General features: G+C 61.6%; 105 protein-coding genes and 3 pseudogenes (1 of these 108 running past the window's edge). 56 read left to right on the forward strand and 52 right to left on the reverse strand.

The genetic code is table 11. The features are described from left to right. The first annotated feature begins 361 nt into the window (after positions 1-361). A complete protein-coding gene (locus tag RLEG4DRAFT_RS20215) occupies positions 362-1,402 on the forward strand; it encodes a glycoside hydrolase family 25 protein (RefSeq protein WP_003579469.1) in 1,041 nt (346 codons plus the stop codon). 15 nt (positions 1,403-1,417) lie between these two features. On the opposite strand, the gene speB is transcribed toward RLEG4DRAFT_RS20215, so the two are convergent. Next, complete coding sequence (gene speB, locus RLEG4DRAFT_RS20220) at positions 1,418-2,473, reverse strand: agmatinase (protein ID WP_003579471.1); 1,056 nt, start codon at positions 2,471-2,473, stop codon at positions 1,418-1,420. Between the two features lie 96 nt (positions 2,474-2,569). On the opposite strand from speB, the gene RLEG4DRAFT_RS20225 reads away from it, so the two are divergent. Next, the gene (locus RLEG4DRAFT_RS20225) at positions 2,570-3,733 is read left to right on the forward strand and encodes an aminotransferase (protein ID WP_003579473.1); all 1,164 of its coding nucleotides are present in this window, start codon (positions 2,570-2,572) and stop codon (positions 3,731-3,733) included. Here the strand turns inward: RLEG4DRAFT_RS20225 and RLEG4DRAFT_RS20230 are convergent. The 4 genes from RLEG4DRAFT_RS20230 to hutC all read right to left on the reverse strand — a co-directional run bounded on the left by RLEG4DRAFT_RS20230 (position 3,710) and on the right by hutC (position 7,382). Continuing rightward, positions 3,710-4,249, reverse strand: coding sequence for a flavin reductase family protein (locus RLEG4DRAFT_RS20230; RefSeq protein WP_003579475.1), 540 nt, complete (start codon positions 4,247-4,249; stop codon positions 3,710-3,712). The two genes, RLEG4DRAFT_RS20225 and RLEG4DRAFT_RS20230, sit on opposite strands and share 24 nt — an antisense overlap. Beyond that, positions 4,246-5,601 (reverse strand): LLM class flavin-dependent oxidoreductase, encoded by a 1,356-nt coding sequence (locus RLEG4DRAFT_RS20235; protein ID WP_003579477.1) that lies wholly within the window; start codon positions 5,599-5,601, stop codon positions 4,246-4,248. Before RLEG4DRAFT_RS20235 ends, RLEG4DRAFT_RS20230 begins: the two co-directional genes overlap by 4 nt. Positions 5,602-5,706: 105 nt before the next feature. Continuing rightward, positions 5,707-6,645 (reverse strand): LysR substrate-binding domain-containing protein, encoded by a 939-nt coding sequence (locus RLEG4DRAFT_RS20240; RefSeq protein WP_003579478.1) that lies wholly within the window; start codon positions 6,643-6,645, stop codon positions 5,707-5,709. 29 nt (positions 6,646-6,674) lie between these two features. Next, a complete protein-coding gene (hutC, locus tag RLEG4DRAFT_RS20245; protein ID WP_037094690.1) occupies positions 6,675-7,382 on the reverse strand; it encodes a histidine utilization repressor in 708 nt (235 codons plus the stop codon). Between the two features lie 230 nt (positions 7,383-7,612). Between hutC and RLEG4DRAFT_RS20250 the strand changes: the two genes are divergently transcribed. The 6 genes from RLEG4DRAFT_RS20250 (at position 7,613) to RLEG4DRAFT_RS20275 (ending at position 11,875) form a co-directional block, all read left to right on the forward strand. Beyond that, positions 7,613-8,440, forward strand: a complete 828-nt coding sequence (locus tag RLEG4DRAFT_RS20250) for a transporter substrate-binding domain-containing protein (protein ID WP_003579481.1) — start codon at positions 7,613-7,615, stop codon at positions 8,438-8,440. Positions 8,441-8,537: 97 nt separating this feature from the next. Continuing rightward, positions 8,538-9,179 (forward strand): amino acid ABC transporter permease, encoded by a 642-nt coding sequence (locus RLEG4DRAFT_RS20255; protein ID WP_003579483.1) that lies wholly within the window; start codon positions 8,538-8,540, stop codon positions 9,177-9,179. Continuing rightward, a complete protein-coding gene (locus RLEG4DRAFT_RS20260) occupies positions 9,176-9,844 on the forward strand; it encodes an amino acid ABC transporter permease (protein ID WP_003579485.1) in 669 nt (222 codons plus the stop codon). Before RLEG4DRAFT_RS20255 ends, RLEG4DRAFT_RS20260 begins: the two co-directional genes overlap by 4 nt. Continuing rightward, positions 9,841-10,632, forward strand: coding sequence for an amino acid ABC transporter ATP-binding protein (locus RLEG4DRAFT_RS20265; protein WP_003579486.1), 792 nt, complete (start codon positions 9,841-9,843; stop codon positions 10,630-10,632). The genes RLEG4DRAFT_RS20260 and RLEG4DRAFT_RS20265 overlap by 4 nt, the downstream gene beginning before the upstream one ends. A 207-nt stretch (positions 10,633-10,839) precedes the next feature. Continuing rightward, the gene (locus tag RLEG4DRAFT_RS20270) at positions 10,840-11,145 is read left to right on the forward strand and encodes a flagellar basal body rod C-terminal domain-containing protein (RefSeq protein ID WP_003579489.1); all 306 of its coding nucleotides are present in this window, start codon (positions 10,840-10,842) and stop codon (positions 11,143-11,145) included. 103 nt (positions 11,146-11,248) lie between these two features. After that, entirely contained in the window at positions 11,249-11,875 is a 627-nt protein-coding gene (locus RLEG4DRAFT_RS20275; protein WP_003579491.1) for an alpha/beta hydrolase, read from the forward strand. Positions 11,876-11,882: 7 nt separating this feature from the next. On the opposite strand, the gene sufA is transcribed toward RLEG4DRAFT_RS20275, so the two are convergent. The 7 genes from sufA to RLEG4DRAFT_RS20310 all read right to left on the reverse strand — a co-directional run bounded on the left by sufA (position 11,883) and on the right by RLEG4DRAFT_RS20310 (position 19,084). Then, entirely contained in the window at positions 11,883-12,275 is a 393-nt protein-coding gene (gene sufA / locus RLEG4DRAFT_RS20280; RefSeq protein WP_003579492.1) for a Fe-S cluster assembly scaffold SufA, read from the reverse strand. Between the two features lie 113 nt (positions 12,276-12,388). After that, positions 12,389-12,769 (reverse strand): SUF system Fe-S cluster assembly protein, encoded by a 381-nt coding sequence (locus RLEG4DRAFT_RS20285; RefSeq protein ID WP_003559708.1) that lies wholly within the window; start codon positions 12,767-12,769, stop codon positions 12,389-12,391. A 12-nt stretch (positions 12,770-12,781) separates the two neighbouring features. After that, complete coding sequence (locus tag RLEG4DRAFT_RS20290) at positions 12,782-14,023, reverse strand: cysteine desulfurase (RefSeq protein WP_003579495.1); 1,242 nt, start codon at positions 14,021-14,023, stop codon at positions 12,782-12,784. A gap of 12 nt (positions 14,024-14,035) precedes the next feature. After that, positions 14,036-15,310 (reverse strand): Fe-S cluster assembly protein SufD, encoded by a 1,275-nt coding sequence (gene sufD / locus RLEG4DRAFT_RS20295; protein ID WP_003579496.1) that lies wholly within the window; start codon positions 15,308-15,310, stop codon positions 14,036-14,038. 25 nt (positions 15,311-15,335) lie between these two features. After that, complete coding sequence (sufC, locus tag RLEG4DRAFT_RS20300; RefSeq protein ID WP_003579497.1) at positions 15,336-16,091, reverse strand: Fe-S cluster assembly ATPase SufC; 756 nt, start codon at positions 16,089-16,091, stop codon at positions 15,336-15,338. Positions 16,092-16,280: 189 nt separating this feature from the next. Next, complete coding sequence (sufB, locus tag RLEG4DRAFT_RS20305) at positions 16,281-17,750, reverse strand: Fe-S cluster assembly protein SufB (protein ID WP_003568892.1); 1,470 nt, start codon at positions 17,748-17,750, stop codon at positions 16,281-16,283. 167 nt (positions 17,751-17,917) lie between these two features. Then, positions 17,918-19,084 (reverse strand): cysteine desulfurase family protein, encoded by a 1,167-nt coding sequence (locus tag RLEG4DRAFT_RS20310; RefSeq protein WP_003579499.1) that lies wholly within the window; start codon positions 19,082-19,084, stop codon positions 17,918-17,920. A 218-nt stretch (positions 19,085-19,302) separates the two neighbouring features. Between RLEG4DRAFT_RS20310 and RLEG4DRAFT_RS20315 the strand changes: the two genes are divergently transcribed. After that, positions 19,303-19,980, forward strand: coding sequence for an alpha/beta hydrolase (locus tag RLEG4DRAFT_RS20315; RefSeq protein WP_003568896.1), 678 nt, complete (start codon positions 19,303-19,305; stop codon positions 19,978-19,980). A 140-nt stretch (positions 19,981-20,120) separates the two neighbouring features. Next, the gene (locus RLEG4DRAFT_RS20320) at positions 20,121-21,296 is read left to right on the forward strand and encodes an acyltransferase family protein (protein ID WP_003579501.1); all 1,176 of its coding nucleotides are present in this window, start codon (positions 20,121-20,123) and stop codon (positions 21,294-21,296) included. Here RLEG4DRAFT_RS20320 and RLEG4DRAFT_RS20325 read toward each other — a convergent pair. Together RLEG4DRAFT_RS20325 and RLEG4DRAFT_RS20330 are read right to left on the reverse strand one after the other, a co-directional pair. After that, positions 21,265-21,819: a GNAT family N-acetyltransferase gene (locus RLEG4DRAFT_RS20325; RefSeq protein WP_003579503.1), complete on the reverse strand. Its 555-nt coding sequence runs from the start codon at positions 21,817-21,819 to the stop codon at positions 21,265-21,267. The genes RLEG4DRAFT_RS20320 and RLEG4DRAFT_RS20325 overlap by 32 nt on opposite strands. Continuing rightward, entirely contained in the window at positions 21,816-22,934 is a 1,119-nt protein-coding gene (locus RLEG4DRAFT_RS20330; RefSeq protein WP_003579505.1) for an anhydro-N-acetylmuramic acid kinase, read from the reverse strand. Before RLEG4DRAFT_RS20330 ends, RLEG4DRAFT_RS20325 begins: the two co-directional genes overlap by 4 nt. Positions 22,935-23,064: 130 nt before the next feature. On the opposite strand from RLEG4DRAFT_RS20330, the gene tyrS reads away from it, so the two are divergent. Continuing rightward, positions 23,065-24,321 carry a tyrosine--tRNA ligase gene (gene tyrS / locus RLEG4DRAFT_RS20335; RefSeq protein WP_003579507.1) on the forward strand — a complete coding sequence of 419 codons (1,257 nt, stop codon included), beginning with the start codon at positions 23,065-23,067 and terminating at the stop codon, positions 24,319-24,321. A gap of 82 nt (positions 24,322-24,403) precedes the next feature. On the opposite strand, the gene RLEG4DRAFT_RS47115 is transcribed toward tyrS, so the two are convergent. Then, positions 24,404-24,688 (reverse strand): hypothetical protein, encoded by a 285-nt coding sequence (locus RLEG4DRAFT_RS47115; protein WP_003579509.1) that lies wholly within the window; start codon positions 24,686-24,688, stop codon positions 24,404-24,406. Positions 24,689-24,884: 196 nt separating this feature from the next. Here RLEG4DRAFT_RS47115 and RLEG4DRAFT_RS20345 point away from each other — a divergent pair, with 196 nt between their 5' ends. After that, positions 24,885-26,546: an alpha-amylase family protein gene (locus tag RLEG4DRAFT_RS20345; RefSeq protein ID WP_003579511.1), complete on the forward strand. Its 1,662-nt coding sequence runs from the start codon at positions 24,885-24,887 to the stop codon at positions 26,544-26,546. Positions 26,547-26,558: 12 nt separating this feature from the next. Here the strand turns inward: RLEG4DRAFT_RS20345 and RLEG4DRAFT_RS20350 are convergent, their stop codons facing one another. After that, a complete protein-coding gene (locus RLEG4DRAFT_RS20350) occupies positions 26,559-29,960 on the reverse strand; it encodes a DUF3971 domain-containing protein (protein ID WP_003579512.1) in 3,402 nt (1,133 codons plus the stop codon). A 125-nt stretch (positions 29,961-30,085) separates the two neighbouring features. On the opposite strand from RLEG4DRAFT_RS20350, the gene RLEG4DRAFT_RS20355 reads away from it, so the two are divergent. The 5 genes from RLEG4DRAFT_RS20355 (at position 30,086) to RLEG4DRAFT_RS20375 (ending at position 34,941) form a co-directional block, all read left to right on the forward strand. Next, positions 30,086-30,559, forward strand: a complete 474-nt coding sequence (locus RLEG4DRAFT_RS20355) for a peroxiredoxin (RefSeq protein ID WP_003568907.1) — start codon at positions 30,086-30,088, stop codon at positions 30,557-30,559. Then, positions 30,556-31,383 carry a ferritin-like domain-containing protein gene (locus RLEG4DRAFT_RS20360; protein ID WP_003579514.1) on the forward strand — a complete coding sequence of 276 codons (828 nt, stop codon included), beginning with the start codon at positions 30,556-30,558 and terminating at the stop codon, positions 31,381-31,383. Before RLEG4DRAFT_RS20355 ends, RLEG4DRAFT_RS20360 begins: the two co-directional genes overlap by 4 nt. 106 nt (positions 31,384-31,489) lie before the next feature. After that, positions 31,490-32,809 carry a peptidoglycan DD-metalloendopeptidase family protein gene (locus tag RLEG4DRAFT_RS20365; RefSeq protein WP_003579515.1) on the forward strand — a complete coding sequence of 440 codons (1,320 nt, stop codon included), beginning with the start codon at positions 31,490-31,492 and terminating at the stop codon, positions 32,807-32,809. A gap of 157 nt (positions 32,810-32,966) precedes the next feature. Then, the gene (locus RLEG4DRAFT_RS20370) at positions 32,967-34,484 is read left to right on the forward strand and encodes a DEAD/DEAH box helicase (RefSeq protein WP_003579517.1); all 1,518 of its coding nucleotides are present in this window, start codon (positions 32,967-32,969) and stop codon (positions 34,482-34,484) included. Between the two features lie 7 nt (positions 34,485-34,491). After that, the gene (locus RLEG4DRAFT_RS20375; RefSeq protein WP_003579518.1) at positions 34,492-34,941 is read left to right on the forward strand and encodes an NUDIX domain-containing protein; all 450 of its coding nucleotides are present in this window, start codon (positions 34,492-34,494) and stop codon (positions 34,939-34,941) included. Here RLEG4DRAFT_RS20375 and RLEG4DRAFT_RS20380 read toward each other — a convergent pair. Both RLEG4DRAFT_RS20380 and RLEG4DRAFT_RS20385 read right to left on the reverse strand, forming a co-directional pair. Next, entirely contained in the window at positions 34,911-35,231 is a 321-nt protein-coding gene (locus RLEG4DRAFT_RS20380; protein WP_003579519.1) for a TfoX/Sxy family protein, read from the reverse strand. The two genes, RLEG4DRAFT_RS20375 and RLEG4DRAFT_RS20380, sit on opposite strands and share 31 nt — an antisense overlap. A 26-nt stretch (positions 35,232-35,257) precedes the next feature. Next, positions 35,258-35,752: a flavin reductase gene (locus tag RLEG4DRAFT_RS20385; protein ID WP_003579520.1), complete on the reverse strand. Its 495-nt coding sequence runs from the start codon at positions 35,750-35,752 to the stop codon at positions 35,258-35,260. 284 nt (positions 35,753-36,036) lie between these two features. Here RLEG4DRAFT_RS20385 and RLEG4DRAFT_RS20390 point away from each other — a divergent pair, with 284 nt between their 5' ends. The 5 genes from RLEG4DRAFT_RS20390 (at position 36,037) to purB (ending at position 40,520) form a co-directional block, all read left to right on the forward strand. Then, complete coding sequence (locus RLEG4DRAFT_RS20390; protein ID WP_037093897.1) at positions 36,037-37,119, forward strand: ABC transporter substrate-binding protein; 1,083 nt, start codon at positions 36,037-36,039, stop codon at positions 37,117-37,119. A gap of 66 nt (positions 37,120-37,185) precedes the next feature. After that, positions 37,186-37,863, forward strand: a complete 678-nt coding sequence (gene rpe / locus RLEG4DRAFT_RS20395; protein WP_003579522.1) for a ribulose-phosphate 3-epimerase — start codon at positions 37,186-37,188, stop codon at positions 37,861-37,863. After that, positions 37,860-38,576: a DUF2259 domain-containing protein gene (locus tag RLEG4DRAFT_RS20400; RefSeq protein WP_003579523.1), complete on the forward strand. Its 717-nt coding sequence runs from the start codon at positions 37,860-37,862 to the stop codon at positions 38,574-38,576. Before rpe ends, RLEG4DRAFT_RS20400 begins: the two co-directional genes overlap by 4 nt. Before the next feature lie 77 nt (positions 38,577-38,653). Further along, positions 38,654-39,139, forward strand: a complete 486-nt coding sequence (locus RLEG4DRAFT_RS20405; protein ID WP_051040902.1) for a hypothetical protein — start codon at positions 38,654-38,656, stop codon at positions 39,137-39,139. Between the two features lie 73 nt (positions 39,140-39,212). Continuing rightward, the gene (gene purB / locus RLEG4DRAFT_RS20410; RefSeq protein ID WP_003579525.1) at positions 39,213-40,520 is read left to right on the forward strand and encodes an adenylosuccinate lyase; all 1,308 of its coding nucleotides are present in this window, start codon (positions 39,213-39,215) and stop codon (positions 40,518-40,520) included. Positions 40,521-40,704: 184 nt separating this feature from the next. On the opposite strand, the gene RLEG4DRAFT_RS20415 is transcribed toward purB, so the two are convergent. Continuing rightward, positions 40,705-41,184, reverse strand: a complete 480-nt coding sequence (locus tag RLEG4DRAFT_RS20415) for a low affinity iron permease family protein (RefSeq protein WP_003579526.1) — start codon at positions 41,182-41,184, stop codon at positions 40,705-40,707. 128 nt (positions 41,185-41,312) lie between these two features. Further along, positions 41,313-42,116, reverse strand: coding sequence for a DUF2189 domain-containing protein (locus RLEG4DRAFT_RS20420; protein ID WP_003579527.1), 804 nt, complete (start codon positions 42,114-42,116; stop codon positions 41,313-41,315). Positions 42,117-42,293: 177 nt separating this feature from the next. Between RLEG4DRAFT_RS20420 and RLEG4DRAFT_RS20425 the strand changes: the two genes are divergently transcribed. The 7 genes from RLEG4DRAFT_RS20425 to RLEG4DRAFT_RS20455 all read left to right on the forward strand — a co-directional run bounded on the left by RLEG4DRAFT_RS20425 (position 42,294) and on the right by RLEG4DRAFT_RS20455 (position 48,248). Further along, a complete protein-coding gene (locus RLEG4DRAFT_RS20425; protein ID WP_003579529.1) occupies positions 42,294-42,848 on the forward strand; it encodes an RBBP9/YdeN family alpha/beta hydrolase in 555 nt (184 codons plus the stop codon). Positions 42,849-42,944: 96 nt separating this feature from the next. After that, positions 42,945-45,230: a putative bifunctional diguanylate cyclase/phosphodiesterase gene (locus RLEG4DRAFT_RS20430; RefSeq protein ID WP_003579530.1), complete on the forward strand. Its 2,286-nt coding sequence runs from the start codon at positions 42,945-42,947 to the stop codon at positions 45,228-45,230. A 230-nt stretch (positions 45,231-45,460) separates the two neighbouring features. Then, positions 45,461-46,225, forward strand: coding sequence for a phosphoribosylaminoimidazolesuccinocarboxamide synthase (gene purC / locus RLEG4DRAFT_RS20435; protein ID WP_003568927.1), 765 nt, complete (start codon positions 45,461-45,463; stop codon positions 46,223-46,225). Between the two features lie 36 nt (positions 46,226-46,261). Then, a complete protein-coding gene (purS, locus tag RLEG4DRAFT_RS20440) occupies positions 46,262-46,504 on the forward strand; it encodes a phosphoribosylformylglycinamidine synthase subunit PurS (RefSeq protein ID WP_003568928.1) in 243 nt (80 codons plus the stop codon). 44 nt (positions 46,505-46,548) lie between these two features. Next, on the forward strand, positions 46,549-47,103 hold the full coding sequence (locus RLEG4DRAFT_RS20445; protein WP_003579531.1) for an RNA 2'-phosphotransferase: 555 nt from the start codon (positions 46,549-46,551) through the stop codon (positions 47,101-47,103). Continuing rightward, positions 47,100-47,771, forward strand: coding sequence for a phosphoribosylformylglycinamidine synthase subunit PurQ (purQ, locus tag RLEG4DRAFT_RS20450; protein WP_003579532.1), 672 nt, complete (start codon positions 47,100-47,102; stop codon positions 47,769-47,771). The genes RLEG4DRAFT_RS20445 and purQ overlap by 4 nt, the downstream gene beginning before the upstream one ends. 84 nt (positions 47,772-47,855) lie before the next feature. Further along, complete coding sequence (locus tag RLEG4DRAFT_RS20455; protein ID WP_003579533.1) at positions 47,856-48,248, forward strand: hypothetical protein; 393 nt, start codon at positions 47,856-47,858, stop codon at positions 48,246-48,248. A 27-nt stretch (positions 48,249-48,275) separates the two neighbouring features. Here RLEG4DRAFT_RS20455 and RLEG4DRAFT_RS20460 read toward each other — a convergent pair whose 3' ends face one another. Beyond that, the gene (locus RLEG4DRAFT_RS20460; RefSeq protein WP_003579534.1) at positions 48,276-48,533 is read right to left on the reverse strand and encodes a DUF1127 domain-containing protein; all 258 of its coding nucleotides are present in this window, start codon (positions 48,531-48,533) and stop codon (positions 48,276-48,278) included. An 81-nt stretch (positions 48,534-48,614) separates the two neighbouring features. On the opposite strand from RLEG4DRAFT_RS20460, the gene RLEG4DRAFT_RS20465 reads away from it, so the two are divergent. From RLEG4DRAFT_RS20465 to RLEG4DRAFT_RS20480, 4 genes are all read left to right on the forward strand, one after another. Next, the gene (locus RLEG4DRAFT_RS20465; RefSeq protein ID WP_003579535.1) at positions 48,615-50,033 is read left to right on the forward strand and encodes a PLP-dependent aminotransferase family protein; all 1,419 of its coding nucleotides are present in this window, start codon (positions 48,615-48,617) and stop codon (positions 50,031-50,033) included. A 121-nt stretch (positions 50,034-50,154) separates the two neighbouring features. Then, positions 50,155-50,733: an acyloxyacyl hydrolase gene (locus tag RLEG4DRAFT_RS20470; RefSeq protein WP_003579536.1), complete on the forward strand. Its 579-nt coding sequence runs from the start codon at positions 50,155-50,157 to the stop codon at positions 50,731-50,733. 120 nt (positions 50,734-50,853) lie between these two features. Further along, positions 50,854-53,085: a phosphoribosylformylglycinamidine synthase subunit PurL gene (gene purL / locus RLEG4DRAFT_RS20475; protein WP_003579537.1), complete on the forward strand. Its 2,232-nt coding sequence runs from the start codon at positions 50,854-50,856 to the stop codon at positions 53,083-53,085. 19 nt (positions 53,086-53,104) lie between these two features. Further along, positions 53,105-53,338 (forward strand): BolA/IbaG family iron-sulfur metabolism protein, encoded by a 234-nt coding sequence (locus RLEG4DRAFT_RS20480; RefSeq protein ID WP_003579540.1) that lies wholly within the window; start codon positions 53,105-53,107, stop codon positions 53,336-53,338. Positions 53,339-53,485: 147 nt separating this feature from the next. Here the strand turns inward: RLEG4DRAFT_RS20480 and RLEG4DRAFT_RS20485 are convergent, their stop codons facing one another. The 3 genes from RLEG4DRAFT_RS20485 to RLEG4DRAFT_RS20495 form a co-directional block, all read right to left on the reverse strand. Continuing rightward, complete coding sequence (locus RLEG4DRAFT_RS20485; RefSeq protein ID WP_003579542.1) at positions 53,486-53,956, reverse strand: SRPBCC domain-containing protein; 471 nt, start codon at positions 53,954-53,956, stop codon at positions 53,486-53,488. A 1-nt stretch (position 53,957) separates the two neighbouring features. Then, a complete protein-coding gene (locus RLEG4DRAFT_RS20490) occupies positions 53,958-54,284 on the reverse strand; it encodes an ArsR/SmtB family transcription factor (RefSeq protein WP_037093902.1) in 327 nt (108 codons plus the stop codon). Between the two features lie 207 nt (positions 54,285-54,491). Further along, a complete protein-coding gene (locus tag RLEG4DRAFT_RS20495) occupies positions 54,492-55,658 on the reverse strand; it encodes a hypothetical protein (protein WP_003579546.1) in 1,167 nt (388 codons plus the stop codon). Between the two features lie 164 nt (positions 55,659-55,822). On the opposite strand from RLEG4DRAFT_RS20495, the gene RLEG4DRAFT_RS20500 reads away from it, so the two are divergent. From RLEG4DRAFT_RS20500 to RLEG4DRAFT_RS20530, 7 genes and pseudogenes are all read left to right on the forward strand, one after another. Beyond that, complete coding sequence (locus tag RLEG4DRAFT_RS20500; protein ID WP_003579548.1) at positions 55,823-56,074, forward strand: hypothetical protein; 252 nt, start codon at positions 55,823-55,825, stop codon at positions 56,072-56,074. A gap of 163 nt (positions 56,075-56,237) precedes the next feature. Beyond that, positions 56,238-57,059, forward strand: coding sequence for a c-type cytochrome (locus tag RLEG4DRAFT_RS20505; protein WP_003579549.1), 822 nt, complete (start codon positions 56,238-56,240; stop codon positions 57,057-57,059). A 145-nt stretch (positions 57,060-57,204) separates the two neighbouring features. After that, the gene (gene grxD / locus RLEG4DRAFT_RS20510) at positions 57,205-57,540 is read left to right on the forward strand and encodes a Grx4 family monothiol glutaredoxin (protein WP_003579551.1); all 336 of its coding nucleotides are present in this window, start codon (positions 57,205-57,207) and stop codon (positions 57,538-57,540) included. Between the two features lie 138 nt (positions 57,541-57,678). Next, positions 57,679-58,879: pseudogene (locus RLEG4DRAFT_RS20515) on the forward strand (multidrug effflux MFS transporter). A 34-nt stretch (positions 58,880-58,913) separates the two neighbouring features. Next, a complete protein-coding gene (locus tag RLEG4DRAFT_RS20520; RefSeq protein ID WP_003579554.1) occupies positions 58,914-60,194 on the forward strand; it encodes a multidrug effflux MFS transporter in 1,281 nt (426 codons plus the stop codon). A 95-nt stretch (positions 60,195-60,289) separates the two neighbouring features. After that, complete coding sequence (locus RLEG4DRAFT_RS20525) at positions 60,290-61,129, forward strand: acyl-CoA thioester hydrolase/BAAT C-terminal domain-containing protein (protein WP_003579556.1); 840 nt, start codon at positions 60,290-60,292, stop codon at positions 61,127-61,129. 29 nt (positions 61,130-61,158) lie between these two features. After that, positions 61,159-61,634 (forward strand): annotated as a pseudogene (locus tag RLEG4DRAFT_RS20530) (GNAT family N-acetyltransferase). An 89-nt stretch (positions 61,635-61,723) separates the two neighbouring features. Here the strand turns inward: RLEG4DRAFT_RS20530 and RLEG4DRAFT_RS20535 are convergent. From RLEG4DRAFT_RS20535 to RLEG4DRAFT_RS20590, 12 genes are all read right to left on the reverse strand, one after another. Then, positions 61,724-62,548 carry an inositol monophosphatase family protein gene (locus tag RLEG4DRAFT_RS20535; protein WP_003579560.1) on the reverse strand — a complete coding sequence of 275 codons (825 nt, stop codon included), beginning with the start codon at positions 62,546-62,548 and terminating at the stop codon, positions 61,724-61,726. A 42-nt stretch (positions 62,549-62,590) separates the two neighbouring features. Further along, positions 62,591-63,418 (reverse strand): inositol monophosphatase family protein, encoded by an 828-nt coding sequence (locus RLEG4DRAFT_RS20540; protein WP_003579562.1) that lies wholly within the window; start codon positions 63,416-63,418, stop codon positions 62,591-62,593. 46 nt (positions 63,419-63,464) lie between these two features. Continuing rightward, positions 63,465-64,337 (reverse strand): tRNA 2-thiocytidine(32) synthetase TtcA, encoded by an 873-nt coding sequence (ttcA, locus tag RLEG4DRAFT_RS20545; RefSeq protein ID WP_003579563.1) that lies wholly within the window; start codon positions 64,335-64,337, stop codon positions 63,465-63,467. A gap of 58 nt (positions 64,338-64,395) precedes the next feature. Continuing rightward, a complete protein-coding gene (locus tag RLEG4DRAFT_RS20550) occupies positions 64,396-65,325 on the reverse strand; it encodes a glutaminase (protein ID WP_003579565.1) in 930 nt (309 codons plus the stop codon). Positions 65,326-65,397: 72 nt separating this feature from the next. Continuing rightward, a complete protein-coding gene (gene rpsD / locus RLEG4DRAFT_RS20555; protein ID WP_003568975.1) occupies positions 65,398-66,015 on the reverse strand; it encodes a 30S ribosomal protein S4 in 618 nt (205 codons plus the stop codon). A 225-nt stretch (positions 66,016-66,240) separates the two neighbouring features. Beyond that, a complete protein-coding gene (locus RLEG4DRAFT_RS20560; RefSeq protein ID WP_003579567.1) occupies positions 66,241-67,752 on the reverse strand; it encodes an ATP-binding protein in 1,512 nt (503 codons plus the stop codon). 133 nt (positions 67,753-67,885) lie between these two features. After that, positions 67,886-68,371 (reverse strand): GNAT family N-acetyltransferase, encoded by a 486-nt coding sequence (locus RLEG4DRAFT_RS20565; protein WP_003579568.1) that lies wholly within the window; start codon positions 68,369-68,371, stop codon positions 67,886-67,888. Beyond that, entirely contained in the window at positions 68,368-68,610 is a 243-nt protein-coding gene (locus RLEG4DRAFT_RS20570) for a DUF1778 domain-containing protein (protein WP_210161334.1), read from the reverse strand. Before RLEG4DRAFT_RS20570 ends, RLEG4DRAFT_RS20565 begins: the two co-directional genes overlap by 4 nt. A gap of 105 nt (positions 68,611-68,715) precedes the next feature. Next, positions 68,716-69,516, reverse strand: a complete 801-nt coding sequence (murI, locus tag RLEG4DRAFT_RS20575) for a glutamate racemase (protein ID WP_003579570.1) — start codon at positions 69,514-69,516, stop codon at positions 68,716-68,718. Next, entirely contained in the window at positions 69,497-70,327 is an 831-nt protein-coding gene (locus RLEG4DRAFT_RS20580) for an RNA methyltransferase (RefSeq protein WP_003579571.1), read from the reverse strand. Before RLEG4DRAFT_RS20580 ends, murI begins: the two co-directional genes overlap by 20 nt. Positions 70,328-70,331: 4 nt before the next feature. Then, positions 70,332-72,371: an FUSC family protein gene (locus tag RLEG4DRAFT_RS20585; RefSeq protein WP_171898223.1), complete on the reverse strand. Its 2,040-nt coding sequence runs from the start codon at positions 72,369-72,371 to the stop codon at positions 70,332-70,334. Between the two features lie 123 nt (positions 72,372-72,494). Continuing rightward, the gene (locus RLEG4DRAFT_RS20590) at positions 72,495-73,022 is read right to left on the reverse strand and encodes a hypothetical protein (RefSeq protein ID WP_003579573.1); all 528 of its coding nucleotides are present in this window, start codon (positions 73,020-73,022) and stop codon (positions 72,495-72,497) included. Between the two features lie 188 nt (positions 73,023-73,210). On the opposite strand from RLEG4DRAFT_RS20590, the gene RLEG4DRAFT_RS20595 reads away from it, so the two are divergent. From RLEG4DRAFT_RS20595 to RLEG4DRAFT_RS20605, 3 genes are all read left to right on the forward strand, one after another. Further along, entirely contained in the window at positions 73,211-74,422 is a 1,212-nt protein-coding gene (locus RLEG4DRAFT_RS20595; RefSeq protein ID WP_003579574.1) for an NADP-dependent isocitrate dehydrogenase, read from the forward strand. A gap of 69 nt (positions 74,423-74,491) precedes the next feature. Further along, entirely contained in the window at positions 74,492-74,938 is a 447-nt protein-coding gene (locus RLEG4DRAFT_RS20600; protein WP_003579575.1) for a GNAT family N-acetyltransferase, read from the forward strand. Positions 74,939-75,025: 87 nt separating this feature from the next. Then, positions 75,026-75,652 (forward strand): glutathione S-transferase family protein, encoded by a 627-nt coding sequence (locus RLEG4DRAFT_RS20605; protein WP_003579576.1) that lies wholly within the window; start codon positions 75,026-75,028, stop codon positions 75,650-75,652. Between the two features lie 42 nt (positions 75,653-75,694). On the opposite strand, the gene RLEG4DRAFT_RS20610 is transcribed toward RLEG4DRAFT_RS20605, so the two are convergent. The 3 genes from RLEG4DRAFT_RS20610 to recA all read right to left on the reverse strand — a co-directional run bounded on the left by RLEG4DRAFT_RS20610 (position 75,695) and on the right by recA (position 80,580). Beyond that, positions 75,695-76,546: an AraC family transcriptional regulator gene (locus RLEG4DRAFT_RS20610; RefSeq protein ID WP_003579578.1), complete on the reverse strand. Its 852-nt coding sequence runs from the start codon at positions 76,544-76,546 to the stop codon at positions 75,695-75,697. Between the two features lie 137 nt (positions 76,547-76,683). Then, the gene (gene alaS / locus RLEG4DRAFT_RS20615; protein WP_003579579.1) at positions 76,684-79,338 is read right to left on the reverse strand and encodes an alanine--tRNA ligase; all 2,655 of its coding nucleotides are present in this window, start codon (positions 79,336-79,338) and stop codon (positions 76,684-76,686) included. A gap of 153 nt (positions 79,339-79,491) precedes the next feature. Further along, positions 79,492-80,580, reverse strand: a complete 1,089-nt coding sequence (gene recA / locus RLEG4DRAFT_RS20620; RefSeq protein ID WP_003579581.1) for a recombinase RecA — start codon at positions 80,578-80,580, stop codon at positions 79,492-79,494. Between the two features lie 229 nt (positions 80,581-80,809). Between recA and RLEG4DRAFT_RS20625 the strand changes: the two genes are divergently transcribed. Then, positions 80,810-81,754, forward strand: a complete 945-nt coding sequence (locus RLEG4DRAFT_RS20625) for a carbohydrate kinase family protein (protein ID WP_003579583.1) — start codon at positions 80,810-80,812, stop codon at positions 81,752-81,754. A gap of 30 nt (positions 81,755-81,784) precedes the next feature. Continuing rightward, positions 81,785-82,711: a pseudouridine-5'-phosphate glycosidase gene (locus tag RLEG4DRAFT_RS20630; RefSeq protein ID WP_003579585.1), complete on the forward strand. Its 927-nt coding sequence runs from the start codon at positions 81,785-81,787 to the stop codon at positions 82,709-82,711. 251 nt (positions 82,712-82,962) lie between these two features. On the opposite strand, the gene cckA is transcribed toward RLEG4DRAFT_RS20630, so the two are convergent. Further along, complete coding sequence (cckA, locus tag RLEG4DRAFT_RS20635) at positions 82,963-85,566, reverse strand: cell cycle histidine kinase CckA (protein WP_003579587.1); 2,604 nt, start codon at positions 85,564-85,566, stop codon at positions 82,963-82,965. 307 nt (positions 85,567-85,873) lie between these two features. On the opposite strand from cckA, the gene RLEG4DRAFT_RS20640 reads away from it, so the two are divergent. Both RLEG4DRAFT_RS20640 and RLEG4DRAFT_RS20645 read left to right on the forward strand, forming a co-directional pair. Next, complete coding sequence (locus RLEG4DRAFT_RS20640; RefSeq protein ID WP_003579590.1) at positions 85,874-86,923, forward strand: flagellar biosynthetic protein FliO; 1,050 nt, start codon at positions 85,874-85,876, stop codon at positions 86,921-86,923. A gap of 279 nt (positions 86,924-87,202) precedes the next feature. Continuing rightward, on the forward strand, positions 87,203-87,967 hold the full coding sequence (locus tag RLEG4DRAFT_RS20645) for a DUF1062 domain-containing protein (RefSeq protein ID WP_085061916.1): 765 nt from the start codon (positions 87,203-87,205) through the stop codon (positions 87,965-87,967). A 62-nt stretch (positions 87,968-88,029) separates the two neighbouring features. Here the strand turns inward: RLEG4DRAFT_RS20645 and dksA are convergent, their stop codons facing one another. Next, entirely contained in the window at positions 88,030-88,449 is a 420-nt protein-coding gene (gene dksA, locus RLEG4DRAFT_RS20650; RefSeq protein WP_003569003.1) for an RNA polymerase-binding protein DksA, read from the reverse strand. A gap of 276 nt (positions 88,450-88,725) precedes the next feature. Between dksA and RLEG4DRAFT_RS20655 the strand changes: the two genes are divergently transcribed. From RLEG4DRAFT_RS20655 to RLEG4DRAFT_RS20670, 4 genes are all read left to right on the forward strand, one after another. Beyond that, complete coding sequence (locus RLEG4DRAFT_RS20655) at positions 88,726-89,220, forward strand: SixA phosphatase family protein (RefSeq protein WP_003579597.1); 495 nt, start codon at positions 88,726-88,728, stop codon at positions 89,218-89,220. 75 nt (positions 89,221-89,295) lie between these two features. Beyond that, positions 89,296-90,771, forward strand: a complete 1,476-nt coding sequence (locus RLEG4DRAFT_RS20660) for a YcjX family protein (protein ID WP_003579598.1) — start codon at positions 89,296-89,298, stop codon at positions 90,769-90,771. After that, positions 90,768-91,847 carry a YcjF family protein gene (locus tag RLEG4DRAFT_RS20665; protein ID WP_003579599.1) on the forward strand — a complete coding sequence of 360 codons (1,080 nt, stop codon included), beginning with the start codon at positions 90,768-90,770 and terminating at the stop codon, positions 91,845-91,847. Before RLEG4DRAFT_RS20660 ends, RLEG4DRAFT_RS20665 begins: the two co-directional genes overlap by 4 nt. Positions 91,848-92,057: 210 nt before the next feature. Next, positions 92,058-92,609, forward strand: a complete 552-nt coding sequence (locus RLEG4DRAFT_RS20670; RefSeq protein ID WP_003579600.1) for a hypothetical protein — start codon at positions 92,058-92,060, stop codon at positions 92,607-92,609. 67 nt (positions 92,610-92,676) lie between these two features. Here RLEG4DRAFT_RS20670 and folK read toward each other — a convergent pair whose 3' ends face one another. Genes folK through folP form a run of 3 tightly spaced genes read right to left on the reverse strand, consistent with a single transcriptional unit; the run spans position 92,677 to position 94,416 of the window. Continuing rightward, a complete protein-coding gene (gene folK, locus RLEG4DRAFT_RS20675) occupies positions 92,677-93,192 on the reverse strand; it encodes a 2-amino-4-hydroxy-6-hydroxymethyldihydropteridine diphosphokinase (protein ID WP_037093909.1) in 516 nt (171 codons plus the stop codon). After that, positions 93,185-93,550: a dihydroneopterin aldolase gene (gene folB / locus RLEG4DRAFT_RS20680; protein ID WP_003579602.1), complete on the reverse strand. Its 366-nt coding sequence runs from the start codon at positions 93,548-93,550 to the stop codon at positions 93,185-93,187. Before folB ends, folK begins: the two co-directional genes overlap by 8 nt. Continuing rightward, positions 93,547-94,416 carry a dihydropteroate synthase gene (gene folP / locus RLEG4DRAFT_RS20685; RefSeq protein ID WP_003579603.1) on the reverse strand — a complete coding sequence of 290 codons (870 nt, stop codon included), beginning with the start codon at positions 94,414-94,416 and terminating at the stop codon, positions 93,547-93,549. Before folP ends, folB begins: the two co-directional genes overlap by 4 nt. A gap of 101 nt (positions 94,417-94,517) precedes the next feature. Here folP and RLEG4DRAFT_RS20690 point away from each other — a divergent pair, with 101 nt between their 5' ends. After that, a complete protein-coding gene (locus tag RLEG4DRAFT_RS20690; RefSeq protein ID WP_003579604.1) occupies positions 94,518-95,144 on the forward strand; it encodes a DUF922 domain-containing Zn-dependent protease in 627 nt (208 codons plus the stop codon). Positions 95,145-95,458: 314 nt separating this feature from the next. Here RLEG4DRAFT_RS20690 and RLEG4DRAFT_RS20695 read toward each other — a convergent pair whose 3' ends face one another. Both RLEG4DRAFT_RS20695 and RLEG4DRAFT_RS20700 read right to left on the reverse strand, forming a co-directional pair. Then, positions 95,459-95,779 carry a 2Fe-2S iron-sulfur cluster-binding protein gene (locus RLEG4DRAFT_RS20695; protein WP_003569017.1) on the reverse strand — a complete coding sequence of 107 codons (321 nt, stop codon included), beginning with the start codon at positions 95,777-95,779 and terminating at the stop codon, positions 95,459-95,461. A gap of 203 nt (positions 95,780-95,982) precedes the next feature. After that, complete coding sequence (locus RLEG4DRAFT_RS20700; RefSeq protein WP_003569019.1) at positions 95,983-96,366, reverse strand: Hpt domain-containing protein; 384 nt, start codon at positions 96,364-96,366, stop codon at positions 95,983-95,985. A gap of 464 nt (positions 96,367-96,830) precedes the next feature. Between RLEG4DRAFT_RS20700 and RLEG4DRAFT_RS20705 the strand changes: the two genes are divergently transcribed. Both RLEG4DRAFT_RS20705 and RLEG4DRAFT_RS20710 read left to right on the forward strand, forming a co-directional pair. After that, a complete protein-coding gene (locus RLEG4DRAFT_RS20705; protein WP_003579605.1) occupies positions 96,831-103,826 on the forward strand; it encodes a membrane protein in 6,996 nt (2,331 codons plus the stop codon). A gap of 123 nt (positions 103,827-103,949) precedes the next feature. After that, complete coding sequence (locus RLEG4DRAFT_RS20710) at positions 103,950-104,510, forward strand: cysteine hydrolase family protein (RefSeq protein WP_003579606.1); 561 nt, start codon at positions 103,950-103,952, stop codon at positions 104,508-104,510. 37 nt (positions 104,511-104,547) lie between these two features. On the opposite strand, the gene RLEG4DRAFT_RS20715 is transcribed toward RLEG4DRAFT_RS20710, so the two are convergent. Further along, the gene (locus tag RLEG4DRAFT_RS20715; protein ID WP_037094695.1) at positions 104,548-105,072 is read right to left on the reverse strand and encodes a hypothetical protein; all 525 of its coding nucleotides are present in this window, start codon (positions 105,070-105,072) and stop codon (positions 104,548-104,550) included. Positions 105,073-105,548: 476 nt separating this feature from the next. Here RLEG4DRAFT_RS20715 and RLEG4DRAFT_RS20720 point away from each other — a divergent pair, with 476 nt between their 5' ends. Then, positions 105,549-106,424 carry a D-alanyl-D-alanine carboxypeptidase family protein gene (locus RLEG4DRAFT_RS20720; protein WP_003579607.1) on the forward strand — a complete coding sequence of 292 codons (876 nt, stop codon included), beginning with the start codon at positions 105,549-105,551 and terminating at the stop codon, positions 106,422-106,424. 11 nt (positions 106,425-106,435) lie between these two features. On the opposite strand, the pseudogene RLEG4DRAFT_RS20725 reads toward RLEG4DRAFT_RS20720, so the two are convergent. From RLEG4DRAFT_RS20725 to RLEG4DRAFT_RS20745, 5 genes and pseudogenes are all read right to left on the reverse strand, one after another. Then, a pseudogene (locus tag RLEG4DRAFT_RS20725) lies at positions 106,436-107,688 on the reverse strand (diguanylate cyclase). Between the two features lie 148 nt (positions 107,689-107,836). Beyond that, positions 107,837-108,448 carry an ABC-type transport auxiliary lipoprotein family protein gene (locus RLEG4DRAFT_RS20730; protein ID WP_003579612.1) on the reverse strand — a complete coding sequence of 204 codons (612 nt, stop codon included), beginning with the start codon at positions 108,446-108,448 and terminating at the stop codon, positions 107,837-107,839. Positions 108,449-108,472: 24 nt separating this feature from the next. Then, positions 108,473-109,843, reverse strand: coding sequence for an MCE family protein (locus RLEG4DRAFT_RS20735; RefSeq protein WP_003579614.1), 1,371 nt, complete (start codon positions 109,841-109,843; stop codon positions 108,473-108,475). 8 nt (positions 109,844-109,851) lie between these two features. Beyond that, entirely contained in the window at positions 109,852-110,697 is an 846-nt protein-coding gene (locus tag RLEG4DRAFT_RS20740) for an ABC transporter ATP-binding protein (protein WP_003579615.1), read from the reverse strand. 1 nt (position 110,698) lies between these two features. Further along, positions 110,699-111,883 (reverse strand): ABC transporter permease, encoded by a 1,185-nt coding sequence (locus tag RLEG4DRAFT_RS20745; protein ID WP_003579621.1) that lies wholly within the window; start codon positions 111,881-111,883, stop codon positions 110,699-110,701. A gap of 84 nt (positions 111,884-111,967) precedes the next feature. On the opposite strand from RLEG4DRAFT_RS20745, the gene dgcA reads away from it, so the two are divergent. Further along, positions 111,968-112,692: the 5' portion of an N-acetyl-D-Glu racemase DgcA gene (dgcA, locus tag RLEG4DRAFT_RS20750; RefSeq protein ID WP_003579623.1), read on the forward strand. Its footprint extends 259 nt past the window's final position; the window shows 725 of its 984 coding nt (coding positions 1-725); the start codon lies at positions 111,968-111,970; its stop codon lies beyond the right edge, outside the window.

Here is a 112,692-nt window from a genome sequence, read left to right on the forward strand (position 1 = left end):
GCACCGCGCAACCGCGCCATTGCTTCCAGGTCAAAACCCGCCGGAAGCCAAGCGCTCACTTCCGACCAATGATCCAAAATCTCAGGACGAATCGTCATCCCAAGCTTGAATCATAACCAGATTCCTCATGTCCAGCCCTAACCTAGCGCATATGAGGGTTAGGGTGAGGGGCTGGCATCGCGTCCGAACCGGACAGCCGGTTCTTGTGCCGACGACCTCCTGCGTATCGATCGGCCTCGACGCAGATCCCCGTTTCGGGGCACAGGGTTCAAATTTAACCTTTCTTAGCAAGTCTCTGTTAGCAATTGAGAATGGGCGGTTTCCTTCAACCGTCGACCTTTTGTTTTGCGTGCAGGTTCTCATGCGTCCATCGGCTGTGCCAGCAATCCTCCTCGCCGCCCTGATCCTGTCGGGATGCGCCGCCAGTTCCGGCGCCGGAGATGTGCTCACCCCAGTGCCGTCGGCGGAAACAACCAATGCAATCACCAAGCCGAGCGGCCCGATACCGGCCGCCGCCGTCGGCGATACCGCCCCGCAGGCAGGCGCGCCGCAAGAGGCGTTGAGCTGGACGGGGCAGGCTCCGGAGCCGCAGGCACTCGTGCCCGCAGACAGGCCGGTCGGCATGCCGATGCCGACGGAACGGCCGGTGGCGATGCTGATGCCCGCCAACCCGGAAGCCGATCCCGATAACAGCACCAAATCGCCGGCACGCTCGCGGATCTACGGCCACCGCTTCCGTGATGCCAAGCCGATCAATTTCGGCAGGACTTCGCCGAGAAAGCTTGCCGTGCACGGCGTCGACGTATCGCGCTGGCAGGGCGAGATCGACTGGGAGACGTTGCGGTCGCAGGGCGCCAACTTCGTCTACATCAAGGCGACGGACGGCGGTGATCACCTCGATCCGATGTTTAAGAAGAACTGGCGCCGGGCCAAGGAAGCCGGCCTGAAACACGGCGCCTATCACTTCTTCTACTGGTGCCGCACCGCCGGCGAACAGGCCGACTGGTTCATCCGCAACGTACCGAGGGAAGCAAACGCCCTTCCGCCGGTGATCGACGTCGAATGGAACGGCGAATCGAGCTGCAAGCGGCGCATTTCCCCCGCCCGCGTCCGGGAAAAGATGCAGGTGTTCATGGACAAGCTGGAGCGCCATTATGGCCAGCGCCCGATCATCTACACGGCGCCGGACTTCTACCGTGACAATTTGAAGGGCCAGATGCTCGACTATCCCTTCTGGCTGCGCTCGGTGGCCGCTCACCCGTCCAAGGTCTACCCCGGCCGCAAGTGGCTCTTCTGGCAATATTCCGGCTCCGGCCTCTCCGACGGCGTCGACGGCAAGATCGACCTCAACGTCTTCAACGGCAACGAAAGCGATTGGCACGACTGGGTGGCGTCGCGGTGACTGAGAGGTTTGGCTCTAGCGTTTGCCGATCGATGGGCTGAACACCATAAGGCTCAGGATCTCGAAAAGGACCTGTGCCGCGGCATGCGCAGTATTGGTCGTTGCGTCATATTGCGGGGCAACCTCGACGACGTCGCCGCCCACCAGGTTTATGCCTTTCAGCCCACGTATCAGCTCGAGGACTTCACGTGTGGTCAATCCTCCGACCTCGGGTGTGCCTGTGCCGGGTGCAAAACTCGGATCGAGGCTGTCTATGTCGAAGGAAAGATAGGTCGGGCCGTCGCCGACGATGGATTTTGCTTTGGCGACCACCGCGGCAATCCCCATACCGCTAATGTCTTCGGCATGGATCACGGTCATTCCCGACGCATAGGAGAATTCCCACAAATATTCCGCCGAACCACGGATGCCAATCTGGATTGTCCTCGTCGGATCGAGTGCGCCGTCCAGCACAGCATTGCGGAACGGCCCGCCGTGATGAAACTTGGTTTGATCGAATGCGCCGCTTGTATCGCAATGGGCATCGATATGGATGAGCCCGACCGGTCGTTGCCGGCCGATGGCCTTCAAGATCGGATGGCTGATGGAGTGATCACCACCGACCGAGAGCGGCGCAACGCCGGCGTCGACGATTTGGCCCATACGCCTTTCAATGTCGTCGTGGCTGAGTTCCAGCCGGTAGCGGCTTTGGAACGGCACGTCGCCTATGTCGGCCACCCGAAGATCAAAAACCGGCGCCGTGGCGAGAACGTGATTGTAGGGGCCGATCCTTTCTATGGCGCGAAGCGCTCTCGGTCCGAAACGGGAGCCCGGGCGGTTGGTGACGCCGAGATCCATGGGTATCCCGGTGATCGCAACCTGCAGATTGCCGAAGTCCGGCTCATCGGCTGCGACCTGCATATAGGGTGCGCTGAGGAAGGTCGGTACGCCGGCATACGGCGCCAGTCTCGTGCCGTTCTTGGAGATGATCTTCTCCGCCACTTTCCGAAACTTCTCGTCGAATATCTCGCCCCCATTGGCGTCCGCGAATTCTGCGCGCAACTGTTCGAGTCGCGTTTTGTCCCATACCATACGCATACGTCTCCGCTTCGGTTCCGCCTCAGCCGACAAAGGGGTTGAGAAGGCAATTGGTATCGTTGTAGCAATCGGTATCAAAGAGAAATCGAAATGATCGCTGCAAAACCCAATTTACTTGTTTCCCGCCTCTCTGCCCCGCCCATTCCTTCCGTCATCGCCTGGAGCCGCGAATATAAAGGGAGCAAGGGGCCGCTCATCGATCTATCGCAAGCCGTGCCCGGCTATCCCGCCCATCCGGAGATGCTTCGCCTGCTTAGCGAGGCGGCCGGACAACAGACGATGACCGGCTACGGTCCGATTGAAGGCGAGCCTATGTTGCGCAAGGCCTATGCGGAACATATCGCCGCGCTTTACGGCGCCGACCTTTCCGCAGGCAATATCCACATCACCGCCGGCTGCAATCAGGCGTTCATGTGCGCGGCGATCGCCCTTGCTGGCGCTGGTGATACGGTGGCTCTCACCAATCCCTTCTATTTCAACCACGACACGACGCTGTCGATGCTGGGGATAGGACGTCGATTGGTTGAGTGCGATCCGGCCAGCGGTTTTCTGCCTGATCCGAGTTCGGCCGAGGCAGCACTTGCGGCCGGCGCCAAGGTGCTGGCAGTCGTCACACCCAACAATCCCACCGGCGCGGTGTATCCGCCGAGCCTGCTTCACGAGCTTTTTGTTCTTTGCCGGAAGTATGGCGCCTGGCTGATCCTTGATGAAACCTATCGCGATTTCCTGGGCGAGGATTACGGCCGGCCGCACTCACTCCTGTCCGAGACGGGTTGGGAGGACACGGTCGTTCTTCTTTACAGTTTTTCGAAATCCTTCTGCATCCCCGGGCATAGGCTGGGTGCCATCACGGCAGGACCCAAGCTCGTCGCCGAGATCGCCAAGGTGATGGACAATATGCAGATCTGCGCACCGCGCTCGGCTCAGATCGCGGTTGCATTGGCTATCCCCGCGCTTGCCGATTGGCGCGCCGGCAACCGGCTGGAAATCGAGCGCCGGGCGGATGCGTTAAAGCTGGTCTTTTCCAGCTTGGATGATTGGCAGATAGGAGCGATCGGCGCCTATTTCGCCTTCGTCCGGCACCCCTTCGCCGACCGATCGTCTTCCGAGGTCGCCGAAAGACTCGCCAGGGAATCGGGCATCGTCTGTTTGCCCGGGGCCTATTTCGGCGAGGGACAAGAGCATTACCTCAGACTTGCCTTTGCCAATGCGGATGTCGCTTCGATAGGGCTATTGTTGGAGCGGCTCCGCTAGAACTTGGCGATCGACCTCAGCCGGAAGTTCACGATAGCCACCGCGCCAATAGATGAGCGGGCCTATACCCTGTCGGACTTGGATGGCGCAGACATGTCCGATCAAAATGGCATGGGAATGATGGTGGAATGCCGTTTCGAGCTTGCAGTCCAGCACGGTAAGGGCGTTTTCGAGAACGGCCGCGCCGGTCCTGAGGCGATACCATCCCGCATTGCCGAAGCGTTCGATACCCTTGCGTCCGTCGAAACCCGCAAAGGATTGCGCCACCTGCTGCTGGTCGGCAGCGAGCACATTCACACAGAAACAGCCGTATCGCTGCAACACCGGCCATGAGGAAGATGCGCGGTTGACACTGACGATGACGGAGGGCACTTCCGCCGAAAATGCAGAGACCGAGGTTGCGGTGAAGCCGGTGCGGTCTTGTCCGTCGCCGACCGTGATTACGCTAACCGCACCGGCCAGATGACGCATCGAAAGCTTGAAGTCTGCTTCGCTGATCAAAGCCTCGGCACTCATCGGGCCGGCGTCTGCGTTTTGGTAAAACGGTTTGCCGGCATTGAAAGACCGAGGTTTTCGCGCAGGGTCCTGCCCTCGTATTCCTCGCGGAACAGGCCGCGGCGGCGAAGCTCGGGCAGGACAAGCCTCACGAAATCGTCGAGGCTGGAGGGCAAGGTCGGAAACATCAGGATAAAGCCATCGGCAGCGCGCGTCTGGAACCATTCCTCCATGAAGTCGGCGATCTGGGCCGGTGTGCCTGTGATGCCATTTCCGGTATGCTTCTCGGCATAGTGCCGGATGAGCTCGCCGACGGTATGGCCGCGGGTGACGAAATCGACCAGTTCGTCGAACAAGGCGCGTGAACCCTTCGGCACCGCCGGCAGCCGATCCATCGGGAAAGGTTCATCGAGAGCGACGTCGCGCAGGTCGGCTTCCAGGAATTCCGAAAGCATCAACCGGCCGACATCGGGATGCATCTTGTCGATCAGATAATCGACCTTCGCCTTTGCCTCGGTTTCCGTTTCACCGACGTTGAGGACGATGCCCGGCATGATCTTCAGGTCGTCGGCATCGCGGCCATAAGCCGGCATCCGACTCTTGACGTTTTCATAGAAGGCCCGGTTCCGCTCGATATTCGACGCCAGGCTGAAGACGATCTCGGCCGTGCGCGCCGCCATATCTATTCCGGGTTCCGAACCACCCGCTTGGGCGATGACGGGGCGGCCCTGGGGCGTTCGCGCAATGTTGAGAGGTCCGCGGACCTGGAAATGCCTGCCTTTGTGATTGAGCGTGTGGTGCTTGGTCTTGTCATAATACACACCGTTTTCACGGTCGAGAAGCAGAGCACCTTCCTCGAAGCTGTCCCAAAGGCCGAAGACGACATCGACGAATTCGTTGCCGCGCTCATAGCGCAGCGCGTGTGGATCAAGTCCCTCGCGATTGAAGTTGTAGCCGGTTTCATCATGGTCGGAGGTGACGACGTTCCAGCAGACGCGCCCTTTGCTCAAATGGTCGATGGAGGCGAACAGGCGGGCGACATTGTATGGCTCGTAATAACTTGTCGACACCGTCGCAACGAGACCGAGATCGTTGGTCGTGACCGCCAGTGCTGACAGCAGCGAGAGGGGTTCGAAGCGATTCATCTTGGTCGGAATGCGGGCGAGTGCATTCGGATCACCGACGGCGGCAGCCGGAGAATCCGCCATGAACATGAAATCGAACTTGGCCGCTTCGGATCGTTTGGCGACATCGAGCAGATGGGCGAAGTCATTGGCGCCGCCGACATCGCTGGCCGGATGGAGCCACGAGGCCGGGTGAAAGCCGAAAGTGTAGACGAAGGTCCCGAGTTTCATCTTGTCAGTTCGCGCCATCGAGCTTTCCCCTTATGCATGCTGCCGATTGAAGGTGGCTGCGCAAATTATCACCAGGCGCAAAATTTCATCAATATCGCGACGCTAAGGTCCGTTTTAGATTTTCTAAAACGTTGGCTTGGGCGCTGACGCCAAAGCTTGCTGACGGGAAATCGCGACGAGCCAATCGCGGAATTCGCGCCCGCGCGGCTTTTGCAATGCTGCGCGGTCCCAGGCGAGAAAGTAGCTTTCGCGCAGCGGGATCCGCATGTCGACGGGAATGACGAGCGTCTGCGCTTCGAGCTCATCGGCAATCATCGACATCTGTGCGAGGACGACGCCGCGCTTGTTGACGGCTGCATCGATCGCGCTGCTCGACAGAGTAAAGGAGAGGCCCGGCGTCGACGCCTCGGAAGAGATACCGGCCATAGCGGCAAACTCCGCCCAGCTTGGGTAAGGCGTGAAATGCCTTTCCCACTCGACATGCAGAAGCGGTTGCTCGAAAAGATCCCGGGCCGCGTGCGCGCGATCCTGCATCAGCGACGGCGAGCAGACAGGCACGACCCAATCGCGAAACAGTTCCGTATAATGGTCGTGCTGCAGGACGTCCGACCCGTAGCTTACGCGGAAATCGACATCGTCGAAACCGATCCTGGGCTCCTTGTCGCGTCCGATAATCCTCACTTGAACGTCGGGGTGAAGGGCCTGCCAGTCGAAGATGCGCCTGCCGATCCATTTGTTGACGACGGAAGAAAGCGCGCTAAGGACCAGCGCCGTCTCGTTGCGTGCCTTTTCCAACAACTGCTGGGCAAGCGCAAATTGCTCAAATCCCTTCGATATCTCCTGATGATAAAGCCGGCCCCAGGCGGTCAGCTCGACGGTTCGCCCGCTCCGCTCCAGCAGCGAAACTCCAAGAAAACTTTCGATCTTGTGGATTTGCTGGCTGATTGCCCCCGGCGAGACCTTGAGCTCCAATGCCGCGGCCGTCACGCCGCCGCAACGCCCCACCGCCTCGAAGGCTTGCAGGCCCTTGAGCGGGATCGTCTTGAAGCGCTCATCGATCACTTGCAGAGCCTCCCATGATTGTCGCCAACTCAATTTGCCATCGGATGAAACGTCCCTGCGAACTGGAACCGGTCGCCTGGATGGGTTATCTCGACATAAGTCACCGTCCGGCCATTCTGCCAGGTCTGGCGGATAAGGCTAAGGCAGGCCTTACCCCTTTCGGTCTGCAGTATCCGCGCCGTCGCCGTATCGGCCGAGACGGCGCGGATGACGTGTTTGGCCTTGGACCAGGGAACCTGCGCGAGCAGCCATTTGCCGGGCGGGATCGAGACGAAGCTCTCCTCGCGCGCCCGTGGCACAGCGTCGAGCATGATGATCCGCCGTTCGATGGCATTCGGTCTGCCGTCCACAATATGCAGGCACTGAAGCCTCAGTATCTCTGCATCGGGCGCTTCCGACAGCTGTTGTGCCTCCGTCTCTCCAAGGCGTTCGATCTTACGGGTGAGAAGCTCGAAGCGGTGTTCGTGCCCGGCCAGTTCCGCTTCTGTGCTGATATCCTGAATATCCATCACCGTGCGGTCGATCTGGGGCGATGCGACAAACGAACCGGTCTTGCGCCTTCTGACGATCATGCCGCGCTCGACCAACGCCGACAGTGCCTTGCTGACGGTCATGCGCGAGCATTGATATTCCGCGACCAGTTCATGCTCTACGGGAATACGGTCGCCGGGCCGCCAATCGCCGCTGATGATCTTCGCCTCGATATCCATGAAAATACGCTGATAAATCGACACCAAGTCCACACCTCGTTCGGCGTCACGATCAAAGTGCCGGAGCGGTCGCGTCACACCGGCGAAGATCGCCGCCACCCGGCACAAATTTTGCGTTCCTCGACTTTTACATTGACACTCTAGGCCAGCCTATATCTATTTGTATAGTCAAAAGCGGAGCATAAAAATCCGCGCGTTGAAATCAAAAATCGGGAACCAAACTCCTCCGCCGGGGGAATGAAACTGGAGAGATGATCATGAAGGCAAATTCACTGCTGAAGGGTCTGGTCGGCGCTGCGTTCCTGTTCGGAGCAGCCGTTTCCGCCCATGCAGCCGACACGCTGGCGGCCGTCAAGGCAGCCGGCACCCTCAAGGTTGGCACCGAAACGGCGTTCGCACCGTTTGACTATATCGATGCCGGTGAACATACGGGCTTGAACGTCGACCTTTTTGCCGAGATCGGCAAGGAACTTGGCGTCAAGATCGAGTGGGTGGCACTTCCCTGGGACGGCGTCTTCCCCGCGCTTGAGGCCGGCAAGTTCGATGTCGTCGCAGGTCCTGCAACGATCACCAAGAAGCGCATGGAGCGCTATCGCTTCACGCCGCCGATCGCAGAAGCGACGATTGCCATCCTCAAGAAGGCCGGCGACACGACGATCAGCAAGCCGGAAGACATTGCCGGCAAGACGATCGGTGTCGGCAAGGCAACTGCCCAGCTCGACCAGCTGAAGGAATTCTCCGACACGCTGCCGACCAAAGTCGATGTGCGCGAATATCCTGCCTTCACTGAGACCTACGCCGATCTCGCAGCCGGCCGTATTGCCGGCGTCGCCAATTCGCTCCCGAACATCGCCTTTGTCGCCAGCCAGCGAAAGGGCACTTTCGAAGTCGTCCTGCCGCCTTTCGGAAAGAAGTCCTATTTCGGCTTTATCGGTCTCAAGGACGCCGATCACGCCCCGCTGATGGACGCGATCGATGCCGCGATGCTCAAGATAAAGGCAGACGGGCGTATGGCGGAGCTGCAAAAGAAGTGGTTCGGTGCGTCTTTCGACACGCCGGACGCTGTCAAGGACCCGGCATTCTGACCACTGCCGGTGAAATGCACGCGCCCCGCCATCGGTCGGGGCGCAATCTGCCGTGGGATCAGAATTCACAGCCGCAGCACGCAGGCACGCACAGCCCATGTCCATCAAACTTTTCGAACTTCTTCTGCAAGCCTCGATCTACACCGTGACGATCAGCGTGGTTTCGATTCTGATCGGCTTTGCGATCGCGATCGTTGTTTCCGCCATGCTCCTTTCGCGGCAACGGTTTTTCGTGTTGCCGGGGCAGATTTTCATCAGCTTCTTTCGCGGCGTGCCGCTCTTGGTGCAGCTGTTGCTGATCTATAACCTTCTGCCGGTGATCGGCATCAACGTGCCGAGTATCGTTGCGGCCATCGTGGGCCTTTCGCTGTGCACAGCTGCCTATCAGGCTGAAAATCTGCGCGGCGGTTTTGCCAGCGTTCCCTCGGGCCTTGTCGAGTCCGCCGAGATGGTCGGCCTCACTCCCATCCAGATCTTCCGCCGGATCAAGGCGCCGATCGCTCTGCGCCTGACCTTTCCGGCGCTCATCAACGAAGCGATCCTTATTCTGAAGGCTTCTTCGCTGGTCTCCGTTGTCGGGATCGTCGAACTGACGCGCATGGCCCAGGATCTTGCCGGTAGCACCTTCCTGCCGCTCGAAATCTTCGCTTCCGCCGGTCTGATCTACCTCGCCATCAATTGGATCGTAGCGCTTGCCGGCGGTCTGATCGAACGCTCCCTGCCGGGAGTACCGCGATGACGTTCGATATCAATGTGATTTTCAGCCATTTGCCGGAGATCGCCAGGGGTGCCTTCGTGACAATCGTCATCTGGATCGTCACCGCTCTTGCCGCTGCCGTTCTGGGTTTCCTTGTCGCTGTCGCACGGCGTTTTGGCGGGGCGATCCTGGACAGGGCGTTCGGCATTGTCATCGCAGTGCTGCGCGGTACCCCCTTCCTCATTCAGATATTTCTCGTCTACTATGGCGGCCCCTTCGTCGGATTGTCACTCGACCCGATCCCGGCAGGCGTCGTCGGCCTGTCCATCTACGGCGCGGCGTATTTCAGCGAGATATTCCGCTCGGGCTTTGCCGCCGTCCCGAAGGGGCATATCGAGGCGGGTCTATGCGTTGGCCTGACACACACGCAGATCGTCAGGCGCATATTGCTGCCTGAGATGACCATGCTGGTGCTGCCGCCTTCGCTCAACATGACGATCATCCTCATGAAGGAGACGGCCGTGTTGTCGATCATCACCGTGCCGGAACTGACGGCGACACTGAGCGCTATCGGATCACAGCAATATGCTTTCGTCGAAGCGCTTTTTGTCCTCGCCCTCTTCTACTGGGCGCTGGTCGAAATCACCGGCTGGCTCGGTCGTCTCGCCGAAACAAAACTCACCAGATTCAGGTTTTTCAACATATGAGCGTTCCCGCGATCGCAGTCAAAAATCTAGTCAAGACGTTTGGCGATTCCACCGTGCTGAACGGTATCGATCTTGATATTGCCCAGGGACAGGTTTCCTGCGTGATCGGTCCATCGGGATCCGGCAAGAGCACGCTGCTGCGCTGCATGGCGTTTCTGGAAGAATCGACAAAGGGTACCATTGCCGTCAATGGCGAGGTGCTCGGCTTTGCGGAAAATGCAAAGGGCGCAAGGGAGCGACTGCCGGCCGCCACAAATCGGCGGATCCGTGCGCAGATCGGGATGGTTTTTCAGCAGTTCAATCTCTGGCCGCACATGACGGCGCTCGGCAATGTCAGCGAAGCGCTGAAGACGGTTCACAAGATGAACCGCAAGGACGCAGAGGAGCGGGCAATGGCCCAGCTCACCAAGGTCGGTCTCGAGGGTCGGGCAAACCACTATCCGTCGCAGCTCTCGGGAGGACAGCAGCAGCGTGTTGCTATCGCGCGGGCCCTGGCTCTCAACCCGAAGATCATGCTCTTTGACGAACCAACCTCATCACTTGATCCCGAGTTGACCGGCGAAGTACTGAACGTCATGCGCGATCTCGCCGCCGAAGGCATGACGATGGTCGTCGTGTCCCACGAGATCGGGTTTGCCGCAACGGTCGGCCAGCAGATCATCTTTCTCGATCACGGCAAGGTGCTGTTCACCGGTCCACCGCAAGAGGTTTTCAAGCGACCGAGAAACCCCCGCCTCGAGCAGTTTCTTGATACCTATATCGATCGCGGAGCCTCGATGTTGCTGTGATGCTCGTCCTTGCTCGATCCTTCTGAGCGTTTTGGTTCTGTACTTTTATGCATGTGGATAGGCCCGATACGGCTGCGCGCCGTACCATTCCGAAGCAAATCTGACGGCATGGTTGCGCACCCACAGGTCTTTGCTAACGCAACGCCTTCAGCATTCCCTAAATCCTTGCGAGTAAAAGACGACTATCCAGTTCTGGGGAAACGGCTGATGAGCATATCGGGTATTGCGGGCACGGCCCTTTCGGGAATGCGGGCACAGACCACACGGATCGGCGCGATCGCCGGCAACGTCGCAAACAGCAGCACGCCTGGTTACAACAGGCTGAACACCAGCCTCAGCTCCGTGGCATCAGGCGGCGTCGAGGCAATCGTCAGCCCGACAGCGTCGGAAGTCGATCCGGCCACCGAACTCACCGACCTGATCGAAGCCGAGCAGAGCTACAAGGCGAACGCCGTGGTCTTCGAGACCGGCGCCGACATGTGGGAAATGCTGATGAGCATCAAGCGCGACTGACACAGTGCCGGAACGGTCAACTGCGCTTGCTCTTTATAGCCTTGTTATAACCCCGTCTCAAATCGGCCTATGCCGATCCGGGCCATTGACGCGGATCGATCCTATGCCGGAATCTCAGGATTTCCTGTCCATCTCAGAAAGAGCCGAACTTGATGCGGCACCGTTGGTGCTGCTGCATGGCAGCGGCATGCATGAGCGCAATCTCATTCCACTTGCCGACAGGGTCGCGCCGGATCGTCCTTTTCTGACGCTCAGAGGCGCGCTCGAATGGGAGGAAGGCTTTGCTTTCTTTCGCCGAAACCCCGACCGGACGCTTGATTATGCCGACCTCTTCGACGAGACCCATCACCTCGGCGATTTTCTGGTGAAGGCCTTGGAAACCGGGTTGTTGAAACGGCCGCCCGTGCTGCTCGGCTTTTCGAACGGCGCGATCATCGCTGCCTCAGTTCTGCTGCATCGCCCGGAAACCGTAGCCGGGGCCATCCTGCTCAGGCCGCTGTCACCCGCGCCAGCCGCCGATTTTCCCGATCTCAGGAACCATCGCGTCCTTATTCTGGCAGGCGAACGCGACGAGCGGCGTGCGCCTGAAGATGTTGTCTTGGTCAGGGATCAGATCGAAAGAAGCGGTGCCGGCGTCACGACGAGACTGTTCTCGACGGGCCATGATCTCGATGAGAACGAGCCGGATTTCATCCGCGATTGGCTGGCGAAGAATTTCCCACCAGCCTGAACGGCTGTCAAGAATGCGCCGGCTCGTTTTGGCGCTGCGCGGCAAGGGCGGCGAGGTCGGCGGGTTTCAATTCGACGGATTCGCCGCAGCCGCAGGCCGATGTCTGGTTCGGGTTGGTGAAGGTGAAACCGGAGCGCAGCGTCGTTTGCTCGAAGCCCATTTCGGTGCCGAGAAGATAGAGCACGGCTGACGGCTCGATCCAGACCTTGGCGCCGTCGCGTTCGATCAGATCGTCCTTGGCATTGGGTTCGGTCACCAGGTCGATGGTATATTCCATCCCGGCACAGCCGCCCTTCTTGATGCCGACGCGAACACCCTTGGCCTCCGGCCCGGAGTTTTCGACAATCGCCTTGATGCGGGCCGCAGCCCCGTCCGTCATGCTCATAATTGCAAAGCCCATCGGCTTCATCTCCTTCCACAACCGGGGTCAAGATCCGGTGCTTCGTGAATCAAATGTAGTCGCCCGAGGTAAACGGATCAATAGCACGGTACTGCGCCAGCACCATCGGCGGCTCAGTACCAGCCGACGGCGACCTGGGCCTCTTCCGACATGCGGTCCGGCGTCCACGGCGGATCGAAGGTCATTGCGACCTCTACGCCCGACACGCCTTCGACGGCGCCCACGGCATTTTCGACCCAGCCCGGCATCTCGCCGGCAACCGGGCAGCCGGGCGCGGTCAAGGTCATCATGATCTTCACCATCCGGTCGTCCTCGATGTCGATCTTGTAGATCAGCCCGAGTTCGAAGATGTCGGCCGGAATTTCCGGATCGTAGACGGTCTTCAACGCGCTGATGACGTCGTCGCTGAGCCGCGCCAGTTCATCCGCCGGAATGCTGGAATGCACGATGCCTTCGCGCACGTCGATCTTCTGTTCGCTTTCGTCCAGGCTCATCACGGACACTCCTCAAGCAAAGAACTTGTGCGCATATTCAAGCGCATCGGCCAGGGCATCGACCTCGGCGCGGGTATTATACATGCCGAAGGATGCACGGCATGTGGAGGTGACGCCGAAACGTTTCAAGAGCGGCATGGCACAATGCGTGCCCGCCCGCACCGCAATGCCCTGCCGGTCGATCACCATAGAGACGTCATGGGCATGGATGCCGGCAAGCTCGAAGGAAAAGATGCTGCCCTTGTCGGGCGCCGTCCCGAACACTCGCAGCGAATTGACCGACTTCAGCCGCTCGACCGCGTAAGCGGCAAGATCGGCCTCATGGCGGGCGATCGCCTCACGGCCGACCTTCTCCATATAGTCGAGCGCGTAACCGAGCCCGATCGCCTGCACGATCGGCGGCGTGCCGGCCTCGAAGCGATGCGGCGGATCATTATAGGTAACAGCGTCCTCGGCGACTTCGAAGATCATCTCTCCGCCGCCCTGGAAGGGGCGCATTTGGGAAAGCCGGTCCTTCTTGCCGTAGAGTACGCCGATGCCCGACGGGCCGTAGAGCTTGTGGCCGGTCATCACATACCAGTCGCAATCGATATCCTGCACATCGACGGGCAGGTGCACAGCGCCCTGGCTACCGTCGATCAGCACCGGAATGCCGCGCTCATGCGCGATGCGGCAGACTTCCTTGACCGGAACGATCGTACCGAGTGCATTCGACATATGGGTGATGGCGACGAGCTTGGTGCGCTCCGTCAAGCTCTTCTCGAAATCCTCGATGTGGAAGGCGCCCTCGTCGTCGACGGGCACCCAGACCAGCTTGGCGCCCTGCCGCTCGCGAATGAAATGCCAGGGCACGATGTTGGAATGGTGCTCCATGATCGTCAGGACGATCTCGTCGCCCTCGCCGATTTTGGGCATGCCCCAGCCATAGGCGACGGTGTTGATCGCCTCAGTCGAATTCTTGGTAAAGACGATGTCATTGACATCAGGCGCATTGAGGAAGCGGCGGACCTTCTCGCGCGATGCCTCATAGGCATCCGTCGCCGCATTGGAGAGATAGTGCAGGCCGCGATGCACATTGGCATATTCATGGGCGTAGGCGTGCGAGATGGCGTCGATCACCACCTGCGGCTTCTGCGCCGAAGCGCCGTTGTCGAGATAGACCAGCGGCTTGCCGTGCACCTTCTCCGCCAGGATCGGGAAATCCCGGCGGATGGCTTCGACATCGTATGGCGTGGCCGGCACGATCTTGTCCATTGATATATCCGATCAGGCGTGCTTTTCGAGCCAGGCCGAGATCACGCCTTCCAGCGCCTCGACGAGGGCCTCGTCTTCCAGTTCCTCGACGATCTCGGCGACGAAGGCGTTGACCAGCATCGCCCGTGCCTTGTTCTCCGGAATGCCGCGCGCCATCATGTAATAGAGATGATTGGCGTCGATATCGGTCACCGTGGCGCCATGGCCGCACTGGACGTCGTCGGCGAAGATCTCGAGCTCGGGCTTGACCGAGAATTCAGCATCGTCGGACATCAGAAGTGTATTGCAGGCCATTTTGGCATCGGTCTTCTGCGCATCGGGCGCCACCCGGATCATGCCCTGGAAGACGCCCTTGGCGCGGTCGAACACGACGTTGCGGATCACCTCGGTCGAGCCGGTATGCGGCACGTCGTGGCCGAGCACCATCGTCACGTCGGTATGGCTGTCGCCGCCGAGCAGGTTGATGCCGCGCAGGGTCAGATCAGCGCCCTCGCCCGTCACCTTGATATGCAGCTCCTGGCGCACCAGTCTGCCGCCGGCGTTGATGACGAAAAGCCGGAGCTTCGCATTGGCGCCGAGATCGATGCGGATCTGGCCGAGATGCGTATCGTCGCCACCCTGCTGCTGTAGGATGATCCAGGTCAGCTCGGCGCCTTCGCCGACGGTGATGTCACTGACGTGGGACACCAGCGCCGCATCGCCGGTCACCGCAAGGTGACGTTCGATGACGGTCGCCTTGACGCCGGCGCCGAAGGCAACGGGAAGGCGCGTATGGGCCTGCCCGCCGGCATGGACGAACTGGATCTCAAGCGGACCGTCAAGCTCGGTATCGGCAGGCACGTCGACGACATAACCGTCGCGCACGAAGCTGCCATTGATGCGGCCGACCGCGTCGTCGCTGCCGAGCGCATCGAGCCCCTCCGCAGCGGAGCCGTCGAGCAGGCGTTCGGAATAGGCCGAAACGCCGAGATCGCCGGCTGCTGCCTTCTGGTTGGAATGGCCCTGGATGACCGCCAGCACCTCGGAATCGGCAACGAGCGGCTCCAAAGCCTCAGAGCCGGCGTCACCCGCCTGCGGCGGGACAGTGCGCAGAAGATTCTTGAGGTCGGTATAGTGCCAGGCTTCGATGCGGCGCGTCGGCAGGCCGGCCTGCTTCAGGTCGTCGAGAAGCCGGTCGCGCAGTGCCGTCACCGCGCCATTGCCCGGCAGGTCGCCGATCTGCTGGTTGAAGGCCTCGATCAGCGCCGCTTCGGCCGCGGTCAGGCGGCTCGTCGTCTGCATGTTCATGGACGTCGTCCTTTCCGCCCGAAACTCAGGCTGCCGCGCCGATGATGTCGGCATAGCCGTTGGCTTCCAGCTCATGCGCCAGCGTCTTGTCGCCCGACTTGATCACCTGACCCTTGTAGAGCACGTGAACCGTATCCGGCACGATATAGTCGAGCAGGCGCTGGTAATGGGTGATGACGACGACGGCGCGATCCGGCGAACGCAGCGCGTTGACGCCGTCGGCGACGATCTTCAGCGCGTCGATGTCGAGGCCGGAATCGGTTTCGTCGAGCACGCAGAGCTTCGGCTCCAGCAGCGCCATCTGCAGGATCTCGGCGCGCTTCTTCTCGCCGCCGGAGAAGCCGACATTGAGCGGCCGCTTCAGCATCTCGGTATTGATCTGCAGCTTGCCCGCGGCATCCTTGACCCGGCGCATGAAATCCGGCGTCGTCAGTTCGTCTTCGCCGCGCGCCTTGCGCTGCTCGTTCATCGCCACCTTCAGGAACTGCATGGTGGCAACACCCGGGATTTCGACCGGATACTGGAAGGCAAGAAAGACGCCCTTGGCGGCGCGTTCGGCCGGATCGAGCTCGAGAATGCTCTCGCCGTTGTAAAGAATGTCGCCCTCGGTGACTTCGTAATCGCTGCGGCCCGACAGCACATAGGAGAGCGTCGACTTGCCGGAGCCGTTCGGCCCCATGATGGCGGCGACTTCGCCGGCCTTCACCGTCAGGTTCAGACCACGGATGATCTCGGTGCCGTCTTCGGCGATACGAGCATGAAGGTTCTTGATTTCAAGCATCTTGTTTTTCCTATTCATAAAGCGGCTTAAAGGGCCGCCCAATTGACCGTTCGCACCGGTCTCGATCCGTCATCCTCGGGCTTGTCCCGAGGATCTAAGCCTTCAAATGTAACCGCCCTATCGTCGATGCGACTTTCCGCATACGTGCGCAGATCCTCGGGACAACCCGAGGATGACGGGCCTCGCATTTTAGCCCACCGAGCCCTCAAGCGAGATGCTGATCAGCTTCTGCGCCTCGACCGCGAATTCCATCGGCAGTTCCTGCAGGACTTCCTTGACGAAGCCGTTGACGATCAGCGCGATCGCTGCCTCGGTCGGGATGCCGCGCTGCAGGCAGTAGAACAGCTGGTCCTCGGAGATCTTCGAGGTCGTCGCTTCATGCTCGAACTGCGCCGTCGAATTCTTCGCCTCGATGTAGGGCACGGTATGGGCGCCGCACTTGTCGCCGATCAAGAGCGAATCGCACTGCGTGAAGTTGCGCGCGTTCGACGCCTTGCGGTGGGCCGAGACCTGGCCGCGATAGGTGTTGTTGGACACACCGGCGGCTATGCCCTTGGAGACGATGCGGCTCGACGTGTTCTTGCCGAGATGGATCATCTTGGTACCGCTATCGATCTGCTGATGGCCGTTCGATACGGCGATCGAGTAGAACTCGCCGCGGCTGTCGTCGCCGCGCAGGATGCAGGACGGATATTTCCAGGTGATCGCCGAGCCGGTTTCGACCTGCGTCCAGGAGATCTTCGAGCGGTCGCCGCGGCAATCGCCGCGCTTGGTCACGAAGTTATAGATGCCGCCCTTGCCTTCCTTATCGCCCGGATACCAGTTCTGGACGGTGGAATATTTGATCTCGGCATCATCGAGCGCAACCAGTTCGACCACTGCGGCATGCAGCTGGTTTTCATCGCGCTGCGGCGCCGTGCAGCCTTCGAGGTAGGAGACGTAGGCGCCCTCTTCCGCAATGATCAGCGTGCGCTCGAACTGGCCGGTGCCCTTCTCATTGATGCGGAAATAGGTGGATAGCTCCATCGGGCAGCGAACGCCCTTCGGCACGAAGACGAAGGAGCCGTCGGTGAAGACAGCCGAATTCAGCGTCGCGTAATAATTGTCCGAGGTCGGCACGACCGAGCCGAGATATTTCCGGACGAGATCGGGATACTCGCGGATCGCTTCCGAGATCGACATGAAGATCACGCCGGCCTTCTTCAGCTCCGCCTTGAAGGTGGTGACGACCGAAACGCTGTCGAAGACGGCGTCGACGGCGATCTTCGGCTTCTCGACGCCGGCAAGGATCTCCTGTTCGCGCAGCGGAATGCCGAGCTTCTCATAGACCTTGAGCAGCTCCGGATCGACCTCGTCGAGCGACTTCGGCCCCGGCGTGCTCTTCGGCGCGGCGTAATAATAGATGTCGTTGAAATCGATCTTCGGATAATCGACGCGAGCCCAGGTCGGCTCCTCCAGCGTCAGCCAGCGCCGGTAGGCTTCCAGGCGCCATTCCAGCATCCACTCCGGCTCCTGCTTCTTGGCGGAGATGAAGCGGATAATATCCTCGGACAGGCCCTTCGGCGCCTTGTCCATTTCGATGACGGTCTCGAAACCGTATTTGTACTGGTCGACATCGATCAGGCGGACCTGGTCGATCGTTTCCTGCACGGCAGCCATTTCGTTCTCCAATCTCGCCGGATACAAGGTCCGGCAGCTTGTAGCGTATGGGCAATTGTCTTGCCCCTGATGCCGGACAATTCCTTGTCCTGATGTAAGAGGCCAAAAGGGACTTTTCAGCCCGATTGGCAAGCAGAAATTTGCGTTTCCGCAAGTTTATGACGCGGTCAGGCCGCCTCGCCCGCCGACCTGCGACGACAGGCGATCTTCGCAAAAGCCGTTATCGCCCTGTCGATATCCTCTTCCGACGTCGAAAAGCCGAGCGAGATGCGGAGCGCCCCGAGCTTGGCGTCACGTCCCATCGCCGTCAGCACATGGCTTTCGCCGAGCCGTCCGGACGAGCAGGCCGAACCGGCCGAAAGCGCCACCCCTTCGAGATCGAAAGCGATCTGCCCGGTTTCCGCCTTCAGCCCCGGCAGGGTGAAGAAAATCGTATTGGCGACGCGCTCACCGCCCGCGCCGTGGATCATCACATCGGCGGCGGCCTGACGCATGCCGGTTTCCAGCCGCGCGCGCAACGCGCCGATTGCCGCATTGCGCGCCTCGAGTTCGTCGGCAGCCGCCTCCGCCGCCGCGCCGAAGCCGATCAGCGCCAGCGAATTCTGCGTCCCAGACCGGTGACCCCGCTCCTGCCCGCCGCCCTGGATCAGCGGCCGCGGCATCAGCGCCTCGCCGCGCGCAATCAGCGCGCCGGCGCCCTTCGGGCCGCCGATCTTGTGTGAGGAAACGATCACGAAATCGGCGCCGATCGTGCCGATATCGAGCCCGATGCGCCCCGCCGCCTGCACGGCATCGACGACGAAAAGCCCGCCATGGGTGTGAACGATCCTTGCCGCTGCCTCCACAGGCTGGACGATGCCGGTCTCGTTGTTGACGAGCATGATGGCGACCATCGGCAGGCCGGCGGCCTTGTCATGGGCATCGAGCAGAGTGGCGAGCGCATCCAGATCGACGATGCCGGCTTCCGTCACCGGAATCTCCGTCATCTTCTCCTTGGAGAAGCGGCCGCCTTCGCGCACCGCCGGATGCTCGATCGCCGAGAAATAGAGATGGCCGAGCCGCAGCGGCGTCCGGCCCATGCGGAAATCCGGCGTTAGCACCAGATTGGCGGCCTCGGTGGCGCCGCTGGTGAAGACCACATTGCCGGCGTCGGTGCCGACGAGAGCCGCCACTTTGCGCCGTGCGCCTTCGATGGCAGCGCGGGCGGCACGGCCTTCGCCGTGAACAGAATTTGGATTGCCGAAGATGTCGATGGCGCGCATGATCGCCTCGCGTGCTGCAGGGTGCAGCGGCGCTGTGGCATTCCAGTCGAGATAAAGGCGTGGCGGCGCCATGATCTTTCAGTCCTGCGCTTGACGAGCTTGCTTCAGCACCCGCGGTTCATTTTTCTTGAAATTTCCGCCGGGCTTGCCTTATGACACATTCCACGAAGCGTGGATCGCCATGCAAGTTTCGAATTGTTCTAAACTGCGTTTTAGAAAAGCTGACAACACTAGTCAAGTCATGTTGTCGTCCAACGCCGCGCGAACGCGAAATAAAACCCGGAGTACCAATGCCCGAAGTCATTTTCAACGGCCCAGCCGGCCGTCTTGAAGGCCGCTACCAGCCCTCCAAGGAAAAAAGCGCGCCCATCGCCCTGATCCTGCATCCGCATCCGCAGTTCGGCGGCACGATGAACAATCAGATCGTCTACCAGCTCTTCTACATGTTCCAGAAGCGCGGGTTCACGACACTGCGCTTCAATTTTCGGGGCATTGGCCGCAGCCAGGGCGAATTCGACCACGGCGCCGGCGAACTCTCGGATGCCGCTTCTGCGCTCGACTGGGTGCAGAGCCTGCATCCCGATTCGAAGACCTGTTGGGTCGCCGGTTATTCCTTCGGTTCCTGGATCGGCATGCAGCTCCTGATGCGCCGGCCAGAGATCGAGGGCTTCATGTCGATCGCCCCGCAGCCGAATACCTACGACTTCTCCTTCCTGGCGCCCTGCCCCTCCTCCGGCCTGATCATCAACGGCGAGGCCGACAAGGTCGCACCGGAAAAGGATGTCAATGGCCTGGTGGAAAAGCTGAAGACCCAGAAGGGCATCCTCATCACCCACCGCACCGTTTCCAACGCCAACCACTTCTTCAACGGCCAGGTGGAAACGCTGATGGGTGAATGCGAGGATTATCTCGACCGCCGCCTGAACGGCGAGCTGGTGCCGGAGCCGGCCGCCAAGCGGATTCGCTGACCTCATAACGCCGAATTTTATCCCAAACGGCACGATCCCGGCCGTCTGGGCGATTGTGCCGGAACAGACCACCTACCGTGTTGCAATATATATTGCAGTGCGGTAGGGTCCTCGCGATCCTAACTAAAGCGAGGTCCGCAATGACCAAGTCGTTCGGGGAAGTCCTGGATAAGTATAGGGGTATCGGTCCGGGGTTCGACTTTCTTCGAATTGGGCTCGCCTTTTCTATCGTACTGACCCATTCCTTTTTGCTGACAAGGAATGATGCCTTCATCAGAGGCTCGATATTCTGGTTTACCGAATACGCTCTTGTTCCGATGTTTTTCGCCTTGAGCGGATTTCTCATCGCCGGCAGCGCCCAGCGTCTGAGCCTGCGGAATTTCCTGATCAACCGCGGCTTGCGCATCGTGCCGGCACTGGCCGTCGATATCGTCGTCTGTTCGCTGATCATCGGGCCGATCGTCACCATCGTCTACCACGCCGACTATTTTACCGATCCGCGGTTTTTCAAATATTTCCTGAATATCGTAGGCTGGATCCATTACGAGTTGCCCGGCGTCTTCCAGGATAACCCGAGCCAGCGAGTCAACGGCGCGCTCTGGACGGTTCCTTGGGAGATCTTCTGCTACATCATCATGTCGTTGCTGATGGTCACCGCCATCGTGAAGACACGGTACAAGCTGCTTGGCGTGACGATTGCCTACATCTTCATCGGCCTCGTCATCCAGAAGATGCCCTATCTGCTGCCCGGCTCGATCAAGCCGATCGCCCGTTTCCTGTTCATGAGCCGGGGCTCGCAGCTGATAACGGCGTTCATGATGGGCATTGTCGCCTTTCAGTTCAAAGCGGTCATTCCGCATTCGCGCTGGATCTTCGCCGCCGCCTGCCTGGTTTGCGTCGTCGCCATTCTCACTCTCGACAGCCGCGCGACCGAGTCGGTGCTCAACCGGCCGATCGTCATCACCTCGCTCGTTTACATCACCGTCTTCATCGGCCTGTCGGAAGTGCCCATTCCTGTTTTTTTCAGGAAGGGCGATTATTCCTACGGCGTCTACCTCTACCATGATCCGTTCTTGCAGATTTGGATCAGCTCGTTCCCGACGGTCTTTCTCTACCCAAAATATGGTGCGTTGGCGCTCTATCTCGTCGGCCTGCCCTCGGCTCTCGCCGTCGCGGTGCTATCTTGGCATTTCATCGAGAAGCCGATCCTCGGCCTTCGCAAAAAGTTCTCGTTCATCGCTCAAGTCAGGGGCGTCGAGGATGGCAATCAGGCTGGGCGCGGATCTAATGTCCGGCCAGTCGCCGCAAAAAGTTAAGCCCTGCCGGCCGCATATCGGCGGTGAGCTCGAAAGCCAAGCCAGGCATTCCATCGATCAGGATCGGCCCGCGTTCGCACATGCCGATCTTCCTAAGGACGCGTTGCGAGGCGGTGTTTTCGGGATGGGTGAAGGCAATGAAGCCTGAGGCAAACCGCCGGTCGAAGAACCAGTCGGTCAGCGCACCCGCCGCTTCCGTCGCAAGGCCCTTGCCCCACGCTTCCTCGCACAGGGAATAACCGAGTTCGAATTCTTCGCTCCTGAACCGCGAAATCCCGGCGCGGCCGATGAAGCTGCCGTCTTCGGCGATGAGCTTGTATTTGGTCGTGCCGTCGCGTGCCTGCTCCTCGAACCAGCCCTGCAGCCGCTCTTCGGCCTTCGCAAGGCTCCACGGCGCATTGCCGGAAAGATACCGGGTCGTCGCCATCGTCGAATGCAGCCGCTGCACCAGGGCTGCATCGCCCTCGTCCCACATGACGAAGGTCAGTCGCGGCGTCTTCAGGATGCCCCGCTCGCTGGTCATGGCGTTGCGAGTACCCCACCGCCGACGGGAGCGCCGACGCCCGTCGTGCCGGGAAACGTCAATGGCAATCCGTCCAGCGAGCGCACAGCCAGATAGGCCCAGGCCTCGGCCTCCATCGCGTCGCCGTCGAAACCGGCCTGCTCTGCGGTCAAGACCGTCGATCCCAGCGCTTTTGCCATGGCCGAAAACTCCGCCATCAGAGTGGCGTTCAGCCGCCCGCCGCCGCAGACGATATAGGTCGACGGCGTCTCAGGCAGGAAACCGGCGGATTTGACGATCGCGGCGGCAGCGACATGCGCCAGCGTCCGGGCGCCGTCCTCAAGGCTCGCCTCCTCCGGTCCAAGCGGCGCGAAATCGCCGCGGTCGAGTGAACGGCGAACATTGCCGCGGAAGAACGGGCTGGCGAGATACCGTTCCGCCAGATCGGCCACGACCTTGCCGCGCCCGGCGATTTCGCCGCCGGGATCGTAGGTTCTGCCGGTCTGCATCTCGACCCACTGGTCGATCAGCGTATTGCCCGGCCCGCTGTCGAAGGCCGATAGCCGCCCGTCGGTGCCGATGAAGGTCAGATTGGAAATGCCGCCGATATTGACGAAACAGACCGCCTGTCCCGCCTGCTGGAATTTTCCGGCAAGGGCTGCGTGATAGGACGGCACCAGCGGTGCGCCCTGGCCGCCATGAACCATATCGTTGGCGCGCATATCGTAGACCACCGGCAGACCGGTTCTACTGGCGAGTTGCTGCCCATCGCCGATCTGCATCGTCAATCCCTCATCAGGGCGATGAAGCACCGTCTGGCCATGGAAGCCGAGAACGTCGACGGCATCGGCAGAAATCTCGAAACGTTCCCGGAATGCCGTAACGGCAGTTGCATGCCGCTCGGTCAGTTCTCGCTCGATATCGCGAAGTTCGGCGGGCCGCTCTTTCCGGTCGCGCAGCGGCCGCGCCAGTTCCAGCGCCCGTTTCAGCCGCCCACGAAAATCGGCCTCATAGGGCACGCCCATGAACGGCCCGCGTTCGATGAAGCCGCGGCCGTCGGTCCTGATCAGCGCAACGTCGATTCCATCCATCGACGTGCCGCTCATCAGGCCGATCGCAGTCCTGATGACATCCATGAGACTTGTCTCCCGTGCGATTCCCGGATGCACTTTGATAAAAACAGTGCTAAACGCGCCGCGACAGATCAACAACAACGAACTTGCGCGAGCCCCAAAGGTCGAGCGCAAACACCAAGAGACGAAGGCCATGTCCGAGTTCAAGTCCGATTTCCTCCGCACGCTGAAAGAGCGCGGCTTCATTCATCAGATCTCTGATGAAAGCGGCCTCGACGATCTGTTCGCCAAGGAAACCGTGACTGCTTATATTGGCTTCGATCCGACGGCGCCCAGCCTGCATGCCGGCTCACTGATCCAGATCATGATGCTGCACTGGATGCAGAAAACCGGTCATCGCGCCATCTCGCTGATGGGCGGCGGCACCGGTATGGTCGGGGACCCCTCCTTCAAGGAAGAAGCGCGCCAGCTCATGACGGTGGATACGATCGAAGGTAACATCGCCTCGATCAAGCGCGTCTTCTCCAATTATCTGAACTACGGCGACGGTCCCAAGGACGCGCTGATGATCAACAACGCCGAATGGCTGCGCTCGCTGAATTACCTGGAGTTCCTGCGCGATGTCGGCAAGCACTTCTCGGTCAATCGCATGTTGTCCTTCGACAGCGTCAAGACGCGTCTCGACCGCGAACAGTCCCTGTCTTTCCTGGAATTCAACTACATGATCCTCCAGGCCTATGACTTCGTCGAGCTTGCCAAGCGCTATGATTGCCGCCTGCAGATGGGCGGTTCGGACCAGTGGGGCAATATCGTCAACGGTATCGATCTCGGTCACCGCATGGGGACTCCGCAGCTCTATGCATTGACATCGCCGCTGCTGACCACATCGTCGGGCGCCAAGATGGGCAAGTCGGCGACCGGCGCCATCTGGCTGAATGCCGACATGCTCTCGGCCTACGATTTCTGGCAATACTGGCGCAACACCGAGGACGCCGATGTCCAGCGCTTCCTGAAGCTCTACACGACGCTGCCGATGGATGAAATCGCTCGTCTTTCGGCGCTCGGGGGATCTGAGATCAACGAGGTTAAGAAGATCCTTGCGACCGAGGTGACGGCGATCCTGCACGGCCGCGAAGCCGCTGAACGGGCCGCCGAAACGGCGCGCAAGACCTTCGAGGAAGGCGGCCTCTCGGAAAACCTGCCGTCGGTCGACGTGCCCGCTTCCGAACTCGACGCTGGCATGGGCCTGCTGTCGCTGATCGTTCGTGCTGGCCTTGCCTCGTCGAATGGCGAAGCTCGCCGTCACGTCCAGGGCGGCGCGGTGCGCATCAACGACGAAGCGGTCAGCGACGAGCGCCGCATGATCGGCAGCAACGAAATCACCGCGGACGGTGTCATCAAGCTCTCACTGGGCAAGAAGAAGCACATCCTGATCCGCCGCGCCGCGTAAGCGGCTTCAAATCCGAATGGATATCAAAGCCGGCGTCAGCGCCGGCTTTTCTTTGCCCGACTCCTGAGTTGGAGCGCATCCCTCACTCAACTCCAGGCTGAGACGTCGCGTCCGATCGTTCGGCCTCGCGGAAAACATAGGGTGGCGGATTGACGTCTGGGGCGGGCGTCACGCGTGACCACCACCTGATCGAGAAGGTCGGCGGAGTCACGGTCGCATCAAGAGGAACCGTCAGCACATGGGCGGAACGGAGGAGCTCCGGCGGCCTCAACCGCCCGCTCTTTTCTGCGGCATATGAAGCAGCGCCGCCAGCGGCAGCGGCGATCATTGCGGCCGGTATGAAAGAGACTGTCCAAGCGCACTGCATGGCATCCTCCGACATTGCCCGGCGTTATCAACTGGCCGGGGTCCACATTACATCAGAGTTCTCTAAAATAATCAAAGGATCAATGTCCGCCTTGTGCGGATAGGTCGGCACCAGCCAGCAGGACGCGCAACAATCGTTACCTGTCGGAACCTTTTCCGTCCGCCGGGATTTGCGACCAGATTGGATTGGAGCGGCTATGATCAACGACCTCTGGTATAAGAACGCTGTCATCTACTGCCTGTCCGTCGAAACCTTCATGGATGCGAACGGTGACGGCGTCGGTGATTTTCAGGGGCTGATGCGGCGTCTCGATTATCTCTCCGGCCTTGGCGTGACCGCGATCTGGTTGATGCCGTTCCAGGCATCGCCCGGCCGCGACGATGGTTATGACGTCTCCGATTATTACAACGTCGACCCACGTTACGGCTCGCTCGGCGATTTCGTCGAATTCACCCACGGCGCCAAGCAACGCGGTATCCGCGTGCTGATCGATCTGGTGATCAATCATACCTCCAAGGACCATCCATGGTTCCAGGATGCCCGAAGCGATCCGGGCTCGCGTTATCGCGACTGGTACGTCTGGTCTGAGAAGAAGCCTGCCAATGCCGATCAGGGCATGGTCTTTCCCGGCGTCCAGAAGACCACCTGGACTTATGACGACAAGGCAAAGGCCTATTATTTCCACCGCTTCTACGATCACCAGCCGGATCTCAACACCTCCAACCCGGAGGTGCAGGCCGAGATTCTCAAGATCATGGGCTTCTGGATCCAGCTCGGCGTCTCCGGCTTCCGGATGGATGCCGCCCCCTTCATCATCGCGACGAAAGGCGCCGATGTCGCCAAGCCGGTCGAGCAGTTCGACATGCTGAGAAAGTTTCGCGAATTCCTGCAATGGCGGCTGGGGGATTCCATCATCCTCGCGGAGGCCAACATCCTGCCGAAGGACAATTTCGAATATTTCGGCGACGATGGCGACCGCATGCAGATGATGTTCAACTTCCAGGTCAATCAGGCACTGTTTTATGCCTTCGCCAATGCCGATACGCGGCCGCTCAAAAAGGCGATGGAGGCGACGAAACCGCGACCGGCAACCGCGCAATGGGGCCTGTTTCTCCGAAACCATGATGAATTGGATCTCGGACGGCTGTCGGAAAAGCAGCGCGACGCGGTCTTTGCCGCTTTCGGGCCTGACAAGGACATGCAGCTTTACAACAGGGGCATCCGCCGTCGCCTGGCGCCGATGCTCGGCGGCGACCGCCGCAGGATCGAGATGGCCTACAGCCTGCTGTTCTCGCTGCCGGGAACGCCCGTCATCCGCTACGGCGACGAGATCGGCATGGGCGACGATTTAGACCTGCCGGAACGTGACTGCGCCCGCACGCCGATGCAGTGGTCGACGGAACCGGAAGGCGGTTTCACCAAAAGCAGAAAGCCCGTCTCGCCCGTCATCAAGGATGGACCCTACGGCTTCCAGCACGTCAATGTCGCCGAACAGCGGCGCGATCCGAACTCCCTGCTGAACTGGACCGAGAGGATGATCCGGATGCGCAAGGAGGCCCCGGAGATCGGTTGGGGCGACTTTTCCATGGTCGACACCGGTGACGACGGCGTGCTGGCGCTTCGTTACGACTGGCGCGGCAATTCCGTATTGATCCTGCACAATCTGCATGCGCAGCCGGCCGAGGTGAGCTTCGATATTGATATGGGTGAAGACGGCCGACAGTTGATCGATATTGCCGACGGCGCGAGCAGCGAGGCGGACGAGAGAGGCTTACATTACGTGGTGCTCGATGCTTACGGCTATCGCTGGTATCGCGTCGGCGGCCTCGACTATCTCCTCAGGCGCAAGGAGATTTAGGTCCTCGGCTCATCACTGGAATTCGAAAATCTGCCGGAAGACACCCGGTGCGATGATCGACAGCGGATTAATCTGCAGATTAGGCTTGTCGAAATTGCCGGTGAGCTTGAAGGTGATGCCGATCAGGCCGCGGTCGCTGCCATTGCCGAGAATGACCCCGATCAAGGGCAGTTCGGCAAAGAGCCGGTTGAGGCCGTAGGCCGGCATGAAGGTGCCGGTCATGTCCATATTGCCCTTGCGGTCACGCACGACGCCCTGGAATGTCGCGCCTATCTGGTCGCCGCGCAGCACTCCGTTCTCGATGCCGACCATGCCATTGCGCGAGACGACACGGGCAAAGCCGCGCTGAAAGCGCTGCGACGAGGTATCGATGTCGCGCTTGACGGCTTCGTTGAGGCTGCGCTGCTCGTTTCCGACGGGCGTCGAAACGATCGAGCGCAGCCGTTGTTCGTTGACGATCGAGAAACGGCGCACGTCGAGCGAGCCGTCCCAGCCGCCCTGTGGCGAAAGCCGGATTGCCAGATTGAGCAGGCCGCCCTGCATGTGCTGGTAGAGATCGGCGAAACGCGATACCGCACCGGCATCACCGCTGGTGATGTTGATGACGCCGCCGTCCTTCATCTGGCTGACCACGGCCTCGCCGCTGTCGGTCACGGCAGAAAAGTTCAGCGCTTGCAGCTTGTCGCCGCGCAGTGACACCTGCGCCTGGAAATTGCCGATCTTCTCATCGTTGAAGCCGATGACGTTTTTCAGCCTGGCGCGCACCGATACGCCGGTGTCGCCGGCTTCCCCGTCATTATCGTCACCGCCGGAGCCCGATTTCAGCCGCGCGATAACAGGCCGCGCATCGGCGCTGTCGCCGGAGACCGAGACGTCGAAATTGCCCTTGCTGCGCTTCACCGACAGGGCGAAATCGTCGAGCGAGGAGAGTTTGACGCTATCGAAATCGGCCGAGATCAACCCGCCTTTGCCGATGTTCATCGATCCGTTGGCGCCGAAACCGTCGCCCTTCAGCCGGAAATTCTTGATCTCGGTATTGTCGGCCGGACCGGATGTTTCGAATTCGGCCGTCGCCGCAATGCCGCTGCCCTTCGACCAGCCGATCCATGGCAGGTCGAGTTGCGACTTGGTGAGGTCGAGCTGGACGTCCTGCCGGTCGTCGTCGATCCGCGTCAGCACCATCTTGACGCTGCCGCCGATGATGCCGGAGAGGCCGGGTATCAGCTTGTTGCGCTGGTCTTCGGACAGCGTCGCGGTGATCACCCGCTGCCGCTTCGCACCGTCGGATGCCTCGACCGGTTCGGCAAGATCGATATCGGCCGGGACGCCATCGATCTGCGCCTTGGCGTCGAGCGTGATCTGTTTCGGATTGCCGTTCAGCGTCCCGTCGAGATTGCTGATGGTGCGGCCGGAAAACGGCTTGGCAAGATCAATATCGGTAAGCTTCATGGCCGCCGTCCATTCGGCCGGCGGCGGGTTCTGCGAGGAGAGCAGGCCGAAATGCGCCTTCACATTCGCCTCGATCCGCCCCTTGAGATCGTCGGGCGTAAAGCCGGCGCGCTGCAGCACCCGGATCGGCCTGTAGGTCAAAAGCTCGCCGACGGCATCCGCTGAACCCGAGATCGCGAGATCGATATCGGCCATGAGCGGCTTGTCGTAGGTGGCGGGTAAGATGAATGTACCTTGCCCGAGACCGACGGACCGGCCGGAGGGGAAAAACGACGTGCCGCTCTTGATCGCGATCGTCGCAGCCGGGCCGAGCAGGTCGAAATGGGCCGCCATGTCGCGAACCGGCGGAATGTCACCGGCGATGTTCATCCGCGCATCCGCGATGTCGAAGCCGATGCGGATCTGGTTGGCGTCGAGCTTCAATCCCTTGCCGCCGGCTGCCTCGTCGAGCCTGCCGAAGGGAATGAAGACGGAGATCGAGGCGTTGGTAACGGTGCCGCCGAAGAGGTTGCCGTGTACCCAGGTGCGCACCTTGGGCGCCATCCAGAACGGCCAGAGCTGCTTGATCGCCGTCGTCTGCAACTGTGCCGACTGGCCGGCAAAGCTGATCTCCGGCGATTTACCCCCGAGCTTGACGTGCAGTGCCCCGTATAGCGCGCCGAGCGGGCTGGAGACGGTCATGTTGGGAAACAGGAATTCCCGCCCGGCGACCAGGTAGCGCCCCGTCGCCTGGATATCGAAGGAGAGCGGCTGCTCGCCGGAGCCGCCGGGAGCTGCCGTGCCGCCGCTGACCAGCAGGTCGATGCCGAAGCCCTTGCCGGCCTGCGGGTCGATCTTGTCGAGATCGATCAGCGCACCGTTGATCGGAACCGTGGTCGCGCCGAACCGGGCGTTCGACCGGGCGATTTCGAGGGTCTGCTTGGCGAAATCATAGACGAGGTTGATCTGCCCGCCCGACAGCTCCTGCGCATCGCCGTCCGCAAAAATCAGGCCAGGATCGATGTCCACCGTCGCCGCCAGCGCCGGCTGCACGCCATCGCGCCCCCTGGTGGCCGATACCGTCAGGTCGGCAAAAGCGTTGAGCCCCTGCCGGATCACGCCCTGATCGTTGCGCTTCAACGCAAAGGGCGTGAGGTCGGCATGTTTGAGCGTCGCCACCACCTTCGACACATGGCCGGCTTCCTTCTCGGCCAGCACGTCGAGCTCGGCCACCTCGCCGTTGAGCGCGACTTCGCCGGTCAACTGCAGTGAGGACGGCCCCGCATGAGCAAAGACCAGATTGTCGACGACCAGCGACAGCGGGCCGTTGGCGGTGTCGGCGAGCTTGATGTCGATGCCGGAGATGCGTACGGAACTGGTCGAGCCGCGCGTGACGACACTGTCGAACATGTCGAACTGCGAGAAGATCTTCTCCATCGCCGCCGGCATGGCATCGATGCGCAGGTCATCGAGCTTGACGGGATCGCCGGAGGGCAGAAGCCCGGTATCAAGCGCAATATCGTCGGCTTCGATGTCGGTGACGGCGATGCGGCCGCGGAAAAGCTGCAGCGGATCGAGCCCCAGCCGCACCGAACCCGTCGTCGACAGGTGCTGGCCGCTCTGCTCATCAATCATGTTGACGTTGCGCGCTTCCAGCGCCAACCGGAAGTCCGAGGTAAAGCGGATGACGGTGGAGCCGACCTCGGCGCGGTAGCGCGGTCCGGCCACGCCGTTCAGCGCCGCCTGCGCCTGCTGCGATAGCGGCTTGTCGAACATGCCGCTCTCGACGGTGAAGACGATCGCGGCGAGAACAAGGAGAATCACGCCCAGAAAGCCTGCGGTCAGCTTTACTGTGCGCCGCACCCGCGAACGCGGCGGCGGGCAATGGACGATGATCGGATCCTCGGCCTGGGCGGACGGCAAGCGGTCCAGCGCAACGATATCCTTCTTGCGAAACGTGACCTTTTCGCCGCGGATGGCTGACATGCGCCTTCGGGCTCTCCCTTTAAGTGAAGAATTGAACCCGGCCATGCTGGACGGGTTTCCATCCACTATATAATTCGGGGAGAGAAAGTGTCATCCACAAACCCGGCAAAAGAAAGGTTTTCCCAATGGCGGTTCCCGGCATCGGCGCCACGGCTCCTGATTTCAACCTTCCCCGCGACGGCGGCGGCCGCGTTTCGCTGGCCGAATTCCACGGCCGGGCGCTCGTGCTGTTCTTTTATCCCAAGGACGACACCACAGGCTGCACCGCCGAATCGCTGGCTTTCACAGCGCTGGCAAGCGAGTTCGAGGCGGCGGGCGCGGTCGTCATCGGCATGTCGCCCGATTCGGCTGCCTGCCATGACAAGTTCATCAGGAAGCACCGTCTTTCGGTGGCGCTCGCCTCGGACGAGGAAAAGACCACGCTGCAGGCTTACGGCGTCTGGAAGGAAAAGAGCATGTACGGCCGCAACTTCATGGGCGTCGAGCGCACCACTTTCCTGATCCGCCAGGACGGCACGATCGCCACCATCTGGCAGAAGGTGAAGGTGCAGGGCCACGCCGAAACCGTGCTCGAGGCCGTGCGGAACCTGGCCGCGTGACCGGAGATCTGGCGATAACGTCGCTGCGCGGCGGCGCCATCGATGCCATTTGCTCCGCCGATCTCGACCGCAAGACGGCGCTTGCGCAGGAAAGCGCCACCCGCTGGTTTGAACGCCGGGTGTCGTTGCGCTCGCCGCTCGATGCAGCGTTGCCGGAGAGGCCCGGCCGTCCCGACAGGCCGGTGCTGACGCCGCCGACCCAGGTGGAAAAGCGCTCGCTGCATACGCTGAAAGGCCGCATCGCCCTGCTCCATGCCATCGCCCATATCGAGCTCAATGCCGTCGATCTGGCGCTTGATATTGTTGCGCGATTCGCCACCGAGCAGGTGCCGAATTCCTTTTTCGACGGCTGGATGCAGGTTGCCTTCGAGGAGGCCAAGCATTTCCGCATGGTGCGCGCCCGCCTGAACGATCTCGGCGCCGATTACGGCGATCTTCCCGCCCATGACGGGCTCTGGCAGGCGGCCCATTCGACGCGCAACGACCTGACGGCAAGGCTCGCGGTCGTGCCGCTGATTCTCGAAGCCCGCGGCCTCGACGTCACGCCGTCGCTGCAGGCCAAGATGCGCCAGACCGGCGATCTGGAAAGCGCTGCCGTTCTCGACGTCATCTACAACGACGAGAAAGGCCATGTCGCCGTCGGCGCCAAATGGTTTCGCTTCCTCTGCGCCCGGGAGAAGCGCGACCCGGCAAAAGCCTTCCAGGAGCTGGTGCGCGCCAATTTCCGCGGGCCGCTGAAGCCGCCCTTCAATGATCTCGCCCGCGCCGAGGCCGGGCTGACCCCGTCTTTCTACCGCTCGCTCGCATCGATCAGCCATGCCTGAAATAACTGGCATTTCTGACGCGCATAGCGATAAGGAAAGCATTCGTTAACCATAAACGTGTCTAATTTTCCGAAAGAGGCGTAGCGCATCAATCGGGAGAGCCTGCGTGAACAGCGGACATCAGCACCGGGTATTCGGCAGGCGGGCGCAGGAACATATCCTGATCCTGGCAAGCGGCGACAAGGTCCGCCACATGACGGTTCGGCCGTGGATGGCAGCGCTTGCCTTCTGCTTTGTCAGCGTCTTCTCGATCGGCTATCTCCTCGCCACCTCCTATCTCGTGCTGCGCGACGACCTGATCGGCGCCACCATGGCCCGACAAGCCCGCATGCAGCACGACTATGAAGATCGCATCGCAGCCCTTCGCGCCCAGGTCGACCGCATCACCTCCCGCCAGCTTCTCGACCAGCAGGTGGTCGAGGATAAGGTGGACAAGCTGATGGAGCAGCAGATGGCGCTGACCTCGCGCCACGGCAAGCTCGACAATCTGCTCGACCGGGCTGAAAGCTCCGGCCTGACGGAAAAGGACGGCGCCCCGCCTGCCCCGTCGTCACCCGTTCAGTCCTTTGCCCCCGACATCAAGGACAAGCGCGCTTCTCTGACCGGTGGCGGCATCGAGGCGATCGAAAAACAGCTGGCGATCGGCGCCCCTGCCGATGCGACGCCCGATAACTCGACGCTTGCCTATGTGCCGTCTGCTGAGACCGTCGGCGACCGCGCCGACCGCATCTTCTCCAATGTGACGCTGTCGCTGAAGGGTGTCGAACAGGATCAGCGCAACCGCGTCGAGCAACTGACGAGCGACGCCGGCAATGCCGCCAATGCCATCGGCAATGTGCTGACCCGCTTCAAAATTCCGGTGCCTGAGGAGGTTGCGGCGCGACAGGACGACGATGCCGTCGGCGGCCCCTATGTCGAGCCTGAGAGCAACGACGATTTCAACAATTCGCTGGCAGCGCTCGACGGCGCGCTGACCCGGCTTGAGGCCGTGCGCAGCACCGCCGAATCCCTGCCCTTCCGCAACCCCGCCATCGGCAAGGACGTGACCAGCCCCTTCGGCAATCGCCGCGACCCTTTCCTCGGCCGCCTCGCGCTGCATTCCGGCATCGATTTCCGCTTCTCGCCTGGTGAAAAGATCCGCCCGTCGGCGCCGGGCAAGGTCATTGCCGCCGGCTGGACCGGCGGTTACGGCAATATGGTCGAAGTCGATCACGGCAATGGCATCTCGACCCGCTACGGCCATATGTCCCAGGTGCTGGTCAAGGTCGGCGACACAGTCGGCCGCAGCGACGTCATCGGCCTTGCCGGCAGCACCGGACGCTCAACCGGCACGCATCTGCACTATGAAGTGCGCCAGGACGGCCATGCGGTCGATCCAGTATATTTCATGAATGCCGGCCTTAAACTCGCCACCTATATCAAGTAACAGCCGTCAGGTAACCATCGCTTCACTCTGTACAGGGTGCGGCCTCTCTATTTCTTGACTTGCCGGCCATTCGGGGCTATGTCGCGCTGCATTGCGGCATGCAATCCCGCCGACTCGTTCAGAGCTCGGCCGAACCGGAACGGAAACAGTTTTCCCTTTGACGACATTCGCTGACCTTGGCTTGAGCCAAAAAGTGCTATCCGCCGTGACCGACGCGGGCTACACGATACCCACGCCTATTCAGGCGGGAGCCATTCCGTTTGCGCTCGAGCGTCGCGACATTTGCGGCATCGCGCAGACCGGCACCGGCAAGACGGCATCCTTCGTTCTGCCGATGCTGTCGCTTCTCGAAAAGGGCCGGGCCCGCGCCCGCATGCCCCGCACGCTGATCCTCGAGCCGACGCGCGAACTCGCCGCCCAGGTCGCCGAGAATTTCGAAAAATACGGCAAGAACCACCGTCTCAACGTCGCCCTTCTGATCGGCGGCGTTTCCTTTGAAGACCAGGATCGCAAGCTTGAGCGCGGCGCCGACGTGCTGATCTGCACGCCCGGCCGCCTGCTCGACCATTTCGAGCGCGGCAAGCTTTTGATGAGCGGCGTCGAGATCCTGGTCATCGACGAGGCCGACCGCATGCTCGACATGGGCTTCATTCCCGATATCGAGCGGATCGCCAAGATGATCCCGTTCACCCGCCAGACGCTGTTCTTCTCGGCAACCATGCCGCCGGAAATCCAGAAGCTCGCCGACCGCTTCCTGCAAAATCCCGAGCGCATCGAAGTGGCAAAGCCCGCCTCGGCCGCAAAGACCGTGACGCAGCGCTTCGTCGCCTCGCACAGCAAGGATTACGAGAAGCGCGCGGTTCTGCGTGAACTCGTCCGTGCCCAGACCGAGCTCAAGAACGCCATCATCTTCTGCAACCGCAAGAAGGATGTTGCCGATCTCTTCCGGTCGCTGGAGCGCCACGGCTTCTCCGTCGGCGCCCTGCATGGCGACATGGATCAGCGCTCCCGCACGATGACGCTGCAGAGCTTCCGTGACGGCAATCTCCAGCTGCTGGTTGCCTCAGATGTCGCTGCCCGCGGCCTCGACATTCCCGATGTCAGCCACGTCTTCAATTTCGACGTGCCGATCCATTCCGAGGATTACGTCCACCGCATCGGCCGCACCGGCCGAGCCGGCCGTTCGGGTGCATCCTTCACGCTCGTAACCAAGCGCGACAGCAAATTCGTCGATGCGATTGAAAAGCTGATCGGCGAAAAGGTCGAATGGCTGAGCGGCGATGTGAACTCCCTGCCGCCGGCAGAAGAAAGCGCTGACAGCGAGCGCCCGCGGCGCAACAGCCGCGATCGTGGCGCAAAGAGTGAACGCGGCGACAGGGATCGTGGTCGCGGACGCGGCAATCGCACCGCCGCGGGTCATAAATCTGATAACGACATACAGGATAATGACGTTCAAGTGATCCAGGCAGCACCAGTAAAGGCCGACATCGTGAAGCACGAGCGCAAAGCAGAGCAGAAGCCGCAAAACAATGCGCGCAACAGCCGGCCCTATCCGGCAAACGATGACAGCCGCGATCGCCGCCGCCATCGCGACCACGACGACGGCCCGACCCCGGTCGGCTTCGGCGACGATATCCCTGCCTTCATGCTGATCGCCGGCAGCGCCAAGGTCTGAGCATCCAATGGGTAAGCCCGGTCTCGATTTCCCGGGTTTCGGCGTCGGCCTGGTCATTCTGCGCGACGCGAGGATCCTCCTCTATAAACGCGTGCGTGCACCGGAAGCCGGCTACTGGAATATCGTCGGCGGCAAGGTCGACCATATGGAGCCGGCCGAACAAGCTGCGCGTCGCGAGGCCGAGGAAGAAACCGGCCTCAAAATCGGCCGGATCGAGCGGATCGGCATGACCGAACAGATCATCGATACCGACCGCCAGCATTGGATTTCGCTTCTCTATCTCGCCCGCGACGTCGATGGCGAGCCGCAACTGACCGAACCGGACAAGCTTTCCGATTTCGGCTGGTTCCCGCTGACGGATTTGCCGGAACCGCTCTCGGCCTTCACCAAGGCGGCGATATCTGCCCTGCCTTCAGCCGAATGCAGTCAGCTATCGGCCCTCAGCGACGCCTCATAGGCAAGCCGCACCCATTTCGCCATCAGATCGGGATCGTCATAAGCCTCGTCGGGGATCGACCAATAGGGCATTTTCAACGGTTTGCCCTTCTTGCCCTCATAGGTCCATTGCGTGGCGCCGGCGGCGGCAAATTCCTGGGCGCTCGTCTGATCGGCCTTTAGCAGCATCTCGTCGCGCACTTCGAGCGCGATGATGCGCCCGAGATGATAGATGCCCTTGCCGCCGAACATCCGCTTGACCGTGACCGGGCCGAGCCCCTGAAACATTTCCTCGATGCCGGCATTGTCCATTCGCTAGTCCCTCGAGATCCTGAAAATCACAGCGCGTGATAATCCCGGTTCATATAGATGAGCGCCGGGTGCTTTTCGCTGAAGCGGACAGCCGCAACCTCACCGAAGATGACATTGTGCGTCGGCATTTCCTTGATGTCAGTCACCCGGCAATCGAAGGCAGCGAGCGCATCAGCCAGCACCGGCGCGCCGGTGACCAGCGTCTCGAAACGGGCGCTGGCGAAACGGTCGCTATCGGCAAGCGGCGTCCGTCCGGAAAAGGCGTCGGCGACCCCCTGATGATGGGCGCCGAGCGTGTTGAGCACAAAAATGCCGCTGCGGAAAAAGATCTCGTTCTTCGGATTGGTATTGTTGAGGCAGATCAGCACCGAGGCCGGATTGTCCGACACCGAGCAGGCGGCAGTGATGGTGACGCCGCGGCGCAAGCCTTCCATCGCCGTCGTCACGAGCTGCACGTGGCCGGCATAACGGCTCATGGCATCGCGATAAAGGCCGGGGTCGATATGCTGCCTGTTCAACACCTGCTTCTCCGTGCGCGCTTATATGCCCATTGCATAATTCCTGAAATCGGAATCCACTTAGGACAAAATTAGCAGCAATTCAAAGTGCTACAGCGTCCTTTGCTGCTCTCGAAAAGACGCGTGGCGATTTAGTTCGAATTGCTATCGCGCCAATATGGCGAGCATCGGTTACCTTTTCTACAATAGGACCGGTGAAAAGCACTGCTTCACGCTTGTTTTTCTTTGACGATCGCAGCCTTGCGGATAAAAGGGCATGGACGATGGCTAGGGGATCTCCGCCTTTCATGATCAACCTGCGTGGCATAGCAGCCTGTCTGGTGCTGCTGGGAGCGGCGGCGCAAGGCCATGCGGCCGGCGTGACGATCGGCGTCGTCGCCCCTCAGAACGGCACGGTCGCTTTGCTCGGCGCTCAGATTGCCGCCGGTGCCGGTTTCGAGATCCGGCAATCCGGAAACACCCTCGTCGCCATCAATGAGACCTGCGAGGAGAATAGCGGGGCTGCGGTTGCCGATGCGCTGATCAATGCCAAGGTGCAGGTCGCAATCGGCTTTCTCTGCAGCGAGACGCTGGAAAGCGCGCTGCCGAAGCTGAAGGACGCCGGCATCCCCGCGATCACCGTTTCCGTGCGCTCCCGCATCCTGATGGAGGATGCGCTGAAGAACGGCTGGCCGCTCTTCCGCCTGGCGCCCGCCGACGGCACTGAGGCGGCAAAACTCAACGAAGTGATCCTCAAGAACTGGGCCGCCGATCCGATCGCCCTGATCGAGGACGGCACCATACACGGCCGCGAACTGACGGAAGCGGTGCGCAACGCGCTGGAACAGAACGGCCTGAAGCCGGTCTTTACCGATACCTATCGGCCGGGACAGGAGCAACAGATCGCCCTCGTCCGCCGTCTGAAACGGGCCGGCGCCACCAGGGTCTTCATCGGTGGCGACCGCAACGATGTCGCCGTCATCGCCCGTGACGCCAAGGCAGAAAACATTCCGCTGTCCATCCTCAGCGGCGATGCCATGCGCGCCGCCGACCAGCCGCTGCCGCTTGATACAGGCGTGCGCGCCGTCGTTCTGCCGGAATATGCCATTCTGCCGGAAGCCACGGCGGCAGCCGAGACGCTGCGCGCCAAAGGCATCGAGCCGGAAGGATATGTCCTGCCGTCGCTCGCGGCAGCACTGATCGCCGGCCAGGCGGCGGAAGCCGCCGCCGCGGCGGGCAAGCCGTTCCAGGAGATGCTTCTCGCCACGACGTTCCAGACGCCGATCGGCGCCATCGCCTTCACCGCAGCGCACGAACTTGCGCAAAACCCCTACCGCCTGCTCGAATGGCGGGGCAACGGCTTTTTTCCACCTGCCGCGCCGACGCAATGAGCGGCGGCGGCCAGTCTTGAAATCGGGTGCCGCGCTTAAGTGGCCGCCCACAGGGAGTAAAACTTGATGACGCTGCCCATTCGCATTGCCCCTTCGATCCTCGCGGCGGATTTCGCCCGGCTCGGCGAGGAGGTGCGCAACGTCACGGCCGCCGGCGCCGACTGGATCCATCTCGACGTGATGGACGGACATTTCGTGCCGAACATCTCTTTCGGCCCCGATGTCATCAAATCGCTGCGCTCCTATACCTCCGCCACCTTCGACTGCCATCTGATGATCTCGCCGGTCGACGACTATCTCGAAGCCTTCGCCAAGGCCGGCTGCGACCGGATCACCGTGCATGCCGAAGCCGGGCCGCATCTGCACCGCTCACTGCAGACCATCCGCAATCTCGGCAAGAAGGTCGGGGTGACGCTCAATCCGGCCACACCGCTGAGCGTCATCGAAAACGTGCTCGACGATGTCGATCTCATCCTGATCATGTCGGTCAACCCCGGCTTCGGCGGACAGAAGTTCATTCCGGCGATGGCGGCCAAGATCGCGGCGGCCAAGTCGCTGATCGGTGACCGGCCGATCGAACTCGAGGTCGACGGCGGCGTCACGGTGGAAACAGTGCCTGATATCGCGCGCGCCGGCGGCAACGTCCTCGTCGCCGGCTCGGCGATTTTCAAGGGCGCAACGGTCGAAGATTATCGCCGAACCGTCGCCGATCTGCGTCAGGCAGCCGAAGGGGCACGAGCATGATGAAGCGTCTACTCGTCGGCGGCATGCTTGCCGCCGCATTGCCCGGCCTATCACTGGCCGGTGACATTGCCAATATTCAGCCAATCGGCTTTTCCGCCGATGGCAAGGTATTCGGATTTCAGGAATTCGGCATCCAGGAGGAAGGCGGCGTCCCTTACTCCAACACCTATTTCGTCGATACTGAAAACGGTCAGTATCTCGAGGGCACGCCCTTCCGAACGGAGATGGCCGACAAGGACGCCAATCTTTCCAAGGCGCGGCGGCAGAACCTGACGGCCGCGCGCAGCCAGATGGACAAATACGATCTGCTCACCAATCCCGGCCTGATCGCCGCCTTCAATCCACCGACCGAGCTCGGCTCTCCCGCAAAGACCATCCGCTACACCACGCTTGCGACCGATGGTCCGCCGAAATCGCCCTATACGCTCTCGCTCAGCGAGATGCCGGTACCGACGCCGAAGGATTGCGCAGCAGGCGACAAGCGGGTTCTCGGCTTCAGCCTGCAGATGATCGAGAAACAAGGCACTCCGAACCGCCAGGCAGCCCGCCAGGCGACTGTAGTTCCGGCCGAGCGCGCCTGTTCTGTTGAATACCGGATCGGCGGCGCGGTGGTCTACCAGCCGGAAGCCGGAAACCCGGTTCACATCGCCCTTGTCCTGGCCTTCGACGCCGACAGGAACGGACGCTGGATCGCCGTTCCGGTTCATCCCTGAGCCCGGATCGCCCAAGGATGGATGGCCCGAACCCGGATCGCCCCAGGACAGATCGCCCGAGGACAAATAGCTCGAGGATGCACCGTCTGAGAGCCGCGCGGCCGCCCTACCCCGATCTGATTGCCGGCGCATTGTTCTGGGGCACGCAGATGCTCGCCTCCGCCATGCTCGGTCTTTACCTCCGCAACGGCCTGCAGACGAGCCGGCTTGCCGAGGTCGCCACACTCTATTTCCTAGGCGGCCTGCTTTCCTGGCCCTTCGCCCTGCCGGTCGCCCGCTTCTTTGCCTATGGCAGGCCGCCGGAAGCGCGTTTTGCCGCCTTTTTCGTGACGCTGACGGCGGCGACCATCGCAATGACCGCCTTCCTCTTCGCCATGGAATACCGGCTCTTCTACTCGCGCTGGCACGCGCCCTTCGGCAGTTTCGTCTGGGCCTTCCAGTTCGTCTTCACCAGCATCAGCGCCGTCTATCAGTTCCTGGTGATCGGCCTGCGCCTTTTCCTGCCGCTCGGCCTCGTCTGCCTTGTCGTTAGCAGTTATCATCTTGCCAAACGCATGCGTTGAGATTACCGCCCGTCTTTGCTACAGGGGCGCAGACATAGACGCTCAAAACCTCTTGAAGTGAAGGCAGCCGCCCATGATCCCGCGTTATTCCCGGCCCGAAATGGTCGCCATCTGGTCTCCCGAAACCAAGTTCCGCATCTGGTTCGAGATCGAGGCGCATGCCTGCGACGCGCTGGCCGAACTCGGCGTCATCCCGAAATCGGCGGCAAGGACGATCTGGGAAAAAGGCGGTGCGGCCACCTTCGACGTCGACCGCATCGATGAGATCGAGGCCGTCACCAAGCATGACGTCATCGCCTTCCTGACTCATCTCGCCGAGATCGTCGGGCCGGATGCGCGTTTCGTCCACCAGGGCATGACCTCATCGGACGTGCTCGACACCTGCTTCAACGTCCAGCTGGTGCGCGCCACCGATATCCTCATCGCCGACATCGACCGCCTGCTCGCAGCACTTAAAACCCGCGCCTTCGAACATAAGGACACGGTCACCATCGGCCGCTCGCACGGCATTCACGCCGAGCCCACCACCTTCGGCGTCAAGCTGGCGCTTGCCTATGCCGAATTCGAGCGCTGCCGCCAGCGCCTCGTCGCCGCCCGCGAGGAAATCGCGACCTGCGCCATCTCGGGCGCCGTCGGCACCTTCGCCAATATCGATCCGCGCGTCGAGGAACATGTCGCCGAGGCCCTCGGGCTGAAGGCCGAGCCGGTCTCGACCCAGGTCATCCCGCGCGATCGCCACGCCATGTATTTCGCCACTCTCGGCGTCGTTGCCTCCTCGATCGAGCGCCTGGCGACCGAAATTCGCCACCTGCAGCGCACCGAGGTTCTGGAGGCGGAAGAGTATTTCTCGCCCGGCCAGAAGGGCTCTTCGGCCATGCCGCACAAGCGCAACCCGGTTCTGACCGAAAACCTGACTGGCCTTGCCCGCATGGTCCGCTCCTACGCCATGCCGGCCATGGAAAACGTCGCCCTGTGGCACGAGCGCGATATCTCCCACTCCTCGGTCGAACGCATGATCGGCCCCGATGCCACCGTGACACTCGATTTCGCCCTGTCGCGTCTGGCCGGGGTCATCGAAAAGCTGCTGGTCTACCCCGAGAATATGGAGAAGAACCTCAACAAATTCCGCGGCCTCGTCCACTCCCAGCGCGTCCTGCTGGCACTGACGCAAGCCGGCGCTTCCCGCGAGGACGCCTACCGCCTGGTGCAGCGCAACGCCATGAAGGTCTGGGAGCAGGGTAAGGACTTTTTGGAAGAGCTGCTGGCCGATGCCGAGGTTCGTGCGGCGCTATCCGAAGAGGATATCCGCGAGAAGTTTGACCTCGGCTATCATACCAAGCATGTGGACACGATTTTTCGCCGCGTCTTCGGCAAAGCTTGAGCGGGCTGCAACGATATGACGGCGCCTAAGAGCAATTCCAGAAAAGTGCGAAGCGGTTTTCCGTCCGGAATTGCGTAAAAACAAAACGTTAGAGCGGTTCTGCGCTTCCGTGAAAAGCTGAACCGCTCTAGAGGCGCCGTTTTCATTTCGACCTTTTGTCTTGATGTGATTGCAGAACGGATGGTTAGCTTTTCTGAAGCGGCCGTTGTTTCTGCTTCGACGCTTTTGCGGCAGCAGGACGTTTACGAGTCTCAGCCTTTTTCGAAGGCGCCGCATTGGTCGCCTCCGATGTGCTACAAGCCTCCCTCTCGCCCCTGCCCTTGGCCGCCTTGGCGACCAGTTCGTCCAAACTCTTCAACTCCTCCTCGTCGAGATTCTCGATGCCGATGAAGCGGTTTTCGGCGTGGCTCGTCAGGATGATTTCGTTGAGTTTGGCTTGGATCGCCCTGGTGTCTCGCGTCTGGGCGTTTTGCAATACGAAGACCATCAGGAAGGTGATGATCGTCGTGCCGGTGTTGATGACCAGCTGCCAGGTTTCCGAATAATCGAACAAGGGGCCGAGTGCCGCCCAGATAATGACGGCGGTCAGCGCCAGGATGAAGATGACGGGTTTGCCGGCCCATTCCGATATCTTGGTTGCGAAGTGGGCGAACAGATGTTTCATCGTCACCTCTGAAATCCTCCCAAAAAGCCGGTGCTGACTAACGCGGCGAGAGGTCTTCAGGTTCCGGGAATCGGCGAAGGTTTAACCTCCGGGGATCGCGAGAGTTCGAGATCCCCGGAAACCTTAGATTAGACGGCTTCCCGCGCAATCAGCTTGCGATAGAGATGCCAGGTCGCATGACCGAGGATGGGAATGACAAGCGCAAGCCCGGCAAAAACCGGGATCGTGCCGATGACGAGCAGGGCTGCGACGATCAGGCCCCAGAGCAACACCGGCACCGGATTGGCGATCGTCGCGCGGATCGAGGCGACGACGGCGGCCACCGCCCCGACATCGCGGTCGAGCAGCAGCGGAAAGGTGATGACCGATATTGCCAGCACCACCAGCGCGAAGACGAAGCCGATCAGATTGCCCCAGATGATCAGCTGCATGCCCTCGGGCGTACCGAACACCTGACGGAAGAAATCCGCCATGCTGCGCGGAAACACTTCGCCGAGCAGATTGCTGTAGAGGGTCTGCGCCGTCACCAGCCAGACGACGAAAAGGCCGCAAAGCATCAGCCCGACTGCCACGATCGACGGCAGCGCCGGCGAATGGCGCACCTCGAGCGCATGCGTCCACGAACTATCGAGACCGGCTTCGCGCCGGCGGCTGATCTCGTAGAGGCCGATCGCTGCGATCGGGCCGATCAGCACGAAACCTGCCATCAGCGGAAAGACCATCGGCAAAAGATTGGCGCCCGAAGTCCATAAGGTCAGGAAGACGCCGGCAATCGGGTACATCAGGCACAGGAACACGTAGTGGGACGGTTTCTCCATGAAATCGTCGTAACCGCGCTTCAGCGCGTCGAAGACGTCAGCGATACCGATGCGATTGACAACGGGCCGCGCGAAGTTTTCGCCTGCACCCGTCATGACATGAAATGCCGCCATGGCTTTCTCCTCCTCAGCCGAGACCTGGTCGGCGGCGGACACGCAATCGGCGGGCAAGCCGACACGAAATCCGCAACCGGCACTGGAGCAATATAGCAAACCAAAGTGCCCGTGTCGCTCTCTCCCTTCACATCCCCTCTTGACATCCTGGGCGAGCCTTCTCACATCGGCGGCACTATGAAAGCCTCAGACGCAGATATCCTCATCATCCCCGGCTACACCAATTCCGGCCGGAGCCACTGGCAGAGCCGCTGGGAGGCAAAGCTCAGCACGGCGCGGCGCGTCGAACAGGCCGAATGGACGAAACCGGTCCGCGAGGACTGGATCGCCCGGATCGCCGAGGAAGTGAACGCCTCGAGCCGCCCGGTCATCCTCGTGGCCCATTCGCTCGGCGTGACCTCGGCAATCCACGCCATCCCGCATTTCCGCAAGCCGGTGGCGGGCGCCTTCCTCGTCGCCCCGCCCGATGTCGCCAATCCCGACATCCGCCCGAAGCACCTGATGACCTTCGGTCCCTACCCGCGCGATCCGCTGCCCTTCCCGTCGATCACGGTAGCGAGCCGCAACGATCCGTTCGGCAGCTACGAACATGCCGACGATATCGCCAGCAGCTGGGGCTCCTTCCTGGTCGATGCCGGCGAGGCAGGACATATCAATGCCGATTCCGGTCACGGCCCCTGGCCCGAGGGCACAATGGTCTTCGCCCAGTTCCTCAGCCGCCTCTCCGCCTGATAGAGGAAACCGGTCTTTCTCGATAATTGAGCAAGTGCTTTCTAAGTCTTTCTTAATGGAAAGACAGCAGACTGCGCCGAGATGCAATAAGCGAGAATGCCCGTGAAGAAAGCCCATCCAGAGGCCGATGATTCCGCAGCGGCTGAGGCAGGTGTCGGCAACACGGCGGATGACGATTCCGACCTGGCGGAACGCGAGAGCCGGTGGAACCATGCGCTCGTCGGCTCCGGCCTTGGCGTCTGGGATCACAACTACCGTCTCGACCGGAAGTTTTATTCGCAGACGTGGAAGACCATGCGCGGCATGGCGCCCGATGAGGAGGCCGCCGGCGATTACGACGCCTGGCTGGCACTCGTCCATCCCGATGATCGCGATTTCGTCGTTCATGCCATCGACCGGCAGAATGCCGGCGATCCGGATTTCCAGATCTTCGAATATCGCGAGCGCCACAGGGACGGCCACTGGATGTGGATCGACTGCCGCGGCGCCTGCGTCGAATGGGACGAGCGCGGCGTGCCGACGCGTATCATCGGCACGGATACGGATATTACCGACCGCAAGGAGGCCGAGGATACGCTGTCGCGCCTGTCGCGCCGGCTCGATCTGGCGCTGGAGATTTCCCGCATCGGCGTCTTCGAAGCGGATATCGAGAATGATACCGTCGAATGGGACGAGCGGCTCATCTCCATTTACGGGCTCAAGGGCGCCTCGCGTCCAATCGCCAGCGACGTCTGGGCGAAAAGCCTGCATCCAGACGATCGCGAGCGCGTGCTGGGTTTGTCCGACCGCAGCGTCGAAAGCGGCAGTGATTTTCAGCAGGAATACCGCATCATCCGCGGCGACGGCGCCGAACGTGTGATCCGCGCCCGCTCGGCCTTCTTCGTCGACGGCAACGGCCACCGCAAGCTGATCGGCGCCAATTGGGACGTCACCGAGGAGGTCGCGCTTCGCAACGAGCTGCAGCGCGCCAAGGATCTTGCCGAGGCGCACAACCGCGAACTCGAAGTTGCCAAGGAGAGCATCGAGCGCCTGGCGTTGCACGATTATCTCACCAGCCTGCCGAACCGCCGCTATCTCGACAAGATGCTGGACGAGCGCTCGGCCGAATGCCGCGCCAAGGGCCTGGGGCTGGCAATCCTGCATATCGATCTCGACCGTTTCAAGCAGATCAACGACACGCTCGGCCACCGGGCCGGCGACGCCATGCTGCAGCATGCCGCGAGCGTCCTGAGGAATTCCGTCCGCGCCGTGGATTTCGTGGCCCGCATCGGCGGCGACGAGTTCGTCATCCTCTGCACCGCCGATCCCGCCTCGAAGAAGATCGGCGGCCTTGCCCAACGCATCATTCGCGAATTGCGCAAACCCGTCAGATATGAGGGGCACGACTGCCGTTTCGGCGCCAGCATCGGCATCGCCATCGACAGTGGACCAAAGCTCGACGCCAAGCAGACGCTGCTCGATGCCGATATTGCGCTCTATCGCGCCAAGGGCCTGGGCCGCAACCGTTTCGAATTTTTCTCCGCGTCTGCCCGCCGCGACGTCGTCTCGGCCAAGCACCTGGCCGACGAGATCCTGATCGGCCTCGAGCGCGATGAATTCGTGCCCTTCTATCAGTTGCAGTTCGATGCCCGCACGCTTGACGTCGTCGGCGTCGAAACACTGGCCCGCTGGCAGCACCCGGTGCATGGGCTGCTGACGCCTGACCGTTTCCTCGCTATCGCCGAGGATCTCGACGTCGTCTCGACCATCGACGCCCTGATCCTGGAGCGCGCCATCGCCGATCGCCGCGCCTGGATCAAGGACGGACTGCCCGTTCCGAAGATATCGGTCAACGTTTCCGCCCGGCGGCTTGCCGATCCCGATCTCGGCAAGAAGCTTCGCGCCCTGAAAATCGCACCCGGCACCATCGCCTTCGAACTGCTGGAATCGATCTCGCTCGACGACTGCGACGACGCGGTGGCCGCCAATCTGAAAAAGCTGCGCAAGCTCGGCATCGACATCCAGATCGATGATTTCGGCACCGGCCATGCCTCGATCGTCAGCCTGCTGCGCTTGAGCCCGAAGACGTTGAAGATCGACCGCGAGTTGATCCGTATGCTGCCGCAATCGGCCGAGCAGCGCAAACTCGTCGGCTCGATCATCGATATCGGCCGCTCGCTTGATATCCTTGTCATCGCCGAGGGTGTCGAGACTGCCGATCATATCCGCATTCTCGAGGAACTCGACTGCGACACGCTGCAGGGCTACGCACTCGCCCGGCCGATGCCGGCCATGCAGATCCCTTCCTTCATCCGCGCCGGCAGCTGGCGCCACGTGCAGACTGCGGCCCGCGCCCTGCAGACGCAGCTTCGTCGCGCGCTGCCGAGCAGAGCCGCCAAATAAAAGACCTGCACAAGCAGCCCGCCATTTCGCCGTCATTTCACAGTACAGGAAAAGGCGCTAAACTCACCTTGCGAATTCATTCGATTCTCTTGGCGGTATTCCGTAGAATCCGGAAACCGGGGAAGGAAGGATAGGCGGATTGTGAAACACACTCTTTTCCTTTAAGGGGACGCCACGAGATCGATCCACTCGCGCTACCCCAAGAGCGCCAACAACAGAGAATGACCACGATGAACCGTCGCCGCCGTATCTACGAGGGCAAGGCAAAGATTCTGTACGAAGGCCCGGAACCGGGCACTTTGATCCAGTTCTTCAAGGACGATGCCACTGCCTTCAACAAGAAGAAACACGAAGTCATCGACGGCAAGGGCGTCCTCAACAACCGCATTTCCGAATATATCTTCAGCCATCTGAACAAGATCGGCATCCCCACGCACTTCATCCGCCGGCTCAACATGCGCGAGCAGCTGATCAAGGAAGTGGAGATGATCCCGTTGGAGATCGTCGTGCGCAACGTCGCCGCCGGTTCGCTCGCCAAGCGCCTGGGGATCGATGAAGGCGTGGTACTGCCGCGCTCGATCATCGAATTCTACTACAAATCCGACGCGCTTGACGATCCGATGGTCTCCGAAGAGCACATCACCGCCTTCGGCTGGGCCAATCCGGCCGAACTCGACGACATCATGGCGCTTGCTATTCGCGTCAACGACTTCATGACCGGCCTCTTCCTTGGCGTCGGCATTCAGCTCGTCGACTTCAAGATCGAATGCGGCCGCCTCTTCGAAGGCGATCTGATGCGCATCATCCTCGCTGACGAAATCTCGCCGGACAGCTGCCGGCTCTGGGATATCGAGACCCACGAGAAGATGGACAAGGATCGTTTCCGCCGTGATCTCGGCGGCTTGCTCGAAGCCTATTCCGAAGTGGCGCGCCGTCTCGGCATCATCAACGAAAACGAGCCTGTGCGCGGCACCGGCCCCGTTTTGGTTAAGTAAACAGATCGTCTGGTCAAGTAAGGCAGGAAAGACAAAGTGATCAAGGCTCGTGTCACCGTCACGCTGAAAAACGGCGTTCTCGATCCGCAGGGCAAGGCTATCGAGGGCGCGCTCGGTGCCCTCGGCTTCTCGGGCGTCGGCCATATCAGACAGGGCAAGGTCTTCGACCTGGAACTGGAAAGCACCGACAAAGCCAAGGCCGAGGCCGATCTCAAGGCCATGTGCGAGAAGCTCCTCGCCAACACGGTCATCGAGAACTACGCGATCGCGATCGACTGACGATCGCCGACCCGTCGCCCGGCGGACTTTGAGGATTTGGCGTCATGACGCAGGCAAAGCTGGAGACGGAAGTCTCGAAATATATGAGCTATGTTTTGCGTCATGCGCCCGAAGCCGCGGGTTTGACACTTGATGCCGAGGGCTGGGTGCCGTTCGATGAACTCGAAAAGGCGCTGATGTCGAAATTCGACGTTTCCCGCGCCGATATTATCGAGATCGTCGAAAACAATCCGAAGAAGCGCTTCACCCTTGTCGACAACAGAATTCGCGCCAATCAGGGCCACAGCGTCGATATCGATCTCGCGTTGACCCCGGTGGAACCGCCCGCGTCTCTGTATCACGGCACGTCTTTGGCGAGCTGGCAGTCGATCGAGCGCGAAGGCTTGAAGAAGATGCAGCGCCATCACGTTCACCTGTCGGCGGAGGTCGAAACCGCGAAAATCGTCGCAACGCGCCGCAAGGGTGAATATCTCATCCTACGTGTGGATGCGGCCCGCATGTTTTCAGAGGGTCATTCTTTCTTTGTCTCCGACAATGGAGTATGGCTCGCCGAAAGCGTTCCAGTTCAATATCTTTCGCCAGACGCGGGGACCCCATGAAATCAGCCGTCGTTCAACTTCCGGGCCTCAACCGTGACCGCGACATGATCGCTGCCCTGACGAAGATTTCCGGGACGCCACCGGTGACGATCTGGCAGACGGAAACCGAGATTCCCGATGTCGACCTGATCGTCATCCCCGGCGGCTTCTCCTATGGCGATTACCTGCGCTGCGGCGCGATCGCCGCCCGCATGCCGGTCATGCAGGCGATCATCGACAAGGCTGAAAAAGGCGTGAAGGTGCTCGGCGTCTGCAACGGCTTCCAGATTCTCGTCGAAGCCGGCCTGCTGCCCGGCGCGCTAATGCGCAATGCCTCGCTGAAATTCGTCTGCCGCGAAGTCAAGCTCGAAGTCGTCAATGCCGAGACCGACTTCACCCGCGCCTATGCGCAAGGGCAAGTCATCCGCAGCCCGGTCGCTCACCACGACGGCAATTATTTCACCGATGAAGCGACGCTGGCGAGAATCGAAGGCAATGGCCAGGTGGTATTCCGCTATGCCGAAGGCACCAATCCGAACGGCTCGCTCAACGACATCGCCGGCGTGATGAATGAAAAGTGCAACGTGCTCGGCATGATGCCGCATCCCGAAAACCTGATCGAAGCCGCTCATGGCGGCTCGGACGGCCGTGGCCTCTTTGCCTCGGCGCTCGATGTCATCGCTGCCTGAGCCCTGCACTTTGCCCAAGACCTCGCAACGGCCTTGGGTAACGGCATGCACCCCAAAATTCCCGTCCGGATCGGAGCAAGATTGATGCGCCCTCGCCTCGCAAACGCCGCCCTGTTGACCGCTCTCGCAGCCATGGTGGCAGCTTGCCAAACGTCGGCGCCAACGACAGGTCCGAACCGCGCGGCTCTGCCAACGATGGAACGCGTGGCGCTCGGCGCCAATGCCTGCTGGTTCAAATCCGGCGATCCGGCCTTTGCAGCCTATAAGCTTGCGCCGGAACTCAATTCCTTCTCCGGCCGGCCGCGCATCCTGCTCGTCCACAAGGGCAGCCCGGAAGCTCGGCCGTTGCTGGTCGTCCAGGCCGAGGGAAGCCCGTCACGGCTCCAGGCCTTCGGACCGATGATGTCGGAGCCGGTCGCCGGCCGTATCGCCGCCGACGTCAATCGCTGGTCCGGGGGCAACAAAGCCTGCAGCTGATCGCTGCGGTCGGCGCCGAAGGCTCGATCAATCCCAGAAGAATGATTTGCCGACTTCGCGGGCCGCGTCGGACTGCGACACCCCGATATCCTTGAGTCCGGCTGCCGTAAGCTCCCTCAGCGCCCGCCGGCCTTCCCGCTTCTGATGCCAAAGCAGAAGCGCGGCCCAGATTCGCCCCAGACGCGTCGCCTTTTCGGCGGGCGCGGACGGCAGGGCGATTTGCCTTCTATCCTCGAAAGAGACAATGGGTACAATTGGCATTTTGATTTCAGGCAGGGCAGACATTCCAGGAATCCTCTCGGTTCGTCCTTGGAATTGACTCTTAATCTTGACAGGTACAATGTGACAATATAAGCAATTGTCACCATGACAAATTGGCTTCCTGATATTTCCCGCGGTGCCGGGCCGGTCTATCTCCGGCTTGCCGACAGCATCGAATCCGCCATCGCAACCGGCGCCCTGCCCGCCGGCAGCAAATTGCCGCCGCAGCGCAACCTCGCCTATGATATTGGTGTGACAATCGGCACGATCGGCCGCGCCTATGCGCTCGTGCACGAACGCGGCCTGGTTGCCGGCGAGGTCGGGCGCGGCACCTATGTGCTGAACCGGTCGGAGACGCCGCCCAGCGAACAGACAGATCCGCTGGCCGTCTCGCTCGGCGGCACCCGTTTCCAGGATGCGCCCGCCAACAAGATCCGTTTCGACACGACAGCCGCTCCCGATCTCGGCCAGGGCAAAATTATAGCGGGTATCCTTTCCGAGATCGGCGAACAGCATCTCGCCGAAATCTCCTCCTATTCCCGGAGTTTTCCGCAGAACTGGTTCGAAGCCGGCCGCCGCTGGCTCGGCCGCAGCGGCTGGACGCCGGAGGTCGAAAACATCGTTCCCACGCTCGGCGCTCACGCGGCGGCAATCGCCGTCATCGCCGCCGTCTCGGCGCCGGGCGACAAGATCGTCTTCGAGAACCTCACCTACACCCAAGTCAGCCGCAGCGCCCGCCTGCTGGGCCGCCGCACGCTGACGGTCGATTCCGATGAGCAAGGCGTGATCCCGGAGGATTTCGAGCGGCTCTGCCAGCAGCAGCATCCGAAGGTCGCATTCCTGATGCCGACCGTCCACAATCCGACGGTGACGATCATGCCTTATGAGCGGCGGGCGGCAATTGCCGCAATCGCCAGGAAGCATGGTGTCTGGCTGATCGAGGACGATCTCTACGGCGGCATGGCAGCCGATGAGACACCGCTGCTTGCTTCGCTTGCGCCCGATCGCACTTTCCTTGTCAATGGCTTGTCGAAATCAGTCGCCGCCGGCGTGCGCGGCGGCTGGGTTGCCTGCCCACCGCATTTTGCCCAGCGCATCAGGGTGACGCACAGGATGATCACCGGCGGCCTGCCGTTCATCCTGGCGGAGACCTGTGCGCGCCTCGTCGAAAGCGGCACGGCGCACGAGATCCGCAAACAGAGTGTCGAGGAACTCTCCCGGCGCGTCCATCTCGCCCGCGAGCAGTTGCAGGGATTCGATTTCCAATCGCACCCGCATGCGCCCTTCCTCTGGCTGAAACTGCCGGAGCCCTGGATGTCGGGCACCTTCAAGAATGCCGCCTTTCGCGACGGTGTGCTCGTCGACGACGAGGATGAATTCAAGGCGGCCCGCGCGGAAAAATCCTATCATCGCGTCCGCGTCGGCTTCTCCTCGCCGAAGACCAGTCAGGAACTGATCGCTGGCTTGATGATCCTGCGCCGACTGCTGGAAAATGGCGGTTCCGCCTATGATGGTGAAATATGACGTGTTGCAAATGCACGTCATAATTTAGAAAAAACGCAGCAGCCTAATCAAAGCGCTTCACCGACTCAATCTGCATGCTACGTCTTTGTATTCCAGCCCGACGCGAATCAAAGGACAGCAGATGAGGGTCGACTTCGGAAGAACCGCCTTGCGTTTTTTGGGTACGGCGTCATTGGCGGCGGTAGCCGGCATCTCGACGGCAGGTTCGGTGAGCGCCGGCGAGCAGATATTCGATGAACTCCGGTTCGGGGTCTCGACCTCGGTACAATCGGGACATTCCAGGGAAGACGGCGTCTTTCCCGAAATCACCGCTCTCTTCGATCCTTTCGGATATGAGACCGCCGTCGGCTGGCAGCAACAGTTGCTGCGTCCCCGCGTCCATCTCGGCACCTCGATCGGCACGTCGGGCGAAGCCAGCCAATTCTTCACCGGTTTCACCTGGACGGTCGATTTCAACGAGAAGCTCTTTGCCGAAGCCGGCTTCGGCGGCGTCATCCATACCGGCAATCTCGACGGTGACAATGACGGCCCGGAACTCGGCTGTCGTCTCCTCTTCCACGAATATGCCGGCGCCGGCTACCGTTTCACCCGCAATTGGAACGTGATGGCCCAGATCGCCCACTCCTCGCATGCCAATCTTTGCGACGGCCCGAACGACGGCATGACACGCGCCGGCCTGCAGATCGGCTACAAGTTCTGACCGATTGCCGCTTTGAAAAAAGAGTCTGCCCGCCCTCTGTTGACGGCGGGCTTTTTTCTGTCGCGCGCCGCCGCTACATAAGCTAAAGACAGCGCAAAACGCGCCAGGGACTTTCCGCTCATGACCATTCCAAACACCATCCCGATCACGCCGGAACTCATCGCGGGCCATGGCCTGAAGCCGGACGAGTATCAGCGCATTCTGGATCTGATCGGCCGCGAACCGACTTTCACCGAACTCGGCATCTTCTCGGCCATGTGGAACGAGCACTGCTCTTACAAATCCTCGAAGAAGTGGCTGCGCACGCTGCCGACCAAAGGCGATCGCGTCATCCAGGGCCCGGGCGAAAATGCCGGCGTGGTCGATATCGATGATGGCGATTGCGTCGTCTTCAAGATGGAGAGCCACAACCACCCCTCCTACATCGAGCCCTACCAGGGCGCCGCGACCGGCGTCGGCGGCATCCTGCGTGACGTCTTCACCATGGGTGCGCGCCCGATCGCCGCGATGAACGCCTTGCGTTTCGGCGAGCCGGATCACCCGAAGACCCGCCACCTCGTCTCGGGCGTCGTCTCCGGCGTCGGTGGCTACGGCAATTCCTTCGGCGTGCCGACGGTCGGCGGCGAAGTCGAGTTCGATGCCCGCTACAACGGCAACATCCTCGTCAACGCCTTTGCCGCCGGCATCGCCAAGTCGAACGCCATCTTCTTGTCCGAAGCCAAGGGCGTCGGCCTTCCGGTCGTTTACCTCGGTGCCAAGACCGGCCGCGATGGCGTCGGCGGCGCGACCATGGCTTCGGCCGAATTCGACGAATCGATCGAGGAAAAGCGCCCGACGGTTCAGGTCGGCGACCCCTTCACCGAAAAGTGCCTGCTGGAAGCCTGCCTCGAGCTGATGCAGACCGGCGCCGTCATCGCCATCCAGGACATGGGTGCGGCCGGCCTCACTTGCTCGGCCGTCGAAATGGGCGCCAAGGGCGATCTCGGCATCCTGCTCGAACTCGACAAGGTGCCGGTCCGCGAAGAGCGGATGACGGCCTATGAGATGATGCTGTCGGAAAGCCAGGAGCGCATGCTCATGGTGCTGCAGCCGGAGAAGGAAGAGGAAGCCAAGGCGATCTTCGTCAAATGGGGCCTCGATTTCGCCATTGTCGGCAAGACGACCGACGACCTGCGCTTCCGCGTCATGCACCAGGGCAAGGAAGTCGCCAACCTGCCGATCAAGGATCTCGGCGACCAGGCGCCGGAATATGATCGCCCCTGGCGCGAATCCGGCAAGCATGCCCCCCTGCCCGCAAATCTCGTCGCCGCACCCGACGACTATGGCCAGGCGTTGCTGCAGCTCGTCGGCTCCGCCAATCAGTCGAGCCGCCGCTGGGTCTATGAACAATATGACACGCTCATCCAAGGGAATTCGCTGCAGCTTCCGGGCGGCGATGCCGGGGTCGTGCGCGTCGACGGCCATCCGGGCAAGGCGCTCGCTTTCTCCTCCGACGTGACGCCGCGTTATGTCGAAGCCGATCCCTTCGAAGGCGGCAAGCAGGCGGTCGCCGAATGCTGGCGCAACATCACCGCAACCGGCGCCGAGCCGCTCGCCGCCACCGACAATCTCAACTTCGGCAATCCGGAAAAGCCCGAGATCATGGGCCAGTTCGTTCAGGCGGTGAAGGGCATCGGCGAGGCCTGCCGGGCGCTCGATTTCCCGATCGTCTCCGGCAATGTCTCGCTCTACAACGAGACCAACGGTGTCGCCATCCTGCCGACCCCGACGATCGCAGGCGTCGGCCTGCTGCCGGACTGGCGCACCATGGCCCGCATCGGCAGCGCCAATGACGGCGACAAGGTGATTATGATCGGCGTCGACGGCAGCCATCTCGGCCAGTCCGTCTATCTCCGTGACGTGCTCTCCAGCCGCGAAGGTCCCGCCCCCGAGGTGGATCTCTTTGCCGAGCGCCGCAACGGCGATTTCGTCCGCTCCGTCATCCGCAACGGCCAGGCGACCGCCTGCCACGACATTTCCTCGGGCGGCCTTGCGGTTGCACTCGCCGAAATGGCCATGGCATCGGACAAGGGCCTGACGATCGATCTCAGTGAAAGCAGAGGCGCGCCGCATGCGCTGCTCTTCGGCGAGGATCAGGCCCGCTACGTGCTGACGGTCCCTGCCGACGTGGCAAATTTCGTCTGCGCAAATGCAGAAGGCGCGGGTGTTCCCTTCCGCCGTCTCGGCACCGTCGGAGGAACGACGCTTGCTGTCGGCGATCTCATCTCGCTGCCGATTCAGCAATTGCGCGATGCCCATGAATCGTGGTTCCCTGATTTCATGGAAGGCCGCGGCGAACTGGCCGCGGAATAATGCGCAAGGAGTAACGATCATGGCGATGAAACCCGGCGATATCGAAGACATGATCAAGGCTGGGATTCCCGGTGCCAAGGTGACGATCCGCGATTTGGCAGGCGACGGCGACCACTACGCCGCCGAAGTCGTCGCCGAAGCCTTCCGCGGCAAGAGCCGCGTGCAGCAGCACCAGATGGTCTACGAGGCGCTGAAGGGCAATATGGGTGGCATACTGCATGCGCTGGCGCTGCAGACCTCCGCGCCGGAATAGTGTCTCGTCCGATGTGGATAAACCACGCTTGGCGCTTGGGCGTAACCCCCTAACTTAATGTGGCATCCAAGTAGATATTAATGCCGAATCCCGTCGCCGCGTGCTTGTTTTCGCGACGTCGCAAAATCCAGTCGCAAAACTGCCGCCTTAATTGAGAGGTTTGCTAAGCCTGTCTTGAATATCACCGGCTAAATAGCTCGCCAGCCCATCCAGCAGCGCTCTCCAGCCGTGTTCCCGCCCTTCGGCCCCATCGCTCGGCGGGATGACGCACAACTGTTCCACATAAGTCAGCTTCGTCCCGCCGCCATGTTCGGAGAACAGGACGGTCGCCAGCGACACTGTATGGATACGACCATTGAGGGCCATCGAATAGGCAAACACGATCCTCTTGGGCTCCTTGATCTCGAAATAGCGCGTCTGGTTGGTGTGGGTTCCCATGTCCGTGACGAAGCTGCTGCGCTCGGCTCCTCCCTCGCGAAAGTCGCATTCCGCCAGTCCTTCACCGAACCATGCCTTCTTCTTTTCGGGAATCGCCCACGCCGCCCAGACGTGATCCACGCAATTGGAAAAAACGCGCTCGATGGTAATCGATCTGTGCTCTTGTTCCGTTTTTGTCACTTTACTGCTCCTGATCTAGGAAGTTGCCAAGCCGGTCGAAACGTTCCTCAAGCCGGGCGCGGTGTTGCCGGACCCAATGCTCCACCCGCATCAGCGAGTCTGGAACGAGGCTGACCTTTCTGACCCGCCCGGACTTGCTTGACGAGATAACGCCTGCGTTTTCGAGTACGCGGAGATGTTTCAGGAACGAGGGGCCCGCCATATCGAACGGCCGCGATAGATCGGTCACCGAGGCAGGTCCATCCAAGAGCCTTTCGACGACTGCGAGTCGGGTTGGGTCGGACAAAGCCCCGAAAATCTTCGGGAAGTTCACTTCATAGGTATCCATATGGCTATCTTTACGGCACGCTGATGGATCGGTCAAGATGGATATCCATACGGCTACCTTTTTTGACTGGCACGCTTTGAGCGAGGGATGTGAAGCTTGTTCGCACTTTGTCTGTCGGAAGATTACTAACTTGCGCGACAAACCGCCGACACTGAACTTTCCCGTAAATCCTGCCGCAAAGGGGATTCGCGACAATAGCCGGGGCCCTCAGCCGGGCATTCTCTTCTCGTCAGGGCTCGCAAAGACCGAGGCCGGCATCGGACCCGATGTCATCAGCGTGAAGTCGAAGGGCGCCGGCAGATCGGGCCCAAGCACATATTGCCGGTGGACGCGCAGCTGGTCCTTGCGGATCTTGCGGTAGTGCTCGCGCGTCAGCATCTGCTTGACGCGGATCAGGATCATCTTTGCCTCAGGTGCATCCGCATGGCCGGAAACGGCGACGACCGGCACCTTGTAGAAATTGATCGAATCCGTCAGGCACTGCACGTCGAGCCAGGAAATCTCGGGGCAACGGGCGATCAGGCCGACACGAGCGCGCAGCAGAGTCGCCGATGACAGCAGCGCGCATTGCAGGATGGCGCTGCCGAGTGTGGCAAACACCACGCGCTTGCCATTGAAGATCTCCGGCTCCCTTTCCAGCAATATGCCGATGACATGGGCGGCAACGTTCGACCCCATGCTGTGCGAGGAGATCACATATTCGTCCGCCTCCTCAGCCAGCGCCTTGCGCACGGCAATGGCCCGATCTTCCAGCCAGTCGTTGAAATCGGCCCGGTCCATGCGGCCGAGCGCCACCGCCATATTCCAATCGGCAAAAAGATGCAGCGTATGAAAGCGTTCGGAAAACGGCAGGAAGGCGAAGATGAAGAAGCAGAGCGCGAGCGGCCCACTCCAGAGCATGTGCCAGGGAGAAAAACCGAGACTATAGGGCATGATGGCGATCTGCGCCGTCAGCGCGATCGCCAGCGCGGTCAGCAGGAACGGGAAGAGGAAGAACAGGCCGAAGCGCCAGGCGTGGCGGAAATATCCCCACATGCCGCCGTCCAGGATGATCTGGGCGCAACTGCGGAAACCCGCAACGATCTGGCTCAGCGTGTTGCCGCTGCGCAGCCGACTTACCAGCGCATCGTGATCGACCATGTGGATCCGGCTCTTCGTCCGCCAGCCGGGGGAACCGGTCCCTGCCCCGTTGCCCGTCGTCACCTCGAAACTGAGGGGATCGCTCCCTGCCTCAGCCGCCCCAGTCTCAACCGAATAACCCCAGACGGTGGCACTCTGCCTGGCAGAGCGCTCGTAGCGTGCCCTGTGGGCAACGCCGTCAAGCGGCTCGAAGCCGGTGAAATGCAGGACGACCCGCTTCTCGATCAGTTTCATTCCACCTTCCAGTCGGCCGAATGGCCGGCATGTTGCTGCGATCCGGCTGCTCTGCGGCCAATATCGGCAAAAAATCAGTCCTGGCCTCGAAGCCGTCTTGCTAACCGAACTCTTCCGGAATTCAATAGCGGGCATGTCGTTTCCACCACTAACGGAGGGGTTTTGTGGCCGATCTTGTGAAAGAATTGATATCAGGCGTCGTCGATAGCGTGCTGAAGGAGATCCTGAAGAAAACCACCGGCCGCGCCACGACGAAGCGCAAGAAGCGTAAAACGCGCAGCGCGTCGACGACGGCTGCAGCACGCAAGCCAGCTTCGACCGCCCGCAAGACGGCCGCCACGACACGCAAGCCCGCCCGCAAGCAGGTCAGCAAGCGCCGCACCGCCGCCGGCCGCAGCCGTCAGCGCCGCAGCTAGACGTTGGCGCCTTCGCCGGCACCGATCTTGGAGATTTCCCATATCCCGCGCCGGCTCGATGCCGCGGCAACAAAGCCGGCGCCCGCCTATACCGATATCAAACGGATTGTCACGATGGAGCGCGGCACGCCTGCCTCCACAAGGTCCTTGGGGGGCCGGACCGATGAAACGCATTCTAAAAATCGTTCTCGCGGCACTGGTCGCGATCTGTCTTATCGCCGTTGTCGGCATCTACGCCTTGTCGGAGATGCGTCTTTCCAGGACCTACAACGTCGCGGCCGCCAATTTTGCCGTCAAGACGACGCTGCCGCCTGAGGAAGCCGAACGCCGCGCCCGGACGCTGATGTGCGGCGGTTGTCATCACGATGCCGGCAACGTGTTGATCGACGAGCCCGGCCTCGGCCGCATCGTCGCACCGAACCTGACCCGCTTCGCGCCGATGTATAGCGATGCGGAGCTCGTGCGCCTCATCCGCCACGGCGTCAAGAAGGACAGCACCGGCGTCTTTATCATGCCGGCTGGCAATTTTGCCCATATCACCGATGACGACATGGCGGCGATCCTCGCCTGGCTGCGCAGTCTTAAGCAGCTTCCCGACGCAGTCGACGGAACGACGCAATGGGGGCCGCTCGGCCGGATCGGCCTGGCGCTCGACAAGGTCCCCTTCGAGGCCGACCTCGTGCCGGCCGTTCTCACGCCCGCCGCCACGCGCCCGGCCGATATCGGCGAATATGCCTTCAGGACCGATTGCAGCCACTGTCACAATCTCGATACCGCCAAGCAGTCCGAAGCCTTTCTGGCACCGGCGCTGAGGCCCTTGGCACAATCCTATTCGGCTGCCGATTTCAAGACATTGCTGCGCACCGGCAAGGGTGTCGGAGGCCGCGATCTCGGGGTGATGACGCAGGTTTCCCTATGGGATTTCAGATATTTTACAGATTCCGAAATCGAACAGATCCAAGCTTATCTCACCCGGCAACCGTAACGCGACAGCAACAATAAAGAAGTGGTCTGACCAGATTGGTCTTTTTTTGATCGGGGCGGCTGGAATTCCTGCCGCCGCATGCTATCTAAAGTCAACGATTGAAACGGCGGGCCTTGAACCCGCCTGTTGAAAGGATCAGGTCCCCATGAGCGGCATAAACGAATTCATCGACAACGAAATCAAGAGCAACGACGTCGTCCTCTTCATGAAGGGCACGCCGCAGTTTCCGCAGTGCGGTTTCTCCGGCCAGGTCGTGCAGATTCTCGATTACATCGGTGTCGACTACAAGAGCGTCAACGTGCTCGCCGATTCGGAAATCCGCCAGGGCATCAAGGATTATTCCAACTGGCCGACAATCCCGCAGCTTTACGTAAAGGGTGAGTTCGTCGGCGGCTGCGATATCGTCCGGGAAATGTTCCAGGCCGGTGAACTGCAGCAGCATCTCCAGGAAAACGGCATCACCGTGCGCGGCGCCGCCTGACCGGTCACCGGGCGTCCGCCCGGTTTCCAAATCTGTAATCTTGAGTCCGAGGCGCTGCAGCCAGCAGCGCCTTAGCCTGTTTATGGGAATTTCATTGTGACAGATTCATCACAAGCCGTGTCCGCGGGCCGCCTGCCCATGGGCAAGCGAGAGTTTATCGCGCTCGCAGCCTTCCTGATGGCCGTCAACTCTCTGGCGATCGATATCATGCTGCCGGCCTTGCAGCAGATCGGTGCGAGCCTTGGCGTCGAGAGCGAAAATCATCGTCAATTCGTCGTCTCCACCTATCTGCTCGGCTTCGGCTGCGCCCAGTTGTTCTACGGGCCGCTGTCCGACCGTTTCGGCCGCCGCACGCCACTGCTGATCGGCCTGGTCATCTACATTCTCTCCGCCATCAGTATCGTCTTCGTCCCCTCCTTCGCAGGCTTGCTCGCCCTGCGCTTCGTCCAAGGCGTCGGTTCGGCGGCAACCCGCGTCATCACCGTTTCCATTGTCCGCGATATCTATGGCGGCCGGCAGATGGCCGAAGTCATGTCGCTGATCATGATGGTCTTCATGATCGTGCCGGTGATTGCACCAGGTACCGGCCAGATCGTCATGTTCTTCGGCAACTGGCACCTGATCTTCCTCTTCATCGCCGCCATGGCGATCGCAATCGCCGTCTGGGCCTACCTTCGCCTGCCGGAAACCTTGCATCCCGCCAATGTCCGCCCCTTCACCGCCCGCTCGATCTTCGGCGCCTTCAAGCTGGTGCTGACCAATCGCATCGCACTCTGCTACACCATCGCCAGCACCTTCATCTTCGGCGCATTGTTCGGCTTCATCAATTCCGCCCAGCAGGTCTATGTCGGCATCTATGATCTCGGCGTCTATTTCCCCTTCGCTTTTGCCGGCGTGGCGATCTTCATGTCGCTGTCGTCCTTTTTCAACTCACGCTTCGTCGGCAAGCTCGGCATGCGCCGACTGTCGCACGGCTCGCTGATCGGTTTCATCACCATCAACACCATCTGGCTGATCGTCCAGATGGCGAGTTCCGATGCCATTCGCTCTGTTCATCTCCTTCTTCGGCCTTGCCATGTTCCAGTTCGGCTGGATCGGCTCGAACTTCAATTCGCTGGCCATGGAGCCGCTCGGCCATGTCGCCGGCACCGCCTCCTCCGTCCTCGGCTTCATGAGCACGGTTGGCGGCGCCCTTATCGGCGCCGGCATCGGCCAGGCCTTCGATGGCACTGCGCTGCCGATGGTCGCCGGCTATTTCATCGTGTCGATCATCGGGCTGATCTTCGTGCTGATCGCCGAAAAGGGCCGCCTCTTCCAACAGCAGAACCCGGCCGTCTAACGGCCGGTCTCCTCCGCATCCGGGATTTCACCACATGACGCCGCCGCATAAACCGCATCAGGAAAACCAGGGTTCCCGCCGCATCGGCATGGGCTTTGGCGAATTCGTCGTCACCATCGCCATCATGACCGCAAGCGTCGCCATGGCAATCGACAGCATGCTGCCGGCATTGCCCAATATCGGCCATTCCCTTGGCGTCACCAATACCAACGACGCGCAGTTGATCATCGGTGTATTCCTGCTGGGCTTCGGCATCTCGCAGATATTCTTCGGCAGTCTTTCGGATACGTTCGGCCGCCGTAACATCCTGCTCGGCGGTCTCGTCTGCTACGTGATCGGAATGTTTGCCGCCGCAGCAACCGGCAGCTTCGAAATGCTGCTCGTCATGCGCTTCATTCAGGGTGTCGGCGGTGCGGCCGTGCGTATCACCACCATGGCGCTTGTACGCGACTGCTTCGGCGGCCGCGAAATGGCCCGTGTCATGTCTTATGTCATGATCGTCTTCATGATCGTGCCGATCGTTGCTCCCTCCGTCGGCCAATTGATCATCACCTATGCCAACTGGCACTGGATCTTCATCCTGCTCGGCATCATCGCCACCATCCTGTTCGTCTGGGCGCTTCTGCGGCTGAAAGAATCGCTGCCGCCGGAAGAGCGGCTGCCACTGTCGGTCGGCTCTGTCGTCGATGGCTTCAAGACCGTGCTCACCAACCGCATCACCTGTGGCTACATGATCGGTCTCACCATGTTCACCGGCGTCATCAGCGCCTATGTGATTTCGGTGCAGCAGGTCTTCGGCGAGGTTTACGGCCTTGGCGACTGGCTGCCGATTGCCTTTGCCGCCACCGCCGGCGGCATCGCTGTCGCCAATTTCGCCAACGGCTTCTTCGTCCGCACATTCGGCATGCGCCGCATCTCGCACGCCGCCCTGCTGATCTTTACGGCGCTCTCGGCTGTCGGCTTTGTCATTTCGCTTGCCGGAAAGCCGGATTTCGCCGTCGCCTATGGCATCTTCACCATCGTGCTGATGATGTTTGCGCTGATCGCCACCAATTTCACCGCCATCAGCCTCGAGCCGATGGGCAATCTCGCCGGCACGGCGACCGCCATCACCGGCTTCGTCTCGACGACCTTCGGCACCATCCTCGGCGGCCTGGTCGGCCAGATGTTCAACGGCACGGTGCAGCCGCTCTTCGGCGGTTTTGCGCTCTTCGGGATGGCGACAATCGCAGCCACGCTTTGGGCCGAGAACGGCAAGCTCTTCACCCATCCCGGCGACAGCCCGCAGCTCGATCCGGGTGCGGCTCACTTCTGACGCAAGCCCGTCGGGTCGCTCGGTCCGGTCGGTATGTTTAAGTGACAAACTTCACACGTCTCCTAAATCTAGATGATCCGCGGAGGGCCCTGGTTTTGGATACAGACTATCACCGTCTCCCCCTGGGACTTCAGGGTGAGATATTTCGGATCGACGCGAATACCGACACCGGCGTCATTGTGCTCGCCGGATCCAGCGGTCGGGTCGATGAGACGCGCGCCAAGTTGTTTGCAAGCCGAGGGGCGACAGCAATCGCGCTTCGCTGGTTCGGCGGCGAAGGCCAGGTGCCCGGCATTTGCGAGGTGCCGCTGGAAAGTTTCCTCGCTGCCACCGATCATCTGGTGGAACTGGGCTGCAAACGCATCGTCTTTGTCGGGACATCGAAGGGCGCAGAAGCCGCGCTGCTTGCAGCCGTTCACGACGCGCGCGTTAACGCTGTGGTTGCAATGAGCCCTTCGTCGGTCGTCTGGGGAAATATCGGGCCTGGTCTCGATGGCATCAGTTGGCCGGAACGCTCGTCGTGGACATTGCACGGCAAGCCCCTTCCCTTTATCTCGTCGGATCCTGCTTGGGTCCCGGAATATAGAGATGGCCTCGTAACTTACAGGGGACTGTTCGAACGATGCCTTGATGTGCACGATTCTGAGATCGAGGCAGCGACGATCCCTTTGGAGAAAACTGCCGCCGACATAATGCTTGTAGCAGGATGCGATGATGCGCTTTGGCCATCGGACAGATTTGCCAAGTCGATTGTCCGGCGGCGCTCTGATGCGGGTTTACCCACCCGGCTTATCTTGGGAGAAGATGCAGGTCATCGCATTCTGCTCCCGGGTGAAGCGACAGCCCGATCCTTGCTGCGGGCGCACGGCGGAAGTGATGAAGCCGACGCCGAATTGGGTCGTCTGGCGTGGGAATATATTCTCGCTCTTCTGTAGCGGGAGCGGTGCTGCGGAAAGGCTTCTCCATGAATGATCGAATTTTGATCAGGCCCTACGCGCCAGCCGATGCGGACGCGACGATCGGCATTTTTCTGCGCGCCATCCGGGAGGTCTCATCGAAAGATTATTCGCCCGCTCAGATCGAGGCTTGGGCAAAGGTTGAAGATCGCGGCCTATGGGCGGAACGCAGGATTAGCCGGCCCGCCTGGATCGCGGAAATCGACGGAGAGCCCGTGGGCTTTTCCGATCTGACCGCCGACGGATGCCTGGACATGATGTTCGTCCACCCCGAATTTCCGGGGCTCGGTGTCGCAAGCAGCCTGTTGAGCAGGGTCGAGGAGGAAGCTCGGACGCTGGGATTCACCAGAATTTATACGGAAGCCAGCCGAACCGCCCGGCCATTTTTCGAGCGCAAAGGTTTCCGCGTGATATCAAGGCAAATCGTCGGAAACGCGGACAAGGCCTGGAAAACTTCCTCATGGAAAAGCTCTACACGCAATAGGCACGATCCGCCCACATGTCATCCGAAACGGCATTCCCAGTCGCAGGATACGGCCGCAAAATCAACGTTTTGCGGCCGGTTTTCATGCGTCAGATAGTGAAGACCTCACGCCGCAGCGCGTCCCAGGAAGTTTTGTCGGGCGCAATCAGCAGCCCGCCATCGAGATGGTGCGGCAGGTAGGGAGAACCGTCGAAACGGGCGGCATGGGCGCCGGCCTCCTGTGAGATCAGCGTGCCGGCAAGGTGATCCCAAGGCATCAGCTTATTGTACATCAGGTAATGCACATGGCCGCCCGCAAGGGTGCGGTATTCATGAGCCGCGCAGCGGTAGTTGGTGAGGAAGCGCACCTTGGCAAGGTTGCCGAGAATCTCCGCCCGCTTCTCCTGCGGCAGGTAGCCTGTCGAGGCCATACCAACCATCTGGTCGAGCGCGACAGGCTCGGCCGCGCGCAACCGCCGCGCTTCGCCATCGGGTCGCCGCAGCCAGGCGCCGCCACCCTTTTCCGCCATTACCCAGTCGTCGCCCATCGGATCGTAGATGATCCCGGCAATGGTCTCGCCGCCTGAGATGACCGAGGCCATCACGCCGAAGGCGGGGATACCGGCGGCGAAATTGAAGGTGCCATCGACCGGGTCGACGACGACGGCGAGATCGGCATCCCCGAGCCTGCCAAGCAGCGCCGGTTCGGCCGCAACCGATTCTTCGCCGACGAACAGCGCCCCGGGCCAGAGCCGCTCGGCCTCCGTCTTGATCATGCGTTCGGCCTGCTCATCGGCCTCCGTGACGAGATCGGTCGCCTCGCTCTTGGCGCGCACCTCGCCCTGGCCGAGCCGGCGGAAGCGCGGCAGGATTTCCGCCTTCGCTGCGCGGCGCAAGAGATCGGCAAGAACGGTCACGTCGACAGTCGCAGTCATGTCAAATCCTTTCTGTCCGGCCCTTGTGGGAGGGGCCTCAAATCAGATGCCGACGATCTCGCGCCGGATCAGCTGCCAACTTTCCTTGTCGGGTGCAGAGATGATGCCGCCCGTCGTCTCGCCCGGACGATAGGGCGTACCGTCGAATTTCGCCGTATGGCCGCCGGCCTCCTGATGTGCGAGCACGCCGGCCAGATGATCCCAGGGCATCAGTTTCGCATGACCGATGAAATGCATCTTGCCGGAGGTAACCATCCAATATTCGTAAGCCGAGCAATTGAAGGCGAAGTTCATTCGGGCCTTTGCCATGTTGGCTGCGATGCGCGAGCGATCCGGATCGTCCATGTGCCCCCACGAGAAGCCGCCGACCATCTGGTTCAAGGCGGCAGGCTCAGCCACCGTCAGCTTGCTCGATTGCCCGTCCTGCCGCGTCAGAAAGGCGCCCGCACCCTTGATCGCCGTTACCGTATCACCGAGAACCGGATCGTAAATGATGCCGGCGACCGTCTCGCCCTTGACGGTCACCGCCAGCATCGTCCCGAAAACCGGAAGCCCGGCGGCGAAATTGAATGTGCCGTCGACGGGATCGATCACGAAGGCAAGCTCGGCATCGGCAAGTGCCGGCACCACAGACTTGTCGGCGTCATAGGCTTCCTCGCCGACGACGAGCGCTGAGGGAAAGTGCTCTTTCAGTGCCGCCGTGATCCTGTGTTCGGCGAGCAGATCCGCCTGCGTCACAACATCGATCGCCGAGGTTTTTTCCGAGACATCGGCAGCGCCGAGATTGCGAAAACGCGGCATGATTTCGATGCGCGCCGCCTCTCGGACGCATTCGCCGAGGAAAAGAATGTCCGTGTCAGAAATAGTCATGCGAAATCTGTCCTTGATGCAATGAACAGCCTGCATAGCCGGCCTTTCATGAAGGATCGGCGACACCAAGGCTGGAAAAGTCGAAAAGTTTCGGATCGAGCAGATGCGACGGGTTCACATGCGAAAGTGCCCGCAGCATCGTGTCCTTGCGCCCCGGCATGCGCCGCTCGATATCGGCGAGCATGTCCTTCATCGCGTTGCGCTGCAGCCCGTCCTGCGAACCGCAGAGATCGCAGGGGATGATCGGGAACTGCATGGCTGCGGCAAACTTTGCAAGATCGTCCTCGGCGGCATAGGCGAGCGGCCGCAGCACCATCAGGTCGCCGTCGTCGTTCAGAAGCTTCGCCGGCATCGAGGCAAGCCGCCCGCCATGGAAGAAGTTCATGAAAAAGGTTTCGAGAATGTCCTCGCGGTGGTGGCCGAGGACCAGCGCATCGCAGCCTTCTTCCCGCGCGACGCGATAGAGATTGCCACGCCGCAGCCGCGAACAGAGCGAGCAATAGGTCGCGCCTTCCGGCACCTTCTCCTTCACGATCGAATAGGTATCACGATACTCGATCCGGTGGCGGACGCCGATCTTCGTGAGATAATCGGGCAGGACGTGCTTGGGAAAGTTCGGCTGCCCCTGGTCGAGATTGCAGGCAATGAGTTCCACCGGCAGCAGCCCGCGCCATTGCAGATCGAGCAGCAGCGCCAGCAGCCCGTAGGAATCCTTGCCGCCGGAAAGGCCGACCAGCCAGCGCTTCTGTCCCTTCAGCATATCGAAATCGTCGAAAGCCTGGCGCACTTGCCTGAGCAGCCGCTTGCGCAGCTTGTTGAAGGAGACCGAGCGCGGCGCATCGGCAAACAGCGCATGGCCGATGCCGCTGTCGGCTTCGCCGGCTTCCAGGTCGTCCGCGATGTGGGCTGCGATATTCATAACTTCGTCCTATCGAAGGTCTGCCTGCCTTAACAGAAAGTCGTGCGCCAACACAGTCTCAATCGCCGAAAACCGACCAGCCGGTGCGTGCCGCAAGCATCTCAAGCGCCACGGCGCCGAGCTGCGAATTGCCGACCTTGTTCAGCCCCGGCGACCACACCGCGATCGAGGCAATGCCGGGCGCAACCGCGAAGATGCCACCGCCGACGCCACTCTTGCCGGGCAGGCCGACATGATAGGCGAAATCGCCCGAGCCGTCATAGTGGCCACAGGTCAGCATCAGCGCATTGATACGCCGCGCCCGCTTCGGCGACACAACCGAATGGCCGGTCGTCGGATTGCTGCCGCGCGCCGCCAGGAACAGCCCGGCGCGGGCCAGCTGCTCGCAGCTCATCGCGAGCGCGCATTGATGAAAATAGACGCCGAGCACGTGATCGACGGGATGGTCGAGATTGCTGTAGGCCCGCATGAAATTGGCAAGCGCGACATTGCGATATCCGGTCTGCGTTTCCGAGCGGGCCACCTTGTCGTCGATGGTGATCGATTCGTCATCGGCGAGATAACGCACGAAGCGCAGCAGCTCGCCGATCGCCTCGCGCGGTGCGTGCCCGGCCATGACCACGTCGGAAACAGCGATCGCGCCGGCATTGATGAAGGGATTGCGCGGGATGCCGCTCTCGTGCTCGAGCTGGACGATGGAATTGAAAGCCGATCCGGACGGTTCGCGCCCGACGCGCTTCCATAAGCCTTCGCCGACCTTGCCGAGCGCCAGCGTCAGCATGAAGACCTTGGATATGCTTTGGATCGAGAAGGCGATATCGGCATCGCCGACACGATAGACCTTGCCGTCGACGGTGACGATCGCCATGCCGAACTGCCGTGGATCGACCTTGGCAAGCTCGGGAATATAGTCAGCGACCTTACCCTCGCCGATGCGCGGCAGGATGTCGGTATGGATACTGTCGAGGATCGCTTGCAGATCCGCCATCGCTTCTCTCCGGATAACAAAAAAGCCGCCCGAAAGAGCGGCTTTTCCATATGCGAAAACGCCTGGTGTTTATTAACGCGAATAGAATTCGACGACCAGCTGCGGTTCCATGACGACCGGGAACGGAACGTCGCTGAGTGTCGGGACGCGGCCGAAGGTGGCGACCATCTTGTGGTGATCGGCTTCGATGTAGTCGGGAACGTCACGCTCAGCGAGGCTGACGGCTTCCAGAACGGTCACCAGCTGCTTCGACTTCTCGCGAACTTCGATAACATCGCCGGCCTTGCAGCGATAGGAACCGATGTTGACGCGGACGCCGTTGACGGTGACGTGGCCATGGTTGACGAACTGACGGGCAGCAAAGACCGTCGGAACGAACTTGGCGCGATAGACGATCGCGTCGAGGCGAGATTCGAGCAGACCGATCAGGTTTTCCGAGGTGTCGCCCTTGCGGCGAGAGGCTTCGGCGAAGATCGCGCGGAACTGCTTTTCGCGCAGGTCGCCGTAGTAGCCCTTGAGCTTCTGCTTGGCGCGCAGCTGCACGCCGAAGTCCGAAAGCTTGCCCTTGCGGCGCTGGCCGTGCTGGCCCGGGCCGTATTCGCGGCGGTTTACCGGGGACTTCGGACGGCCCCAGATGTTTTCGCCCATACGGCGGTCGATTTTGTACTTGGACGATTCGCGCTTGCTCATCGTATTTCCTTTCAAAAGTTTATGACGGTTTGTTGCCAAACCGCGCGAAGGAAACACGCCCTCCTCTGATCTCTGCCGAGATCTGACAGGATGTTTCGGTTACGCGAACAGAAACGATCCACGGGACATGTTAAATGAAACACCGGGCATTGCTGCCCGGTGCTTGGCGCGGTCTTTAGAGGCCCGTCATGAAAATGTCAACTGCGCCAAAGCCGGAAAGCGCCACTATTCCGCAGCCAGCGGCTGATCGCCCGTATCCGGCGCGTTCGCATCGCCTGGTGCGGTCTGGCAATTCATGTCGGGGAAAGCCACGATGCGTTTGCCGGAGAAATCCGTGTGCACGACGACGATCCCCTGCTCCTCGAAATAACCGAGCAGACGACGGGCGCGCCGGGCGGAATGGGTGCCGTAGGCACGGGCAATGCGCGCGTCCGATGGGCACGCCTCACCACAGGCGGCAGCCTTGGCGAGCATCAGGAAGACGCCCTGCAGGTCGTCGGTAACCCCTGCTGACAACGACAGCGCCGTCGCCCACGCGTCGGTCGCGGCTGTCGCCGCATCGACGCCGGAACGGGAGATCGCCACGCGCCGGCGGAAATTCGGCAGCGCGATCGGCGGTCCCGGCACGCGGCGCATGCGCAGCCGCACGAGAAAATCCTGGTAGAGCACCGAATCGGTGCGGAAAGCTGATGTCGGATCGTCGAGGATTTCGGCAAGCACGCCGGAAAGGCGCTCTTCCCGCTCCTCGGCGGAAATTTCCACCTGGCTCGCTCTCGCCTCGACCGGTGCAGGCGACGCCGCCGGTGTCGAGCGAGATAGTTCTGCCAGTATATCGGTCGTCGGCCGGGGCGCCGGCGGGGCACGGCGCACCAGCGGACGCTGGAATTCTTCAGGATCGGGCGTGAATATCAGATCCTCGACATCCTGTGGCGCATCCGGCAGCGGCATCAGCTTCGGGCTGGAAGAGCGCGCCGAAGTCTCCACCGTGCCGATCTGGATCGGCAGCGGCCGGCGCGACAATGCAGGGCCGAGGGCAACAAAATTGCCGCGCTTCAGATCCCGGAACATTTCGGCCTGGCGCCGATCCATACCGAGCAGGTCGGCGGCGCGCGCCATGTCGATATCGAGAAAGGTACGGCCCATCAGGAAGTTCGAGGCTTCGGCCGCCACGTTCTTGGCGAGCTTGGCGAGCCGCTGCGTCGCGATCACCCCGGCAAGCCCGCGTTTACGGCCGCGGCACATCAGGTTGGTCATCGCCCCGAGCGACATCTTGCGCGCATCTTCCGAGACGTCGCCGCCGACGGATGGCGCAAACATCTGCGCTTCGTCGACGACGACGAGAACGGGATACCAATATTCGCGATCGGCATCGAACATGCCGTTGAGGAAGGCGGCGGCAGCCCGCATCTGCTGCTCGATATCGAGGCCTTCGAGCGTCAGCACGCAGGAAACCCGATGCTGGCGGATGCGGTTGGCAATGCCCGCCAATTCCGCCTCGGTGCGCTCGCCATCGACGACGACATGACCGAACCTGTCGCTGAGCGTGACGAAATCACCCTCTGGGTCGATGATGACCTGCTGCACCCATTGCGCGGATTGCTCGAGCAGTCGGCGCAACAGATGCGACTTGCCCGACCCGGAGTTGCCCTGCACGAGAAGACGGGTCGCCAGCAGCTCCTCGATATCGAGCGTCGCCGGGCTGCCGGACGCCAATCCCATATCGATGCCAACTTGCAATGCCGATCCTCGCGGAGAAGAGACTCACATGAATGAAGCGCCATTCTTCCGAAACGGCAATGCCCCGTCTATCAAAGAATCTGGTGATTTTCAGGGTCGGATTTCGCCAACCCACAGGACAATTCCCGCGTCATCAGAGAAGCCGGTCCATCGCCGTAATCGGCAGGACGAGACGAAGCGCCGTGCCGGAAAGCCTCTGAAAACCGAAGCGCTGGTAGAATCCCGCCGCGCGTTCATCCTTCGCATCGACGATCATGCCGAGAATTCCGATCTGCCCTGCGGCAGAACGCGTTATCGCAAAGGCATGGACGATTAGTACATCTCCAAGGCCCCGGCCCTGGTATTGCCGATCGACGGCGAGCCGACCCAGCATCAGGAACGGCAATTCCTCGTAGGGGCCAGCCTGGATCTGTGACGGAAGATCCTGCCGAGAAACCGAATGAGCGCTCAGCGAGAAATAACCGGCAATCCGTGCGCCGTCGCAGAGAACGTAGACGCGTGTCAGACCGCGCCTAACATCCTGATTTGCGAAGCGCTTGAGATAGGCATTCAATGCGTCTACGCCGCAATCAAACCCCTCTCGATCATGGCGCTTGGGGTCGAGCAGTTCGAATTTCATGAGCCGCTGACGATATCGCGATATTTCCTGACGGCATCGACCATGCGCTCCGCCGGCTTGGCTGGCTCATCGAATGCCGCGAAAAAGCTTTCCCAGTCCTCGGCCGTAAAGCGCGTCCTGCCGTGCTCGGCAATCACGGCCTCCGCCTTTTCACGAATGCTTTCGCGGATGAATTTGCTCTTGTCGAGATGAAGATAATTGCGCGCCGTTTCCATCAGCTCGAATGTCGGCCGATCCATGCGGACTTTCAGAGTATCGTCTTTTTGCGCATTTTGGACCATGTTAACTCCGGAGTTTTTGTGGGTCCACTTGTACCCACAAATTGGCCGAACGTCAACTCGGCATTACGCTCGCAGCCCAAACCCCTGCATCAGCCGCCGCGTGGCAAAATCCTGGTGGCCCGACGTGAAGACAGCGAAGTCGAAATTATCGGGATGCACCGCATCGGCGGCCGCCGGCACCAGCGTGCGGGCGCGCCGCGCGATTGCCTCGGCGGGATCAAGCCAATCGACCGGCCAGGGCGCAAGCCGGCGGAAAAGATTGGCCATGAAGGGATAGTGCGTGCAGGCAAGCACGACGATGTCGGTCTTCTGACCGTCCTTCTCGACGAAACATTGATCGATCTCAGCAAACACGACCTCATCGGAGACGGCGTCGCCGCGAATATAGGCCTCGGCCATGCCCGCAAGGTTCTCCGAGCCGACGAGTCGGACATGGCATTGCTGCGCGAAGGACTGGATGAGATCGCGTGTATAGGCCCGCTTCACCGTGCCCGGCGTCGCAAGCACCGAAACTAGGCCCGATCGCGTACGCTCCGCTGCCGGCTTGATCGCCGGCACGGTACCGACGAAGGTCATTTGTGGAAAGGCGGCGCGCAGGTCGGCGCCAACAAGCGTGAAGGCGGTGTTGCAGGCGATGATGCAGACTTCGGGATCATAATCCGTCAGCAGCTTGCCGAAGAGCCCGATGATCCGCTCCTTCAGCGCCTGTTCTTCCCAGCCGCCATAGGGAAAGCCGGCATCGTCAGCGACGTAGATGAAGCCGCGTTCCGGCATCAGCACGCGCGCCTCGCGCAAGACGGTCAGCCCGCCGATGCCGGAATCGAAGAGGAGGATAGGTTTCAGCTCACGCGTCGTCGCTGTCATCTGGCGGTGTTTCCTTGGCCGATGTCGGGAACCTGCCGCCGCGCGGGCTCTTGCGCGAGAAGCGGTCGAGGGAGGAGATGACGCCGCGCAACACGCTGATTTCCTGCTCCGTGAAGGCCCGGCGGGATAAAACAGCACGCAGATTGTCGACCATTTTCGGCTTTTTCCCGGCAGGATGGAAATATCCGCGCGCATCGAGCGCCTCTTCCAGCTGGTCGAACAGGCCGAAGAGCTGCTCCTTGGTCGAGGGCGTCTGCCCCATCGCCTGGAAAGGCACCGCGCCGACATCTTCCATGCCGGATTTCATCCATTCATAGGACATCAGCAGCACCGCCTGGGCGATATTCAGCGAGGCAAAGGCCGGGTTGACGGGAAAGGTGACGATCTCATCGGCCAGCGCCACCTCCTCGTTGGTCAACCCCCAGCGCTCACGTCCGAAGAGAATGCCGGTGCCCTCGCCCGCGCGGAACCGCGCCCGCAGCGTTTCGGCGGCGATGACGGGGGAGCGCACCGGCTTATAGCCGTCGCGCTCGCGCGCCGTCGTCGCATAGACGAAGTTGAGATCGGCAACCGCCTGCTCCAGCGTCTCGTAGACCTTGGTAGCCTCGATGACATGATCGGCCTTGGAAGCCGTCGCCAGCGCCTTTTCGTTCGGCCAGCCGTCGCGCGGATTGACGAGACGCAGCTCGGCCAGGCCGAAATTCGCCATGGCGCGCGCCACCATGCCGATATTCTCGCCCATCTGCGGCTCGACCAGAATGATCGCCGGCCCTTCGGCCAGAAGTTGACGCTCGCTGTTCGTACCTGCCATGGTCCTATCCCTGTTTCGAGCGCGCAATAGCCTCGCCCGGTGCAAACGGCAAGACATCAGCCTGCGGATAAAGCCTTTCCAGCGCCGAACCGATCATTTCGAGCCCCAGCTTGGCGCCGTCTCGCGACAACGGCAGATGCCGTCCGGTCGTCAACGATGCCTTACGCTTGATCAAGAAACAGGCCGAACCGCGCGGGGCAGCGTTGTCGATCAGCGCCAGATCCGCCGCGATCAGCGTGTTCAGATTGTCAGCAGCGGCCGGCGTTTCGTAACTCTTCGCCAGGATACGCGCCCAATAAGTGCAGGACAGGAAGATCGCCAGCGTCTGGCGGATCTGGCCGGGCCGCGTCACCACCGACCAGGAGGAGCCGAGTGGCCGGGCGGCCACCGTCACATCGCGGTAGCAGGCATCGATCTTCTGCGACAGCGCGATTAGCTCGAAACCGTGCCTGCCCTCGCCGAGCGCACCAAGCAGATCGCGCAGCGCCTGAAACCAGCGGGCGAGTGCTGAATCGAGGGCGCCGCGCGTGCGCGTCGGGAAAACGACGAAGGCAACCGCCGTTCCGGCCACCGCGCCGATCACGGTCTCGCCGATGCGCAGCTTCAACAGATCGAGCGTCAGCACGCCGGTCATGCCGTAGACCAGGCAGAGCACGATCGAGATGAAGAAGGTCATCGTCGCGTAAGAGACCTGCAGGAAATAAAAGGCGAGGAAGATGCAGGCAGCGGCGACCGGAATGGCGATAGCCGGCTCGCGCGAAATCAGCGTCGCCAGCACAAGGCCGATTGCAATCCCGAACACGGTGCCGAGCGAGCGCGACAGCGCCTTCATTGCCGTATCGCCACGCGAATTGGTGTTGGTGAAAACCAGGAAAGAGGCGAGCACGGCCCAGAACCAGCGCTCGCGCGACAGTAGCAGGCCGAAGCCCATAGCGATTGCCGAGGCGAGCGTGATCTGCAGCGCCGAGCGCAGCAGCGGGTTGGCGAATGAAAAGTCGATAGGCGGGGATTGCGCAGTGTCGTTGACAGTATCGATGCCGGAAAAACTGGAGGCCTGTCCCTCGTCGATCGCCTGCGTCAGCTGCTGCCGCGCCTCGCCGAGCCACAGCAGCGCTCGCACCGTCTCGCTCTGCGGCTGGTCCCTGATGGTTTCCGCCATCCCCTCATAGGTGGCAAGCGCCGCCTTATCTGCCTCGATCACAGCGTGAACGAGTGCAAAAGGCGGCGGGCTCTGGAAGCTCAGCACGATCGCGCTTTCGGCGGCAAGATGTGCATCGAAAAGCCGGATCGCCAGCTCCGCGGCGGGATCGGCAGCACCGTCGAAGACGCCGGCCGGCGGGCGCGGGATGAAAGTCTCCGCCATTAGCACCACCTCCTTCAGCCGGTCTTCCAGCTGGCGCATTTCCTGCCGGTCGGCTTCGCCGATTTCAGCACCGCCGGCAAGAGCGGCGAGCTTGAAGAGGATCTGGTTGATCCTGCCGCTGACGCTTTCGAGCGAGCGCAGCAGGTCGCGGCGCCAGTCGTCGGGCAAGAGCACCGCCCTCACCAGATGACCGACCAAAACCGAGACGACGGGGCCGATCGCCACCTCCGGCAGGTCGGCCAGCGAAGGCCGGAAATAGGCGCCCATAAAATAGGAAGTGAAGGCGAACATGCCGACGGCAAAACCACGCGGCCCGAACACCCGTCCGGCCGAGGCGAGCGCAATCACCACCAGAAAGACGAGATCGGAGAGAAAACGGTTATCCTCGAGCCCCGCGGCGACGGCGACGACGGCAAGGCTTGCGACACAACCGAAAAGCCGCGTCACCAGCTGGCGCGCATTGCCTTTGTCGCGAACGGCGATCCCGCCCTCGATCGACAACACGATGCCGAGGCCGAAAGCCGCGGTCGGTAGCGGCAGAACAAAGGTCTGGATGGCAAGCAGGATCAAGAACGAGAGGACGATCGTCAGTGTCACCCGCGAGGCCATGCGCAGGCGCGAGAGCGCCGGGTCGTTGGCAAGCAGCCAGTCGCGAAGCTGAAAACCGGAAAACAAATGCAAGAGCCCTCATGCCACGGAAGGATCGACAGATATCGCCGCAACAGCAGAAATCAAACCATCGGGAAACCGATCGGAACGATAGTCCCGGGATCGATTCCCCGACATCGATCGAATGTCGCGCGCCTATTGGCCCTTGGCAATCAGCGCCATGGTCGCCTTCAGGGAATCGCGGCCCTGCGTCTCGATATTCTCGGTGACGATATCGTCGATGACTGGTGTACCGCCTTCTTCGACCACTTCGAAACGAACGGTCGTATAGTCCTTGGCATCGGGCCCATCCGAGCAGGCGGATTTCTTGAAGCGTACAGTCACCTCAGCCGTCCCGTTGACCACAGGCGCCGCCGCCATCGTCAGATCTTCCAATGGGCATGCATCCTGACCGTTGACGATGACGTCGTAGTCGAAGGGCGATATGCCGTCGTCATCGACGGCGGGAAATTGCGCGGCGGCCTGGTACGTGGCGACGAAATCCTTGCTGTAGAGATGGTCGAGCCGGCTCGCATCGAAGATGTCGGTCCAGTCGCCGTTATTGTCGGCCCAGTTGCTCCTAGTCGCGTCCATGATCTCCTTCACGGGAACGGTGATATCGGCGGCATGGCCGATGCCCGAAGAGGCGATAAGGCTTGCGATAACAACGGCGATTGTCTTCATGGTCGAATGTTCCGGGCGGGCAAATCAAGGCGGACACTAGCCAGATTTCAGCGCTTGGCAATGCCGGCAAAAACGCATTCTCGAACCCGTTGCAGCTTTGCGTTCCCGGTTCACAATGCTATAGCGCTCCTCATCAGGTTACCCACCCGGGACGCTTGTCCCCCTTCAAGCTCGAACGAGGCAGATACATGAACAAGATCAAGGTCGCCAATCCCGTCGCCGATCTCGACGGCGATGAAATGACGCGCATCATCTGGCAGCTCATCAAGGATAAGCTGATCCATCCGTATCTCGACCTCGACATCGACTATTTCGACCTCTCCGTCGAAAACCGCGACGCCACCAACGACCAGGTCACTGTCGACGCCGCCAACGCCATCAAGAAATACGGCGTCGGCATTAAGTGCGCGACGATCACGCCGGATGAAGCCCGCGTCAAGGAATTCAACCTCAAGGAAATGTGGAAGAGCCCGAACGGCACGATCCGCAACATCCTCGGCGGCGTCATCTTCCGCGAGCCGATCATTTGCAAAAACGTGCCGCGCTTGGTTCCCGGCTGGACCAAGCCGATCGTCGTCGGCCGTCACGCCTTCGGCGACCAGTACCGCGCCACCGATTTCAAGTTCCCCGGCAAGGGCAAGCTGACGATCAAGTTCGTCGGCGAAGACGGCACCGTCATCGAGAAGGAAGTCTTCAACGCACCGGGATCCGGCGTCGCGATGGCCATGTACAACCTCGACGAATCGATCCGCGAATTCGCCCGTGCCTCGATGATGTACGGCCTGATGCGCAAGTGGCCGGTTTACCTGTCGACCAAGAACACCATCCTCAAGGCCTATGACGGCCGCTTCAAGGACATCTTCGAAGAAGTCTTCGAGACCGAATTCAAGGATCAGTTCAAGGAAGCCGGCATCACCTACGAACACCGCCTGATCGACGACATGGTCGCCTCGGCGCTGAAGTGGTCGGGCGGCTACGTCTGGGCCTGCAAGAACTATGACGGCGACGTCCAGTCCGACACCGTTGCCCAGGGCTTCGGCTCGCTCGGCCTGATGACCTCGGTTCTGCTGACGCCGGACGGCAAGACGGTCGAAGCCGAAGCCGCCCACGGCACGGTTACCCGCCATTATCGCCAGCACCAGAAGGGCCAGGAAACCTCGACGAACTCGATCGCCTCGATCTTCGCCTGGACCCGCGGCCTCGCCCATCGCGCCAAGCTCGACGACAATGCCGAGCTCGCCCGCTTCGCCGCAACGCTCGAAAAGGTCTGCGTCGACACCGTCGAATCCGGTTTCATGACCAAGGACCTGGCGTTGTTGATCGGCCCCGATCAGCCGTGGCTCTCGACCACCGCCTTCCTCGACAAGATCGACCAGAACCTGCAGAAGGCCATGGCGTAAGCCGGTCCTTTCGCGATAGCATTGAACGGCGGGGATTTCCCCGCCGTTTTCCATTTTGGGAGATAGAAAATGACCGCGATCGTGCGCCCGCTCGAAGCTTCTGACCGCGCCGCCTGGGAACCCTTGTGGGCAGCCTACCAACGTTTCTATGAGGTGGTTATTCCCGCCGAGACGACGGATCTCACCTGGTCTCGCTTCCACGATCCCGACGAACCGATGCACGCGCTCGGCGCCTTCGACGAAGAGGGCCGGCTCGTCGGAATCGTCCATGCCATCTTTCACCGCTCCTGCTGGCTGCCGCAATGGACGTGTTATCTGCAGGATCTCTATGTCGAAGACATCAAGCGCGGGCTCGGCACCGGTGCCGCACTGATCGATGCCGTCGCCGATCTTGCGCGCGCAAACGGTGCGGGCAGGCTCTACTGGATGACGCACGAAACGAATGCAACGGCGCGGGGGCTCTATGACAGGATCGCCGAGCGCTCGGGTTTCATCCAGTACCGCAAACCTCTCTGAAGATCGAGGGTTGCACAAAGACCTCGCCGCGCTATTGATTCCGGGCGACGGCAATGTCTGAGGTAACGGCAACACGAGGAGGATGTGATGACCGAAGAATTGGTATTCTATACGAACCCTATGTCGCGCGGCCGCATCGCCCGCTGGATGCTGGAGGAGATCGGCCAGCCCTATCGCACCGAACTCCTGACTTTCGACAAAACCATGAAGGCGCCCGAATATCTCTCGGTCAATCCGATGGGTAAGGTTCCGGCGATCCGCCACGGCGACACCATCGTCACCGAATGCGCGGCCATCTGCGCCTATCTCGCCGAGACCTTTCCGGAGAAGGGGCTGGCCCCGAGGCCGGAGGAGCGCGCCCGCTATTACCGCTGGATGTTCTTTGCCGCCGGGCCCCTTGAATCGGCGGTGACGATGAAGGCTCTCGGCTTCGAAATTCCGACGGAGCGGCTGCGCATGGCCGGCTGCGGCAGTTTCGGCGACGTCATGAACACCCTCGAAATGGCGGTCTCCGGCTCGACCTACGTCGCCGGCGAACGCTTTACCGCCGCCGACGTCTATGTCGGTTCGCATGTCGGCTGGGGCCTCGGTTTCGGCAGCATCGAAAAACGCCAGGCCTTCGTCGATTATTTCGGCCGCATCAGCCAACGCGAAGCCTATAAGCGCGCCAATGCGCTGGACGACGAAGCCGGCAAGACGATGCAGGCCGCCTAACCGTGAAACCGGCGCGGCCAGCACACCGCGCCGGGAATATCCTCAGGCAAGCGGCATGTGAATATCTGTCATCAGTTCGGTCGGAGGCACGTCGCGTGGATTGTTGAGATATTCCTCGAACATGACGCTGTCCCTCAACTGCCGTCCCGATTTAGGCAGCCATTCCCCATAAAGCCACTGATAGGCCTTGTACATGTGGGCGTAAGGCCCCTTGTGGCGCAGCACGGCATAGTCGCCGCCATTGATCGTGCGCCGCTCGAATGGCGCCTCGGCCGGAACATCGGCAGAGCCGGTGACACAGGCGACCGACCGCAACTGTTCGGCCGGCACGATGTCGGGATCGTCGAGATAGACACCGATCATCCGCATGTCGGGCCGAGCAAGACCGCGGGCGTAAAGTGTGCCGAACAAGGTCTCGAAAGCTTTGCCGATCTGCATATAAGAGCCGGTATGGGCGACACCGATCAGCTCCGTCGGTGCGATCTCCCGTATGGTAACGTCGAACATGGCTTTGGTCTTTCCGCTAAGTGAGGGTTGGAAGGCTGTGTGGCTTCCCTCTTTCCGATAGCGGGCCGGCGGCATGCCGTAGACCGACTTGAAGATACGATTGAAGGATTGGAGATTGGGATAGCCTGATCGCGTGGCAATCTCGCTGACGGCAAGCTCCGTGCGGACGATCTCGCCCGCCGCGCGATGCAGCCGCAGCCGCTTGACGGTGGCCGCCAGCGTCTCGCCATAAATCGCCCGGTAGATCCTGTGCCAGTGATAGCTCGACAAACAGGCGATCTCGGCAAGGCGGTCCATATCCAGCTCCTCGTCGAGGTGGTCGTGAATATAGGCGGAAACCCGTCTCAGACGGCTTTCATAAAGTGCCCATGCCGTTTGGCCATTCATGTCAAACCTCATGCAAATCGATCGGCTGCAGAGAACCATATCCAGATTTGACAAATCCTGCGGACTTGCTCGAGGCGTAACGAAAAAAAAGGCGGAAGCCGAACCTCCGCCTTTGGAACTCCAGTGGGTTCTACAGATCAGCCGGCGAGTGCTACGGCCACCGCCTCGATCGCTTCGTCGGCCTTCGACCCGTCGGGGCCGCCGGCCTGGGCCATGTCCGGACGACCGCCGCCGCCCTTGCCGCCGAGGGCGGCCGAGGCGACGCGCACCAGATCGACAGCACTGAAACGATCCACGAGATCGGGTGTCACGGCGACGACCGCGCTCGCCTTGCCGTCATCGGACACACCGATCAGGGTGACGACGCCGGAGCCGATGCTGGCCTTGCCGTCATCGGCAAGACCCTTGAGGTCCTTCGGATCGACGCCGGCCACGGCCTTGCCGAGGAATTTGACGCCGGCGACCTCGCGCACGGCATCGGCAGAACCGCCCTGCCCGCCGCCCATGGCGAGTTTGCGCTTGGCATCGGCCAGTTCCTTTTCGAGCTTGCGGCGCTCGTCCATCAGCGCCTCGACGCGCGACAGAACTTCTGAAGGCTGAACTTTCAGCGAGGCAGCGAGCGTCTTCACGCGATCATCCTGCTCGGCGAGATATTCGCGCGCCGATTCACCGGTCACCGCTTCGATACGACGGACCCCGGCACCGACGGCGCTTTCGCCGAGGATGCGCACGAGGCCGATTTGACCGGTGGCCGATACATGCGTGCCGCCACAAAGCTCGACCGAATAGGGCTTGTTGCTCTTTGCGCCATGAAGGCCCGTGCCCATCGACACGACACGCACTTCATCGCCGTACTTCTCGCCGAAGAGCGCCATGGCACCTTCCTCGATGGCATCGTCGACGCTCATCAGGCGGGTGGTGACAGGTGAATTCTGCAGCACGATCTCGTTGGCCATATCCTCGACGATCTTCAGTTCCTCGGCCGACATCGGCTTCGGATGTGAAACGTCGAAACGCAGGCGCTCGGGCGCAACCAGCGAGCCCTTCTGCGCCACATGGGTGCCGAGCACCTCGCGCATCGCCTCATGCAGCAGATGCGTTGCCGAATGGTTGGCGCGCAGGCGCGACCGGCGGGCGTGATCGACGGTCAGAACGACCGCATCGCCGGTCTTGAATACGCCTTCGACGACGGCGCCGGAATGCACGAAGAGACCCTCGCCCTTCTTCTGCGTGTCCGATATCTCGATCTTGCCGTGGTCGGACGAGATGACACCGGTGTCGCCCATCTGACCGCCGGACTCGCCGTAGAACGGCGTCTGGTTCACGACGATCTGGACCTTGTCGCCGGCCTTGAGCTCTTCGGCAACGGCGCCGTCCTTGACGATCGCCTGCACGACGCCTTCCGCGGTTTCGGTGTCGTAACCCAGGAATTCGGTCGCGCCGTGCTTTTCTCTAAGCTCGAACCAGATGGTTTCGGTTGCCTTCTCGCCGGAACCGGCCCAGTGCGAGCGGGCTTCGGCCTTCTGGCGCTGCATCGCATCGCTGAAGCCTGAAATATCGACCCCGATCTCACGGGCGCGCAACGCATCCTGCGTCAGGTCGAGCGGGAAGCCATAGGTGTCGTAGAGCTTGAAGGCGGTCTCGCCATCCAGCATGTCGCCCTTGCCGAGATCTGTGGTCGCATCCGACAGCAGCGACAGGCCACGCTCCAGCGTCTTGCGGAACCGGCCTTCTTCGAGTTTCAGCGTCTCTGATATCAGCGGCTCGGCGCGCACCAGCTCCGGATAGGCGCGGCCCATCTGCTGCACCAGCGTCGGCAGCAGCTTGTACATCAGCGGCTCCTTGGCGCCGAGAAGCTGGGCATGGCGCATGGCGCGGCGCATGATACGGCGGAGCACATAGCCACGGCCTTCATTCGACGGCAGCACGCCATCGGCGATCAGGAAGGCCGAGGAGCGCAGATGGTCGGCGATGACACGGTGGCTGGCGCTGCCTTCCGCCTTGACGCCGATCGTATCCTCGATGGTGCCGGTCAGCGTACGGAAGAGGTCGGTATCGAAGACGCTCTGGACGCCCTGCAGAATACAGGCCATGCGCTCCAGACCCATGCCGGTGTCGATCGACGGCCGCGGCAGCGGGTTGCGCACGCCCGGCTCGGTCTGCTCGAACTGCATGAAGACGAGGTTCCAGAATTCGAGGAACCTGTCACCGTCTTCTTCAGGTGAACCGGGCGGGCCGCCCCAGACATTCTCACCCTGGTCGATGAAGATTTCCGAGCACGGCCCGCAGGGGCCGGTATCGCCCATCTGCCAGAAATTGTCCGAGGTCGGGATGCGAATGATCTTGTCGTCGGAGAACCCCGCGATCTTCTTCCAAAGGGTCGCTGCCTCCTCGTCTTCGGAATAGACGGTCACCAGCAGGCGATGCTTCGGCAAGTCGAAACCTTCGGTCACGAGCTTCCAGGCGAGCTCGATCGCATTCTCCTTGAAATAGTCGCCGAAGGAGAAGTTACCGAGCATCTCGAAGAAGGTCAGGTGGCGGGCGGTATAACCGACATTATCGAGATCGTTATGCTTGCCGCCGGCGCGCACGCATTTCTGCGAGGTTGTCGCCGTCGAATAAGGTCGCTTCTCCAGGCCGGTGAAGACGTTCTTGAACTGCACCATGCCGGCATTGGTGAACATCAGCGTCGGATCATTGCGCGGCACAAGCGGGCTCGACGAGACGATCTCATGACCGTTCTTCTTGAAGTAGTCGAGGAATGTCGACCGGATATCGTTCACACCGCTCATGCTATGCCCTTCAATGCTGCCGGAGGCAGGTAAATCTAAATCCATCGGCTTTTAGCGTTCGCCTCCGCCACTGTCCAGCAGACAAACAAAACCGGCCGCATTCTGATCAGGAATGCAGCCGGTTTCGATTTTTAGAGGAAGCGCGTGCGAAAATCACATTTCCGCGGCGGACTCACCGTCATCCGGGTCCGGTCCGCCATTCTGCAGGAAGCGGTCGGCGATCAGGCCGGCATTCTGGCGCAGCGACAGTTCGATCTCGCGGGCGAGATCCGGATTGTCGCGCAGGAAGGTCTTGGCGTTTTCGCGACCCTGACCGAGACGCTGGCTGTTATAGGAGAACCAGGCGCCAGACTTTTCGACGATGCCGGCCTTGACACCGAGATCGACCAGCTCGCCGGTCTTGGAAACACCCTCGCCATACATGATGTCGAACTCGACCTGCTTGAAGGGAGGCGCCATCTTGTTCTTGACGACCTTGACGCGGGTCTGGTTGCCGATCACCTCTTCGCGCTCCTTGACCGCGCCGATGCGGCGGATGTCGAGGCGCACGGAGGCGTAGAACTTCAGCGCATTGCCGCCGGTCGTCGTTTCCGGCGAACCGAACATGACGCCGATCTTCATGCGGATCTGGTTGATGAAAATCACCATGGTGTTCGACTTGGAAATCGAAGCGGTGAGCTTGCGCAGCGCCTGGCTCATCAGGCGCGCCTGCAGGCCGGGAAGGCTGTCGCCCATCTCGCCTTCGATTTCGGCGCGCGGCGTCAGAGCGGCGACCGAGTCGACGACGAGAACGTCGACGGCTCCGGAGCGCACCAGCGTATCGGTGATTTCGAGCGCCTGCTCGCCGGTATCGGGCTGCGAGATCAGAAGGTTCTGCAGATCGACGCCAAGCTTGCGGGCATAGACCGGATCGAGCGCATGTTCGGCATCGACGAAGGCGCAAATGCCGCCCTTCTTCTGCGCTTCGGCAATGGTCTGCAGCGCAAGCGTCGTCTTACCCGAGCTTTCCGGCCCGTAAATTTCGATGATACGACCCCTCGGCAGACCACCGACGCCAAGCGCAATATCGAGGCCAAGCGAGCCGGTCGAAATCGTCTCGATCTCGACAACATTCTCGTTGGAGCCGAGTTTCATGATCGAGCCCTTGCCGAACGACCGCTCTATCTGTGAGAGTGCCGCTTCAAGCGCCTTGCTTTTGTCCACCGATTTGTCCTCTACCAGCCGCAATGAATTCTGAGACATTCGATCCACCTGTAGGTTATTGAAGCCGCCCAAGCAATGTCGAGTTTGTACCCCATTTGTTCCACTCTCGCAATAGGCGATCAAACAATTGAAAGAAAAAGGTAAAACGGCCCGTGTTCTATTTTTGTTTTATCGATGCAAAGCAACGGCTTAGGCCTGAAGTGCCGACACGCGGCCGTCCAAACGCATCGCATCGATTCGCTTTCCGAGCATCAGGAGAGCGGCTGAAATGACCGGAAAGATTCTCGTTCTCGGCGGCGCCCATATCGACAGACGCGGCCGCATTTCCGGCGAGACGGCGCCTGGCGCCAGCAATCCCGGGACCTGGTTCGAGGAGCCGGGCGGCGGCGGCTTCAATGCGGCGCGCAATCTCGCAAGGCTCGGCTTCCAGGTGACGATGATTTCGCCGCGCGGCGGCGATGCCATCGGTGAGATGGTCGGCGAAGCCGCCGATTTCGCCGGCATCGACGACCGGCCTTTCGTCTTCCTCGACCGCAAGACGCCGAGCTACACGGCGATCATCGAGACGGACGGCAATCTGGTGATCGCCCTTGCCGACATGGATCTCTACCGCTTCTTCGTGCCGCGACGTCTCTCCATCCGCTGGGTGCGAGAGGCCTTCGCCGCCCATGATCTGGTCCTTTTCGATGCCAACCTGCCGGAAGAGACGATCGCGGCGATCGTCGCCAAGGCGCATTCCCTGGCCAAGCCCGTCGCGGCGATCGCCATCTCGCCGGCCAAGGTCGTCAGGCTAAAACCCTGCATCGGCGATATCGATTACCTGTTCCTGAATGAGGCCGAGGCCGCCGCCCTGACCGGCGGACAGCCGGAGGATGCCGGCGCCTGGCCACCACTCCTGAACGAGATCGGCATCCGGAACGCTGTCGTCACCCGCGGTCGCCGCGAACTCGTCGCGATGAGCGAGGGCCGCGCCGTGACGCTGCAGCCACCGGTCGCCGATATCGTCGCCGATGTCACCGGTGCCGGCGATTCCCTTGCCGCCGGCACGCTCGCCGCCTTGATGCTCGGCCTGCCGCTCGAGGAAGCCGTCCGCCACGGCACCGCAGCGGCGGCACTGACGGTGCAGTCGCGGCACGCCGTCAACGAAAATCTGACGCCGGATCTGCTCAATGAGGCCCTTGCCCTTGTTCCACAGGTCAGAATTCTGCATTGAAACGGCAGCTATCGAATACAGGACACGACCATGACCAAGCCCATCTCCCCTCTTCTGCCGATCGCCTATTCGAAGGAGGTCGCCAGCGCCAAGCAGCGCGGCGCGCCGCTGGTGGCGCTGGAATCGACGATCATCACCCACGGCATGCCCTATCCCGGCAATATCGAGATGGCCCGCAGCGTCGAGGCGATCATCCGCGAACAGGGCGCGGTGCCGGCAACCATCGCCGTCATCCACGGCACGCTGCACATCGGCCTTGAAGCAGGCGAATTGGAACAGCTCGCCAAGGCGACCGAGGTGATGAAGGTGTCGCGCGCCGATCTTGCCTTTGCGATCGCCGAGCGCCGCACCGGCGCTACCACGGTCGCGGCGACGATGATTGCGGCCGCCCGCGCCGGCATCCGCGTCTTTGCCACCGGCGGCATCGGCGGCGTGCACCGCGGTGCCGAGGAAAGCTTCGACATCTCCGCCGACTTGGAAGAACTGGCGCGCACCGGCGTCATCGTCGTCTGCGCCGGCGCCAAGGCGATCCTCGATATTCCGAAGACGCTGGAAGTGCTGGAAACCCGCGGCGTTCCCGTCGTCACCTATGAGAGCGAAGAATTCCCGGCCTTCTGGTCGCGCTCCTCGGGCATCCGCAGCCCGCTCTCGCTGAACAGCCCAGCGGCCATCGCCAATTTCCAGACGGTGCGCGATCAGCTCGGCATCGACGGCGGCATGCTCGTCGCCAACCCGGTGCCGGAAGCCGACGAGATCGCGCGCGAGGAGATGGAAATCTACATCGAGCGCGCGCTCGACAGCGCCGAGCGCGACGAAATCACCGGCAAGGCGGTGACGCCCTATCTGCTCTCGACCATTTTTGACCTGACGGACGGCCAGAGCCTCAAGACCAATATCGCGCTGGTCGAGAACAATGCGCGGCTTGCGGCGGAGATTGCCGTGGCGCTGGGGGAATAAAAGCGGACCACGCTGACATCGCGCCGATAGGTCGTACCGTGTCGCACCCCCCTCTGTCCTGCCAGACATCTCCCCCACAAGGGGGGAGATCGACAAGCGGCTTGGCCATCGGACACGTCTACGGTTTTGCCGAGTTTACAACGCTTGTTGTTTGAGGAAACCGGTGCGTCCAGCCGATCTCCCCACCTGTGGGGGAGATGCCCGGCAGGGCAGAGGGGGGTGCCAAATGGCACATCCTCACAACTCACCGATCAGCTGTCCAGCGTCTCCTTCACCACAACAGCAAGCTGCTTCAGCGAGAACGGCTTCGGCAAAAACCCGAATTTCGACTCCGGCGGCAGATTGCGGGCAAAGGCGTCCTCGGCATAGCCGGAGACGAAGATGAATTTCATGTCGGGATAGGTCTTGCGCAGCTCGCGCAGCAGCGTCGGGCCGTCCATTTCCGGCATCACCACGTCGGAAACGACGATGTCGACCTTGCCGTCGAGCTCTTCCATGATGCTGAGCGCCTCGACGCCTGAGCCTGCCTCGTGCACGGTATAACCGCGCGTTTCCAGCATGCGCTTGCCGCCACGGCGCACCGCCTCCTCGTCTTCGACGAGCAGGATGACCGCCGATCCCGTCAGGTCCTCCGGCTGCTGCGCGGTTGGCGCCTCCGGCCGCACGCCGATCTCGGCGACGGCGCTGTCGATCGCACCGGCTTCAGCGGCCACCGCCGGCTCCGGGATGTGACGCGGCAGGAAGACCCGGAAGGTCGTGCCCTTGCCGACTTCGGATTCCGGCTGGATATAGCCGCCCGACTGCTTGACGATGCCGTAAACCATGGCGAGGCCGAGGCCGGTGCCCTTGCCGACATCCTTGGTGGTGAAGAAGGGCTCGAAGATCTTGTCCATGATTTCCGGCGCGATACCGGTGCCGTTATCGGCGACTTCGATCAGCACCATGTCTTCGGCCGGCATATAGGAATAGTTGAAGGCGGAGACTTCGGCGGCGGTCAGGTTTCGGGTGCGCAGCGTCAGCGTGCCGCCCTCGGGCATCGCGTCGCGCGCATTGACGCAGAGATTGATCAGCACTTGTTCGAACTGCGACAGATCGGTTTTGACAGGCCAGAGGTCGCGGCCATATTGCACGTCGAGCTTGACATTGGTGCCGGAGAGCAGCCGGTCGACCAGCATGCGCAAGTCGCCGACAACATCGGTGAGGTTGAGCACCGAGGGCCGCATCGTCTGCTTGCGCGAGAAGGCGAGCAGCTGGCGCACCAGCACCGCGGCGCGGTTGGCGTTGCGCTTGATTTCCATCAGGTCGGCGAAGCTCGCATCGGCCGGCCGCGCCTGCAATAGCAGGTGGTCGGAGGAAAGCAGGATCGCCGTCAGCACATTGTTGAAATCATGGGCGATGCCGCCGGCAAGCGTTCCCACGGCATTCATCTTCTGCGTCTGCGCCATCTGCGCTTCCAGCGCCTTCTGCTCGGTCACCTCGACGGCATAGACGATCGCCGCCTCCTCGGGCGCCTCGTCGCTCTGGTCGATGACGGCATTGACATAGAAGCGGAAATAGCGCGCCTCGTCGGTCGGCGTGCGGGTATCGAGGGGCGCGATGTCGCCCTGCCGATCCTTGGCCGCCGCCAGCGCCTCGGCCAGCTGCGGCCGGTCGCTCTCCTGCACGATGGTTTCGAGATGCGGCGCCTTTTCGAGGTCGTCGCGCGAGACGACGCCGGAAAACAGCTTCAGGAACGGCGCATTGGTTCGCAGGATGCGCCCCTCGCCGTCGACCGAGGCAATCGCCATCGGCGTGTTGTTGAAGAAGCGGGTGAAGCGCATGGCGGCGGCCGAAGCGGACTGGCCGCCGGCCTCGCTCTTTTCGCGCCCCAGCACGATCGTCCGGCTTTCGCCGGGTGCGCCGTCGCGCATCGAGGTGACGCTGTGAATGATCTGCACCGGCAGGCTCTGGCCGTTGGTCTTGCGCAGATCGAGATCGAGGGTCACGGTCTTTTTCAGGCCGGGTTCGGCCTGCACCGACTGGATCAGCGCCAGCCCCTCGCCCGCCACCACGTCGCCGATCGTCATCGAGCCCGGCACGAATTTGGTGAGATCGAGGCCGAGCCACTCGGCAAGCGTCGCATTGAGATAGAAGATCTCGCCCTTCCTCCCGGCTGAGAAGAAACCGGCTGGCGCATGGTCGAGATAGTCGATCGCGTTCTGCAGCTCCTTGAAGAACCGCTCCTGGTCGTCGCGCTCGGTGGTGATGTCGGTGATCTGCCAGATCTGCCGCGGCTTGCCGCCGTTTTCCTCCGGCTGCAGCAGCCGCGCCTTCAGCCGGTACCAATGCGCGCCGGAGCTGTTGCTGCCAGGGCCGACGGCGCGCAGCAGGCGGAATTCCTCCCGGCCTTCCTTGCCTTCGCGCAGGCCGTTGACCAGCCTGTAGAGCGCCTCGTTGGATTCGCGGTGGCGCGACAGCAGGGTTTCCAGCGTCTGCACCTCGGTCGCCTTGCGCGCGCCGGTCAGCGCGCCATAGGCGGCATTGGCATAGATGATCCGACCCTTTTCGTCGGTGATCAGCGTGCCGTCGGGATGGCTGTTGAGGAAGGCGCGCGCCAGGCTGTCGGACTGGCGCTGCGGCATCACCTCGATGAAGCCGATAACCGAGGATACCAGGAAGAAGATGCCGACCATGGCGAGCACGCCGAGGCCGCCGAGCACGACCTCATTGTCGAGCGATCTCTTGAAGACGACGAATCCGCCGGCGGCTGCGATCAGCACGAGGGCCAGCAGAAGGATCCGCAAAACCGTGCCAGAACGCCCCCCACGATCCACAAGCGGTGCGTTATAATCGTCGGCCTGACGCGGTTTCGTCATGTATTCCTCACATAAGCCCCTCCAGCTTCGTAGCACGAACACGAAGCGGGAATCAGGCACTCTTTCCTTCTTAGCAATTTGCCGCGTCGGCAAAAACACCGACGGCCGGCAAGACTGCTTGAATTCACAGGCAACAGCGCCATCTGCCCCTGAACGCTGAGGCGGCTGCCCGTGCGCAAGGTCGCCGGGCGCCCAAGCAGCGGAACACGAAATCGCGTTCTCCCGTGACTGGACAGCACCGGCGGCCCTTGCCTAAGGAACGGAAAAGTCGTCAATATGTGCCGAATATGAAATGGAGTGAGTGATTATGTTGGATGATGTTGTCGGAGCTTATGGCAGCCGTTTTCTGCTTGCCGCCGGTGGCGTCGGTCTGGCGCTTCTCCTGCTCATCCTGGTGCTCTGGGTGATCCGCAGCCGGGCGCCCTCGCCCTTCGTGCGCGGCGGCCGCAACCGCCAGCCCCGTCTGCAGGTGCTGGATGCCGCTGCCGTCGATACCCGTCGCCGGCTGGTGCTGGTGCGCCGCGATGACGTCGAGCATCTGATCATGATCGGCGGCCCGAGCGATATCGTCATCGAAAGCCGTATCCTGTCCGCAACGGCCGAACAGCCGGCAACCGCCGACCGCCCGCAACACCTAGAACAGCCTCCAATATCCCCGGCGCGCCCGGAAACGCCACCGGTTTCTCCGCCCCGCATCGCAGTTGCAGCGCCAGTCGCAACCCCTGCCGCAGCCAGGGTCGAACCGCCAGCCGAGCCTTCCTTCCCCGCACCGGTTTCGCCGGAGCCGCGCCCGCGCCCCGAACCGCAGGCCCAGCCGACCGTGGCACCGCCGGTGGCGACGAGCCCTCTTCCGGCAAACCCCGTGACAGCGCCCTTGTCGGCCGAACGCGACATTCCTCCGCCTGCCCCGCCACAGCCGCGCCCGCCGGAGCGTACCGTCGCTCCCCCGGTCGCGCCCGCAGCCTTCCACGATACCGCAAGTGCGGCCGAGATTCTCGATGCCGCCCGCCAGCGCGTGCTGCCGCAGCAGCGCATCGAACCCGAGGTCTCGGCACCATCTGTCCAGGACATGCCGGCCGCAGCGCGCGGCCTACCTGGAATGGACGATGCGCCCGCACCGCCGATCCGCGGTGATTTCCAGCGCGTGCTGGAAGAGGAGATGTCGAACAATCTGATGGCCGAACGTATCGTCCCGGTGCCGGCAAACCAGGCCCCGCGCCAGGCCATGCCGCAGCCGCAGCCGGGCAACCTGCCACGCCGCGATCCGGAGCTTCCCCCGATCACCGGCGCCGATACGGAGCTGCAGAAGGAAGTCGCCCGCATCTTCGGCGAAATGAGCGTCAATCGCGACAAATGAGGGCAACGCGCCCGCGTCACACCGGGTTGCCGCCATTTGAAGTTGCATAAAAGCCGCAATGCGCGGCTTTTTCAGTTTCCGAATGTCTCGGACCTCCCCATCACGCCGATCATTTGATATCGATCGGGGTGAAGAGCGTTGGCGCATCTGAGGTTGCACTTTGCCTAAGTAAAGACCGGTCTCACTCCAGTTTCACCCGTACTGCCGTAGCGTCACGCTGGCGGCATGCGAACATGTTCATCGGGTGGTGGCGAGAGACCGGTTTGGCATTGTTACAATGTGCCATGTGCAGCTCCGCTGTCTCAGCTCTTCAGCCGCCCACAACATCGCCACACCGCGCCCGAAAGGGTTTTCTCATGCACCATCTTGGTGGACTTCCGAACGGAAGACCAAGACGATATGTGCAAGACGCTTCGGGTCCGATGGACCATTATTCCCAAGACAGCTCCCCAGCCTTGGATTGCCTGCGGCGGATGCGGCGGCCTGAGAGCCTTCCAATCCAGCGGCAAGATCCGGCTCAACGCCAACGGCCGCAAGCTCGATGCCTGGCTTATCTACAAATGCCTGATCTGTGAAAGGACGTGGAACCGGCCGATCATCGAGCGCCGCAATGTCCGCGACATTGATCCTGCGATCCTTGACGCGCTGCAATCGAACGATCCGGACTGGATCCAGGCGGAGAGCTTCAACCTCGATGCTCTCCGGCACAAATCGCTGCGTGTCGACGAGTTTGCCGAATTTGAGATCGCCAAGGAGATGCAGCACGAAACTGCAGATTGGACGAAATTGGCAATCGAACTGGCGGTCCCGGTCCCAACCAGCACACGCCTCGACCGTCTGCTGGCCTCGGAACTGAAGCTTTCACGCTCGAGGCTGCAGGCTCTTCACGCAGACGGCATGCTTCGAACGGATCCTGAGAAAGCAGACATTCTGCGACGACGAATCAGGAACGGCACCCTTGTCACGATCGACCTCTCCGTGGAGGCCGGGCACGAGCAATCGTGGAAACTTCTGGCGACAGGTGATCCTGCCGTGGAGCAGTGATCAACGACAAGCGCCGCGATCCGATCGCGGCGCTTGTTCTGCTCATGTCTGCATGAAAACCATTATTCGTCGCGATAGACTTTTTCGCGGCGTTCGTGGCGCTCCTGCGCCTCGATCGACAGCGTCGCGATCGGGCGAGCGTCGAGACGCTTGAGGCCGATCGGTTCGCCGGTTTCCTCGCAATAGCCGTAAGTACCGTCTTCGATGCGCTGCAGTGCCGCGTCGATCTTGGAAATCAGCTTTCTCTGCCGGTCGCGGGCGCGAAGTTCGATCGCCCGGTCGGTTTCCGACGACGCCCGGTCGGCGAGGTCGGGATGGTTTGCGCTTTCCTCGGCCAGGTGGTCGAGGGTTTCACGCGCTTCTCGAAGGATATCATTTCTCCATGCAACCAGCTTGGTCCTGAAGTAGGCACGCTGGTTTACGTTCATGAACTCTTCCTCTTCCGAGGGAACGTAATTGCTAAGATCGATCTTCTCACTCAACGCGATTCTCCTGAAGAACATCTCATCTGGGCGGGTGTATATCCCAAGCGCTAGCCGCGATTCAAGCCAAATACGACAGGTAAACAGATTTTTAAATCTGTTACAATTTTAGGCTAACGACCTATTTTGTCATGGTTATTCCGCCCACCGTTTTCTTCTTCGCCTTCAAAACGCCGTGTTGTCAGCCACGTTTTGGGCAGTTGCGGCATGGCTGGCGATTGACGGCGGCCAAGCGCAACCGCTACTGAAAAGACCCGCCCGATCCTGGATTTGCCCATGACCGTACCGCTGCCTCCGCCCAACCGCATCTACCTCCTGCGCCATGCCGAGGCCGCCTGGGCCGAACCCGGACAGCGCGATTTCGACCGGCCGCTAAACGAAAAGGGCTATGGCGATGCCGAGATCATTGGCGACAAGGCCGCCGACAAGGGCTATCGTCCCGATCTTCTGATCAGTTCAACGGCGCTGCGCTGCCGCGGCACCGCCGATGCGGTCCATCGGGCGATGGGCCTCACGCTCGAGGTGCGTTATGTCGATGTACTCTACAACGCCACGGTCGATAACTATCTCGAAATCGTCGATTCGCAGGATGAGGCGGCCGTCATGCTGGTCGGCCACAATCCAACCATGGAGCAGGCGCTGGAAGCGCTGATCGGCCATGAGGCGATGGTCAGCGCCCTTCCAGGCGGCTTCCCGACGGCCGGCCTTGCCATCGTCGATTACGACGCTGCCGCCGCCGGCTGGCGTCTCACCGATTTCGTCGTCGTCTGAAAGCTTTCGCGCCGCGTCTTTTTCGGGCGGCGCGCCCTTCCTATATTGCCGGCAGTCACCAACCGGAATTGCGCCTTGCCGCCACGCCTGACATCTTTTGCCGACGATGCCCGCATCGCCCTCGACAATCTTGCCGATCGCGCGAGCGGCCTTGTCAATCCGACCGTGCGGCTCGGCGTCACCGGCCTCTCCCGCTCCGGCAAGACGGTCTTCATCTCCTCGCTGGTGCACAATCTGCTGCATGGCGGCCGCCTGCCGCTGTTCGAGCCGGTGCAGTCGGGCCGCGTCTCGGCGGTGCGGCTGGAGCCGCAGCCCGACGATGCCGTGCCACGCTTCCAGTACGAAGATCATATCCGTGCGCTGGTGAAGGATCGTATCTGGCCGGATTCGACCCGCGCCATATCAGAACTGCGCATCACGCTGGATTATCAGAGCGCCAGCGGCTGGAACCGACTGTTTTCGCCCGGCCGCCTGTCGATCGACATCGTCGATTATCCCGGCGAATGGCTGCTCGACCTGCCGTTGCTCGGCAAGGATTACCGCACCTTCAGCGAGGAAACGATCGCGCTGGCGCAAACCGGCGTGCGCTCCGAATTGTCGCGCGGGTGGCTGGCGCTGACACATGCCGCCGATATCCAGGCCGGCGCCGACGAGATGGTCGCCCGCGACCTCGCCACCGCCTTTGCCGATTATCTCAAGGCCTGCAAGGCCGACGAACGCTCGCTCTCCACCCTGCCGCCCGGCCGCCTGCTGCTGCCCGGCGATCTCGACGGGTCGCCGGCGCTGACCTTCGCGCCGCTGGCGCTGCCGCCGGACGGCCGTCCCGGCCGCAACTCGCTCTGGACGATGATGGAGCGGCGTTACGAGGCCTATAAATCCGTTGTCGTCAAACCCTTCTTTCGCGAGCATTTCGCCCGGCTCGACCGCCAGATCGTGCTGGTCGATGCGCTGCAGGCGATGAACCGCGGCCCCGAAGCCGTCCAGGATCTGGAACGGGCGCTGACCGATGTGCTCGCCTGTTTCCGCCCCGGCACCAATTCGCTGCTCTCCTCGCTGCTCGGGCGCCGCATCGACCGCGTGCTGGTTGCTGCCACCAAGGCTGATCATCTCCACCACGAAAGCCACGACCGGCTGGATGCGCTGACCCGCCGGCTGGTCGATCGCGCCATCGACCGCATCGGCATGGCCGGCGCCGGCATCGACGTCATGGCGCTCGCCTCCGTGCGCGCCACTCGCGAGGCATCTGTCAAGCGCGACGGCCATGAGCTGCCAGTCATCGTCGGCACGCCAATGGACGGCGAAACCATCGCCGGTGAGCGTTTCGACGGCCAGAGAAAGACCGCGATCTTTCCCGGCGACCTGCCTGAGGATCCGGAAAACCTGTTCGACCGGATCGCCTCCGGCGAGCCCGGCCTGCATCTGCCCGATGTCAATGTCGTCAGGTTCCGCCCGCCGCAACTTGAGGAAACCGGCGGCGGCATCAAGCTGTCGGTGCCGCATATCCGCCTCGACCGCGCCATGCAGTTCCTGTTCGGAGACCGTCTCGCATGAGCAAGCCCCCCTCCGATCCGCCGCGCCGCCCACCTGCCGCCTTCACCTTCGAGGATGAGGCCACAGGGCCGCGCGACAATGGCCGCCAGGCAGAGCAGCGGCGCAAGCCGGAAAGCTTTTCCGAAAACATCGTCGTGACGGCTGATGAGGATGATCCCTTCCTCAATCCCGATAAGGATCTGAGCGCGGTTCCGGTCGCAACGCCGCTGAGGAGGCGAACCTCCTTCGGCAAGATCGCCGCCGGCGCTTTCGGCATCCTGCTGTCGCTTGGCATCGGCCTCTGGACCGATAGCCTGATCCGCGATCTCTTCACCCGTGCCGACTGGCTGGGTTACGCGGCGCTTGCCGTGCTTGCGGTCGGCATCCTTGCCGTGTTTGCCCTCGTCATCCGTGAGACAGCCGGCATGATGCGCCTTGCCGCCGTCCAGGCGATCAAGGCCGAAGCGGAAGCTGCGATTGCCGAAACCCGGCCGGCAAAGGCGCGCGCCGTCATCGCCCGCCTCACCACGCTGCTTTCGGCCAATCCCGAGACATCGAAGGGCCGCGCCACGCTGAAGGCGACGGAAGGCGAGGTGATCGACCCCCCGCATCTGATTGCGCTTGCCGAACGTGAATTGCTCGCGCCCCTTGACCGCAAGGCCCGCGCGCTGATCGTCAACGCCTCGAAACGCGTCTCGATCGTCACCGCCGTCAGCCCGCGCGCCGTGGTCGACCTGCTCTATGTGCTCTATGAGGCCGTGCGCCTCATTCGCGCCATGGCCGAACTTTACGGCGGCCGCCCCGGCACCCTCGGCATGTTCCGTCTGCTGCGCGACGTGCTGGCGCATCTTGCCGTCACCGGCTCGATCGCCGTCGGCGACAGCCTCGTCCAGCAGGTGCTCGGCCATGGGCTGGCCTCCAGGCTCTCGGCTCGGCTTGGCGAAGGCGTCATCAACGGCCTGATGACCGCCCGCATTGGAATCGCGGCGATGGATCTCTGCCGCCCGCTCGCCTTCCATGCGCTGAAACGGCCGGGAATCGGTGATTTCATCGGCGATCTGACGCCCTCCATGTCACCGCGCGGCAACACTCCTTGATCGACGAGGCTAATCCCCAAGCCTTGCCTTCCCCGGCGTAATGTCGAAAAACTTATAGCAGATTCAAAGATCTATCAGTGACTATTTAAGACCGTCGTCGCGCGAAAACCCTGTATCGCCGTGCATTTCGGCACAATCGAAAGGAAGGATTAACCATTATTCGGCAAAACTTGCAGCCAGTTCTTGAGTGGCGCTTGCCAAGGAAAATCCATGTATTCGCGCAAGTTTCTTATCATATGCGGCCTGGCCGCCGCGGCATTGTCTCCCGTCGCAGATGTCGCTCCGGCAGCCACCGCTGCAACCCGTGACAAGGCGTTCTTCGATTCCGTCGCCGGCTCCTGGAAGGGCCCGGGCGAAATCGTCGCCGGCAAGTACAAGGGCACGAAATTCACCTGCAACCTGATCGGTGAACCCACAGGCGACAGCGGTGCCGGCATCAAGCTCGACGGCACCTGCCGCGTCGGCGTCTTCAAGCAGCCGATGACCGCCGTCATTTCGCAGTCGGGGTCGACCTACAAGGGCAAGTTCCTCGACGGTGCGGCCGGCAAGGGTCTTGACGTCGTCTCCGGCGCCGTCAGCGAGGATACCGTCGTCGTCGGCATCAACCGCGCCAAGCTGAACGGCGCGATGATCGCCCGCGTGCGTGATGACAAGACGATGAACGTCACCGTTTCGGTCAAGGTCGAAAGCCAGATGATCCCGGTCATCGGCCTGACGCTGACCCGCCAGGTCGACGAGATGGCCGTCGGTTCGATCCAGTAGATAATCGCAGAGCGGATTTTCCTGAAGCGGCGGGTCTCCCGCCGTTTTCCGTTTCAGGATCTCCGCCTCAGATTTGCCACCAGTCGGGGTTGTTGTCGGCAACCTCGATGCCCGCCACTTCCGCATCCGGCAGCCAGTCGCTGACCGCCCTGCCCTTGACCAGCAGACCCGGCGCGATATCGGCAAGCGGCATCAGCACGAAACCGCGATCGGTCATGCGCGGATGCGGCAGTTCCAGCCGCGGCGCCTCCTGGATGACGTTGCCATAGGTCAGCACGTCGATATCGAGCGTGCGCGGACCCCAGCGCTCGACACGCTCGCGTTTCATTTCCCGCTCGATCGACAGGCAGACATCGAGCAAAGCCTCGGGCTCCAGCCGGGTTTCGACGGCAGCGCAGGCGTTGAAGAAGAAGGATTGGTCGGTCTTGCCCCAGGGCGGCGTGCGGTAGAGTCGCGAGACCGCCGTAACCCGGCAGTCATCTCGTTCGTCCAGCCGCTGCAGTGCGGCGGCCATCGCCTTGACGGGATCGCCGATATTGCCGCCGAGGCCGAGTGTGGCCGATTGCCAAGCGGCCTCAGGCAAAGTGCTCAACGCTCACCTGCACGAAATCGAGCACGCCGGGCACCGGCGCATTCGGCTTGCGCACCGTGATCTTCGCCCGCCGGACCTGCGGGAATGTCTCGCAGAGCCCCTTGGCGATATCGAGCGCCAGGGCCTCGATCAGGTAGCGCCGCTTGCCCGTGACGATCTGCTCGATCACGGTGAAGGCGATGCCGTAATTGACGGTGTCGTTGATCGAATCGCTTTCCAGCGCCTCACCGGCAACGACATCGAGCTCGGCATCGACGAAGAAGCGCTGACCGAGGAATTCCTCCTCGTCATGCACGCCATGGCGCGCAAAGAAGGCGCAGTTCTGCAGCGTGATCGTATAGGTGGTCATGTCGGCCGCTTCCTCTCGAATTCCTGGCGCGCATTCAGCATAGCATCGGCGATAACAAGCGCATCCCTATTGATTGCGACATTGTGCACCCGGAAAACAGCAGCCCCTTGAAGCCTGAGCAGAGCGCTGGTGACGGCCGTCGCCGCATCCCTGTCTGCCGCCTCACGCCCCGTCACCGCACCGAGGAAGCGCTTGCGCGACGTCCCGGCAAGCAGCGGCAGGCCGAAGCGGGAAAGTTCGGAAAACCGCGCCATCAGTTCGAGATTCTCCTCCGCCGTCTCCTTGGCGAAACCGAAGCCCGGATCGAGCACGATGCGGTCGCTGTTGACGCCGGCGGCCGCTGCGATCGCAAGCGACCGTTTGAGAAAATGCACCTGGTCGGCGATCACATCGGGAAGCTTCGCCCTGTCGCGGCCGGTATGCATGATGCAGAGCCCGGCCCCGGTCGCCGCGGCAATGTCGGCGATATCCGGTTCCTTCTGCAGCCCGAAGACGTCGTTGACGATATGGGCGCCGGCACCGACCGCCAGCCGTGCCGTCTCGGCGCGATAGGTATCGATGGAGATCAGCGCCTGGGTGCGCCCGCGCAGCGCCTCGATGACCGGCAGCACGCGCGCCTGCTCCTCGGAAGGGCTGACGGCAGCGGCGTTCGGCCGGGTCGATTCCCCGCCGATATCGATAATCCCGGCACCCTCGCTCACCGCCTGAAGCGCGTGTTCGACCGCCGCGTCGACGGTTTCGAAGCGTCCGCCGTCGGAAAAGGAGTCCGGTGTCACGTTGACGATCGCCATGATCAGAGAACGACGGCCGAGTTCGATCTGCCGGCCATGGCCCACCCGCCATAAACTGCCTTCGAACCCTGCCACCAGACTTATCCCATCGATCGCGAAAAAAGCGCCACCTGATATTGCGCTTGCGGTGGCTATGCCCCAAGCTCCGCCCGATTTCAACACGGGTTGCGTTCAGAATGCCGCTTGCAGTGCGTTATATGGTCCTTCCTATCGCCTTTTCCATTGCTCTTTCCGTCTGCAGCCCAGCGCAAGCAGAAGTGATTGCATCGAAAAGCTATTCCTATTTCGACATTCGCGGCAAAACCGCGGATGCGCTCGACCGCGAACTCAGCCGGCGCGGCCCGACTTCGAGCGGCTCTTCGGCGCGCCATCCCGGCGCAACGAAGATCCGCTTCGGCGGTGAAGCCACCTATATCCAGGATAATGGCCGTTGCCGCGTCGGCAACGTCAAGGTCACGGTCCACACCCAGATCATCCTGCCGCGCTGGAACAGCCGCAAGGGCGCCAGCAAGGAGCTGTCGATGATCTGGGACGCCCTGTCGAGCGATATCAAGCGCCATGAGGAGCGCCACGCCGAAATCGCCCGCGATCAGGCCCGCGCCATGGAACGCGCCATCCGTGCCCTGCCGCAGCAGCGCAGCTGCGAGGCCATGCAGGAACGCGTCTCCGGCGAATCAGCTCGCGGTATAGAGGAGCACGATCGGCAGCAGGCGCGATTTGATCGGGTCGAGGCGGTCAATTTCCAGAAGCGGATGCTGAGATTGCTGAACAATCGAATCAACGGCCGAGCCGGCGAAAAATAGGGCATTTTCGGGCTCGTTGCGAGCGGAAAACCTTAGCTGCACAACGAAACTTGTGCGAAACTTACCCCCTCCCCAGCGAATGAATGGTCATTTTTCATCCTGGCAGACTCAACCGGAACGCGTTAATATGAACACATTCGAAAGTGCAGCTACGGCATCTGCCCTTTCATCGCTGGGTTCTCCTGGCGCGTTCCGAAGCCGCGGATGTTCCTCCCTCATCCGTAGGTAATGCGCCCGCCTCGCCTCGCTCGCTCTAGCGCGCGAGGCGTCTTTTTTCTGGATCGTATTCAGGCGAAGTTTGAAGCGCGGCGCGCTTAAGCCTGGCGTTCCGGCACGTGCACCACGAGCCCGTCATAGACAGCCTTCATGCGGATCTGACAGGACAGCCGCGAGGTCGGGCGCACATCGAAGGCGAAGTCGAGCATATCCTCTTCCATCGCTTCCGGCTGGCCGACCTGCTCGGTCCATGCCTCGTCGACATAGACATGACAGGTCGCGCAGGCGCAGGCGCCGCCGCATTCGGCCTCAATGCCGGGCACCGAATTGCGCACGGCATTCTCCATGACGGTAGAGCCTTGGTCGACGTCGAGGTCGAAGCGCGTGCCGTCGAAAGCAACGATGGTAAGTTTGGGCATCAGGACTATTTCCGGTCTTCAAATGATGGGCGGATTTTCTTCCGACAATTCGACGCATCAGTCAACATTGCGGAAATTCGTCATAGCGTCGCAGATCGGGCCTTCGCCCGCCGTCTTCAAAGCGTCATGGAGCAGGTCGCAAAAAGACCCGCGGTTCCGCAATGAAACAACGGGCCTCGTTCGAACGACATTTCAAACAGGGATCAGCCGCGGCAGAGCTTCAGAATGAAATTCTCGGCGTCGATGACGGCCGCACCCAGCGCTGCCGTCGCCCCGGCGTCACCGCCGGTCTCCTCGACGGCTTCGGCTGTCTGCGACACACGGAAGGCGCCGACCGAGCTTGCCGCGCCCTTGAGGCGGTGCGCGGCCGCGCCGACGCGGATGGTTTCGCCGCTGGCAATATCCTGCAGACATGCGCGAGCCTGGCGCGCAAACATCTGAAGGACTTCGATTTCCAGCGACTTGTCGCCCATCGTCTGCTTGGCGAGATGGACCAGATCGATCGGCCGGACCTTCGAGGGACAGGGTCCCTTTGCATTATCCGGCGCCTCGAATACGATGTTCAACGCTGCCATCTGAGCTGCCATTGCCAATTCTCCCGTCTCGTGTCGTGCGCAGTTGCTACAGTTCTGCGTCAGGAGGGTGGCCATCACGTTAAATTCCGGCACATTCGGTTTGGAAATCTCGTCACATGGTTAACGTCCGTTAAATATCCCTAAATTATTGGTTTTTAAGCGGTGCCGCGGATTCAAAGATGTTAACAACGGGTTAACGAGCCTTGAATCTCAAGCCTTCATTAATTGTGTGAAGAGCCCAGATGTGTCACTACGATACTGGTGGAGCGGGTTTATGGTACGCGCCTTTGCCGAGCGAGTGGATAATGGTAGTGTTTTGATACCTTCCGTTTGAAAAAGCGGCTATCTACTCTGAAATGACATGCTTATCCGTCCGTCGTTGGGATGGAAGGCTGGAACGGCAAAGTTGTTCTCCGGGTGAGGCGGAAGCCCGGGATTGCGCTACCGGATCGGCCGACAGTAACAAGGCATAACCAATGGCGAACAATAGATATAACGAGTCGATTGAGGAAAAGGCGTTCAAGGCATTGGACGAGGCGCTCCAGATCGACTTCGGCAAAGATAACGTGCCGTCTCGCCGCGGCGACGCGCCTGAGGCCCCGGAGGCTAATGTGTCTGATCCAGTAAATGCGCGTAACCAGCAGGCCCAGGAAGAAGCGCAGCGTCGCAACCGCCGCGGTGCCGCCGGCGAGCAGGCTTCCAGGGGGCCGGCTTTCACGCCCGCCAACGACGCCAGCCGCAACACGCCAGCCTCGATCCTGAAATCTTTCGACGGCGCCTCCAGCCGCTCGGCGGTGCGCACCGCCACGCTGTTCTCCGTGCTCTGGGTCATGGGCGGCCTCGGCCTGATGTCGCTGCTTTATGCGCCTCAGATCTGGCAGATCCGTTCGCTCGCCGATCTCGTCGCCCTGCCCGGCGTCATCGCCGGCCTCGTCGGCATCATTATCCCCGTCATGATGTTCTATGCTTTTGCCATCATGATCGCCCGCGCTCAGGACATGCGCAACGCCGCCCGTTCCATGGCGGAGGTGGCATTGCGCCTGGCGGAGCCGGAAACCATCGCCTCAGAGCGCATCATGACCGTCGGCCAGGCCGTCCGTCGTGAGGTCTCGGCCATGAATGAAGGCATCGAGCGCACCATCGCGCGTGCCTCCGAGCTGGAAACACTCGTCCATTCCGAAGTCAATGCACTTGAACGTTCCTATGCCGACAACGAGTTGCGAGTCCGCGGCCTCGTCCACGAACTCGGTTCCGAGCGCGAGGCGATCGTCAACCATGCCGACCGTATCCGCACCTCGATCGGCAGCGTCCACGATCAGTTGAAGGAAGAGCTGTCACTTGCGACCGAAGAGATCGCGGTGCGGCTTTCCACATCCGGCGAAGCCTTTGCCTCGCTGATCGATACGCGCGCCGCGACGATCCTGGAAAAATCCGACAATGCCCTGCAGTCGATAGGCAGCCTGCTCGCCGCCAAGACCGATAGCCTGTTGCAGACTCTGAACGCATCGGGTTTCGCGCTCGCCACCGAATTCGACAACCGCCTCGAAGCCCTCTCCGTCAACCTCAATGACCATGGCGAAAGGCTGCTCAGCCAATTCGAGACGCGCGCCTCGACCATGGACAGCAGCACCGAGAAGCTGAATGCCGCGCTGCACGAGCGCACGCAGCAGCTCAGCGAGATCCTGATCGCCCGCACCCGCGAGATCAACGAGAGCCTGACATCGGGTGAACGCACGATCGGCGGTACGCTCGACGACGTGCTGTCGAAGCTGAACAGCGCCCTTGACGAAAAGGGCGCCAGCTTCCGCCAGAGCCTGCAGAGCACCGCCGACGACGCCGTCATGGATCTCGACGTTCGCTCCGGCTTCTTCGAAGAACGGCTGCAGACGACGGTTGCCCAGCTGTCCACCGCCTTCGACGAACGCGTTGCTGAATTCACCAGCGCCTTCGACAAACGCACCGGCTCGCTCGACACCAAGCTGATGGAGAGCCTCGCCCGCATCAACGAGACGCTGACCGGCGGCTCGGATTCGATCGACGGCATCCTGAATTCCGGCATCGACCGTCTCGGCACCTCGATGACCGACCAGCAGCTGGCGCTCGCCACGGCACTCGCCACCGGCCATGACGTGCTGGAAAGCACGCTCGGCACCCGGGTGGACGAGATCACCAACGCGCTGACCAGCCGCACCGGCGAACTGACGTCGGCGCTGCAGAGCGCCACCTCGGAAATCGCGCTGACGCTTGCATCCGGCACCTCCGATCTGCAGAACAATCTGCAGACACGCTCGGCCGAATTCCGCGACACGCTGCGCACCACCACCACCGATCTGACCACCGCCGTTGCCGCCGGCACCGAGCAGGTGACCGCGGCCTTCGGCGGCCGCGCCGAGGAGTTGAGCGGCGTGCTTGCCGCCCGTGCGGCGGAAATCAGCGAGGCGCTCGGCACGGCCCACGGCCGCATCGACAGCGTCATGGCCGAGCGCGGCGGCGCCCTGGTCGATGCGCTCACCACCCATCACGGCCGCTTCGAAGAAGCGCTAACGACCCGCGCCGACGCCATCATCGATGCCGTCTCCGGCACCCATGACCGGCTGGCCGAGACGCTTGACGAAAAGGCCATGGCGCTCGCCATCTCCCTAAACGAGAGCCAGGCCCGCATCGAGGATACGCTCGAGACCCGCTCCGGCGCGCTGCTGAGCGCGGTAGCGGGCACACATGACCGCCTCTCCGAGACGCTCGATGAAAAGGCGATGGCGCTCGCCATTTCGCTTAACGAAAACCAGGCCCGCATTGAAGACACGCTAGAGACCCGCTCCGCGGCCCTGCTGAATGCCGTCTCCGGCACCCATGACCGCCTGTCCGAAACACTGGACAGCAAGGCGGCCGCCCTCACCACCTCGCTCGACGAGCGCCATGCCCGCATCGACAATGCGCTGGGAACGCGTGCCGAGGCGCTGCTGAACACCGTGTCCGGCACGCGCGATCGTCTTGCCGAGACCCTCGACGAAAAGGCGGCGGCCTTCGCCATCTCCTTGAACGAGAGCCAGGCCCGCATCGAAGAAACGCTCCAGACCCGCTCGGCGGCTCTGCTAAACGCTGTCTCCGGCACGCATGACCGCCTGTCCGAAACGCTGGAAGGCAAGGTCGCAGCTTTTGCCACCTCGCTCAGCGAAGGCCAGGCCCGCATCGACGAGACACTCGAAAGCCGCTCCGCAGCTCTGCTGAACGCCGTCTCCGACACCCATGACCGCTTGTCCGAGACGCTGGACGAAAAGGCGATGACGCTTGCCATCTCCTTGAATGAGAGCCAGTCGCGGATCGAAGACACGCTGGAAGCGCGCTCCGAAACCTTCCTCAAGGCCGTGTCCGGCACGCATGAACGTCTTTCAGAAACGCTCGACAAAAAGTCGGCAGCCCTCGCCGCCTCCCTGAACGAGGGTCAGAGCCGCCTGCAGGACACGCTGGAAAGCCGCTCGGAATCCTTCCTCAATGCGGTCTCTGCCACCCACGACCGCCTGTCGGAGACACTCGACGACCGGGCAATGGCGCTTGCCATTTCGCTGAACGAGAGCCAGAGCCGTCTCGAAGAGACCCTGACATCAGGCGCCGATGCGATCACCCAGGCGGTCTCCGGCACGCATGACGGCCTGAACGGTGTGCTCGACCGGAAGGCCGCCGCCATTGCCGCCTCTCTAAACGAAGGCCAGGCCCGTCTCGAGGAAGCCTTGGTGCATCGCACCGCTGCGATCATCGGCGCCGTAACGGCCACTCACGACCGGCTGACCGACACGCTCGACGAAAAGACCATGGCGCTCGCCATTTCGCTCGACGATAACCAGAGCCGCTTCGATAGTGTGCTCGAAGCGCGCAGCAATTCCATCATGGAGGCCGTCTCCGGCGCCGAGTCACGCGTCGCCGGCGCCTTCACCGACAAGACCGATGCCATCCGCGCTGCCTACACCGATAATCAGCAGCGGCTCGAAAGTGCGCTTTCCGAGCATAGTGCCGCCCTTTCGGGCGTTCTCGATGCCGGCGGCGCCCGCTTCGAGGATCTCGTCGGCGGCCTGACCGGCCGCATCGAAGGCCGCCTGACCGATGCCCATGCACGGCTCGGAGGCCTCGCTGACGAGGCCGCGGCGCGCATCGAAGGCGGGCTCACCTCCGCCCACGAGCGCATCCGCACGACGCTTGAGGATCGGGCCAACGCCATCGACCTGTCGCTAAACCAGGCTCATGCGCTGATCAGCGATACGCTGACCGAACACGCTACCAGCATCGGCACCTCGGTGGCGACGAGTGTCAGCATGCTCGAAATGTCGCTGGAGGACCGTGAAGCGTCGATCCGACAGGCCATCGATGCCAGCGCCCAGACGTTGGAAGATCGCATGCATGCCGGCGCCGGCCAGATCGCCGGCCGCTTCCAAGAGGCTGCAAATGCGATTTCGAGCTCCACCCAGAATTTCTCCGCCCAACTCGATCAGTCGGTCGAAAGCCTGACGGGCCGGTTTGCAGAAACCGGATCGCGTGTGGAATCCGGTCTTGCGGCGATCGAAACCCGTATCAGCAATGGCGTCGGCGGTGTTGCCGAAAGGGTCGAAGCCGCCAGCGGCCAGCTATCCGGCGTGCTTGCCGACGGCATCTCGCGCATCGGCGCGCTCAGCGATGACGCCAACCGGCGCATCTCGGCAACGCTCGAAGGCAGCGCCGCAAACCTCACTCAGGCGATCGACAGCCGCGCCGCCAATCTGGCCGAGACGCTCGACAGCCGCACCACCACCCTGACCGGCGCCATCGACGGCCGCACCGTGAGCCTCGGCCAAACCCTCGACCGCGGCAATGAACGCATTGAGGAACGTCTGTCCACCATGGACCGTGCGTTGACCGTCGGCCTCGAGGCCGTCAACCGCACCATCGAAGGCAAGGCCGCCGGCCTCGCCTCGACGCTGCGCAGCGCCGTTGCCGAAGCAGCCCAGGGAATGGAAGGCGAAGCGACGAGAACCACCGAACTGCTCGGCAAGACCGGCCAGCAATTCGCCGAGGATCTCAATACGAAAAGCGACGAATTCACCCGCACCATGGATGAGCGCTCGTCGCAGATCGTCACCCGCGTCACGGAGGCCCAGAGCCGGCTGGCAAGCCAGGCCGCAGCTGTCGCCCAGACCTTCTCGGAAGCCGGCAATGCCATCGTCAACAAGGTGGCCGAGGCCGAGACCATCGTCGGCAAGCAGGTCAATGCCATCTCCAAGGCACTGTCGGATGCCGGCCAGTCTCTGGAGACGCGCGGCGACGCCGTCCGCTCGACGCTGTCGGGGGCCGGCAGCGAGATTTCCGCCACGATGGCGGATGTCGATCGGGCGCTCGAAGCACGCAGCAACGCTATCCGCTCCAATCTCGAGGAGCGCGCTCGCGAGATCGATACGACCTTCTCCGACATCGACCGGGCGCTCGAAGCGCGCGGCAATTCGATCCGCTCGACGCTCGAAGAGCGCACCCGCGACCTCAATTCGATGCTATCCGGCCGTTCGGTCGAGCTGACGCGCATCCTCGACGAAACCGCCCGCCCGATCATCGACCGATATACCGATGCCGGCGAGCAGGCTGCCGCCCGCATCACCGCCGCTGCCAACCTCAGCGCCGACCGTCTGCGCGCCGAAAACGAAGCGCTCGCCAGCGCCGTTGCCGCCCGCACCGAGAATGTCGCCAATGCCGTCAGCGCCATTGAAAACAGCCTGGTCGGCAACGTCAACGGTCTCGTCGAGCGCATGGCGGAAAGCAGTGCGGCGATGGCGATGATGATGAACCGCGCCGCCGAACAGTTGACGAGCGTCGACAGCCGTCTCGGCGACACCACCACGCGCTTTGCCGACTCCGCCACCAAGGCTGCCGAGATGGTCAACGCCTCGACACGGCTTCTCGAAGGCAAGGTCGACCGCCTCTCCGACATATCAGGCCAGACGCTGTCGCAGGTCGGTGGCATCATCGGCCGTTTCGACGAACACTCCAAGGTCCTGACCCAGGCCTCGCAGCTTCTCGGCGCCGCCCAGTCCAACCTTGCCTCGACGCTCGAGGAACGCGAAGGCGCGCTGCAGGCGCTCTCCGTCAGCCTGGTTCAGCGCTCCGACGAGATCGAAAAGACCATGCTCGGACTTGGCGGCATGATCGAGACCGTGTTCGAGCGGGCCGAACAGCGCTCCAGCCAGGTCACCGGCAATCTGCGCCAGGGCGTGCAATCCTCCTTCGCCGATATCGGCCGCATTCTCACTGAAACCGAGAAGCGCGCCCAGGAAGCCGCCGAGACGATGCGCGAGGCGATCACCCGTGCCGGCGACGAGGCGAATACGACGATCGACGGCACCTTCGCCAATGTCGAACGTCGCTCCGGCGATCTCTCCAACCGTATTCGCGGTGGCCTGACCGCTTCGCTGTCGGAAGTCGAGCGCATGCTCGGCGAAGCCGGCCGCGCCTCCGACGGTGCCGCCCAGAATATGCGCGAAGCATTGCGCGAGGCGATCGATGATGCCGTCGGCCGCTTCTCCGGCGCCACCGACGATATCCGCCGCTCGGCCGCCGACATCCGCAACGAGCTCGACGCCACCCGCGCCGAACTGAAGCGCGGCGCCTTCGACCTTCCTGAGGAAGCCAAGGAAAGCGCCTCGGCCATGCGCCGGGCCGTCGCCGAGCAGATCAAGGCGCTGCAGGATATCTCCCAGCTCGTCGGCCGCTCCAGCCAGCAGCTTGAGATTTCCGAGCCCGTCGCCCGCACGCTCGCCCAGGCGCAGCCGGCCCCGCGTGCCCAGCCCATAGCAAGTCAGCCGGTAGCAAGTCAGCCGTCGGCACCCCAGCCGCCGCAGCCGGCAGCGCCCCCGCCGATCGAAGCGACGGGCCTGCGCGGAACGATCGCTCCGGCAGCACCAGCTGCCGCCCCCCAGCGCGCCGCTCCGCAGCCTGCCCCTGCCCGTCAGGAACCAGGCCGCCAGGAACCGGCTCGCGCCGAAAGCGGCGGCTGGATCAGCGATCTCCTGCGCGGCGCATCGCGTGAGGAGGCCGCCGAGGAGGCGCCTGCCCGCACCCCGGCGCCAACGGCAGCACCGACCGCGCGCAGCAATGATCTGCGCAATCCGCGCCACGTGGTCGAATCGCTGAATTCGCTCTCGGTCGATATCGCCCGCGCCATCGATCACGACGCCTCGGTCGATCTCTGGCGCCGCTATCAGCGCGGCGAGCGCGACGTCTTCACCCGTCGCCTCTATACGCTGAAGGGCCAGCAGACCTTCGACGAGATCAAGCGCAAATACGACCGCGAACCGGAATTCCGCACCGCCGTCGACCGCTACATCGGTGATTTCGAAAAGCTGCTCGCCGACGTCGCCCGCACCGACCCGAACCAGACCGTCTCGCAGTCCTACCTCACCTCGGATACGGGCAAGGTCTACACCATGCTCGCCCATGCAGCAGGCAGGCTCAGCTGAGCCTGCTCATAACCATCGATCGTTTATGACCGAATTGGACAGAAAGCCGCCGCCACACATGTCGGGCGGCTTTCGTTTATCGGAAGGACGCGACCGCGAACGCCTAATCATGAGGTATCCGAAATGACCAAGGCCCTGCTGATCATCGACGTGCAGAATGCAATTCTCTCGGGAAAAGCTACGCCGGAGCGCCAACCGCATATCGATGCCGCGCTGGACGAGACCGTCGCCCGGCTTGCATCGCTCCAGGAAAAGGCGAGGCATTCGGGCACGCCGGTCGTGCTGGTCCAGCATGACGGCGACAGCGGCCACCGATTGGCCGTCGGCACCGAAGGATGGGCATTGCGCCAGGAGATCGCGCCGAAACCAGGCGAGGTCGTCGTGCGCAAGAAAAGCGCCGACTCCTTCTTCGAGACCGATCTGACCCAACGCCTGAACGAACGCTCGGTCACCCACCTCGTCATCGGCGGCTGCATGTCGCAATTCTGCGTCGACACGACGGTCAGGCGCGCCGTTTCCCTCGGATATGACGTGACGTTGATTGCCGATGGTCATACCACCGGCGATACGGCAACCCTCACCTTCTCCGAGATTGTCGCCCACCACAATGAAACGCTCGACGGTTTCGACGCGGGCAAGGCGGCGGTAGACATCCACCCCGCCGCCGGGATCACCTTTTCATAAAACTCCGGCAGCAGTTCGTAGACCGGCTGCCAGCTTCTTATTCGCCGCCATCAATCGGGGCGAGATCATTTGATGCCCAAGCCTGAATTGCCTGATGGAATACACGCTCCCCATCCGCGCCCTTTTCAAGCGTCAGCAGTGCTCGTTTGCCGTCCTGATAGAAAATCGGCAAATCGATCCATTGGCGTTCAAGCAGTTCAAGGTTCCTGGCGCGAGCCTCAGGCAGATCATTGAGCGCCAGCATGTAGAGATTGTCCGTGACCTTGGCGGGCACGCCTATCAATGTGTCACCGCGATCGCTTTCCGTCGCTTTCATTGACATGCGCTGGAGACTGTAAATTCCACCCCCCTTAAATCCTGCCGCGATCCGAAACGACAATTCGATGAGGTGGCTTGCGGAAACAGAGGGATCTGCATTCCGTTCCAGTGTCAGCACTGCAGTGAGGTGACGCTTTGGCACCGCAATGTGCGCTTGGATAATCGGATCGGAGCGCCCCCTGGCGTCGGTGCGCATATCGATTGACCACGTAACAGAACCGGGAACGGTCGTCGGCTGTGCCATCGCCGGTCTCTCCTCATACAGAAACATTTGAGGAACCAGCGAACGCGGGACGGAGCGTCCGGATGACGCAAAGGCGGAAAAGGAGAAAACGAGCACACATATGCCGACGACCAAAACCATTGCCGAGCGCATCATAGAAATCCCACCCCTCGCAGCATAACGCTGTCTCCTACCGTATAATTTCTTAAATCGGAATTATGCAGCAATTCAAAGTGCTGCGGAAAATTTGAGAACAACTGCAGCGGCGAAAACCGGGACCGCCAGGCGGTCCCGATCTTCTGTCTTTCACCGTTCGGCTGCTATGCCCCAATTGTAAACGCATCGATCGAGGCCGATGACGGTGAGGCAAAATGAATCAGCTGTGGATAGAGCTTTTTTATTGCCGCTCGTCCTTCATTCCGTCACAAACTTTTTTGATCCGCTTGCGTTAAACCAACGGCTCCCTCGGCCGTCCAACGACAGAGACAATTATATCGATGACCAAGACGACCTCCCGGCTCCTTGCCACCGCGCTCTCCTCCGCCATGCTGATCAGCGCCTTCACGCTGGCTCAAGCCGGCCAGGCAAGCTTCGTCGTCGATGCGCAGTCCGGTCAGGTTCTCGAAGCTTCCAATCAGGATGAGCTGAACTACCCGGCATCATTGACCAAGATGATGACGCTCTATCTCGCCTTCGAGGCCCTGCATGAGGGACGCCTCAATTGGAACCAAAAGCTCACCATGTCGGAAAATGCCGAGAGCAAGGAGCCCTTCAAGCTCGCCGTCGGCGCCGGCCGCCAGGTGACGCTGCGTGAAGCGGTCGAAAGCATCGTTGTCTTGTCTGCCAACGACTCTGCCGTGGCGATCGCCGAACAACTCGGCGGCTCCGAACAGGCTTTTGCCACTGTCATGACCGACAAGGCGCGCCAGCTCGGCATGTCGAATACGGTCTTCGAGAATCCCTCGGGCCTCCCGGATCCCGAGCAGGTCACCTCGGCGCGTGACATGGCAACCCTCGGCGTTTCGCTGATGCGGGACTTTCCGGAAGAGTTCAAGCTCTTCTCCATGCGCGGCTTTCAGTTCCGCGGCATGAAGCTGCGCGGCCACAACAATCTGATGTATCGTTATGACGGCGTCGACGGCATCAAGACCGGCTATACCGATGCATCGGGCTATAATGTCGTGACGTCGGCGCTGAAGGACGGCCGCCGCGTCGTCGGCGTCGTCATGGGCGAAAAGACAGCAAGCCTGCGTGACGACAAGATGGCAGGCCTGCTGGACAGCGCGCTGCCGGCGTCATCGACGGCCACGGCATACACGACGCCAATCAAACAGCCGGGAGCGACGATGACGGATACGCAACCGACGAAGTAAGCCCAGGTCTGCTATCTGAAAGCCACTTCCAGGTGCTGCCGGTCCTGGGCGATCACCCGGCAATTCGTTTCGAATCCTTCTCCCTTGATGGCAAGAATGAACTCGGATGGAATGCCGGCCGAATTGGAAACCGAAATGCCAGCGCTTTCCGAGCCAATGGATTTGACGGTGCAGTCGATGGTCGAGCGTCGATCGTTGAACAGGATCGAACCCGCCTTCAGCACCCGCCGCCGCGCGCCGATAGCATGATCGGCGTGGATGGAACTCCAGGAGACGCAACGATTTCGCGCGGCATGTTTGGCCTGATACATCGCTGCATCCGCCTGGGCCAATAGCGTCTCGATCTCCTTGCTGACCATCGAGAGTGCCGACGTTCCGAAGCTCGCCGTGACATTCAACGAACCGTGATCATCGCGATGAGCTGCCCGGCGATGGCAGCTCGGAGTTTCTCGGCAACGGCGACACCCCCTTCCCGATCGACATGCGGCAGGATGATGGCAAATTCCTCGCCCCCGATCCGCCCGAACAGATCACCGGCGCGAAGGGTCGCCTTGCAAATCGAGGCTACCGCCTTGAGAACCGCATCTCCCGCGGCATGCCCATGCGTGTCGTTCACCTGCTTGAAATGGTCGATATCGAAGGCGATGCAGGACAGGTCATGCTGGTGCCGCAAAGCCAGCGAAATCAGCTGGTCGGCTTCCTGCTTGAAGGCGCGCCGCGTCATCGCCTCGGTCAGACTGTCGGTAGCGGCCGAGTGCATCAGCTCGATGCGGTCCATCGCCGCCCCGGCCAGCTCATCGAGAATGCTGAGGTCTCTTGTGCTGAACGATCTTGGCCGGCGATCGATCGCGCAGACCGTTCCGATCATATGCCCGGCCTTCGTTCGGAGCGGCACGCCGGCGTAAAAGCGGATATGGTCCTCGCCGGTCACCGCCGAATGTTTCGAAAAGCGTGCATCCTTGGTGGCGTCCTGCACGATAACAGGCTCGTCACAGTCCACCACGCAACGGCAGAACGTGTCTTCAAGCGACACTTCGTCGGCTGAGAGGCCGGAGCAGGCCTTGTACCATTGCCGATGCGCATCGATCAGGGAGACGATGCCGATGTCGATGGAAAAAATCTGCTTTATCAGGCGGACGATCCGCTCAAAACCTTCGTCCCTCGGCGTGTCTAGAAGGTCGAGCTGCTGCAGCGCAGCCAGGCGGTCGTTTTCGCGCTGGATCGCCTCCGACGACGACTTTCCAAATACTCGTGCGACCACCATGCAGCATGCCTCCTGACAGCGATAACATGATGCGTTCCACAAATTCGTGAAAAAATTGAATACGATCACAGCCCCAATCAGATAGGGCCAAATATTTTCTCAAAACCGGCAACCCTCGATGTCGACGCAACGGTCGCCAAACGCCATCTCAGATTGAGCGCAGTGTCCAGTTGACGATCTCGGAGGCGACCGTGGAGAAGGCGCGGTCGAGGCTCTTGACGAACCCGTCATTATCGCCGCCCGCCGGCGCCATGGCGCGGAATACCTTTTGGGCGCGCACGGAGCCGTTGCGGTCGTTGAGGATCTTGGCGGAGATTTCGACCACCGCCTGGTTGCCGCTCGAAGCATCGATTTCGAAGGAGCGGATATCGGTGACAACCTGATAGTCGATCGCCAGCCCCTGCCCGGGCATGCCGACGCCGCCAACCTTGCCGGAATTCTCGAAGGCCTCAACCAGTTTCGACTGAACGATGCGCGGCAGCTTGTCGCCCCATTGCGCCCGCGACAGATACTGGATTTCCGAAGGTGAAACGCGGATGACGATCTGCTCGCTGTCGAGCGCCTTCAGCGCCGTCGGGCTGGCGATCAGGATCTGGCGGGATTTGGCCGCGGGTCCATCACCGTCGACAGCAGCATTCAGATCATAGGTATCGTTCTTGGCAGCGGTGCCGCACCCCGAAAGGATCAGCGCCGTCAGCGGCAGCGCGATCACCGTTCCCCTGATCCATGAACGGCGCGACAACAAATGCGATGCGACCATATTAGGCTACCCCTGAAATCCCAGTTAACGCCGCGTCCGGCCGTCATATTGCTTGACCGTGTCCCCGCCGAAGATCAGGCGTTGCGGATTGCGGTCGAAGTTGGTGATCGTATCGTTCAGATTATTCACGGTTCCGCGCATGTCGTTGACGAGCGTCTGCACGTCGCGCAAGCCGCCGCTCGAGAATTTCTGCAGATTGTCGGCGATTGGCCCGATGCGCGCATTCAGGTTGTCGGCAACCTTCTTGAAGGATTCCAGCGTCTCGCGCGCTTGTGCAAACATCGACTGCGTATTGTCGGTGCCGAGCAGCGCATCGACCTTGATGAGAATGCCGTCGATACGGGTCGAGGCCGAATTCAGCTTGTTGGTAAGCTGCGAGACGTCCTGGATCGTCTGGTCGATATCTTTCTTGCGGGCCGAAACCGTATCGGCGACATCACGGATTGAGGCGACGGCGGTGCGCGCATCCTTGGTCGCCTGCGCGATGTCGTCGACCGAGCCCCTCACCTTGGCGGGATCGATCTGGGCGACGAGCGTGTCGACGCGGTCGAGAGTCGCCTGTGCCTGCTTGCCGAAATCGTTGAAGGTGGTGGCCGTCTGGTCGAACTTCTGGATCGCCCCCTTGAGGTCGCCCGAGGCATCGGCGACATTGGCGGTGATCTTCTCGGCGTTGGAAACGATGTTGTCGATTTTCTGAGCGTCGACCGCTTTGACCAGCGATTCCACAGCTTGGAGCGTCGAATCGACACGGCCGGAGACGGCCTTCACCGTATTCGAAAGCTCACCGACGCTTTGCAGGAAAGCATCGATATTGTCGGAATTCTTCGCCAGCGCATCCGAGAAGGTCTCGGCATTCTTGAACGTCTGGGTCAGGGGCGCGCGTGAATCTTCGATGAAACCCTGGAGTTCGCCGACGGCGTCGTTGGCGCGATCGAGGATCTTGTCGGCGGTCGCCAGAAGATTGGTGACGCTCGACTGATCGGCGACGATGACGGCGCGTTTGCCGTTGTCGATCGCGTGCTGGAGGATGCTTTCCTCGCCCTTGCGGCCGCCTGACAGTTCGATATAGGCGGCCCCGGTCAGGCCCTGAATTTCAAGAGCGGCCTTGGTCGAGGGATAGATCGGCGCATCGGTGCGCACCTGGGTGAAGGCCAGTGAATATTGCGGATCGTCGGCATCGATCGACAGGGTCTGCACCGAGCCGATCTGGATGCCGTTAAAGCGCACCGGCGAGCCGACGCTAAGGCCGTTCGCCGAACCCGGAATACGCACGATCAGCTCGGTCATCGGGCCGCCGCGGCCATATTCGGCCATCCAGTAGACGAAGCCGAAGGCCGCCGCGATCACCAGCACCGTGAAAAAACCGACAATCGTGTAATTGGCTTTGGTTTCCATTTATCCGGTCACTTCCCGCTCACGCCGTGCCGCGCGCCATCATCCTGCGGCACGATCGCGCGCGCCCGCTTACCCTTGAAATAGGCCTGCACCCAGGGATCGTCGTAGGCCAGCATGTCGTCGATCGTGCCTTCCACCATTACCCGTTTCTTTCCGAGCACGGCTATACGATCACAGACCGAAAACAGGCTGTCGAGGTCATGCGTCACCATATACACGGTCAGTCCCAGACTATCGCGCAGGTTGGCGATCAGGTCGTCGAATTCGGCGGCGCCGATCGGGTCGAGACCCGAGGTCGGCTCATCCAGGAAGACGAGTTCGGGATCGAGTGCCAGCGCCCGGGCAAGGGCGGCGCGCTTGATCATGCCGCCGGACAATTCGGACGGGTATTTGTCGGCGGCATCGGCAGCCAACCCCACCATGCGGATCTTCAGATGCGCCAGTTCGTCCATCAGCGAGCGCGGCAGGTCGAGATATTCCCGCATCGGCACCTGGATGTTTTCCTTGACTGTCAGCGACGAAAACAGCGCGCCCTGCTGGAACAGCACGCCAAGCCGCATGTCGAGTGCGTTGCGTTGCGGCTCGTTGAGTTCGTCGAAATCCTGGCCGAGAATCTTGATCGTGCCGGAGCGGCGCGGCAGCAGCCTGAGCACCGTACGCATCAGCACCGATTTGCCGGTGCCCGACGCACCGACGAAACCGAGGATCTCGCCGCGATAGATATTCAGGTTGAGGTTGTCGAGCACGACCTTGGAGCCGAAGGCGACGGTGACATCGCGCGCCGAAAGCACGATGTCCCTGCCCTCGTCGTCCTTCTCGATTTCGTTTGATTGCTCGTCCACGCGGTCCGCCATGCTAGAAATCGATCGCTGCATAGAACATCGCAAAAAGCCCGTCCATCAGGATGACCACGAAAATCGCCTTCACCACTGCGGCCGTCACATGCTGGCCGAGCGATTCGGCGCTGCCGCCGACCTTCAGCCCTTCGACGGCGGCGACGATGCCGATGACCAGCGCCATGAACGGCGCCTTGATCATGCCTGACAGCACCGTCGACAGCGTCACCGCCTCGTGCAGGCGCGACAGGAAGTTGGCGAAGGTGATGCCGGAATAACCCCAGGCGACGGCGGCCGCACCGGCGAGCGAGGCGAAATTTGCGAGCACCGTCAAAAGCGGCAGCGCGATGGTCAGCGCCACCAGCCGCGGGAAGATCAGCACGCCGATCGGGTTGAGCCCCATTACCTTCAGCGCGTCGATTTCCTCGCGCATCTTCATCGAGCCGATTTCGGCGGTGATGGCGCTGCCCGAACGGCCGGCGATCATGATCGAGGTCAACAGCACGCCGATTTCGCGCAATTGCAGGATGCCGACGAGATCGACGACGAAGACCTCCGCACCGAAATACCGCAGCTGAAAAGCGCCCTGCTGAGCAATGATCGCCCCGATCAAAAACGACATCAGAAGGATGATCGGGACGGCGCGAACGCCCATATGGTCGATCTGGTTGACGATCGAGGCCGGTGAAACGCCGCTGCCGCGGCCGAACTTCATTTGCGCCCCGCGCACCGCCGAGCCGAGGATATACATGGAGGCGGCGAAATTGTCCCAGAGGTCGTAGGTCATCCTGCCCACAGGCGCAAAAATGCGCGCGATAAGCGAGATCTTTTCCTGTTGCTCCGGCTCAGGTTTGGGCGGCTCCTCGGAAAACATCTCCAGCATTTCGTCGATATGCTGATTGGTGCCTTCGAAGCGAACCGTGCGTCCGGCCGCCTCTTCTTCCTTCTTCAGCCGGCACAGCAGCCAGATCCCGGCAGTATCGATATCGGTAATGTCGGAGAGATCGACCGTCAGGTCCCCGGCCTTCTGGTGCAGCAGTTTCTCGAAGTCGCGCAGCACGAAATGCACATAGGCACTGCGCCAGTTGCCTTTAAGACGCACATGCTGCCCCGAACCATCGGACTGGTCGTCGACGTCAAGCGAAGCAACGTTGCGATTCTCGGCGTTCAAGATACTTATGTCTTTCAAGGCTTCCAGCGACATTGCCGAATCGCGAACGATCGTTCGCTACCGGCGCGTCAATATACAGAAGCAAGCTGCAATTTCCATGCTCGCAGGACAGCAATAATGCCGCGCACTCTCGATATTCAGATGAATTCCTTTCCGATTGCCGGGGCCTTCACCATCTCACGCGGCGCCAAGACCGAGGCCGAGGTGATCACCTGCGCGCTCGCCGAAGACGGTGCGCGCGGGCTTGGTGAATGCGTGCCCTATCGCCGCTATGGCGAGACCATGGAGAGCGTTTTCGCTCAGATCGAGGCCGCACGTCCGCTGATCGAAGCCGGCATCTCGCGCCGCGATCTGCTGTCGGCGATGCCGCCGGGTGCCGCCCGCAACGCCGTCGATTGCGCCCTCTGGGATCTGGAAGCGAAACGAACAGGTGAAAGCGTCGCGGCTCTTCTCGGCCTTGCAGATCTAAAGCCGCTCACAACTGCTTACACCATCTCGCTTGGTGAACCGGAGGTGATGGCCGCCCAAGCGCGGAAACATGCCGGCCGCGCGCTGCTCAAGGTCAAGGTCGGCACCGGCGACGATGAAAGCCGCATCCGCGCCGTCCGTGCGGCCGCACCGGACGCCGCCATCATTCTCGATGCCAATGAGGGCTGGCCGGAACCGGTGCTGGAACGCCATCTCCATATCGCCGCCGAAGCGGGTGTCGTTCTCGTCGAGCAGCCGCTGCCGGCCGGCCGCGACGCATTGCTTGCCGAAATCCGCCGGCCGCTGCTCGTCTGCGCCGACGAAAGCGTCCACCATACCGGCGATCTCGCAAGCCTTGCCGACCGCTACGACGC

This window comes from Rhizobium leguminosarum bv. trifolii WSM2297, assembly GCF_000271845.1.

What these genes read in the sequence shown, in the direction of transcription:
- RLEG4DRAFT_RS20215 (WP_003579469.1), top strand. Translation starts at nt 362, where the DNA reads ATGCGTCCATCGGCTGTGCCAGCAATCCTCCTCGCCGCCCTGATCCTG.
- speB (WP_003579471.1), bottom strand. Translation starts at nt 2,473, where the DNA reads ATGGTATGGGACAAAACGCGACTCGAACAGTTGCGCGCAGAATTCGCG.
- RLEG4DRAFT_RS20225 (WP_003579473.1), top strand. Translation starts at nt 2,570, where the DNA reads ATGATCGCTGCAAAACCCAATTTACTTGTTTCCCGCCTCTCTGCCCCG.
- RLEG4DRAFT_RS20230 (WP_003579475.1), bottom strand. Translation starts at nt 4,249, where the DNA reads ATGAGTGCCGAGGCTTTGATCAGCGAAGCAGACTTCAAGCTTTCGATG.
- RLEG4DRAFT_RS20235 (WP_003579477.1), bottom strand. Translation starts at nt 5,601, where the DNA reads ATGGCGCGAACTGACAAGATGAAACTCGGGACCTTCGTCTACACTTTC.
- RLEG4DRAFT_RS20250 (WP_003579481.1), top strand. Translation starts at nt 7,613, where the DNA reads ATGAAGGCAAATTCACTGCTGAAGGGTCTGGTCGGCGCTGCGTTCCTG.
- RLEG4DRAFT_RS20255 (WP_003579483.1), top strand. Translation starts at nt 8,538, where the DNA reads ATGTCCATCAAACTTTTCGAACTTCTTCTGCAAGCCTCGATCTACACC.
- RLEG4DRAFT_RS20260 (WP_003579485.1), top strand. Translation starts at nt 9,176, where the DNA reads ATGACGTTCGATATCAATGTGATTTTCAGCCATTTGCCGGAGATCGCC.
- RLEG4DRAFT_RS20265 (WP_003579486.1), top strand. Translation starts at nt 9,841, where the DNA reads ATGAGCGTTCCCGCGATCGCAGTCAAAAATCTAGTCAAGACGTTTGGC.
- RLEG4DRAFT_RS20270 (WP_003579489.1), top strand. Translation starts at nt 10,840, where the DNA reads ATGAGCATATCGGGTATTGCGGGCACGGCCCTTTCGGGAATGCGGGCA.
- RLEG4DRAFT_RS20275 (WP_003579491.1), top strand. Translation starts at nt 11,249, where the DNA reads ATGCCGGAATCTCAGGATTTCCTGTCCATCTCAGAAAGAGCCGAACTT.
- sufA (WP_003579492.1), bottom strand. Translation starts at nt 12,275, where the DNA reads ATGGGCTTTGCAATTATGAGCATGACGGACGGGGCTGCGGCCCGCATC.
- RLEG4DRAFT_RS20285 (WP_003559708.1), bottom strand. Translation starts at nt 12,769, where the DNA reads ATGAGCCTGGACGAAAGCGAACAGAAGATCGACGTGCGCGAAGGCATC.
- RLEG4DRAFT_RS20290 (WP_003579495.1), bottom strand. Translation starts at nt 14,023, where the DNA reads ATGGACAAGATCGTGCCGGCCACGCCATACGATGTCGAAGCCATCCGC.
- sufD (WP_003579496.1), bottom strand. Translation starts at nt 15,310, where the DNA reads ATGAACATGCAGACGACGAGCCGCCTGACCGCGGCCGAAGCGGCGCTG.
- sufC (WP_003579497.1), bottom strand. Translation starts at nt 16,091, where the DNA reads ATGCTTGAAATCAAGAACCTTCATGCTCGTATCGCCGAAGACGGCACC.
- sufB (WP_003568892.1), bottom strand. Translation starts at nt 17,750, where the DNA reads ATGGCTGCCGTGCAGGAAACGATCGACCAGGTCCGCCTGATCGATGTC.
- RLEG4DRAFT_RS20310 (WP_003579499.1), bottom strand. Translation starts at nt 19,084, where the DNA reads ATGGCGCCGCCACGCCTTTATCTCGACTGGAATGCCACAGCGCCGCTG.
- RLEG4DRAFT_RS20315 (WP_003568896.1), top strand. Translation starts at nt 19,303, where the DNA reads ATGCCCGAAGTCATTTTCAACGGCCCAGCCGGCCGTCTTGAAGGCCGC.
- RLEG4DRAFT_RS20320 (WP_003579501.1), top strand. Translation starts at nt 20,121, where the DNA reads ATGACCAAGTCGTTCGGGGAAGTCCTGGATAAGTATAGGGGTATCGGT.
- RLEG4DRAFT_RS20325 (WP_003579503.1), bottom strand. Translation starts at nt 21,819, where the DNA reads ATGACCAGCGAGCGGGGCATCCTGAAGACGCCGCGACTGACCTTCGTC.
- RLEG4DRAFT_RS20330 (WP_003579505.1), bottom strand. Translation starts at nt 22,934, where the DNA reads ATGGATGTCATCAGGACTGCGATCGGCCTGATGAGCGGCACGTCGATG.
- tyrS (WP_003579507.1), top strand. Translation starts at nt 23,065, where the DNA reads ATGTCCGAGTTCAAGTCCGATTTCCTCCGCACGCTGAAAGAGCGCGGC.
- RLEG4DRAFT_RS47115 (WP_003579509.1), bottom strand. Translation starts at nt 24,688, where the DNA reads ATGCAGTGCGCTTGGACAGTCTCTTTCATACCGGCCGCAATGATCGCC.
- RLEG4DRAFT_RS20345 (WP_003579511.1), top strand. Translation starts at nt 24,885, where the DNA reads ATGATCAACGACCTCTGGTATAAGAACGCTGTCATCTACTGCCTGTCC.
- RLEG4DRAFT_RS20350 (WP_003579512.1), bottom strand. Translation starts at nt 29,960, where the DNA reads ATGTCAGCCATCCGCGGCGAAAAGGTCACGTTTCGCAAGAAGGATATC.
- RLEG4DRAFT_RS20355 (WP_003568907.1), top strand. Translation starts at nt 30,086, where the DNA reads ATGGCGGTTCCCGGCATCGGCGCCACGGCTCCTGATTTCAACCTTCCC.
- RLEG4DRAFT_RS20375 (WP_003579518.1), top strand. Translation starts at nt 34,492, where the DNA reads ATGGGTAAGCCCGGTCTCGATTTCCCGGGTTTCGGCGTCGGCCTGGTC.
- RLEG4DRAFT_RS20380 (WP_003579519.1), bottom strand. Translation starts at nt 35,231, where the DNA reads ATGGACAATGCCGGCATCGAGGAAATGTTTCAGGGGCTCGGCCCGGTC.
- RLEG4DRAFT_RS20390 (WP_037093897.1), top strand. Translation starts at nt 36,037, where the DNA reads ATGATCAACCTGCGTGGCATAGCAGCCTGTCTGGTGCTGCTGGGAGCG.
- rpe (WP_003579522.1), top strand. Translation starts at nt 37,186, where the DNA reads ATGACGCTGCCCATTCGCATTGCCCCTTCGATCCTCGCGGCGGATTTC.
- RLEG4DRAFT_RS20400 (WP_003579523.1), top strand. Translation starts at nt 37,860, where the DNA reads ATGATGAAGCGTCTACTCGTCGGCGGCATGCTTGCCGCCGCATTGCCC.
- RLEG4DRAFT_RS20405 (WP_051040902.1), top strand. Translation starts at nt 38,654, where the DNA reads ATGCACCGTCTGAGAGCCGCGCGGCCGCCCTACCCCGATCTGATTGCC.
- purB (WP_003579525.1), top strand. Translation starts at nt 39,213, where the DNA reads ATGATCCCGCGTTATTCCCGGCCCGAAATGGTCGCCATCTGGTCTCCC.
- RLEG4DRAFT_RS20415 (WP_003579526.1), bottom strand. Translation starts at nt 41,184, where the DNA reads ATGAAACATCTGTTCGCCCACTTCGCAACCAAGATATCGGAATGGGCC.
- RLEG4DRAFT_RS20420 (WP_003579527.1), bottom strand. Translation starts at nt 42,116, where the DNA reads ATGGCGGCATTTCATGTCATGACGGGTGCAGGCGAAAACTTCGCGCGG.
- RLEG4DRAFT_RS20425 (WP_003579529.1), top strand. Translation starts at nt 42,294, where the DNA reads ATGAAAGCCTCAGACGCAGATATCCTCATCATCCCCGGCTACACCAAT.
- RLEG4DRAFT_RS20430 (WP_003579530.1), top strand. Translation starts at nt 42,945, where the DNA reads ATGCCCGTGAAGAAAGCCCATCCAGAGGCCGATGATTCCGCAGCGGCT.
- purC (WP_003568927.1), top strand. Translation starts at nt 45,461, where the DNA reads ATGAACCGTCGCCGCCGTATCTACGAGGGCAAGGCAAAGATTCTGTAC.
- RLEG4DRAFT_RS20445 (WP_003579531.1), top strand. Translation starts at nt 46,549, where the DNA reads ATGACGCAGGCAAAGCTGGAGACGGAAGTCTCGAAATATATGAGCTAT.
- purQ (WP_003579532.1), top strand. Translation starts at nt 47,100, where the DNA reads ATGAAATCAGCCGTCGTTCAACTTCCGGGCCTCAACCGTGACCGCGAC.
- RLEG4DRAFT_RS20455 (WP_003579533.1), top strand. Translation starts at nt 47,856, where the DNA reads ATGCGCCCTCGCCTCGCAAACGCCGCCCTGTTGACCGCTCTCGCAGCC.
- RLEG4DRAFT_RS20460 (WP_003579534.1), bottom strand. Translation starts at nt 48,533, where the DNA reads ATGTCTGCCCTGCCTGAAATCAAAATGCCAATTGTACCCATTGTCTCT.
- RLEG4DRAFT_RS20465 (WP_003579535.1), top strand. Translation starts at nt 48,615, where the DNA reads ATGACAAATTGGCTTCCTGATATTTCCCGCGGTGCCGGGCCGGTCTAT.
- RLEG4DRAFT_RS20470 (WP_003579536.1), top strand. Translation starts at nt 50,155, where the DNA reads ATGAGGGTCGACTTCGGAAGAACCGCCTTGCGTTTTTTGGGTACGGCG.
- purL (WP_003579537.1), top strand. Translation starts at nt 50,854, where the DNA reads ATGACCATTCCAAACACCATCCCGATCACGCCGGAACTCATCGCGGGC.
- RLEG4DRAFT_RS20480 (WP_003579540.1), top strand. Translation starts at nt 53,105, where the DNA reads ATGGCGATGAAACCCGGCGATATCGAAGACATGATCAAGGCTGGGATT.
- RLEG4DRAFT_RS20490 (WP_037093902.1), bottom strand. Translation starts at nt 54,284, where the DNA reads ATGGATACCTATGAAGTGAACTTCCCGAAGATTTTCGGGGCTTTGTCC.
- RLEG4DRAFT_RS20495 (WP_003579546.1), bottom strand. Translation starts at nt 55,658, where the DNA reads ATGAAACTGATCGAGAAGCGGGTCGTCCTGCATTTCACCGGCTTCGAG.
- RLEG4DRAFT_RS20505 (WP_003579549.1), top strand. Translation starts at nt 56,238, where the DNA reads ATGAAACGCATTCTAAAAATCGTTCTCGCGGCACTGGTCGCGATCTGT.
- grxD (WP_003579551.1), top strand. Translation starts at nt 57,205, where the DNA reads ATGAGCGGCATAAACGAATTCATCGACAACGAAATCAAGAGCAACGAC.
- RLEG4DRAFT_RS20520 (WP_003579554.1), top strand. Translation starts at nt 58,914, where the DNA reads ATGACGCCGCCGCATAAACCGCATCAGGAAAACCAGGGTTCCCGCCGC.
- RLEG4DRAFT_RS20535 (WP_003579560.1), bottom strand. Translation starts at nt 62,548, where the DNA reads ATGACTGCGACTGTCGACGTGACCGTTCTTGCCGATCTCTTGCGCCGC.
- RLEG4DRAFT_RS20540 (WP_003579562.1), bottom strand. Translation starts at nt 63,418, where the DNA reads ATGACTATTTCTGACACGGACATTCTTTTCCTCGGCGAATGCGTCCGA.
- ttcA (WP_003579563.1), bottom strand. Translation starts at nt 64,337, where the DNA reads ATGAATATCGCAGCCCACATCGCGGACGACCTGGAAGCCGGCGAAGCC.
- RLEG4DRAFT_RS20550 (WP_003579565.1), bottom strand. Translation starts at nt 65,325, where the DNA reads ATGGCGGATCTGCAAGCGATCCTCGACAGTATCCATACCGACATCCTG.
- rpsD (WP_003568975.1), bottom strand. Translation starts at nt 66,015, where the DNA reads ATGAGCAAGCGCGAATCGTCCAAGTACAAAATCGACCGCCGTATGGGC.
- RLEG4DRAFT_RS20565 (WP_003579568.1), bottom strand. Translation starts at nt 68,371, where the DNA reads ATGAAATTCGAACTGCTCGACCCCAAGCGCCATGATCGAGAGGGGTTT.
- RLEG4DRAFT_RS20570 (WP_210161334.1), bottom strand. Translation starts at nt 68,610, where the DNA reads ATGGATCGGCCGACATTCGAGCTGATGGAAACGGCGCGCAATTATCTT.
- murI (WP_003579570.1), bottom strand. Translation starts at nt 69,516, where the DNA reads ATGACAGCGACGACGCGTGAGCTGAAACCTATCCTCCTCTTCGATTCC.
- RLEG4DRAFT_RS20580 (WP_003579571.1), bottom strand. Translation starts at nt 70,327, where the DNA reads ATGGCAGGTACGAACAGCGAGCGTCAACTTCTGGCCGAAGGGCCGGCG.
- RLEG4DRAFT_RS20590 (WP_003579573.1), bottom strand. Translation starts at nt 73,022, where the DNA reads ATGAAGACAATCGCCGTTGTTATCGCAAGCCTTATCGCCTCTTCGGGC.
- RLEG4DRAFT_RS20595 (WP_003579574.1), top strand. Translation starts at nt 73,211, where the DNA reads ATGAACAAGATCAAGGTCGCCAATCCCGTCGCCGATCTCGACGGCGAT.
- RLEG4DRAFT_RS20600 (WP_003579575.1), top strand. Translation starts at nt 74,492, where the DNA reads ATGACCGCGATCGTGCGCCCGCTCGAAGCTTCTGACCGCGCCGCCTGG.
- RLEG4DRAFT_RS20605 (WP_003579576.1), top strand. Translation starts at nt 75,026, where the DNA reads ATGACCGAAGAATTGGTATTCTATACGAACCCTATGTCGCGCGGCCGC.
- RLEG4DRAFT_RS20610 (WP_003579578.1), bottom strand. Translation starts at nt 76,546, where the DNA reads ATGAATGGCCAAACGGCATGGGCACTTTATGAAAGCCGTCTGAGACGG.
- alaS (WP_003579579.1), bottom strand. Translation starts at nt 79,338, where the DNA reads ATGAGCGGTGTGAACGATATCCGGTCGACATTCCTCGACTACTTCAAG.
- recA (WP_003579581.1), bottom strand. Translation starts at nt 80,580, where the DNA reads ATGTCTCAGAATTCATTGCGGCTGGTAGAGGACAAATCGGTGGACAAA.
- RLEG4DRAFT_RS20625 (WP_003579583.1), top strand. Translation starts at nt 80,810, where the DNA reads ATGACCGGAAAGATTCTCGTTCTCGGCGGCGCCCATATCGACAGACGC.
- RLEG4DRAFT_RS20630 (WP_003579585.1), top strand. Translation starts at nt 81,785, where the DNA reads ATGACCAAGCCCATCTCCCCTCTTCTGCCGATCGCCTATTCGAAGGAG.
- cckA (WP_003579587.1), bottom strand. Translation starts at nt 85,566, where the DNA reads ATGACGAAACCGCGTCAGGCCGACGATTATAACGCACCGCTTGTGGAT.
- RLEG4DRAFT_RS20640 (WP_003579590.1), top strand. Translation starts at nt 85,874, where the DNA reads ATGTTGGATGATGTTGTCGGAGCTTATGGCAGCCGTTTTCTGCTTGCC.
- RLEG4DRAFT_RS20655 (WP_003579597.1), top strand. Translation starts at nt 88,726, where the DNA reads ATGACCGTACCGCTGCCTCCGCCCAACCGCATCTACCTCCTGCGCCAT.
- RLEG4DRAFT_RS20665 (WP_003579599.1), top strand. Translation starts at nt 90,768, where the DNA reads ATGAGCAAGCCCCCCTCCGATCCGCCGCGCCGCCCACCTGCCGCCTTC.
- RLEG4DRAFT_RS20670 (WP_003579600.1), top strand. Translation starts at nt 92,058, where the DNA reads ATGTATTCGCGCAAGTTTCTTATCATATGCGGCCTGGCCGCCGCGGCA.
- folB (WP_003579602.1), bottom strand. Translation starts at nt 93,550, where the DNA reads ATGACCACCTATACGATCACGCTGCAGAACTGCGCCTTCTTTGCGCGC.
- RLEG4DRAFT_RS20690 (WP_003579604.1), top strand. Translation starts at nt 94,518, where the DNA reads ATGCCGCTTGCAGTGCGTTATATGGTCCTTCCTATCGCCTTTTCCATT.
- RLEG4DRAFT_RS20695 (WP_003569017.1), bottom strand. Translation starts at nt 95,779, where the DNA reads ATGCCCAAACTTACCATCGTTGCTTTCGACGGCACGCGCTTCGACCTC.
- RLEG4DRAFT_RS20700 (WP_003569019.1), bottom strand. Translation starts at nt 96,366, where the DNA reads ATGGCAGCTCAGATGGCAGCGTTGAACATCGTATTCGAGGCGCCGGAT.
- RLEG4DRAFT_RS20705 (WP_003579605.1), top strand. Translation starts at nt 96,831, where the DNA reads ATGGCGAACAATAGATATAACGAGTCGATTGAGGAAAAGGCGTTCAAG.
- RLEG4DRAFT_RS20710 (WP_003579606.1), top strand. Translation starts at nt 103,950, where the DNA reads ATGACCAAGGCCCTGCTGATCATCGACGTGCAGAATGCAATTCTCTCG.
- RLEG4DRAFT_RS20715 (WP_037094695.1), bottom strand. Translation starts at nt 105,072, where the DNA reads ATGGCACAGCCGACGACCGTTCCCGGTTCTGTTACGTGGTCAATCGAT.
- RLEG4DRAFT_RS20720 (WP_003579607.1), top strand. Translation starts at nt 105,549, where the DNA reads ATGACCAAGACGACCTCCCGGCTCCTTGCCACCGCGCTCTCCTCCGCC.
- RLEG4DRAFT_RS20730 (WP_003579612.1), bottom strand. Translation starts at nt 108,448, where the DNA reads ATGGTCGCATCGCATTTGTTGTCGCGCCGTTCATGGATCAGGGGAACG.
- RLEG4DRAFT_RS20735 (WP_003579614.1), bottom strand. Translation starts at nt 109,843, where the DNA reads ATGGAAACCAAAGCCAATTACACGATTGTCGGTTTTTTCACGGTGCTG.
- RLEG4DRAFT_RS20740 (WP_003579615.1), bottom strand. Translation starts at nt 110,697, where the DNA reads ATGGCGGACCGCGTGGACGAGCAATCAAACGAAATCGAGAAGGACGAC.
- RLEG4DRAFT_RS20745 (WP_003579621.1), bottom strand. Translation starts at nt 111,883, where the DNA reads ATGTCGCTGGAAGCCTTGAAAGACATAAGTATCTTGAACGCCGAGAAT.